Source organism: Nocardia sp. NPDC005998, assembly GCF_040614395.1.
GTDB lineage: Bacteria > Actinomycetota > Actinomycetes > Mycobacteriales > Mycobacteriaceae > Nocardia.
In genome coordinates, this window is record NZ_JBEXUI010000007.1 from 1 (window position 1) to 111,727 (window position 111,727).

The window sequence follows — 111,727 nt, forward strand, 5'->3', positions numbered from 1 at the left end:
GGATGTGGTCATCGATTCTGATGCGGTCAATGGTGAGCCGCGAGAGTTGTTCGGCACAGGTGTGTCCGACCCGCGCGGGGCTTCGGGTCATTGCAGCGGGGGCAGCCAGGAGACCGCGTTGTGAGCAAAGCTCTGCTTGACCGGCACCATATCGGCGTGATCGTCCAACGCCATTATCGTGACCCCGACCAGGCCGGCCTCGTCGCCTTTGGACGCCATGGTCGATCCGCAGGCAGGGCAGAACCCGCGGCAGATCTGCGGGAACGTCTCGAACCAAGTCGGCTCCCCTCCTGGACCGGTCCACTCGAATCCTTCTTCAGGGAAAGACACCCATGACATCACCGGCGCACCTGAAAGCCGCTGGCAATGCTCACACGAGCACAAATGCGGGAAATCGGGGTCACCGGTCGCGGAAAACCGGATATTGCCGCAGAGACAGCCGCCGTTCACATCGCTCCTTGTTGTTAGGCACCATGCGTCGTTCATCCGAGGCCCACACGTGTTCTGTCCACGGCGTCGAGGCTCGGCGCCGAAAGCCCTTCGCCGTCAACGGCACCGAGCAGGCACCGCCACCCTGTCATACGGTCGACGGCGAGTCGGCTTGCATGGTGCAGAGAAGCTGGAGTATCTGCAACGCTTCGATGGCGCGGCATGGACTCAGCGGTGGGCGGCGGCTGGATGCCGGACGACGCGGCTGAGCGGCTGGAACCGAACTCAGCAATTTTGGAGAAGTGGTCGCGCCTCGTGCGTCGATAGCGTCGGAGTCCTTCGGCACTACGCCAACTTCACTATCGAAAGGAAACCCTGTGCAGATCGCCATCGTGTCGGTCCCTGTCCGCGACCAGAGCAAGGCGAAAGCCTTCTACGTCGACAAGCTCGGCTTCACCGTGGTGTCGGACGACCCCATGGGGCCGGACTCCCGATGGGTCATGCTCGCCCCGCCCGGTGGCGGTGCGACGATCACCCTGGTCACCTGGTTCCCGACTATGCCGCCCGGTTCCGTGAAAGGGCTCGTCTATACCGTTGCCGATCTCGACCGGATCCGTAAGGAACTGGTCGAGAAAGGCGTCGCTGTCGGTGAGGTCGAGGACACGCCTTGGGGCGTGCGGCTGGCCCAACTCGACGATGTCGACGGTAACGGCATCGTTCTGCAGGATGGTACCCCCGAATCGGCATGACGCCCGCCCGTCACGGCGCAGACAGTCTCGTCGCTGCGGCTCGAACTGCGAGCGAACGAAGCATGCTGAGCGACCAGGTAACTCGCTCTCGTGGAAACAAACTCATGTCAGAGGGCATCTGAGAACTCAGGTGTGCTGATCGGTGGTCCGGGCGAGTCGTGTCACTGCGGATGGCGGTGGACGACTCGGATCAATCATGGCAGTTGCGGCCAAGCCGGAAAGGTTCGGCATGTCATCGACTATCGAGACACCCTCGGGTGCGCGGCTCCCGCCCGACCATTCACCGCAGTGCACCATAACATCGCCGTGCGGCCAACCGAGCCTGGCTACGTAGACACCGTCTCAAATCAACGATCCGGGTCATGGCGGACCAGACCGACAACCGAAAGGTGAAAGGGGCGCGCGAGACCTACCCAAGTGATTCAGATCGTTGATGTTCACGGACATACAATGTCGAGCGAGGGCCCACTGATCAGCTGGCGCGTAGTTCCCTAACGACGGCGATGACTTCGTCGAGTAAGTGGATAGGACAACCCCAATAGTCATAAATGCCACCACGTGCGCGGTTACTCCCGCAGATGACGAATACTCCGGTCCCTAGTCTCACCTTTAGTTGGCTGGCCAGCCAACCGACGAAGCCGCTGTTGTCGAGTTCGGCAGGGAAGTGAAAGGAGAAAACTCCGAAATGTTCGACGTGTTCATGTGCTTGCGTGAGTGGGACCAGACGGCTCCAGCTCTGGTCGTCTCGGACCACGGCCAGTGTGTCGCTGGTGAGCACAGGTGGCTGGTCGGTGGGGGACTCTTCGAAGCACCACACGCCCTCGTGCACAAGAATGTCGGCTCGGGCGATCACACGGCTGAGACGTTCTTCGGTCTGTTCTGGCGTTTCCGCACTGATGCTTACCATTGGTGATATCTCCTCTGCGGTCTGCGCTGGGCATAAGGCCTGATCGCCGTATTGTCGGGTGCAGCAGCACAACCCGGCGTAGCCGTCCTCCTGGCAACACTGTTGCTTGATCGTTGATTTCTCGTAGTGCGCCGCCGATGACTGTGGTCTGTCAGCTGTCTGTCGCTGAGTTTGCCGATGTTGGAGCCGTCGGCTGTGCCGATGACGCTGAAATGATGATGGCTCCGCTCGGTGATGTCGCTACGATTTCTGTCAACCTTCTCGGTGCGCAATAGGTGCGGGCAGCGCGGCGCCACGCAACCAAATGGAAGTTAGCCGTCGGGAACCCACCCCGGCAAGCCGAAACGAACAAGACGCATGATTTGAGGAACGCCACTCATCGACCTGCCGCACCGCCAGCGGGCTGGTCGTTGGAACGCCACCGTTCGGATCGATTCCGCGGCCGGGCAGTACACTAATTCCGTCACGGCGTGCGTAGGAGACGCAGAGCAGTTTGACGCAGAGCCGGTGTGAGGCTCGTCAGGCCCGACACGCCACCGGTAGTGATGATGTGCCGGATGCACGACTCGTTGATACCGGCCAACAGGGCGATCATCGCCGTGTCGTCGATCGCCGCGATTGGCATTCCACGCTCGCGGGCGACGTCGAAGATTTGCCGGAACATCACCGCGTAAGCGTCGAACGCTGCCACCCGCCGCTGCCGAATCGCGGGAGAGGCACCCAGATTGTGGATCAGCAGTAACTCGGTCAGTTCCGACGCCTGCTCGAGCAGCAACAGATAGCGGCCCAGCAGGCCGCTCAACAACTGGTCCAGGTCATCGATCTGGTTCGGGTCGACCGACGCGGTGAGGCTGCCGATGACGACCGAGACACTGTCGAACGCTGCCAGGAAGCAATCCTCCAGCCCGCCGGGGAAGATCTCGTAGAAGGACTTCTTCGAGACGTTCACCTCTTGGCACACTTTGTTCACGGAGGTGCCCGCGTACCCCTCACGGGAAACGACACACGCGATACCCGCGATCAGACGCCACCTCTGATGATCCTGCACTTCCTCGGTTGTGAGGCCGGCAGGCCCGTGTGGCAGGCGTATCTGGGCAAGGGGAACGCCCTGTCGCAGGTACGTGATCAACTGCGCGATGCGGTCGGCGGGGTTTGCGGGGGTTGCCATCAACGCCTTGCCAGCCTCCTTCGATAGTCCTACTATGCCAGACATAAACCACTCCGTTTAGGACTTTCTCGGTCCGAGATCACAGTAGATGGGGACACCCCAATGGACCTTCTGCAATCCGCCGTCGACGGCGTGAGGATCGCCTACACCCGCAAGGGCAGCGGCCCGCCCGTGGTCCTGCTGCACAACGCGGGGGCGACTCATCGCATCTGGCTCGCGCAGATAGAGGCGCTCGCCGCCGCCGGGTACACGGTCTACGCGCTGGACCTGCCCGGCTACGGCGAATCCGAAAAGCCGCACGGCATCGAGCACTACACGCTGGCCCGCTATACCCGCACGGTGCACGCGTTCCTGAAACACCACCAACTGTCCGAGCCCGCGCTGGTCGGCAACTGCCTGGGCGCGGCCGTGGCGCTGAGCCTGGCGCGGGTAACTGCCGTCGCCGCGGTAGTCGCGATCAACCCATTGACCAGGCTCACCGCGCGAGATGGCACGTACGGGCCGCTGGCGCGGGTGATCGGTGCGACTCCGGCGCGTGTGCTGGACACCGCCAGCCGGTGGCACACGCCGGGCTGGCTGCCGCACGCGATAGCCCGCTCTGCGTGGTTCGGCGACAACACCGCCGCACGTACTCCACGCTCGACCGATTCCGTCGCCGCCTTCCCGGCCTGGGCATTGACCGGAATGGTGCACGATCTACCGAATTTCGCCGCATTGGAAACCTGGCAGCCCACCCCGGGGCTGCGGCCACCGCTGTGCACGATCTGGGGCAGTCGCAACCGGGTGCTGTCAGCGACTACAGGGGGGCGGCTGACAGCTGCCTGGCAACCCGAACGTGAGGAGCGCCTGCCCGATTGCGGGCACGTGCCGATGCTCGAACAGCCCGACCAGGTCTCCGCGATCCTGGTGGAGTTCCTCCACGAGCACTTCCCGACCGTCGTGCCGCAGGGGCAGCGATGAGCGCCAAGAGCGCCGTGACCGCGGCGCTGGTGACCCTGGCCTGCACCGCACTGGTCGCGGGCGGCGCACGAGCCGACAACGGCTCGCCCGGCGACTTCTACACCCCGCCCGCCAACATCGCAGCCGATCCCGGAACCATCCTCCGCACAGAGGATTTCGTCCCCGCCGTGGATCCGCTCGGCCTCGCCGCAGCGGCGACGGCCCGGCGGCTGATGTACGTCTCCCGCGACGACACCGACCGCCCGACGGCGGTGACCGGCGCCGTGTACGTTCCGCGCACACCGTGGCCAGGCCCAGGCCCCCGCCCGCTGGTCAGCCTCGCGGCCGCAGCGCACGGCATCGGCCCGCAGTGTGTGCAGTCGATGGCCTTCGACCACCCGATCGCCGTGTCCCTGACCCCCTCGCCGGATGTGTCGGTCGGATTCGAGGTCGAGTCCACAAAGATGCTGCTGGACAAGGGATATGCGGTCGCGGTCACCGACTATCAGCGCGCCGGAGGGGTGCAGGCCTACCTGGACCGGGTAGCCGGCGGCCGCGCGGTCCTCGACATCGCCCGGGCGGTGCAACGCATTCCCGGCATCGAGGTCGGGCCGATCGCTGTGTGGGGCTACAGCCAAGGCGGCGGGGCCTCCGCGGCCGCGGCCGAGATCCAGCCGACCTACGCGCCGGAACTGCCGCTGCGCGCCGCCTACGCCGGTGCCGCCGCCGCCAACCCGCTCGTGTTCCTGCGCCGCGACGGGGCAAGTGCCGGGTTCGCGGCCTGGGCGGCAGCTGCGGCATCGGCATTGGATCCGCAGGTGCGCCAGGCCATCGACGATGTGGTCAATCCCGAAGGCGCAGCTGTGATCCGGCAGGTCGGAGTCGAGTGCTTCGGCGGCTTGGTGGCCGCGCGCGAGTCGCACAATCTGACCAAGTCCGGTCGCCCGCTGCTGGACGAGATGGTCGCGAATCCGGTCATTAAGGCATGGCTCGATCGCCAGCAGCTCGGCACCGTCGCGCCCCAGGTGCCGATAGAAGTCCACGGCGGTCGCAACGACGATGCGGTGCCTTACCAGACTATGGTCGGGCTCGCCGAGCAGTGGAGGGCGCTGGGCGCCGACGTCACCATGCTGACCGACGATGCGCCACCGATACTGCCGGGCACCGCGGTCAATCACTCTCTGACGCATCTGACCGACTTCCGGCCGCTGCAGTGGCTGGCTACCCAGCTTGGGCGGTGACTGTGACCAGGGATCCGGCCCCGATGAGCAAGCAAATCCAGGCCCGCCCACGATCAATCCACCGCCAGACGGCGGCGGACCCGATTGGCAGGATCACGCGGTCCTGCAGCGTCGGCCGCCGCTCGAGCCTGGCGTGCGGACGAGAACCGCTTTGCAGCACCGGCCACCAACTCGAGCAACAGCCGATGGATTCGGTTGAGCGTTTCGGTGCGGGCCCGTCCGAGTTCGTTGCAGCGATCGACCAGCAGCCCCAGCGCGATCAGGACCGGAACGGTCTGCACACGGCGCAGACTCGGCGACCGCCGCGCGGCCGAGTGCGCATCGACCAGGTTGGTCTTGCGTTCGTTGCCGGTGGCCACGACCGGCACCTTCGTCAAGAGTTTCGCTGGGCAGGGCCTGACCCCGTATGCGATGGTCCGCTGGCACGCCGCGTGCCGTCCGGAGATTTCATCAACGGGCCGCTCTCGGGGTGCGGAGGCCGGTCGTGAGACCGCCGCGTCGTATCCTGCACCTACATATGGAGTCCGGCCCTCTGACGCTGGATTTTCAGGGCAACGGCGAGCAAATCGACCACATAGCCGCCGAATTGGCGGCCAATCCCGAGGTGACCGTCACCGTGGACGACAACCTCGACCCGACCTTCTCTTCCCTGCCGTGCTCCGAACTGTGGGACTGATCGCGCACCGAAGCCCGACAGACCCGCGGCAGCACCGATCGACGAAGTGCGTCGAAGTCAGATGAAAGCGCGGAGCCACATCATCGGTGGCTGCGTCCGCAGAGCCTTACCTCGACCACTGGTGACCGTCATCATTACGCGGAGCTTTGCTCAGGCGCCAGGTCATCGTGGATGCGCTCGACGTGACGCCGCGGGCGCAGCGGGGCGGTGGTCGTGATCCGCAGGGACACAGCACGACTCGTTTCAGCGGCAGGGCTCCTCGGAGGTTTCGACGCGTCTGCGGGATGCAATAACTGAGAGCGGTGGGCGACATAACCAATGACAACGTATGGCTGCGGTTGGTTGCCTCGACGTCGCGGGACGACCGGGCCCGACTTCCCTACCGTTCCTGTCGGCCGGGGTTCCACTCTCGACCTGGTCCGGCATGGATTCATACTGCTCACGGAACCGACCTCCCCGTCCTCCCGGCACACCGCCAGGAATGGCAGCACGTGTCGCGGGAATGACGGACATCGCTTCGCTTACAGCGAAATTGACCTCAATATTGGTTGATATTACCGGCTGTGTGGTCAGCACCGAAAACGAAGGAAATATGGATACTCGACCGAAGTTGAACGACCCGACCGCTGACGCGACTACACAGGCCGTGGCTGCCGGCCTCGCCGACGAATTGCAGAAGGCCCTCGAAACCACCGATGCCGACCGCTACGACAACTCGTTCGCCGCGGACGTGTTGTGGGGTACGCCCTTCGGCGCACTGGTTATCGGCCACAACCAGATCAATGCAATCCACCGCCGAATGATGCAACTGGAGAAGGCCGTCGCATCCGCATCCCGTTTCGAGGTCATCGTTGCGACCAGTCCCGCGCCGGGGGTGATCGTTACCCAGATCCGCAGACAGGCCCTCGATCCGGGCGCCTTTTCCGAGGTCGCACTGTATGTATTGGTTGAGCGCGATGGTAACTGGTGGCTGTCCGCAGCGCAGAACACCCCGATCGACGAATCTAAATCGTTCCTGACACGTATGAACCTGGACGCTGCTTCCTGACCCGAAGTCTTGGGTGATGCCGGCACCCTGGCGGAGGGCGTCGAAGACCAGTGTGTGACCACCAATGATCTGGACGCCCTCATGATCGCACTATAGGTGAAGATCGACGACGGGCTGACCGGCTCCGGTGGACAGGCAGGCCGCTGGTGCTGACCGATTCGGGACTGGTGTGCCTGGCGGTGGCCCAGTCCATGCTCGGGTTCACCTAACGCACTGCCTGCGATACGCGCGCAAGCACCGGGCCGGATCAAATGTGGCGGTCTCGTCCGGTCTCGAGTCGATCGCGAATCGCGCGGGATGTGACCGAATGGCAGTCTCTGTTCATGGGGAAATCAACACTGCTCGCATCCCGTACATCGGAATTCGGTGTCGTGATAGCGCTGATCGCCGGAACTCGCTGGGTGACTCCGACCGTTGCCGCGCATTTCGAATTTCCTTCCCGGCCTGTGACGTGCAAACGAAAATTGTTGTAGCGGAGTCGCTTTCTGCCAATATCCTCCCAGAGTTGGGAGCCTTTCCTCGTTGACGAGCGGTACCGGAATATTCGACACTCGAATTGCTTCAGCAGCGCTGAAGTCTTGTCGGCCGACATGGTACTTCTGACCGAATCGAGGAACAACGCTATGACGACGACCACCTCGCCAATGGCGGCACAAATCGAAACTCCTCCTGCGGAATTCGATCCCACCCACCTCAAGGAGAACCTGCGCTGGGGACACCTGTTTTGGCCGGGTTCAACGCCTCTGACCGAAGAGCAGATCGACGACCGGGTCGACCGGTATCAGAAGTCGTTGCAGCGATACCGCGCGAGCGGAATGCGTGGCAACTACCTCCCCGATGATCTCGAAGTCGACTCGGCCTGGCACGCACACCAATGCGACCCGGTCGGATACGCAGAGTTCTGCACCCGCTATTTCGGCGGTATCCTCGCGCACACGGTGACGCTGTGCGTTGCAGTGATACCGCGCGAGCGGAATGCGTGACAACTACCTCCCCGATGATCTCGAAGTCGACTCGGCCTGGCACGCACACCAATGCGACCCGGTCGGATACGCAGAGTTCTGCACCCGCTATTTCGGCGGCATCCTCGCGCACACGGCGACGCTGTGCGTGTGCAAGCTGGTCGAAGACCAGCCGTATATGCCGGATCCGGTGACAGTCGACACAAGGAAGAGGCCCTGATGGAGACACTGTTGGACCTGATCGCCGTAATGTTCTCCCCGGCACAGCACAGTGTCCCCGCCCAGCCGGTGGTGTGCCCCCACGGCTGATCGGAGCCTGGGCAGTCCAGCCGGGTGCTCCCGGCTGGACTGCGTCTGTCATCGCGAGCGCCGCAGGTCGGTGTAGAGGATCCCTGCGGACCAGATGTACCTTGCGCCACCCCACCGCGCGGCCGAGGCCACATCGGGAAAGAACCCCCGGCCGTTGAGATTGGCGCTCGTATTGCACAGTACCGGGATGCCGCTGACCTCGTTGTATGCTCGCAGGATTTGCGCGGTGGCGCTACCGGACGACTCATCGATCGTCTGTAGCCGCGCTGTCCCGTCCACGTGCAGGATTGCCGGGATACGATGAGTCCATTCACGACGAGTGCGGTGTTCGAACAGCATGTACGGATCCCGGCCGCCCGGTTCGAACACCTCCGCCGCCCGCTCGGTCAGGCACACGGGCGCTACCGGGCGATAGGTTGCACGGTTCTTCGCGGCATTGAGCCGATTCTTGATTTCTGGATCGGTTGCGGGCGCCAGAATACTGCGATTACCGAGCGCACGCGGTCCGATCTCGGCGCGCCCCGACAGCACTACCACGGGCTCGCCCTCGCTGTGCAGAAGTTGCGCCACTTCCCGCTCGTCGCAGGGTTGTCCTGACCAATTGTCCGGCAGATCGCCGATGCGAACCGTGGGCCCGGAGTACACGTCCCACAGCAGCTCCGGACTGCTCCCGGAGCGGAACATCTCACAGCACGCGGTGCCGATAGCCGCGCCGGAGTCGTTGGGAAACGGCGGAATCCAGATTTCGTCGACGATACCGCGCGAACGAAGCAGCGAGTTCCATTTGATGTTCAGCGCGCACCCACCGGTTATCACCAGGTTGGCCGGCAGTGTGGGCTCCTGGCGCACCAACGAGGTGATCGCCTGCGCCAGCCGCTCACCCAGATAGGCCTGAAAAGTTGCGATCAGGTCAGCGTCGGTCAGTCCGGGAAACAGCGTCTCCCGATTCGCCACCGACTTCGCCCCGAGCAGGCGAGCTGCGTCCTGCGATTGGGTCGGTAGCTCCGCAAGAAAGTCGTCGAACACGCCGAAGGCGGACTCCTGTACCGTACCCAGCCCGGCATAGGCCATGGCCTTGCCAGGGACGGCGAGATGCCGGCGCAAGATCTGATCCTCTTGTAACCGTGCGGAATGCGGAACGAATGGCCCGAAGTGGGAACTGAAATAGGTGAAACTGTTGCCCACGATCGGAAGCACGGTCGCCACCGCGCGCACTGTGCGGGCCGCGGGGGCGACATGGTAGAGCCGTGCCACGGTTCCGCCGTCCCAAACCAAGACCAGTGCGTCCTCGTTGCGGGCCGCGAACGGACTGGAGCAGTAACCGCCCATAATGTGGTGGGCGACGTGATGGTAGCTGACGTATCCAACGGACGCCGAGCCGAAATCATGACCGCGGAAACTGAAGCGGGCCAGAGGATCGGTCGTACCGGGCCGATCCTGATACGGCGCGACCTCGAGGGCGACAGGCAGTCCGCGATGTAATGTCGAAATGGTCGATGGTCGGATTGAATCTGTGTCCGGTACAGCGTTATTCGCGAACCATCCATCAACGACGAACTGGTCGATGGCCGCGGGGTCGAGTCCCTGCGATCGCAGTATCTCGGCGACCCGATCGAGATCACCCAGCGTGCTATAGCGAATTCCGTTGTCTAGTTTCTCGATCTCTATGCTGAACAGCAGTCTGTTGCCATCGACGACCGCGACCCCACCGTCGTGCGACACCTTGATTCCACAAATCATCATGCCGGGCAAGCATACTGGCGAAAACAGACCTATCCGTGCTGAGAAGAGGCTGCGTTAATAACGGCGCGAAAAACAATGAATATGCAGGCAACCTCTATCTCAGGCGCTCTGGTCACGGCCGCCTCGCCAGAGCTGTGACCCGGTAATTCGTTGAAATTCCGCCGTTACTACCGCAACTCCGGCTGCGCGGGGGCTCTGCCTCGCCCGATCCCGCCCAGAAGGTGGTGATCGACCTGGCCGTCTATGCGGCTACCCCCGCTCCGCTTTCTGTTGCACCACAACATCAGTCAAGCAACGAACACGAGTGAGGAACCGATATCTTGAACAAATCCGCCCCGCAGATGAGCAAGGCTCGCCACTATCAATTGCTGCGCGCTCACCTGTCCTACCTCAAACTCGGCGACGCCGCCGAAGCCCTTCCACACATCCTCGACGCCGCCAGAGCCGAAAACCTGTCCGTGACAGCCGCGCTGAAACGCCTACTCGAAATCGAGGTCAACGCCACCGAGGCCCGCCATCGGGCTCCTGAGGTTGACTCGCTATCCGGAGAGCGGATTATCTGGTTCCGGATGGAACCCGCTGATGGCCGGCACGGAGGTCGCCTGAAACCTGCCTATCCAACAAAATTTGACAATGCCGCCCGACGGATGCCGAACCTCGGCGAGGCGAAGCAACCCAACAAAGGACCCCGCACTGCATCACCCAAGGATGCTGCGGCCCACGACTTCACCGGAGCGGAGCCAACCAACCGAGCCACGAAATGCCCAGGCACAGGCCCTTGCAGTGCTAGCCGATCGAGAACGTTGCGCCGGGAGCGGCATAGTCGACGGGCCCGCTGAACCGGGCCGCGGCACGTGCTACCGCCTGCTGAGGTGTGAGGAACCGGCCGATGTGCGTGACGATCAACCGGTTCGCCCGGGCGGCGGCGGCCGTGTCGCCGGCGTCCTCGGGCGTATGGTGTACCCGCTCGTCCTCGATGGGGGCCTGTGCGTTCTCGGCCTCACACAACAGCACATCGCACCCTTCAGCCAGTTCGGTCAGGCTCGTACACGGCGCGGTATCTCCGGAATACACCAGCGATCTCCCAGCCGCATCGATGCGCGCGGCGAAGGCTGGCACGCCGTGCGCTACTGCTCGGCTGGTGAGCCGGAGCGGGCCGATACTTGCCCGATGCCCGTCGTGCAACTCGGTCACGTCGAACGCGGATTCGACCGGACTGCGAGCCGACGTGTTGGTGAGGAAGCCGGCCAGCCGGTCGGCGATTCCCTCCGGGCCGTAGAGCGGAATCGGTGCTGTCAGCCGGATGTCTGCATAGAGGGCGCCGTAGTACGCGGTGAGCAAATCTGCGCAGTGATCGGCGTGCAGGTGTGAGATCCAGATCGCATCGAGTTCGTCCAACTGCACGTGGCGCTGGAGCGGGCCGAGCGTCCCGCTCCCTGCATCCACCCAGATACGAGTGGCACCGTGCGACACCAGATAGCCAGAGCAGGGGTTATCCACACTCGGGTACGGCGTCGCGCACCCAAGCACCGTGAGGCGAAAAAGCTCGTCGTTCATCCCTGGATCCTAGAAACCCACGATCCACAAGTCTTGTCAATTTCTCCAGGTCGACAGCGGTGATGCCGAATGAAGGACACTCGTATCGGCACAACCGGCATCCAGCAGATCAGCTGCGTGTGCCAAGCGCACGAGGGGTTGGAAGCCACTGGCGAGCACGCCGAGCCGCATCGGCTGTTGGACGCGGACGGAGTCGTGGTCGAGCCGGTGGTCGTGTTTCTGCGCGAGTTGCTCGCGGCGGGGCGGTCAGCGGCGACGCTGCGCTCATACGGCATGGACTTATTGCGGTGGTGGCGGTTCTTGCACGCGGTGGAGGTCGGCTGGGGCCGCGCGACCCGAACCGAGGCCCGCGATTTCAGTTACTGGATCCAGCTGACGGCGAAACAGCGGCGCGGGGTCGATCGTTCCAGCAGTTCTGGCTGGGTGAATGGTGTTGCGGGAGCACCGAATCCGATCACCGGAAAGCCCGCACTGGTGGACGGGTATGCACCGGCGACGGTGGCGCACTCGGAGACGGTGCTGCGGGGCTTCTACGATTTTCATCGGGATGCGGGCACCGGGCCGATCCTGAATCCGTTCCCGCTCGATCCGTCCCGGCGTTACCGGCGTGCGCACGCGCACCACAATCCGATGGATGGGTGGGCGCGCGAACGGGTAGGCCGTTACCGGCCGAAGGTTCCGCATCGGATTCCCCGCGCGATTCCCGATCACCGGTTCAACGAGCTGTTCGCGGCGTTGGGGTCGAATCGGGACCGGGCGCTGGTGGCGTTCTGGATCTCGACCGGGGTGCGGGCGTCGGAGCTGCTGGGGGTTCGGCACTGCGACATCGACCCGCACCAGCAACTGATCACGGTGGTGCGCAAGGGAACTCGTGCCACGCAGCAGGTTCCGGCGTCGGCGGATGCGTTCGTCTGGTTGCGGTTATATCAGGAGGAACTACACGGCCAGATCCCCCGGGGTCGCACGCAGCGGGTGTGGTGGACGCTGCGGCGACCACGCAGGCCGTTGAATTACCATGCAGCGCACCGGATATTCGAGCGGGCCAATGCTGTTCTCGGAGCGGATTGGACATTGCACGACCTGCGCCACAGCGCGGCCCGCCAGAATGGCCCAGGATCCGCAGCTGACGCTCAGCGACGTGCAGTTGGTCATGGGACACGCGCATCTGTCCACCACCGAGATCTACCTGACACCGAACAGGGACGAGGTGATCGCCGGAGTTCTAGCCCATCATGCCCGCACTGCCGATCGGCGCGACGAGCCGCCACCGCCGGCACCGGGCTACGACCCGGAGGCGTTGAGCGTGTTGTTCGGGAGGGTCCTGTGACCTCCAGTGTCAAGCACAGCACCCGCAAGCCATTGGCCGCGGTCACCTCGGTCGCCGCTGAGCAGCGGCTGCGAAATGGCCAGTTGCGCAACGAATTCCCGCCGGGGCCCACCGAAGCATGGTGGCCGCACACCGCGGCGACGGCCGAGCAGATCCAGCAGCGGTTGACCTCTGGGGCATTCGTTGCCGCCGCCGGCTGCTAGCTCCCCGATTGTCAGGTTCGGCAGCAGCCGCACACGAGCGATCCAACCGGCGGGCAGCCGCGCCGCGCGGAAGCGCTTCCCGTACGGCACAGATGCGCGAGCAGGTCATCCGATGGACCTCCGGCCGTCGGACCCGTGTAGATCGGCACGTCTATCGGGGGCAGATCGTCACGGTCAGAGCATGCTGCTGCCAAGGGACAGAACACTGCTTCCGGCGCTGAGGATCAGCGACAAAATCGATTGAAAATTCATTGCGGACTCTCTTTCTCCTGGCCGCCGCCAGGCCTTACATGGACCGGTTTGCGAGGTTTCGAGCGTGCGCCACCTCCGTTTGCAGACCGTTCGGCCGCAGTGTATGCCCTCCCCCTGATTTGGGCGCCGCGTTGCACTGCCCACGTCTGGCAACAGCGGCCACCGAGCAATCCGGTCAGCGTGTCCCGCGCGGGACCGGTGAACCTCCGAGAAACGAACTCACTTGCCGAACGCCGGGATCCCAATGCATGCGGGCAATCCCAGCGCTGCGGAAAACCTGCCACCGGTAGGCGTCGGCAACAACTTGTGAACCCCTAGCGTCGCAACATTTTTCGCATCTGACCCGTAGGCGCGGTACTTACGTTTGGTGTACGGCTCGATACCGGTGAGATGGTCGACGTAGGTGTTCAACCAGTCGGTCACCGTCGCTGGCGCCGCGGCGCTGCCGCGCTGAAAGTCCAGCAAAGCCATCGCATCCGCGACACCGAAATGGTCGACCAGCTGCGCCCACCTGATCGCAGTCTCCAACATCGGAAACGATTTCGAGCTCTGCACCACACGGGGTCCCGGTAGTAATCGCCGAAAAAACAATCGGCGACGGCCAGCGAGGGCGGCGACCGGTTCCGCGCGGTGCCGGGATTCATCTGGCGCGGCATCTGCGCCTGTACCTGCTCGATGAGTTTGCTCGCGAATTTCGACACCATTGCCAGGGTTGCGATGGCAGGATGAGTGGTGCTCCACCGCATGAGGTCGTCCGGTCTTCAGCGGATGGCGCCCGCTCTGGCTGCCGAAACAGACCCTAGCGAACGGGGTGTCATGGCTGAGGAAGTGCGCGCGGAGATAGTGTCCACTGTGCAAGCGGTCAAGGTGGCCGTCGGCGACCAGGTGCATGCCGACCAGAGACTGGTTCTCCTCGACTCAATGATGATGGAGATCCCAGTGACCGCCCCGATCGACGGCGAAGTCACCTCGATCGTGGTCCCCGGTCAGGTCCTACAGTATGGCGATCTGATCGCCGTTGTCTCCTAGCTATTTCTTCACCTCGGCCGGGTGGTTAGGTCAAAGGCGTAACCCTTTCAACATCGTCGAGCAGCCGCGAAAGCTGTTCTCCGCGACGCAGAAAGCAGGGTCCACATGATCGACTATCGGGTTCACTTGGCCGCCCTAGATGCCTTTCGCGAACAGTTGGCGCTCACCAACTTCAACGAACCCGTCTTGGCGGCGGCACGCGATGCGCAAGTGGCAGATGCAGACCAGCAACCGGGCGCCGTCGCGCTCGGCGCAATGATCGACCACGTGATCTGGCACGCATCCTCCGACGGATACGAACTTGATCTACTGCGCCGTGCCGCTGACCTGTGGAAACAAGGTCTTGCCGTCTACGAGACCCTCGGTGAGTTCCGGTTGCGGCTGGAAACCGCACTCAGCGATCCACACAATGCAAACGCCGTGGCGGGGCTCAACACAGCCACCGCGCAGATACAGCCTTTGACCCAACAAGTGCTCACCCAGATCGACGACATCCAGGTCCTTCGTCAGGACATCGCGACGATGAAGCACTTGCCGCCACATCCACGCCAGGAAGACCGCACACTGACCAACTGGCGGTGGGGCGACCTGTTCTTGGCCCGACGCACAGAAGCCTTCGCCCGGGAGATCCGAAACATCGCCAATGATCAACAAACGAGCGCATTCGCGCTCGGCGTGCTCTCCAGCTACGGCGCCAACGCAGCTGGCTCGGCATATCTCACTCAGGTTGTCGGCGGCCCACGCCGAGCACATCCGTACCGAGATCGCCTAGCCCGCAACACGATAGGCAGCTGGGCTGCGCAGAACGATCCATCGGTTCCCTCGCTCAACTCCGTGGCGCAAACTCTTCACGAGGCGTTTCCCACTGGCCTGCCGGCATCCATGGTGGGCCTTATCGAAAACGTGGCGTCGAACGTTTTCCGCGACGCGGACCTACCAGCGTTTCCCGATCTACAACTCGGTTACGAGCGCCTGCAGACACACCTGAAACTCCTTGACTCCTTCCGCATCCCCCAACCCCCAGCCGTGCCTCGCGAACCATTCCAAACCCTGTTGTTCGGGGATCTGGGCAACCCCTATCAACCGTCGATACCTGAGGACACCGGACTAGTCGAAGCAGGCCAACCACCAGGAGCCGGAAAAAGTCCTGCTGGCGGCGGGGGAATCATGCCGCAAAACATCGGCACCGACGACGGCCCAGACCACTCTGAGCCGCCCGCCTCCACCGAAGTCAAATGTGGTCCCTTCTGGGAATCAATCGGCTGGGCCTTCCTCTTCCTCCTCGGCGGATGGATGGCGTGCGTGATCCGTTGGAAAGACCACGACCGATGCCAACTGTGGGACGACATCACCCAGAACTGGGAAGCTGCCTTCCCCGGCGGCGTAAATGCTGCTGTGGAAATCAGCGCAGGCGACCCGCAGGCTCTCACTTCCGACAACATCGACGCGATCTCACAAAGCGACCAAATCGCCCAACTCATCGGGGATCTGCACAATTTGCAATGCCTGACGTGGGAAGGGTTGCAGAAGGCATACGAGTTCCTCGCCGTCTTCGGACTCGTCTACCCCGACCAGTTGCTTGACCGGTGGCGCTACCGCCAATACGTGGCCATTCCCAGTGTCGAGCCCGGCGACTGGCCGAAGCTGCCGGAAACCGGCCCCCGCTGGGACGAGTACCCGAACACCAACGTTGAACTGGCCGCCTCGTTCTCGGTGCGCTACACACCCGGCGACACACCAGCCGCGGTCCTTGCCCGCGTACCGGCTGTCGGCACCACCTCTGCGGCCGACCTCAGCCTGCAGACGTGGACCCAGATGGCACTCGGTGAACAGGACTCAACGAACCTCGACTTGGACGCCGACCGCGCGTGGCTCCATGCCTGTTGGCAGCCAAGGGGCTCCATCACCGACCAACCCATAAATGTCGGCGTCCTTAGCTACGACGAAATCTGAAGGGTAAGGGTCAAATCCAATGCCACCCAACGACGAAAGACCATTCGATTCGCGCCCCCACTTCGTCATCCCATATTGGAACTCCACGGACCTGACAAAACCGGGCGACGATGGCGATGTCAGACCTGTACCCGCCAACAAGGCGGTGTGGTACCTCTGCGAAAGCATCCACGCATCGCCCTATCAACCCGGCCAGCAACTCGACGTCACGGTCGACATCGCCAACTACGGCGGTGCCAACACACCATCGATCGCCCAGGTAACCGTGTGGTGGTCGGACCCTACGGCGGGATTCGTCGTCGGACCGGACAACCTCATCGGTTACCGCACCGTAGATGTGCCCCCACGCGGTGGACGTAACACCACGCTCGTCATGAGCAAAGTGATCCCACCGTCGGCACCGAACCACATCTGTCTGCTCGCCCGTGTGTCCCACCAGTACGACCGCGCCGGAGTGGTCGTCGACCCAGTCAATGACCGGCATTGGGCCCAGCGCAATCTCGTCGCGGCGGCCGCCCAGCCCGGAGTTCCGGTAGTGCTTCCATTCCTTGTCGGGAACCCCTTTCAGGAAACCACTGAGTTCCTGGTTCTCGCCAAGCAAGTCAGGGAAGCGCATTTCGAGGCTCTAGCCAACGCTGTCGGCGGCCAACCCATTTTCGCGGAAGCGCAGCTGACAGTGTCGGACCGTGAGGACGGGCGCGGCGAGGACCGGCTTCGCCTCACCTTGGAGCCTGGGGAACAACGGCGCCTCTATGTGAGCATCGGGCTGGCCAACCGGATCGATAGGGGGCAGTTCGCCCCCTTCGAAGTGAGTCAGCAACGAGAAGGCGACGAAACACCGGCAGGAGGTCTCGGCTTCATAATCAACGGCTGACGCATTCCCAATCCCGTCCCCCGGCGTCACCGGATCGAGTGCCGAAGCTGAAGCCCTACCCTGCGGAAACTCGGGCTACGGCGGCTTCTGGGCTTACCTTGGCTGAACCCCTGGCGGAGGTCAGGCGAGTCGGACATCCGCGGTGGCGAGGCCGAAAACCTTGCGGCCCGGCACCAACCTCGCTCGCCACGGCACACCGATCATCGTTCCGGGCCAATCCTTGGACCATCCTCTCGACGACATCACCGCCGCCGTCCACAAGCACCGGCCCGCTGCGCAGCGGTCATGACCGCATTTGCCATGCGCTCCGGAAGACACGAGTTGGCTATCCAGGGATCCGTTTACCGCGCGGGATGCACTGCATGGTGATGCCCCTGGGCCGATTGCCCGAGACGTCACGAAAACCGTTGCGGCCGTTACTACCTCTTGCCCGAACTGCCAGGCTCGGCCGCGGTTGACCGCACCCGGCTGGCGCACCCGATACAGCCAGCCAGCGTTATCCGGGGTCCTCGAGCGATTCGCCCGGGTAGAGCATGTCTCTCGGAAACATCGCACCGCCTGATTCGGCGGAGCCGAGCCCCGCTATCGCTTCCCCGAGCATGCGCACGAAGCTCGACTCCGACCCCTCGCGGTCCTGGCGACAGACCGAGAACCGACCAGACGGTATCGAACGACCTCGCGATTTACCACGGATGGGAAGTGCCGCGCTGGCATGTTCGGCGCGCCCCGCCGAACCGGCGACGCGCCCCCAAATGCGCGCGACGGCCAGTCGCTCAGTGGAATGAAAAACCGTTTGGATTCCGTCGCAGGAGTGACGCAGACTCAACCCATCCCAAAATTATCCCAAACCTTCGCGTGGTTACATGCGATTCCCCGTACGCAAACAGCCAGCGCCTACACGGATCACAAACGCACCCACTCGACCCCAGAATTCACGCCCCCACACCAATATCCGAGCGCTACAAGCACATTGACCGGAACTCTCGATCAGAAGGTTAGGGGTTCGAATCCCTTCGGGCGCACAGAAATCGGCCCCTGAACTGCGTAAACAGTTTGGGGGTCGATTGGCATTCAGGGGTAATTGCACCGAATCCGGTACCTGCCCATACAAACGATCCGTTACTTTCCCTCGGCGTATCGGTCGAGGGTGTTCCGAACATCCGGTCCTTGGGTCTGCCGCTGAAGGTAGTGCTGCTCGGTGGTCGAGAGCTTCGCGTGCGACAGCTGGGCCTGAGCGTGAGCCGGACCGAGGTCGTCTCGGACCACCGTCGCCACGGTCCGTCGGAAGCTGTACGGCATCACCCATCGCAGCTCTCAGGCAGAGCCGACCGCAGTGACCGACGCAGGTTCGCCAGGCTCATCCATCCGCCGTCACGATTGGCGAACACTGGACCGTTCGCATCGGTGGCGTTGCCGAACAACGTGGTCAATGCTTCCACCGCCAACTTCGGAAGAACGACCGTATGCGCTGGAGCGCCACCCTTGCGTTCATCCTGACGATGCACGCCCTTCCCGGCGACCGTGATCCAACGCCGTGCCATCCGCGGTCATTGTCGGTGGATCAGCGAGCAAATCGACATCGGACCAGCGCAGGTTGCAGGGCCGCAGACTTCGACGATCGCAGAGCAGCGGAATTGCTGAACGGAATCCGCGGTGACGGAGACGTGGTTGAGAGTCCCTGCCTCCTCATGGCCCAATTGTCTGACCTAACTCGGACGAGTCAAGGGAAAGAGCGCCCTTGACGCGCCCTCCCTCCGCTCAGGGATGGCCAGTATGTGGCTGGTCCGACGGATCACCCACCTGGGGCGCGGGGGACGGCGGCAGGAAAGTCGCGGCGGCGAAGCCACCAGTTTTGGTGGCGTACCTTCCCGGGTCTGTCCGCAATGTCTGCGACACCGATAGCGTCTCCTGGCGACGGCTCCCCTCACCGCTCGAAAGGAAACATAGATGCGTAACCACGTTCGTGCCGGAGTGCTTGCCGGAACAATCCTGCTGGCGCCTTTGGCCGCAGTCGTGCCGGCTTCGGCCATCCCGCTGCAGCCCGCCGAACCCGTTGTCGAACAGTCGGATCCGGTCGCCAGCCCTGGCTGTCCCGGCGGCGCCCCGCACTGGGGCTGCCTGCTGGGATCGCTGTCGGCCAGCGGCTCCGGCCGCTAGAGACTCCGCCACGTCGCCCCAATTCACCACAAGTGGCAGCTGAACGGCCGTGGTCCGCGTGAGCTTTCTGTGCGAAAACGGCGGACAGACCACGCCATCGGCCGTTTCGGGTGCGCAGTGAGTACGCAACGGGCCTTGGAGCCATCTCGCAGCTGTTGGGATGCGGCCTCCAACCCCTTCTTGCACTTCACCGTCGTACCGACTGTTTGCGGAATGTTTCGGCGTCACCCACGCGAAGCCCCGCGCCTTACGGAGTTGACCACTGAGCTTTTGTGGACTGACGATCCCACCGGTACGGGTGGTCAAGAGGCGGCAGCCCTTCAGGCCAACCCGCCCTTTGATCTTCATGAGCCCACTCCGCACACGACCGAGCAGCAGGGCAGGCACACGACGAACCTCACGCCTAGAGATTCACATCGCGGCTTGGGTTCCCGCCTTCTCGTGGCCCCATGATCCGACTTCGGTCCGGGTGAGTAAAGGGCGCTTCGCGGCGCTCAAATCGCATCCAGTGGCGAGGATTTCGGGAAGGTCACGGGCAGAGACACCAAGGCTCGATGGAAGGGCCCGGGCCGCCAGGTCAATCGGTCGGTGGGCACAGCCAAATGGATATCGGGCAGGGCGTCCAGAAGCTGGTCTATGGCATCCTGAGCGACCAGATAGGCGACGTCGCGGGCAGGGCACGCATGCGGTCCCGCACCCCACGCCAGGTGCGAGCGGTTGTCCGTGTACACGCCGATATTCACCCCGGGATCGTTGTTGCAGCCCGTCATACTGATGATGATCGGCTGATGAGCAGGCAACCAGACATCGTCGATAAGAGTCGGCTGCCGCGGGTAGCTGGGGCAGTGGTTGGCGAATGGTGGGTCGGTGAACAACACTTCATCGAGAGCATCGCGGGTTTGCAGGCTACCGCCGAGGACGCCGCCGGCGAATCGGTCGTCGGTGAGGATCAGCCGGAGGGTGTTGATGATCAGGTTGAGTGTCGGTTCGATGCCGCCGCCGTAGAGGTTGGCCAGCTGGTGGACCATCTCCATGTCGTCGAGCTCGGCCGGGTGGTTCAGCAGCCGCGTGGTGGCGTCGTCGCCGGGGTGGGCGCGCTTGAGGGCAACCAGCTCCGACAGCGCCTCGGTGAACATCTGGATTCCCTGCTGCGCTTCGATGCCCTCGAAGATCGCCGCCATGGCGGCTGTGACGCGCTGCCCGATCTGCGCCGAGCAGCCCAGTATGTTGTTGACCACGGCGAAGGTGAGCGGGAACGCGTACTGGCTGATCAGATCCGCCGAACCGGCTTCGCAGAACGTGTTGATCAGCGACACCGCGATCCGCGCCACGGTGGTGCGCATGGCGTAGAGGTCGACGCCCGCGAGGGCAGCGGTGTTCGCCTGACGGAACCGGGTATGTTCGGCTCCGGCGCTGTGCACCGCGGTCGGCCGGTATTGAAGGATCGGTAGTACCGGGCAGTCGTGGGGGATGTCCTTTTCCCAGATGCGTGGGTCGGCCGGGAACCGGTCAGGATCGTTGAGGATCCGCAGCGCCTGGTAGTAGCCGATCACCAGCGTCGCGGGAACCCCCGGAGCGAGTTCCACCGGCACGAGCGAACCGTAGCGGTCGCGCATGTCGCGATAGACGCGGTGCGGATCGGAGGAGAACTCCGGGGAGTACAGCGGGAAGCGGGGCCCGTCGGTGTCGCCGGGCGAGGCAGATGCCACAGGCGGGGTCTCTGGCTGGTCGGGGGACAGCGTTGTGCTCAAATGCGTGGCTCCAGACGATGACGAAACAAGCACTCGACAAGCGTGATCAGCGACAACACATAGGTGCGCCGCTCGCCCGGCATCGAGCGCGGTGGTCGTCAGGGACAGTACACCGACGTGGTTTTCGCGCGAGCCGAGACGAGCACAGGGCGAGCTGCAAGACGGATCAGCTGTTCGGAGGCAGCGGATAGGCAGCAGACCGCACGAAAACTCCTGGGACAGAACGCACTTGGGAACTGTTCGCAGACCGGCTCACGGGCACAGCACCGTGCCTAACCCTTTTCCGCCCGTGTGCCATCCTTCTTCTCCGCGCAGCACTGGCACTGCTCGGCGACCCTGCTCAACCATAATGTGGTTGGCCTGCAACGACTCGAGCTTGTGCTTGCTCGAGCCTGCAATGCCGCGTATCGCGGGTTCCTTCGGTCGGCAATTGAGTAATCGTGGTAGCCACGCGCAGTCCGTCACGCAAACAGGTATCGGGCTTCAAGGGACGCTTGACGTTTCGGCTTCACCGGAAGCTCGACCTCGGACCTGGACAGATTGGTGGTTGTCGGCTCTGTGGCGGGCGACGTCGCCGAGCCCTGATTGCGGGGATCGGCGGGCGATACACTCTCGGCGTGCCGTTGATCGAGGTGACCTATGCACCGCGTGTCCCCGAGACGATTCTTCGGGAACTCGCGCAACGACTTCCGCATCTGGTGTCGGTCGCGGTCGAATGCCCGGAGGAACCATACGACTCGAATCTGCGGCCGGGAGATGTCGAGATTCGATTCCGGGAGTTGGGTCCGTTCGATCGCAGTGGGCTGGATGTGGTGATCGAGGTGCGGTCGAAGTGGTTCGCCAGCCGGGCCGACAATAGGCAGGAGCGGGTCGAGCGGCTGCATGCAGATATCGAGCAGGCGACTGGACTGGACGATTTCGGGGTCTACTTGTCGCTGCCGGTCGCCGCGTGGGAGCAGAGCTAGCCAGACCGCCCGGCAGGTCGGGCTCGACTGGGACCCGAACAGGTTCTGTTGGCCAGGTCGGCGTAGCCGATCGCGCTGACGGTCCGGTCGACCTCGATGGCTCCGGTCGCGAGCTGGGTGGATTGTTCGTGGTCGAGGATGCGGGCCTGCTCAGAAGTTTAGGGGTTCGAATCCCTTCGGGCGCACTTTCTATCAGCATGAATGCTGGAAATCATTGGGACGGAATTCGATCCGATGACACGGAAGCAACACGCTTTCGTGAACAATGCCATTGCTTCTGGGCCGACCTTCCCGCCGTGCGTTCGGATTCCGAACGCGGCTGTCTCCGCGGCCTGGGCAACCACCAACTCGACAAATGGCCCATAGGGCTGAGGATGTATTAACGCACTGTGCCACAACGAAATACGCCAGCGACGATGCCGCGTCGGCCGGACCGTGACCAATTACAATTCTCCTATCCCTTACCCGGCGGTATACGGGATTCGAGATACACATTCGTCACATCTTGTCGTTCAAGTTCACCAAGAGCTATAATAGCATTTGTGGATATATTAGGAAATGAAAGGAAAGAGAGTCATGACGAAGATTTCAGAAAAAGTACAAGAACTTAAAGACCACGCACAGCACGCAGAACAGGAGATAGTGGCGGCCCAGAAAGAAACTGGGAAGAAAATGGATGCCGCTATAAATTCCGCCAAAGCGCACGCAAAAGTCAGGCAGGATAATTTCAAGGCGGATGTCGCAGCACGGAAGGCTGCCGCGGCTTCCGACTGGGGCACACTCCAGGCAGAGCACAACAAGCGGATCGAGAAGATCAAGAACACTATTGCGACCAAGAAAGACATTCACGACCGGAAGGTCGCAAGTCGCCGAGCCGACGACGCAGAGGGCTATGCCTCGGCTTCGATCGACTATGCCTTGATGGCAATTGACGACGCCGAGATCGCCACCCTGGAAGCCATTGACGCTCGGGCTTATGCAGAATCGTTGAGCTAGTTCCGCTGAAATCGACTGACAGGCAAGGCCATATCTCAATCGACCCGCAACACACTTACAACACGGGCAAGATCTCGAAGTCGCACCACCGGTGAATTGACTGGTGCTGGGCCGGGATATGCCCCACAAGCTGGAGAGCGCGCGGTCGACGGCGACCACGCCGCCTCATGTGTCAGTACCCCGACGGCGTCCGTGTACTGGCCAGCCCGGTCGCGGATCTGAGCGACGACCGCATCATCGACCAGACCTCCATCCAGGTATGCGACGAGTAATCGACGAAAACCGTTGCGGAGACGGAGGGATTTGAACCCCCGGTCGCTCTCGCGACGCTCGCTTTCAAGGCGAGTGCATTCGGCCGCTCTGCCACGTCTCCAGGCCAACGAGAGTACCCGGCGGGCCGGGGCGCTCGTCGAGGGGTGGTGTGCCGGGTCAGTCGGCGCCGGTGCCGATCTCGTGATCTACCCGCGTGAAGACCTCGCCCACCACCTCGAGCTGCTGGGAATCGAGCAGGTCGATGAAGTTGCGGCGGACGGCCTCGACGTGGCCGGGGGCGGCGGCCTCCAGGCGGCGCATGCCCTCGTCGGTGAGTTCGGCGATTACGCCGCGGCCGTCCTCGAGGCAGGTATTGCGTCGGACCATCCGCTGCGACTCCAGGCGGCGGATCTGGTGGGTGAGCCGACTGCGCGAGGAAAGCACGCCGTCGGCCAGTTCGCTCATCCGCAGTGAACGGTCAGGGGCCTCGGACAACAGGACGAGGATCCGGTACTCGGCGAGGGTGAGATCGGAATCGCGTTGCAGCTGGCGGTTGAGCGCCGTTGCCAAGCGCTGGTTGCCATCCATATACGCCCGCCAGGCACGTTGCTGCGATGTTGAGAGCCATCGCGGCTCAACGGGCGCGATGCTGGTCGTTTCGGGTTGCACGATACCTATTCTAAGCCCGCCTGAACTGGGAAAACGGATCGCCGAATCACTTGGACATGTGATCAAACCAACTCGGTGAGCTGGCCCCGCCTCTGGTCGCATTCGCCATGCGGCGGGGTGCGAACACTGCGCGGCGAGCGACTCAGCGCATTGTCACGATCAGTGCGCGATCGAGTTCGGCCAGGCTCGCCATACTTCCGCCCGGCGGCCGCGTTTGCCGGGGTTCGGGTGCGGGCGGGCGATGGCCGAGGCAGGATGGGGCGGTGCGCGCTATCAAGCTGAACGGGTTCGGCGGACCCGAGGTGATGGAGTGGGGCGAGGCGGCCGATCCGGTGCCGGGGCACGGCGAGGTGCTGATCGAGGTTGCCGCCGCGGGGGTCAATCGCGCGGATCTGTTGCAGCGGCAGGGGTTCTATCCGCCACCACCCGGGGCCAGCGAGGTCATGGGGTTGGAGTGCTCGGGCGTCATTGCCGAGGTCGGTGACGGGGTGCGGGAGTGGCAGGTCGGTGACCGGGTGTGCGCGCTGCTGCCCGGCGGCGGATATGCGGAAAAGGTCGTGGTCGCCGCAACCCAGGTGCTCGCGGTGCCCGATGGGCTCGATCTCGCCGCCGCGGCGGCGCTGCCCGAGGCGGCCGCGACGGTCTGGTCGAATCTCGCGATGACCGCCGGACTGCAGGCCGGACAGCTGGTGTTGATCCACGGCGGCGGCAGCGGCATCGGTACCCACGCCATTCAGGTCGCGGTGAGCCAGGGCGCACGCGTCGCGGTGACCGCGGGCTCGACCGAGAAACTGAAGCAGTGCCGCGAATTGGGCGCGCGCGTGCTGATCAATTACCGCGAGGACGATTTCGTGGCCGCGATCCGCGCCGAGGAGTCCGGCGCCGGCGGTCCGGGCGCGGATATCATTCTCGACATCATGGGCGCTGCCTATCTCGCACGCAATGTCGAGGCGCTGGCCCAGCACGGCCACCTGGTGGTGATCGGTATGCAGGGCGGGGTCGCTGCCGAGCTGAATCTCGGTGCGCTGCTGGGCAAATGGGGCACGATTCACGCCAATAACGTCCGCAACCGACCCATCACCGGCGCCAATAGCAAGGCCACCATCATCGCCGAACTGAACCGCCACGTCTGGCCACTGATCGCCGACGGCACGATAGTTCCGGTCGTGCACGCCGAACTGCCGATCACCGAGGCCGCCGAGGCCCACCGCCTGCTCGACTCCGCCGAAACCTTCGGCAAGGTGGTCCTGAACGTCAGGGACGTCTAGTCACTCCAGCGCGGCGAGGGCGCGACCCAGTTGGTCGATTTCGAATTTTGTTGTGTACGGGGCCAAACCGACGGTTACCGCACCGCCTTCGTCATTGACGCCAAGGGCGTCGAGCAGGCGACTGCCGCCGTGCACACCGCTGAGGGTGCCGATGCGGGCGTCGGCGAGTTTGGCGGCGACCTTCTCGGCCTGCATGCCCGCCATGGTGAAGCTGACGGTCGGGATGCGGGTGGAGGCACGGCCGATCACGGTCAGGTTGGCGATCTTGTCGAGCACATTCATCAGGTGCTCGAAGAGTTGATCGTGGTAGTCCTGCAGCGAGGTGATGGAGACCTCCAGCCGCTCGCGGCGCGAGCCCCTGGCCCGTTCGTCGAGGCCAGCGAGGAAATCAATGGAGGTGGTCAGCCCGGCGAGCAGTGCGTACTGATGGCCGCCGACCTCGAGGCGCTCGGCACCCTTGGCGTAGGGGTTCAATGACATCGACGGAATCCGGTCCAGAAAGGCCGGATCGCGGAAGACCAGCGCGCCGATCTGCGGACCACCCCACGCGGGCGCGCTCAGCGCGACCACATCGGCATTGAGTTCGTCGATATCAATAAGGGCATAGGGCGCGGCACCGAAGCAGTCGGCCACGAGCAGCCCACCCACCTCGTGCACCCGATCCGCCGCGACGCGCACCGCGGGCGCGGAACCGACGATCGGCGATGCCGCGGTCAGCGCGACCAGCCGGGCGGTCGGGCCGATCAGTTCCTCGAACTGCCACGACGGCATCTCACAGGTCTCGATCTCCACCTCGGCCCAGCGCACATGGGCGCCGTAGCGATTCGCGATCCGCAACCACGGCGCGACATTGGCCTCATCGTCCAATCGCGACAGCACGATCCCGGTGCCGAGGCCGAGGCGCGAACTCAGCGACTCCGCCAACCAGGCCAGCAGCACCGCGCGGTCCGGCCCGAGCACGACGCCCGCTGGATCACCGCCGACCAGATCCGCGACGGCCTCGCGGGCCGCCTCCAGAATCGCGGCACTGCGCACGGCGGCACCGTTGCGACCGATATGAGAAAACGAGGAGGTCCGGAAACCTGTTGATACGGCACGAGATACCGAATCCGGGACCAGCATTCCGCCCTGCGGGTCGAGATGGATCCACCCGTCGCCCAGGGACGGAATCAGGCCCCGCACCCTTGCGACGTCGTAAGTCATGTTGGCCACTCTAAGGGGCGCGGGCGAGCCTGGGTAACCGCGTTCCCCCTCACCGGCGGGCGGGGGTGCAGTGAACTGGGACTCAGCATGGCAACCGACTTTCAGCAAATCCGAACCACACGACCCGAACAGAATAGACGTCGCCTCCCGGCCGCGGCACCGACCCGGTGACCTGATCGAAGACGACCGACTTAGCGCGTTCGCGGCGGACGCGACATGATGGGGACCATGACGCAATCGGACGGAGCACCGGAATCCATTGTCGTGATCGGGCCCGACGGCAGGCCGCTGGCCATCCCGGCGGAGTCCGGCACCGACACGCCCTTCACCGCGCAGGTCGTGACCAACGGCGACGAGAAATCCGGCAATTCGGACGATAAGGAAGACGCCGAGGAATCGCTGGCCGATATGGTCGAGCAGCCCGCGAAGGTCATGCGCATCGGCACCATGATCAAGCAGCTGCTGGAAGAAGTGCGCGCGGCTCCGCTGGACGACGCCAGCCGGACCCGCTTGCGCGAGATCCACAAATCCTCGGTGCGCGAACTCGAACAGGGTCTCGCCCCGGAATTGCGCGAAGAGCTCGAGCGGCTCACGCTGCCGTTCACCGATGACGCCATCCCCTCCGATGCCGAACTGCGCATTGCCCAGGCCCAGCTCGTGGGCTGGTTGGAGGGCCTGTTCCACGGCATTCAGACGGCGCTGTTCGCGCAGCAGATGGCGGCGCGGGCGCAGTTGGAGCAGATGCGTCAGGGTGCGCTGCCGCCCGGCATCCACGCGACCGACCCGCGCGGGAACCCGGCCACCGGCGGGTCCGGACAATATCTCTGAGCCGCGCCGCGCCCGGCCAGTGTGTGCCAGCCGGATCGGTTGGAATTTACGAGGGTAGTGTCGAGCACCGTGCCGTCCGCTGCCGCTCGCCCCGACTCGGTTACCGATGTGAATACGGCGCGTCCCGAAGACAGCCCGGATCGTCCTGAAGAGAGTTCAGTGCGTTCAGATACCAGCCAAGCACGTTCCGACGAGAGTCCCGAAACCGTGCGACCTGACGAGAACACCGCAGCCGCGGATGAGAACCCGGTCGATCAGCCGACCGAACAAGCCGAGGACGCACAGTCCGCGGCGATCGAAACACCGATCGTCTCGGACTCGCAGACCTTCGGGCGCGCGTTCAATGACTTCCGCGGCGGCTTCGCCCAACGCGAGCTCTGGCTGTCGCTGGGCTGGCAGGACATCAAACAGCGCTACCGCCGGTCGGTGCTCGGTCCGTTCTGGATCACCATCGCGACCGGTGTGCAGGCCGCCGCGATCGGCATTCTGTACGCGGCGCTGCTCGATCAGTCGATCAAGGACTATCTGCCGTATGTGGCCATCGGCATCATCGTCTGGAATGTGATCCAGGCCAGCATTCTCGAGGGCTCGGAGGTGTTCATCGCCAATGAGGGGCTGATCAAACAGCTGCCCTCGGCGCTGAGCGTGCACGTCTATCGCCTGGTCTGGCGGCAGCTGCTGTTCTTCGCGCACAACATGCTGATCTATCTGGTGGTGCTGGTCGCCTTCGGGGTTTGGGAAAAGCTGCACTGGACCGCGATTTTCGCCATTCCCGCGCTGGGGCTGGTGTTCCTGAACTCGATGTGGGTCTCGATCGTGTTCGGCATCTTCAGCACCCGCTACCGCGATATCGCGCCGATCCTCGGCAGCCTCACACTGATGCTTTTCGTGCTGACTCCGGTCATGTGGAATACGAAAAGTCTGCAGTCGCAGGGCGGTCAGGTGAGCGAGCGCGCCAAGTTGGCCGAAATCGTGCCGACCTTCCACTATCTGGAGATCGTCCGCGCGCCGTTGCTCGGTGACGATCAGCATCTGTATCACTGGGTGATCGTCGGCGCCATCACCGTGGTCGGCTGGATCGTGGCGATCTTCGCCATGAAGCAGTACCGTTCGCGCGTGCCGTACTGGGTATAGGAGATCGGGCCCGATGACCGACCATGTGAGTATCGAAACCCGCCAGGCGTGGGTCGAATTCCCGATCTTCGACGCCAAATCGCGGTCACTGAAGAAGGCGTTTCTCGGCAAGGCGGGCGGTGCGATCGGCCGCAATCAGTCCGATGTCGTGGTGGTGGAAGCGCTGCGCGACATCACGCTTTCGCTGAAAGAGGGTGACCGGGTCGGCCTGGTCGGCCACAACGGCGCGGGCAAATCGACACTGCTGCGGCTGCTCTCGGGAATCTACGAACCCTCGCGCGGCAGCGCGCGCATCCGCGGCCGGGTGGCACCGGTCTTCGACCTCGGCGTCGGCATGGATCCGGAGATCTCCGGCTTCGAGAACATCATCATCCGCGGGCTTTTCCTCGGGCAGACGCGCAAGCAGATGATGGCGAAGATCGATGAGATCGCCGATTTCACCGAACTCGGCGAATATCTGTCCATGCCGCTGCGCACCTATTCCACGGGTATGCGGGTGCGGCTCGCAATGGGCGTGGTGACCTCGATCGATCCGGAGATCCTGCTGCTCGACGAGGGTATCGGCGCGGTGGACGCCGAATTCATGAAGAAGGCGCGGCTCCGGTTGCAATCACTGGTGGCCCGCTCGGGCATCCTGGTGTTCGCCAGCCATTCCAACGAATTTCTCGCCCAGCTCTGTGACACCGCCATGTGGGTCGACCACGGGCAGATCCGCCTGCGCGGCGGTATCGAAGAAGTGGTGCGTGCCTACGAGGGCCCCGAGGCGGGGAATCATGTCGCCACCGTGCTGCGGGAAATGGAAGCGGAACGGACAATGGGGACCGAGCGAGAATTGGAGCGGAATCAGGCATGAGCGGTCAGGGCCCGAAGGAGGTAGCCTGCGTAACCACGCAGGGCCCCCCGATCATGCCAAATAGGCACAGCATGAGTGAGCCGACCGAGCAGAACGCCTCGATCGACGCGGGGCGCGAGGCCCCGATCGACTCCGTGCCAGCAGACTCCGACGCACCGACCCCGGCCGCCCCGGCGAACGACCCCGCGCCACACGACCCCGCGTCGCACAACGCAGCGCCGCAGCCCGCAGACGATGCGGCAGCGCAAACCACGAACGCCACGGAGCCTCGATCCGCGGACGACCGGGCCCGGCCGATCCCGGACGACCTGGCCGACGACTCCGACGACCCGTCACCAGCACAGATCGAAGCCGCCCGCACCCCCGCCAGCACCGGCCCCGATGCCAAGATCGTCGCCGTCGTCGTCACCCACAAACGCGTTGAACTGCTCGCCGAATCCCTGAAAGTCCTTGCCTCCCAGAGCCGCCCGGTGGACCACCTGATCGTGGTCGATAACGGCAACGAGCCCGAGGTCGCGGATCTGGTCGCCCAGCAGCCGCTGGAATGCACCTACCTCGGCTCGGCCCATAATCTCGGCGGCGCTGGCGGTTTCGCGCTCGGCATGCTGCACGCGCTGACCCTCGGGGCGGACTGGGTGTGGCTGGCCGATGACGACGGCCGCCCCGACGGTTCGGAAGTCCTTGCCACCCTGCTCGATTGCGCGCAGCGGTACGGCCTGGTCGAGGTATCGCCGGTGGTCTGCGATATCGACGAACCCGATCGCCTCGCCTTCCCGCTGCGCCGCGGTGTGGTCTGGCGGCGGCTACGTTCCGAACTGGGCGACGAGGATTTCCTGCCCGGCATCGCCTCGCTCTTCAACGGCGCGCTGATCTCGGCCAAGGCGGTCGATCTGATCGGCGTCCCCGATCTGCGGCTGTTCGTGCGCGGCGATGAGGTCGAGGTGCACCGCAGGCTGGTCCGCTCCGGCCTGCCCTTCGGCACCTGCCTGCAGACGGCCTACCTGCATCCCAATGGCGCTGCCGAATTCAAGCCGATCCTCGGTGGCCGCATGCACACGCAATATCCGGACGACCCGGTCAAGCGCTACTTCACCTACCGCAACCGCGGCTACCTGATGTCCCAGCCCGGCATGCGCAAACTGCTTCCCCAGGAATGGATCCGCTTCTCCTGGTTCTTCCTGGTCACCCGCCGCGATCCGGCCGGTCTGCGCGAATGGTTCCACCTGCGCAGCCTGGGCCGCAACGAGCAGTTCGGCAAGCCCGATCCAGATGCGAAGACCCCCGGCGAAAAATAGGTTGCGCGGGTTTTCCGCGCTGTGCCAAAGTGGGCGAACAACGTCGAGAGATGAGTGAGGAGGTGGAAATCGTGACACGCAACGTTGAGTTTGTCGTGCCCGGGTCAGCTGTGCAAACGCACACTGCCGCACGGACTTCCACCTCAGATACCTCTCGCTGAGTCCGGTTCGGGCTCGGCGCCCGACGAAGGATTCCTTCCACCATGGTCGACCACGACCTTCTCGTCCCTTACGGCTGGACCGAAGCCGTTGCCAACGAATATGCCGCGCTCATCGCAGACGGGTGTGTACCGGCCCGGGTGATCCGGATGGATCGCAGCGAATGCGATGTCGCGACGCCGACCGGATCCGTGCGTGCCCGTTGCCCGCGGTTGAATACGCCTGATTCCGAGATCAGCGGATTATGCACCGGTGATTGGGTGAGCATCGATGCCGAACTGAATGTGCGACAACTGCTTCCGCGCCGGGGCGCGATCATGCGCTCAGCCACGGACCGCCGCGCACAGGGCCAGGTGCTCGCCGCGAATGTCGATACCGTGCTGATCTGCAGTGCGGCCGATGGCGATATCGATCTCGGCCGGATCGAGCGGATGCTCGCACTGGCCTGGGAGAGTAACGCACAACCGGTCGTGGTGCTCACCAAAGCGGATGCGGCGCTGGATATTCCGCTCGATGAGGTGCAGGCCGTCGCACCCGGTGCGGTCGCGCTCGCGGTCAGCGCGGACAGCGGATACGGACTGGATGTGCTCACCGCGATGCTCGACGGCACCGTCGCGTTGATCGGTCCGTCCGGCGTCGGGAAATCGACGCTCGCCAATGCCCTGCTCGGCCAGGAAGTCTTCGCCACCGGTGCCGTTCGCGCGGCGGATAGGAAGGGCAGGCATACCACCGTGCATCGGGAGCTGCGGCCGCTGCCCGGCGGCGGCACCCTGATCGATACGCCCGGACTGCGCGGCATCGGAATCTGGGATGCGGCCGAAGGCATCGAGAAGACCTTCAGCGATATCGAATCCCTCGCGGCGCAATGCCGATTCGACGACTGCGCGCACAACGGCGAACCCGGCTGCGCGGTACAGCAGGCCATCGACAACGGCGCACTCACCCAGCGGCGCTTCGACAGCTACCGCAAGCTCGAACGGGAAAACGCCTGGAACGCAGCGCGATCGGATAAGCGGCTGGCGGCCGAACGCGCGAAGGTGTGGCGCGGTATCCACAAGCAGCAGCGGCAGTTCTACCAGGAGCGCGGCTCGCGACGCTGATTCGACCGGATACCCGGCGGGGAGCGACAGGCCGGGCAGCCGGCCGGCGCGCCCCGACGGGCCCAGCGAACCCCACAGCAACACGGTAGGGTCGGCACGCACAATCGCTAAACGGGAGGGTTCCGATGAGTTACCCCGGCGGGTATCCGCCTCAGGGCCAGCCCGGGCAATGGCCCGGACAGCCCGCGTATGGTCAGCCTGCGCCACAGGGCGCGCCGAATCCCTACGGTGCGCCACCGCAGTATGCGCCGCCCGCGGGGCAGCCACCGGTCAGCCAACCGCATATTCCGCAGCCGCCCTATGGCAGCCAGCCGCACATTCCGCAACCGCAGTACGGCAGCCAGCCGCACCTCGCACAGCCGCAACCGTACGGTCAGCCCGCTCCGCCCTACGGCCAGCAACCGTACGGCCAGCCACCCGCGCCCTATGGGCAACCGGCCCCGCAACAGGCGGGCTACGGCGCACCTCCGGCCCCACCCGGAATCACCGTCGAGGCCTCCTATGAATGGTTCTCCTTCCTGCTGGCGATAACCAAGCCGAAGATTCTGGTGAACGGTCAGCGGGTGCCGAATACGCGGTGGGGGCAGAACCACATACCGGTCGGTCCCGGTCAGTACCACGTGCGGGTGACCACGCCCTGGCTGTTCGATATGGGCCCGGCGAATGCGACGGCGGTGGTTCAGGAAGGTCAGGGCGCGCGGTTCTACTACAAGCCGCCCGCGATCATCTTCCTCAATGGCGCGATCGGCCCGGTTCCGCAGAAGGCGCCCGGCGTCGTCTTCATCTACATCACCTGGGCCTTCGCGGCACTGATCATCCTGCTGAACATCCTGTTGATCGCCGGAGCCTCCAGCATCTAACAGGTGGGACGGAAAGGCGTCGGATTTCCGGCGCCTTTTTTCGAGTACCCTATGCAACTGGTTGCATAAGGATCTGGGTTACGCTTAACCTGCACAACACCCGCTGGCGACTGCTCGCAGGTCGCCCACCGGGTCAGCACGGCCGCGGGCGCACCCACCCGCGGCATCGACGACAGGAGCAGGTCATGACGGAACCGGGATCCAAGCCGCTGGCGGGCAGGACGATGATCATGTCCGGCGGCAGCCGCGGCATCGGTCTGGAGATCGCCAGGCGGGCCGCGGCCGACGGCGCGAATATCACCCTGATCGCCAAGACCGACCAGCCCCATCCCAAGCTCCCCGGCACCATCCATACCGCGGCGGCGGAACTCGAGGCGGCGGGCGGCACGGTACTGCCCTTCGTCGGCGATGTGCGCATCGATGAGTCGGTCGCCGAGGCCGTGCGGCAGACCGTCGAGCGCTTCGGCGGCATCGATATCGTGGTCAATAACGCGTCGGCGATCGACCTCTCGCCCACCGACGCCATCTCCATGAAGAAGTACGACCTCATGCAGGACATCAACTGCCGCGGCAGCTTCCTGCTCGCCAAGCTCAGCATTCCCGCGCTGCGCGAATCGGCCGCGGCGGGCCGCAATCCGCACATCCTGACCCTGTCCCCGCCGCTCAACCTGGACCCGAAGTGGGCGGGCATGGCACTGGGCTACACCATCGCCAAGTACGGAATGTCGCTCACCACACTGGGTTTGGCCGAGGAACTCAAGGGCGACGGCATCGCCGTCAACTCGCTGTGGCCGCGCACCACCATCGCCACCGCCGCGGTCAGGAATTTGCTCGGCGGCGAGGAGATGGTCGCCACCTCCCGTACCCCCGATATCTACGCCGATGCCGCCTACCTGGTGCTGACCTCACCGTCGAAGGAGACCAGCGGCAACTTCTTCCTCGATGACGAGGTCCTGGCCGCTCACGGCATCACCGACCTCGACAAGTACCGGGTGGTCCCCGGCGATACCGAACTGACCACCGACCTGTTCCTCTGACCGACGGCGGCCACCCTCGGCACGCCACACGGGCCGAGGGTGGCCTTTCGGCAATGGCCCTACTTGCCGCTACCGTCGATACCGTGGTCACCATCACCTTGGTCCGTGGCGATATCACGAAACAGTCGGTGGACGCGATCGTCAACGCGGCCAATTCATCGCTGCTCGGCGGTGGCGGGGTCGACGGCGCGATCCATCGCGCGGGTGGTCCCGAAATTCTGGACGCCTGCCGTGATCTGCGGGCATCGCACTACGGCAGGGGGCTACCGACCGGTCAGGCCGTCGCCACCACCGCGGGGCGGCTGTCGGCCCAGTGGGTCATCCACACCGTCGGCCCGGTCTGGTCCGCAACCGAGGACCGCAGCCCCCTGCTCGCCTCCTGCTACGGCGAATCACTGCGGGTAGCAGACGAATTGGGCGCCCACACCATCGCCTTCCCGGCCATCTCCACCGGCATCTACCGCTGGCCGATCGACGACGGCGCACGCATCGCCATCGAAACCGTCCGCAGCACAACGACAAACCTCACCGAAGTTCGCTTCGTCCTGTTCGACGAGCGCGCATACACCGCATTCGAAACCGTGCTGCACTGAACAGCCGCGCCCGAAGACCGGTCACGTTCCGCGAACCGCGCGCAAATTATCGGCAGATCAACGATCATCACGCATAACCAGTGACGGTCGCGCAGACCTCACACCCTGTGCGCGCTAGTCACTGGTTGTGCGACAGCAGTTCTAGTCCGCTAGGCCGGGATGTAGCGCGCAACGGGTGCGTGGCGAATGTTCGGGGCTAGTCCGGCTTGATGCCGTACAGGCGCTCCCAGTTCTCGCGGCTGGTCAGTTCGGGGACGGCGGCGCGGTACTGCCGCGTCAGGGTGGGCAGGTCGCGGCGCAGGCGGCGCAGGACGCGGATGGTGCGGATCAGCAGGGCGCGGGCGCGGGCCTTGTCGCGCTGGCGGATTCGGACGCCGGACTGTGAGGCATCGGTGACCACGACATGATCGAAGAGCGCGACGTGCCACCAGTGCGCGTCCTCGCGGGTGACGCCGATCAGGCCGCGCTGGGTGCGGCCGGTCCACTGGGCGATGGCCCGCTTGATCAGGACCGCGGTCACCCGGCTCGGTTCGCCACCGGCGCGGCGCATTTGGATATCGGCCGAGCGGACCGGCGGGGTCGCGGCCGGATGTTTGATCGTCTCCGGGTAGTCCGCGCGGCCGGTGCGGGCAGCGGCCAGGGCCGCGATACCGCCGTCGCGCAGGATCTTCGGGCCCTGGAGGAAATCCTCGATGCCCTGCAGCGTGGTGTGCACCAGGCCGTACTGCATGGCGACCAGGTGTTCGGCCAGACTGCGGAACAGCTGGCGGGTAATGGCCTTGCCATCGAGATCAGCGTGCAGCGAACCGACGATGAGCGAATTGCGCGTGCTGAAGTAGCGCGCCCAGTCGTCGTAGTCCTTCCAGTAGAAGTCGGCATGCCACACCGCGGCATTGGGCAGCGTGACCGTGACGAATCCGTGCTCGCGGGCCCGGATGCCGTATTCGACATCGTCCCACTGGAAGAAGATCGGCACCGGCAGCCCGATCTTGGCGACCACCTCGGCCGGGATCAGACAGGTCCACCAGGCGTTGTACCCGGCGTCGACGCGGCGCTCCTGGTTCTTCTTGAGCATGCTGGTGTTGCGCAGCGCCTTCGACACCTTCTGGCCGTGCTTGAGTTCGTGCAGATGCACTTCCTCGGCGCCGACATTGAGGTAGTCGGGGTTGAGCAGGAACAGCATCTGCGCGCCGACCAGGGTCGGTTCCGCGGTCAGATTGGCGAAGGCATTGAGCCGCAATACCGTTTCCGGCTCGCAGAGGATGTCGTCGTCCATCAGGATGACGTCGGCGTGCTCGTTGACCGCGGACACCTCGTAGAGGCCACGGGTGAACCCGCCCGCCCCGCCGAGATTCGGCTGGCGGATGTATCGCAGCTTGTCACCGAAGACCGGCAGGGTCTCTTGGAAGCGCGGCTGGTTCTCGACCAGATCGGTGCCCTGATCGACCACGTACACCGCGTCGATGGCCGCGAGTATCGGCGCGTCGGAGGCCAGTGCGGCCACCGTCTCGGCGCAGTCCGCGGCCCGGTTGAAGGTGCAGATCGCGATGGCGACGGGGCGCACGTGATCGGGCGCGGTCGCTGTCCAGGTCTGCGCGGAGATGCCGAGTTCGCCGCCGATGGCATCGAATTCGAGCCACAGCGCGCCGCCGTCGACGTACTGGTCCAGCGGTGCGGTCAAGGTCAAGGGGCCACTCGCGGTGACCTCGGCGGTGTCGATGATCCGGCGGTGCCCGGCGATATCGGAGGCGACGAGCCGAATCCTGGCCCGCTTGGTCACATCCAGCACCATGGTCGCCCACACCTCGGTGACCGTGGTCCAGCGCTGCCAGTAGCTGGCCGCGAACCGCCCGAAATAGGTGTTGGTGTGCGCGGAGGCGCCCTTGTCCAGTCGCAGCTCCAGCCGTTCCCGATGCGCTCTGCCCTTGACGACGGCGTACAGCTCATCGCTCACCTTCGCCGACGGCCCGGTGAAGATGCCGCGCTGCAGCACCAACCGATCCGGCGCCTGATGATCGGCGCGCAGCGAGGCGGGCGCGGTCGAAGGGCGGTCATTCGTCTCGGTAACGGCTTTGGTAGCCGACTGATCCATGAAGGTCCTCGAAATCGTTTTGGTGCCGACGGGACAGACATGCCCCAGGATGGCCGTTCGCGGCGGGGCCGAGGATATCAACCGGACTCGGCAACCGCCTGTCCAGCAACCCGGCCACCGCCATCATCTATGTTGCTCGCTATTAGCTGATGCGTTCGCCGAACCGACGAATACGAATTTGTCATAGGCCCAATAGCGAAATACCACCGCGACGATCTGGCCGATGAGCGTGCCGGAGATGTTGTCCGAGAGCGGTGACGACAGGTCGAGAACATAGCGGGAGAATCCGAGGCAACCCAGTTGCAGACCGATAGCGACCACGTTGAACACGGCATACAACAAATATTCGCGACCGGGATTGTCGGATTTCTTGTGCCCGAAGGTCCACCACTTGTTACCGAAGTAGGTCACCACGGTCGCCACGGCGATCGCAATGATCTTGGCGGGCAGCGGCGCGTGGTACAGCACACCCTCGCCGCCCCAGAAAACCAGCAGGTTATAGGTGCCCGCGTCGACGACGAAGCCGATCGCGCCGACCACCAGGAACGCACCACCGCGCCGCAGCGCGGCGATCACCTTCGCGGTCAGCGAGTCGTCCACCGGCGGCTCCGCAGCGTCGACCGGCGTCGATTGCGGGGAGCCGGACCGCTCGGAGAATGACACGGGCTGCTCGGGGTAAGGCACTCGGCGACGGTACCCCAGTAGGCTCGGAACCGAGTGAGCACCAAGCGGTGCAGCCCTGTACCCTCCCGGTGTTCCCCATTCACCGCCGACATCGAGGATTGACCGGGTGGACTCCACCGAGCTCCGAATTGCCGCAGTGGTGCCGTGCCACAACGAGGAGGCTTCGGTCGCCAAGGTCGTCGCCGACCTGCAGGCCGCCGTGCCGGGAATCGTCGTCTACGTCTACGACAACCTCAGCACCGACGCGACCGCCGAACGGGCCCGCGCGGCCGGGGCGATCGTGCGCCATGAACACACCAAGGGCAAGGGCAATGTGGTGCGCCGCGCCTTCGCCGATATCGAGGCCGATATCTATCTGATGATCGACGGCGACGACACCTATGAGGCGTCGGCCGCACCGCTGATGATCAAGACACTGCTCGACGGCCCCTATGACCATGTGCTCGGTGTGCGTAAACAGGACGCGGGCGCATCGGCCTACCGCTCCGGCCACGAGACCGGAAACAAGGTGCTCAACGGCGTCGTCGGCAAGGTGTTCGGCGAGAACGTCGAGGATATGCTCAGCGGCTTCCGGGTGTTCTCACGCCGGTTCGTCAAGAGCTTCCCGGCCGTCTCGCGCGAATTCGAGATCGAAACCGAACTGACCGTGCACTCCCTGCATCTGCGGGTGCCGCAGACCGCGGTGCCGGTCGGCTTCCGTGATCGGCCCGCGGGCAGTGAGAGCAAGCTGCGCACCTACCACGACGGGTTCAAGATCCTGGCGCTGATCATCGGATTGGCCAGACATGAGCGGCCGGTCGCGTTCTACGGACTGTTCGGCACGCTGAGCTGGCTGGTCTCGATCATCCTGACCATCCCGATCGTGGTCGAGTTCTACAACACCCATGAGGTGCCGCGCTTCCCGACGCTGTTCCTCGGCTTCACCCTGCTGCTGCTCGGCAGCCTGGCCTGGACCGCCGGCCTGATCCTGGATGGCATCCGGCGCTCCCGGCACGAGGCCGCGCGACTTGTCTACCTGCGGTATTCGGCGGTCGGCGCGGATGACACCGGTGGAGCCGAGCGTTGACCACCTCGGCGGATCGGACCGCAACCGCCGCAACCGAATCGAACCCGGAACCGGCGCTGAGCGCGGATAGCGATACCGCCGTTGGGGATTCGACGGCACTGCCCGCGTCCGCCTCCGAATCCGGTGCCACCGAGCGGGATTCGAGCAGCACGGACAGCGACGCTCCGGCCACGAACCCGAACCGCGATTTCGGACGTCGGATCGTGGCCCGCTTCGGCGCCGCCACGATCGCCTTCACCATCATCGTCACGGTCTTCGGTGCGCTGTTCGCGTGGATCACCCCGCCGTTCTGGGGCCACGACGAGATCACCCAGTTCGGTCGCGCCTATCAGGTCGCGCACGGCGGGTTCCGACCCGAGCGGATCCCCGACAATCGCGGCATCTCCTACGGCGGCGATGTGCCATCGAGCATCACCGCGCTGATGGGCTACGCGCTGCACGATTACACGACCAATCCGGATGAGCCGGATCCGATGGTCGCCGATCCCGGCGCCTATGCCCGATTCGAGGGCGCCGCGGTGTCGAAGACCGAGGAAGCGGTCTGGTTCACCAATACCGCCGCCTACTCGCCGGTGCCGTATATCCCGGCCGCCATCGGCATTCGGCTCGCCGAACTGTTCGGGCTCAATGTCGGCGCCATGATGCTGCTGACCCGCCTGGCGGGCCTGGCCGTCTATCTCGCCCTCGTCGGATTCGGCCTCTACGCCCTGCGCGCGCATCGGGTGCAGTGGCTGGCGTTCACCGTCGCCGTACTGCCGATCGCGGTCTTCCAGGCGGGCACCGTCACCGCCGATACCCTGACCAACGCACTGGCCATTCTGGTCTCCGCGCTGCTGGTCAAGGCACTGTTCCTCGGCAACGGCCTCGGTCGCGTCGAAACCGCGGCGCTGCTGGCCGCGACCATCGCGCTGCCGGTCAGCAAGCCGACCTATGTACTACTGGCCATGCTCGTGGTGCTGGTGCCGACGGACCGGTTCGCCTTCGGCGGCAATTCCGGCTGGAAGCGTCTGCTCCCATGGGGTTTCGCGGCATTGGGCGCGGCGGCCTTCGCGGTCTGGATGAAGATCGCGGCACCGACCACCGACGGTATGGGCCTGATGCGCCCACCGCACCAGTGGAATTCGGTGCGGCCCAGCGATCAGCTGCACGGCATCCTCAGCGACCCGTTGGATTTCGTGAACGTCTTCGGCGAGAGCATCGCACTGCGCGACCAGCGGTGGTTCACTCAGTTCTTCGGTGAACTCGGCTTCGCCTACATCGACGTCCCCGCCCTGACGGTGCTGGCCTGCCTGCTCGCATTCGCGGTGAGCGTCGGTATCGCGGATCGGATGAACACCGCGACCGCCACCTTCCGGCGCACGCTGATCGTGGCGCTGACCGTGCTCGCGAGCGTCGCGATGATCTATGTGACGCTGTACATGTCGTTCACCCCGGTCGGCTACTACATCATCGACGGCGTACAGGGCCGGTACTTCGTACCGCTGGCGATCCTGGCGCTGGTGGTGCTGCTGCGCTGGATGCCATTGCGGCTCACCGATGTCCGCGGTCGGACCCCGGCCAAGGGTCCGGCGATCACGATTATCGCGGCCGCGCTGGTGGCCCTGATCGCCGCGCTCTGGAAGTACTACTCGATCGTCTGGGGCTGACAGACCCCCGCGCTCTCGGTTCGTGCCGAGCGACAACTGATTTCGGAAGGACATGGGTACCTCACCGGGTACACCCAGAACCCGAGCACACACCGACCGTCGGCCCGGGAGCTGAACCTCGGCGCTCCCAACATCCGGCCAGAGGCTCGCGGAGGCGGGAAGAGTTCAGGCGTTGACGGTCCGCTCGCCCGCATCGGCGTACGCGCGTTCGGTGCTGGCCTTGGCCGGACGCCACCAGCTCTCGTTATCGCGGTACCACTGGATGGTGGCGGCCAGCCCGGCACGGAAATCCGAATACCTCGGCGTCCAACCGAGTTCGGTGCGCAGCAGCGACGCATCGATCGCATAGCGCTGGTCGTGGCCGGCGCGGTCGGTGACATGGTCGAAGTCGTCCGGATCGCGGTCGAAGGCCTCGAGGATCATCCGCACCACCGACTTGTTGTCGAGTTCGCCGTCGGCACCGATCAGATAGGTCCGGCCGGTCCGCCCGCGCTCCAGGATGTCCCATACCGCGCGGTTGTGGTCATCGACGTGGATCCAGTCGCGCACCTGGTGTCCGGCACCGTAGAGCCGCGGCCGAACCCCATCGATGAGATTGGTGATCTGGCGCGGGATGAACTTCTCCACATGCTGATACGGCCCGTAGTTGTTGCTGCAGTTGGAGATCGTCGCGCGGACGCCGAACGAGCGGGTCCAGGCGCGCACCAGCAGATCGCTCGATGCCTTGGTGGCCGAGTAGGGGCTGGACGGGTTGTAGGGGGTGTTCTCGTCGAATGCGGGCCCGTCCGGGGTGAGATCGCCGTAGACCTCATCGGTGGAGACATGGTGGTAGCGCACCTCGTGGCGGCGCACCGCTTGCAGCAGCGAGTAGGTGCCGACGATATTGGTCTGCACGAACGGCCACGGTTCGGCGAGGGAGTTGTCGTTATGCGATTCGGCGGCGAAGTGCACCACGGCGTCGACACCGCTGACGAGTTCGTCCACCAGATCCAGATCGGCGATATCACCGTGTACGAAATCGATGCGGTCGGCCACCGAATCGAGCGAGGCCCGATTTCCCGCGTAGGTCAGGGCGTCAAGGACGGTTACAGTGGCGTCGGGCCGCTCGGCCACCGTCTGTTGGACGAAATTCGCACCGATGAACCCGGCCCCGCCGGTTACGAGCAGTCGCACCCCATGACCTTACGTCGCCGCGGCCGTGTGCCGACGCCGGAGCCGCTTCCCTGCGACCACCTGCGCAGCGAGAGTTTCTAATCTGTGAGCTTCATCACGCTAAGCGATTGTAAAGAAAGGCGATTAGTTCGGATTCCCGCAAAAAACCATGGTCAACGTAGTGATTTCAAAGAACCCACCAAGCTTCGGGTCGTGATGGTGAACAAAATTTGAATAAACGGTCACAAACGGTTCACCGCTCGTTAGCTGGTCTAGATTTCGATCGTCTAGTCCCCTCCGAACGCTTCACATCGAGGTCCAGAACAAATGCTGATGAGGAAATTCGCCGCGACGTCGGCACTGCTGATCGCCGCCATGGGCATCACTGCAGGTACCGTGAACGCGGCTCCGGCGGAGTCCGCCGACGCCCCGATCAACTTCACCGCCCACGCGACCGACACCCAGTCGATCATCTCGATCGACGCCGGCTCGCTGGTCGTCGAGGACAACGCCCTCAAGATCAAGGCCGCCAACGGCACCACCGTCGCGGGCACCCCGCTCACGGCTCGCATCGATGATTTCGAATTCCCGGTCGCGGCGGAGATCTCCGACCGCACCGCCACCCTGACCCCCCAGATCGACATGGCGCACGCCACCTACAAGCCGGTCGCGCTGCCCTTCGAGGACCAGGCCCCGTTCAAGACCCCGTACGACCGTGAGGTGGCCGCCTTCAACCGCATGAAGGACACCGTCGCCATGGGCGCCACCATCGGCACCCTGGTCGGTGGCCTCGGCGGCGGCGCCATCGGCTGCGTCCTCGGCGGTATCGCCGGTGCGACCGTTGCCTCGGCCGCCATCGTCGGTCTGTTCGGTGCGTTCATCCCGGCCGCCGCCATCGGCTGCCTCGGCGGCATCATCGCCGTCGGTGCGCTGGGCACCCTGGCCGGTCAGATCCTGATCACGGCTCCGGTTGCGATCGGTGCGGCGATCCAGTACTTCGCCACCACCTCCGCGCCGTTCAACGCGCCGAAGTAAGTCGAGCGACGGCTCTACACAACTGAAACGAGCCAGAAACCCCGCCCGGTCCGATCGGGCGGGGTTTCTGCTGTTTCGGTCGAATTACGGAACAGTGATTGCACGGTTCGACACGGCAGAGTCAGAAAAACTCGACCTGTCCAATAAATGAACAAAAGGTGAATGCAGTCGAACTAAATGGCGGCCGGAATTCGGCGCGCAGGGAATTCTTTGGACGACCACGGAAATTCCACAGCCGCGGCGCAAGCAAAGAACCCCGCCTCCCGACTGCCCGAAGGCACAGTCGGGAGGCGGGGTCGACTCGTCCGGCCGATCCAGGTCAAGCCGTCCGAGCCCGCTGCGGCTGCTCGAGTCGAGCGCGGACGAACCGGGATACCCGGGCCAGCGCCATCCTGCTCTCGGGCAGATTGGGGGCAATGGCCATGAAGGCGTGCACCTGACCGCGCCAGATCTCCAGCGCGTTCGGTACACCGGCCGCGGTCAGCCTGCGGGCCATCAGCTCGCAGTCATGGCGCAGCACCTCGTCCTCGGCGGCGATCAGCAGCACCGGCGGCAGAGTCGCCAAGGCGCCGTTGACCGGCGACATCATCGGATCCAGCTTGCCGTCCAACTCCGCACCGATCCGCACGACCGCCTCCAGCGCGGACAGCGGAAGATAGGGATCGCGCTCGACATTCACGTAGTCCCGCTTGGCCGCGTAGTCCAGATCGAGGAGCGGGCTCAGCCCCACCAGCCCACCCGGGGACGGCAGACCGGCCTCGATGGCGCGCAGTGCGGTGCTGAAGGCCAGGAACCCGCCCGCCGAATCGCCTGCCAAGACGATCCGGGACGGGTCCGCGCCGTGCCGCAGCAGCCAGCGGTAGGCGCTCAGACAATCCTCGATCGCCTCGGCGATACTGCGTCCCGGCAGTTGCCGGTAGTCGACATTGACCACGGGCAGTCCGGTGCGCCGGGCCAGGCTGGCCGCGATGGGACGATGGGTGCCCAGTCCGCAGATGGCGAAGCCGCCACCGTGCATGTACAGCACCGCGCCGTGCCGCAGGGCACGCGAACCACCCGACGGGCGCAGGATCTCCATTCGAAACCCGTTCAGCGCCACCTGTTCCCGATCGACGCCGCGCGGCTGCGGCCGTAACCGGGCCAGGGTGTCGATCGCGACGGCGCCGACCGGAATGGTCGCCCGGCTGACCGGAAACAGGCGCAATACCGGGCGCACCGCGCCGAGGCAGGTCGCCAGGAGCATTCGCGCCGGCGCGCTCGGGCCGTCCGGGTTCATCAGCAAACCCGGCTCACGCGGGTCGAATTCACTCACGCTGGTCGCCGACATCGCGCACCTACCTCACACTGGCGCGCCGAGCCCGACCGAACGGTTACCCAGGCAAGAGTCGACGCTGACATCTCACACGTACCCAGTGTGCGTCACTTCCCAGCAGGGGTGACACACTGATGTTTCAGAACATCACGGATGCGTGACCTACGCAACACTTATCGCCCGCCGCGCCCGGTTACCAAACGTTTGTGATCAATTTGTAGGCGAGTCGGAACCTCGCCGAAGCCGAGCCCGATGCGCCTGGCAGACTCGGGGACCATGCGCGGAATCATCTTGGCCGGTGGCACCGGTTCCCGGTTGCATCCGATCACGCGCGGGGTGAGCAAGCAGCTGGTCCCGGTCTACGACAAACCGATGGTCTACTACCCGCTGTCCACCCTGATGCTGGCGGGCATCCAGGACATCCTGGTCATCACCACCCCGGAGGATGCGGAGGCGTTTGCCCGCCTACTCGGCGACGGCTCGCAATTCGGCATCGCGATCAGCTATGTGGTGCAGCCGGAACCGGACGGACTCGCCAAGGCCTTCGTGCTCGGCGCCGACCACATCGGCGGCGACAGCGCGGCACTGGTGCTCGGCGACAATATCTTCCACGGCCCCGGTCTCGGCACCAGCCTCGAGCGCTTCACCGAAATCGACGGCGGCGCGGTCTTCGCATACTGGGTATCGGATCCGACCGCCTACGGCGTCGTCGAATTCACCGACGGCCGAGCGGTTTCGATCGAGGAGAAGCCCAAGGTGCCCCGATCCAATTACGCCATCCCCGGGCTGTACTTCTATGACAACGATGTCGTGGAGATCGCCCGCGGGCTGCGGCCGTCGGCGCGCGGCGAATACGAGATCACCGATATCAATCGCGCCTATCTGGAACAGGATCGGCTGCGCGTCGATGTGCTCGCCCGCGGTACCGCGTGGTTGGACACCGGCACCTTCGATTCGCTGCTGGACGCCGCCAACTATGTGCGCACCATCGAACAGCGGCAGGGCCTGAAGATCGGTGTGCCGGAAGAGGTCGCGTGGCGGCAGGGCTTCATCGACGATGAGCGGCTGTGCGCGCTGGCCGAACCGCTGGTGCGCTCCGGATACGGAAGCTACCTGCTCGATCTGCTCGAGCGCGGACGGGATTGGTGAGCGATGGAGTTCCATGAACTCGCCGTGCCGGGCGCATGGCTGATCACACCGCGCCAATTCGGCGATGACCGTGGCATGTTCTGCGAATCGTTCAAGACCTCGGAGTTCGAGAAGGTGACCGGTCGGCCGTTCGATCTGCGCCAGGTCAACTGCTCGGTCTCGGCGGCCGGGGTGCTGCGCGGCATCCACTACACCGAGGATCCGCCGGGGCAGGCGAAGTACGTGACCTGTGTGCGGGGTGCGTTTCTCGATGTGGTCGTCGACGTGCGGCCGGGTTCGCCGACCTACGGTCGCTGGGACAGCGTGGTACTCGACGATGTGGACCGGCGCTCGATGTTCCTATCCGAGGGGCTCGGCCATGCGATCCTCTCGCTGGCCGACAACTCGACCGTCACCTATCTGTGTTCGCTCGAGTACACACCCGAATTCGACCGGGATATCGATGCTTTCGATCCGCGGCTCGGCATCGAATGGCCCAAGACCGGTCTCGACGGTCAACCGCTGACCTATATCCGGTCTCCCAAGGACGCCGCCGCACCGCCCTTCTCGTAAACGCCGAACGCCACCGCCCCCGATGAGGGAGGGAAGCGGTGGCATTCGACTTACTGTCGGCCGGAAGGGGATTCAGCCGACGAGTTCCAACTCCGGCTCCTGCGCCCGCGCCTTGGCACGCTTGGGCAGGTAGGCCGTCATGGCGATGAGCGCACCGACGATGGCGACACCGGCGGCGAACTGCAGGCCTGGCCGGAAGTTGTCGAGCACCGCGGCCGGGGTGCTCGCCCCGTGGCTGCCCGAGGAGATGATCGCGGTGTTCACCGCGAGCACGATGGCCGCACCGACCTGCATGGAGGTCTGCAGCACACCGGCCGCCAGACCCTGCTCATCGTCATCGATGCCATTGGTCGCCTGAATGTTGATGGCGGGGAAGCCGACCCAGCCGATGCCGATCAGCAGCACCGCGGGCAGGATCATCGTCAGATACGACGGCGTGGTGTCCAGCCGCAGGAACAGCAGGTAGCCGATGGCCATCACGACCATGGTGACGGCGATGATCGGTCCGGTGCCGAACCGGTCGACGAGCTTATCGGAGAAGAACGCCGACGCGACCACCAGCAGACCCACCGGCAGCAGTGCCATGGCCAGCTTCAGCGGCGACCAGCCGAGCGAATCCTGCAGGTACAGGGTCACGATGAACTGCCAGCTGAAGTACGAACCCGCGACCGCGATGATCGCGAGGCTGGCCCGGACCAGCGTCACCTTGCGCAGGATGCCCAGGCGCACCAGCGGGTACTTCACCTTCTTCTCCACCGCGATGAATCCGGCGAAAAGCACGGCGGCGGCGATGAACGAAATGATGGTGCGCGGCGAGCCCCAGCCCGCCTCGGGTGCGGAGACCACGGTGTAGACCAGCAGCAGCATGCCCGCCGTGGACAGCAGCGCACCGAGAATGTCGTGCCCGCCCTCCTCGGCGGCCTCGTCCTTGGGCACCAGCACCCAGGCCGCACCCAGCGCGGCGAGCGCGATCGGAACCGGAAGCAGGAAGGTCCAGCGCCAGCCGATGCCGGTCATCAGACCGCCGAACAGCAGGCCCATGGAGTAACCGCCCGCACCGAACACGGTGTAGATGGACAGCGCCTTATTGCGGGCCGGGCCCTCGGCGAAGTTGGTGGTGATGATGGACAGACCGGTCGGGGCGGTGAACGCCGCGGCCAGGCCCTTGATGAAGCGGGTCAGGATGAGCAGCGGGCCGGAGGTGACCAGACCGCCGGCCAGCGAGGCAATTGCGAACACGGCGAGCGCGATCAGGAAGACCTTGCGTCGCCCGAGCAGATCGGCGGTGCGCCCGCCGAGCAGCAGCAGGCCGCCGTAACCGAGCACATAGCCGCTGACCAGCCACTGCAGGGTGGAGGTTGAGAGATCGAGTTCGGCGCCGATGGACGGCAGCGCGACACCGATCATCGAGACGTCGAGACCATCGAGGAACAACACAATGCAGAGCGTGATCAGCATGCCCCAGAGACGGGTGGACCATCTGATCGGATCGGTCGCCGTGGCGTCCGAAAGGGTTGCTGCAGAAGTCATGGGCGGAACATTACATGCGACAACATTAAATGCCAACACATTTAATGCGGTTGCATGGTTTGCTCCATAGCACTAAGATAGGGCCATGTCGAAGCCGTCGACAACAGAATTAGTAGGGCGCGATGTGGCGCCCGCCGGTTTGGTCGCCGAGTGGCGCGAGCTGCTCGACCGGCACGCCGCCGTGAGCTGTGCGCTCGAGAAGGAGCTGCAGGGCAAGCACGACATCGGACTCAGCGAATTCGAGACGCTGGACCGGCTGATCGACGCCGACTGCGGCAACTACCGGATGAGCGATCTCGCCAGCGACATCTATCTGAGCCAGAGTGCGCTCTCGCGCGCGGTGGCGCGCCTGGAGCGCGACGGACTGGTCTCGCGCAGCATGTGCACCGAGGACCGGCGGGCGATCTTCGTCTGTCTCACCGAAAAGGGCCGCGAGGTCTACGAATCGGCGCTGCCGACCCATCGCGAGGTGCTCGGGCGCACCTGGGGCGACCGCCCGAAGTGCTGAGCGGGCCAGCTACCCGGGCAGCTGCTAGATACTCTCGCGTGCCTCGTCGATGACGCGGCGCGCGTCAACCGCTGCCGATTTGATGTTCGCGAATGCCTTTCGGTACCGCTCGATTTCGGGTTCCTTGTCCAGGTACACCGGACCGGTGAACGCCTCGACATAGACCACCGGCGGCTCATGCAGTTCGCCCTGCGCCTCGGCGAATTCCAAGAGCACGAACCGGCCGGAATCCATGCCGTCGTGATAGCCGGAATCCGAGGGCACCAATTGAATTCGCACATTCGGCAGATCACACATGCGCCGCAGGTGGCTCAGCTGCTCGGCGGTCACCGCGTCACCACCGATGCGCCGCCACAGCAGCGCCTCGCTGATCACCACATCCAATTGCAGCGGCGCATCCTTGCGCGTGACCAGCGCCTGCCTGGCCATGCGCAACTGCACCCGGCGATCGATATCGGTCTCCGATGCCTCCGGCCGCGCGGACCGCAGCAGTGCGCGGGAATAGGCCTCGGTCTGCAGCAGTCCGGGGACCAGCTCGCTCTCATAGGTGGATAGCGCGCGAGCGGCCTCCTCCAGCCCGATGTACACCTCGAAGCCCTCGGCGATCACATCGCTGTAGCCGGTCCACCAGCCCCTGGCCTTGGTCTCCCTGGCCAGCGCGGTCAGTGGTTCGACGAGATCGGTTGGCGCACCGTAGATCTTGCACATGGCCTCGACGTCCAGGCTGCGCAGCGAGGTCTGACCGGTTTCGATGCGCCAGATCTTGGCCTCGGACCACTCGAGCTGCTGGGCCGCCATCCTGGTGGTCATCCTGGCCCGATTGCGCAGATCACGCAGATGTCGTCCGAGCTGCCTGCGCGGCATGGTCGAACCGGTCGTGCCCTGCGGTAAAGCCATGCTTCCCCCTCGCGCCATGCGCCGAATCACCCGGATGTCCTCCCGAGTCTGCCGGTCCGGCGCGTCTCCAACCGGTATCCGCAACAGATATCCGGATATCCGAACAGCATTGTTTCACAGTAAAACTGACACAGGTCACGATGGGCGTCCCAGATACGCCGGTGGCGCACGAGCGCCGAAGAGGTTCCCGCTCGGGATGATCCGGCAATTCAGCCTGGTTCTACTTCCGCGCGTCGCGCTTGCGGAAGCGCCAGAACTGCACGGCACGAACGTCTTCGGAGAGCTGGTTGACCGGCTCGGCGACATCGGAGAGCGCCTGGAACAGATCGTCGGCGAGATCGGCGATGTGTTCGACCCTGGACGCCAACTTGGCGGCGTTCTCGAGGAATTCGAGCAGTAGGCGCACCACGGCCGCGACGGTCAGGCCGAGCGGTACCGCGAGCAAACCGGTCAGCACCCCGAGAACCGCCGAGACCTGCCACATCAGGACCGTCAGCGCGATCGGGATACCGATCGCGAAGGCCAGGCCGAGCATGTAGGCGAGGGGCAGCAGGGTCCGGGTCGCGGGACGGTGGAACTGCACGTCGAGCAGGCCGCGGGCGGCCTCGGCGCTCCAGGCGCGCGGACTTTCGAAGGGTTCGGCGGGTTCCGGCTCGTCCGTACCGCGCGCGAATCGCCTCGACGCATTCTCTTTCCAAGCGATCCAGCGTGATTCGGTTTCGAGTTCGGCCGAATCCGGCGCCTCGACCGCGGCGGGCTCATCGAGCCCATTCGTCGCCCGGCCCCCCGTCGAATCGCTTCGCGATGCACGCCCACCCGTCACTGGACCGCCGCCCCCCATCGAATCGCTTCGCGATGCTCACTCATATGGCGATCCTTCCCCCATTTCCACGGCCCGCCAATAGATGCCCGGGTGATAGCTATTGCGCACCGGGTGAGACGAATCCGACAGTCAACAAGATCTTTTGTACAACCCGTAACGCTCTGCCCACCCCGTCCCGATACCCACCACGTATGCAGGACCCAGGTCTATCGGGGAATGGAGAAAAACAGTGCGCACCACGTTTCCGACTTCCGCTTCGGCGGCAGATATGACTGCCGCGGCGCAGGACTACATCCAGCGCGGGTGGACGATCGCTGAAACGGCCAACGGGATCTGCCTGATCACCGACGAGGACGTATCGGGCATCGAGATCAGCGGTGAGCTGGCCGGCGAGGTTCGCCGGTACCTGCGCGCTAACGACCTTGCCGGCCCGGTGATCGAGATCCCCGGTGCCGAGCGTCGCGAGATCCACTTGGTCACCGGCCTGCGCAAGGCCGCGATGGCGCTGGAGGCACTGCGCGAGGCGGGCGCCACCGTCTACACCGACGGCGACGGCATCCCGCTGCCCCCCACCCAGCTCACCACCGGCGAGGCATGCTGGGGCGTCGCCCCGGGCGAGGCCCGCTGGATCCCGCCGGTCGTCGCGCTCGGCGCGGCCGTTCGCTCGGCGCTCACCCGGCGCGGCGCATCCGCCGTGGCCAGCGTCGCCTGCTGAGCTCACGCATCCGTCGGGCGGGGTCCGCACTGCCCTGACCGACCGTGACCGGTATCCGTTCATTCGCGGATACCGGTCATTCTTGTTTCCGCATGCGCAGACATCCATCGCGCGCGATGATGTGGATATGGCCCAGATCACTGATGACACCCGGACGCTGTTGCGGACCTGCCCGCTATGCGAGGCGGTCTGCGGACTCGAGCTCACCCTCGACGCGCAGGACCGGGTGACCTCGGTTCGCGGTGATCGGGACGATCCGTTCAGCAGGGGGTTCATCTGCCCCAAGGGGGCCAGCTTCGGACATCTGGATCAGGATCCGGATCGGCTGACCGCCCCGATGATTCGGGATCGGGCCACCGATACCTGGCGCACCGCCTCCTGGGACGAGGCATTCGATCTGATCGCCGAGCGGTTCCCGGCGATCGTGGCCGAGCACGGAAATCAATCGGCAGCACTGTATCTCGGCAATCCGAACGCGCATACGGTCGCGGGGGCGCTGTATGTACCCGTGCTGATCCGGGCGCTCGGCACCAAGAATCTGTACTCGGCGAGCACCGCCGACCAAATGCCCAAGCAGGTGGCGAGCGGATTGATGTTCGGGGATCCACTGACCGTGCCGGTACCGGATCTGGATCGCACCGACTATCTGCTCATGCTCGGCGCGAATCCGCTGGAGTCGAACGGATCACTGTGTACCGCACCGGACTTCCCGGGCAGGCTGAAGGCGCTGCGCAAGCGTGGCGGCAAGTTCGTCGTGGTCGATCCCCGGGTGACCAGGACCGCGAAGCTCGCCGACGAGCACCTGTTCATCCGGCCCGGTAGCGATGCCTATCTGTTGTTCGGGATCGTGCATACGCTGTTCGCGGAAAACCTGACCGATATCGGGGTCGAGGTGGCGGGACTGGACGAGGTACGCAACGCCGCCGCGGAATTCACTCCCGAGGTGGTCGCTCAGCGAACCGGCGTACCCGCCGAAACGGTACTGCGGCTCGCCCGTGAGCTGTCGGCCGCGCCGACCGCGGCGGTCTACGCGCGCATCGGCACCTGCACAGCCGAATTCGGTACGGTCACGCAGTGGCTGGTCGAGGTGATCAATGTGCTCACCGGCAATTTGGACAGACCCGGCGGCGCCATGTTCGCGAATGCCGCGGCCGGTGGCATCAATCGCACCAAGCCGTTCCGCACCGGGCGCTGGGCCAGCCGGGTGCGCGAGCTGCCCGAGGCGATGGGCGAACTTCCGGTGGCGACGTTGGCCGATGAGATCATCACGCCAGGGGCCGGACAGGTGCGCGCGCTCGTCACCGTCGCCGGGAATCCGGTGCTGTCCGCGCCGAGCGGGCCGCGGCTGGATGCGGCGTTCGCGGAGCTGGAATTCATGGTGAGCGTGGACCGGTACCTGAACGAGACCACCCGCCACGCCGATGTGATCCTGCCACCGCCGCGGCCGGTGCAATCGCCACACTACGATTTCGCGCTGCTGCAGTTCGCGGTCCGCAATTACGCGCGGTACTCACCGCCCTTGGTGCCACTGGGTGAGCAGCCCTCGGAGGCCGCGGTGCTGGCACGCCTCGGGGCAGCGCTGACCGGCCAGCCGCATTCGGGCGCCGACGGACCGGATCCGTTGACCGCCGTGGACGAGTTGGTCATCGCGGGCACACTGCACAAGGCGGGTATGGCGGAGCGGCGGCCCGAACTCATCGGGGCGAACAGCACCGAACAGCGCATCGATATGCTGCTGCGGCTCGGGCCGTATGGCGAATGGAATGCCGACGCGAGCGACGGGCCCGAAGGCGGTAGCTCGCGTAACCACGAAGGGCCCCCGGAGCGCCGTGATCAATACAGCACGCTGAATCTGCGGGTGCTGCTGGACAATCCGCACGGCGTCGATCTCGGTCCGCTGCAACCGCGACTGCCGGGAGTGCTGCGTACGGCATCCAAGAAGGTGGAGTTGGCGCCGCAGCCATTGCTGGACGATGTCGCGCGGATGCGCTCCCGGCTCGCCGACGCCGCGCCGGACGTGGTGTTGATCGGACGGCGGCAACTGCGATCCAACAATAGCTGGATGCACAATATCCCCACGCTGGTCAGCGGATCGAATACCTGCACGCTGCATATCAATCCGGCGGATGTGGCGCGGTTGGGGCTCGGCACTACCGCCGTGGTTAAGTCCGCCGCCGGGACGCTGACCGTGCCGCTGGAGCCGACCGAGGCCATCATGCCGGGGGTGGTGAGCCTGCCGCACGGTTGGGGTCATACCGATAGTGCGCAGCCGGTGGCCAGGGCGCACGCCGGGGTGAATGCCAATGTGCTGACCGATGATTCGGTCGTTGACGTGCCGTCCGGGAATGCGGTCTTCAATGGCGTTCCGGTGACCTTGACACCCGCCTGAATTCATCCCGAATCCGACCGGCCGCGCATAAGATCCCGGCCGGTCGGATTGTGGCTAACTCACGGAAACCCTTGCGCTGACCAAACATTCAGTGCATTCTCAACGTGGATTTCGCTGCTTTGCCGGACTAAAATGGACGAAATTTCGGTTTAGTCGCGGGTTCAGCGCGGAACCTACTGAGTCGTGCCGGATTCCAGCTACCAGAGGGGGCGCAGATGCCCGGTACAAGTTGCGGCAGTGACGGCGAGCACGAACTACAGGACAGGTACGGCACGCAGGACCGGGCCGAACGCTTCTACCAGGACCAAGTGCTCGATCGGCTGAATCCGACAATGATCGAATTCATCGCCAGGATGGATATGGCCTTCATCGCCACCGCGGATGAACACGGCGAATGCGATGCCAGTTTCCGCGCCGGTCTGCCCGGTTTCCTGCACGTGATCGACGACCGCACGATTGCCTACCCCGAATACCGGGGCAACGGCGTCATGGCCAGCCTCGGCAACATCCTGGAGAACCCGCACGTAGGCATTCTGCTGATCGATTTCGTCCAGGACCTGATCGGACTGCACATCAACGGCTCGGCCCGGATCGTCGACGATCCCGCACTGCGCCACACCGTGCCCGAACTCCCGAAGAGCGTCAAAGGACGTGCCGCCGAGCGCTGGGTGGTGGTCGATGTCGAGGAGGCGTACATCCACTGCCGTAAGCACATCCCGCATCTGGTACCCGCGGCACGGGAGCAGCGGGATTGGGGTACCGACAATGTGCGCGCGAAGGGCGGGGACTACTTCGGCGCGAAGGCGCAGGTCAACGGCGAGGTCCTGGTTCCGCGCTGATCCGGCGGGTTCCCTCAGCGGAGCTTGAAGATGACCACGCGCTGGACGATGAAGTTGATGACCGTGGCGGTGCCCTGAGCGATCACGAAGGCCAGCGGCTGGCGCCACCAATCGCCGGGGAGGGTGGCGTAGAGCACCTGGTTGATGCCGACCTGGACGGCGAAGGTGACGGCGTAGAGGATCACCACCGCGACGAACCGGGCGCGACTCGGCGGGGCCTGGAAGGTCCAGCGGCGATTGATCAGGTAGGCGGTGGTGGTGCCCGCAATGAAACTGATCGACTTGGCGACGCTGACCGGCAGGCCGATCAGATTCAGCAGGAAGCTGTAGATCCCGTAGTCGACGATGGCCGACAGGCCGCCGGTGAGGGTGAAGCGGACGATCTGCGTCTTCAGGTCGACTTCGGTGCTGTTTTCGATTCGGCGCTCCCGAGGCCCTACCTGCTTATGCAGGCCGCCTCCTTCGGGCGCGTCGCTCGCGCCGGCAGACTCGTCGACCGGCGGCAGTTCGGCCGGGAGCGGCAGGTGGGGTTCGGCTTGCACGCCGACGAGCGTAACGGCGTGACGAGGAACACGCGGACCGAGCACCGCTTGGGCATTTGTCCGGCGCGATGGAACCCATGTCGGACCTCACATACTGGGGAGTACGGCGACGCCGACCGGATCTCGGCTCATGCATGTAGCCTCTATGCCGATGTCCACGAAAGCTCCGACCGCCACCACAACCGGTAACACCGGCAATGTCACCGACGGCACCTTCACGCTGCCGACGCGGACCAAGGCATTGACCGGGTGGGGTCGCACCGCACCAACATCTTCCGAAGTGCTCTCGACCAGCGATCCCGAACTGATCGCCAAGGCCGTCGCCATGGTCGCCGAGGACAACGACTCCAAGCCGGCCCATCTGCGCCGCGGCATCATCGCGCGCGGGTTGGGACGCTCCTATGGCGATCACGCGCAGAACGCGGGCGGCCTGGTCGTCGATATGACGGCGCTGAACAATATCCACCGGATCGACCGGGACACCCGGATCGTCGACGTGGACGGCGGCGTCAGCCTGGACCAGCTCATGAAGGCGGCCCTGCCGTTCGGGCTATGGGTTCCGGTGCTGCCCGGCACCCGCCAGGTGACGATCGGCGGCGCCATCGCCTCCGATATCCACGGCAAGAACCATCACAGCGAGGGCAGCTTCGGCAACCACGTGCGCTCGATCGATCTGCTCACCGCCGACGGGCAGGTGCAGCACATCACGCCCAAGCGCAATGCCAAGCTGTTCTGGGCGACCGTCGGCGGCAACGGGCTCACCGGCATCATCCTGCGCGCCACCATCGAGATGGCGCCCACCGAGACGGCATACTTCCTCAACGACGGCGTGAAGACCACGACGCTCGATGAGACCATCGCCGCGCACAGCGATGGCAGTGAGGCGAACTACACCTACTCGAGCGCGTGGTTCGACGTGATCAGTCCGCTGCCGAAGCTCGGCCGGGCCACCATCACCCGAGGTCGCCTCGCCAAGGTCGACGAACTGCCCAAGCGATTGCAGCGCAAGCCGCTGAAATTCGATGCGCCCCAACTCATGACGGTTCCGGATATCTTCCCGAACTGGACCATGAACAAGCTGACGCTGATGTCCATCGGCGAGGCGTACTACCGCATGGGCGGCAACTACACCGGCAAGGTGCAGAATCTGACGCAGTTCTACCACCCGCTCGACATGATCGCGGAGTGGAACCGCGGCTATGGTTCGAATGGCTTCCTGCAGTACCAGTTCGTGGTACCGACCGAGGCGGTCGAGGAATTCAAGCGGATCATCATCGATATCCAGGCCTCCGGGCACTACTCGGCGCTCAACGTTTTCAAGCTGTTCGGTCCGGGTAATCCGGCACCGCTGAGCTTCCCGATGCCGGGCTGGAACATCTGCGTCGACTTCCCGATCAAGCCGGGGCTGAACGAGCTGGTGAGCGAGTTGGACCGCCGCGTCATGGAGTTCGGCGGGCGGCTGTACACCGCGAAGGATTCCCGCACCACCGCGGAGACCTTCCACCAGATGTACCCCCGGATCGACGAGTGGATCAAGATCCGCCGAAGCGTCGATCCCACAGGCGTATTCATGTCCGATATGGCGAGAAGGCTGGAGCTCCAGTGATTAATGCCGTAGGCAACCCGCAGACCATTCTGCTGCTTGGCGGAACCTCGGAGATCGGCTTGGCGATCTGCGCCGAGTACCTGCGCAAGAGTCCGGCGCGCATCATTCTGGCCGCACTGCCGGGCGATCCGCTGCGCGAGGATGCCGTCGCCCAGATGAAGGCGGCGGGCGCGACCGAAGTCGATGTCATCGACTTCGATGCGCTCGATACCGACAGCCACCCGAAGGTGATCGACGCGGCCTGGGACGGCGGCGATGTGGATGTCGCCATTGTCGCCTTCGCGCTGGACGGCGATCCGGAAGAGCTGTGGCAGAACCAGCGCAAGGCCGTGCAGGTCGCCGGGGTCAACTACACCGCGGCGGTTTCGGTCGGCGTGCTGGTCGGCGAGAAGATGAAGAAGCAGGGCTTCGGGCGGATCATCGCCATGTCCTCGGTCGCGGGTGAGCGGGTACGTCGCTCGAACTTCGTCTACGGCTCGACCAAGGCCGGACTGGACGGGTTCTACCTCGGCCTCGGCGAGGCACTGCGCCCACACGGCCCGCGGGTGCTGGTGATCCGGCCGGGCATGGTGCGGACCAGGTTCTCCGCGCACGTCAAAGAGGCTCCGCTCACGGTCAACAAGGAAGACATCGCGGCGCTGGCGGTTTCGGCGTCGCAGCGGGGCAAGGAATTGGTCTGGGCACCGGGCACCTTCCGCCTGGTGATGATGATCCTGCGCCATATCCCGCGCCCGATCTTCCGCAAGCTGCCCATCTGATCTCCCCGAGCCGCACCTCGTCCACCGCGCACGCCTTGCGCGGGACGGGTGCGGCTCGTCTGTATCCGCAACACGCGGTTCCGTGGCAGCCCAGAGCCGACGCCGTTATAAAGTCCGGCATCAGCGCACGCCGCGGCGGCGTCGCGGTTCGCCGGGACCGGTCGATGCGGGATTCGGCACCCTGCCCGTGCGAGCGGCCGGGCGGCGTGGCAAGTTCGGAGCCGACCTCGAGCCGTCGCATTGTCGAAGGAGCACTCCGTTGAGCACAGTCACGGCAGAACGCGCCGAGCACTCCGCACCGGAGCGTGGCCGTGGGGCGCTGCTGGTCCGGCATATCGGCTCCGGGGTGGGTGAAGCGGTGCTGGCCGCGGTGGTCGCGACGGTGGTGGCCGCCATTGGGCTGGCGGCGTTTTCGATGGTGCAGTGGCCAGCGTTCAATTCGTCCAATGTGACCCGTGCGCTGACCACCGTCGGGCAGGTCGGGGCCGCGGTGCTGCTGGGGGTGGCGATCTGGCTGGTGCGGGCGGGGCGGTGGCCCTGGGCGGCGAAAGCGCTTTCGTGGGCGGGGATTTCGACGTTCGTCACGGTAACGCTCGGAATGCCGCTGGCGGCGACGAAGCTGTATCTGTTCGGCGTCTCGGTGGATCAGGAATTCCGCACCGAATATCTGACGCGGCTGACCGATAGCGCGGCGCTGCACGATATGACCTACGCCGACCTGCCCCCGTTCTATCCCGCCGGGTGGTTCTGGATCGGCGGTCGGGTGGCGAATGTGCTCGGGATGGATGGCTGGGAGGCGTTCAAGCCGTATGCGATCGGGTCGCTCGCGGTCGTCGCGGTAATCGCATACGTCTTGTGGTCCAAGCTGATTCGCGCCGACTGGGCGATCGGGGTCACCGCGGCGACGACCGCGGTGACGGTGGCCTACGCGTCGCCGGAGGCCTACAGCGCGGTCATCGTGCTGCTGCTGCCACCCGCGCTGGTACTCGCGTGGGGTGCGCTGTACCGCCCGCTCGCGGTGTCGAGCGCGGTTGCGGGCACGGCATCGGATGTCGAAGCGGCGACCGGTGGCGCTGTCACGTCAGGTCACGCTGCGGCACCGAGTACCGATGGCATCGCGAGCAGCGCCGCAGCATGGGATGGCGCAGCCGCGTCGGTCGACAGCGCGGATGACGGTGGTGCGGATCGCGCCACGGCCGGGGGCTGGGGTGCGGTGCTCGGCGCCGGTCTGTTCCTCGGGATGGCGGCCTCGTTCTACACGCTGTACTTCGCGGTGGCGGCCTTCGCGGTCGGACTGATGGGTCTGGTCTCGGCGGGGCTCGCGGTGAACCGGTCTCGGCGCGGGGCCGGATCGGGTGTGGTGTGGCGGGCGGCGGTGCCGCCGCTGGTCCGGTTGCTGGCGATCGGCGCGATCGCGGGTGTGGTCGCGCTGGTCGTGTGGCTGCCCTTCGTACTGAAGATGCTCAGCGGGACAATGCCGAGTTCGGGGACGGCGTTCCATTATCTGCCGGAAGGCGGGGCGGAGTTGCCATTGCCGATGGCGGAGTTCTCGCTGCCCGGCGCTTTCTTCCTGCTCGGGACCGCTTGGCTGGTGCTGCGGGCCGGATCGTCACGGCGGGCGCAGGCGCTCGGCATCGGTGTGGTGGCGATCTACCTGTGGTGCCTGCTGTCGATGACGGCGACCGCGGCGGGCACGACATTGCTCTCGTTCCGGCTGACGCCGGTGCTCGAGGTGCTGCTCGCGGCGGCCGGTGCCTTCGGTTTCGTCGAGGGCGCACGGGAGGCCTACCGGGCCTTGAACGAGCCGGGGCGGTTCAAGATCGCGGTGGTCGTGGTCGCCGTCGTCGGCGCGCTCGCGTTCACCCAGGACATCCCGCGGGTGCTGAAGCCAGAGATCACCACCGCCTACACCGATACCGACGGCCATGGCGAGCGCGCCGATAAGCGGGCTCCCGGCGCGGCGGCGCACTACCGCGATATCGATGCGGCACTGCTCGCACAGACCGGCCGACCACGCTCGGATTCGGTCGTACTCACCGCCGATACGAGCTTCCTTTCCTTCTACCCGTACTACGGTTTCCAGGCACTCACCTCGCACTACGCGAACCCGCTCGCCGATTTCGCCGGCCGCGCCGCGACCATCGAGGCCTGGAGCAAGCTGGAATCCCCCACCGCGCTGGTCGACGCGCTGAACAAGAGCCCATGGCGCGCGCCGGACGCGTTCCTCTTCCGCAGCAGCGGTGACGACTACACCCTGCGCCTGGCCAAGGACGTCTACCCCAACGACCCCAATGTGAAGCGCTACACGGTGAGCTTCCCCAAGAAACTCTTCGCTGACCCGCACTTCACCACCACCGTTATCGGCCCGTTCACCCTGGTCGTGGTCAATCGCTGACCCGCTCGATTCATCAGTGCTACCGCTGTGAACGGTCTCGTCGTCGACGCATGATTGCGCGAGGACATGGGTAACTTGCCGGGGACCGACCAACCGAACCCGCATTGACCGACGGCAGCCTCGCGGCACTCGAGCCGCAGCTGTTGCCGGGCGGGACACAGGGTAGTTGGGTACGGTGAACGGCTGATTCAACCGATAACGGGAGAAGTTTGTTTTGCGGATCGAGGCACCACCGGCAATAGGCGTCGTCACCAGGGGATCGACACCGGCTGGCGGGCCTGGACCTGATCGGCGAACGGCCGAGCCGACACGGCGACGGATCCGGGTCGGCCGGAGTGATCTGGTCGTCTCGGTGGGCTATCTGGCGCTGGCCGTCACGGTGCTCTCGGGGCAGTGGCGCAATACCCACAGCGGGTATCTGATCAAGAGTGGTCAGGACCAGACCATGTGGGAGTGGTTCTTCGCGGTCACCGCCCATTCGGTGGCGCATCTGGAGAATCCGCTCGGCACGAATCTGCAGAACTTCCCGGCCGGGGTGAACATGATGGCCAATACCGCCATGTTCGGGGTCGGGGTGCCGTTGACGCCGGTCACGCTGCTGTTCGGGCCGACGGTCACCTTCGTACTCGTTCTCACGCTCGGGCTCGCCAGCACCGCCATCGCCTGGTACTGGCTGTTCTCGCGGGAGTTGGTGCGGTCCCGGCTCGCCGCCGCGATCGGCGGATTGTTCTGCGGATTCGCGCCCGCGATGATCTCGCACGCCAATGCGCACCCGAACTTCGTAATGCTGGTGCTCCTGCCGGTCATCGCCCTGCTGCTGATCCGGATCGCACGCCGAGCGACGGCGGACCCGACCGACGACTCCGGCGCGAGCATCGCAAAGACCAGGCCGCGCAGGCGAGTTCGCGATGCGGTCGCGCTCGGTCTGCTGGTCGCGACGCAGATCGCACTCGGCGAGGAACCGCTGCTGATCTTCGCGCTCGCCTTCGGGCTGTTCGCCGTCGTGTACTACCTGCACACACCGCGCACCGGCTGGCGGGTACTGCGCGCGGTCGCGCCGACCGTCGCATTGGCGGCGGTGATCACCCTGATGCTCACCGAGATTCCACTGTGGTGGCAGTTCTTCGGACCGCAGAGTTATCGCTCGATCGATCACGGGCCGATGGGCAACGATCTGAAGGCGATCGTGCAGTTCCCCTCCGAATCGCTGGGTGGGCTGTTCGCGCCGGGGCAGTACGTGGCCATCAACGACACCGAGCAGAACGCCTACTTCGGCTGGCCGCTACTGCTATTGCTGGTCGTGACGGTCGCACTGTTCTGGCGCGACCGGGTGGTCCGGGCCGCGGCCGCGGTGATCGTGGCCTTCGGTGTGCTGTCAGTGGGTGCGGTTGCCATGTTGGGCAAGCAATCGACCGGAATCGAATTGCCATGGCAGTGGGCCGAAAAGGTCCCGCTGCTCAATACCGTGCTGGAGACCCGGCTCACCATGGCGGCAATTCCGGCCATCGCGGCGGTGCTGGCGCTGGCGACGCAGCGGGCGGTCACCTGGTGGCGGCGGTCACCGGTCGATTGGCGGCCACTGGCCTGGTTCCCGGCGCTGGCCCTGGCGTTGGTTCCGCTCGCCCCGACGATCCTTCCGGTGATCGAGCGCGCGCCCACGCCGGAGTTCTTCGCCGACGGGACCGTGCGGCAGTACGTGAGCGGCGGTTCGGTCGTGCTGGTGCCGCCACCGCGCCCCGCCGGGGCGCAGGCGCTGCGCTGGCAGGCCGACGCGAATTTCGACTTCCCACTCGCCGGCGGCTATTTCGTCGGCCCGACCGGCGCGAATAAGAAGGGCATCTACGGACCGGACTTCCGCCCGACCACCGCCCTACTGGTCCGCGCCCAGGACACCGGCGACGTCCCGCCCATCGACGCCGAGACCCGGGCGCAGGCATTGGACGATCTGCACTTCTGGGAGGCCGATGTGGTCGTACTGCCCGCGACCAAGAATTCCGAGGTGCTGCGCACCACCATGACCCAACTGCTCGACCTCGCGCCGCGACAGGTCGATGACGTGTGGCTCTGGGACGTCCGGCCGCTGCGCTAGCCGGGGTGCGGAGCATGGATCATCTCGGTGGCGGGGGTCACCAGCGGGGGTGGTTAGCATGGTCCCTCGTGCGACCGGACCGAACTTCTGCGGCGTTCACCCGCAACCGCTTGATCGCCCTCGTCTCCGGACTTCTCGGATTCGTGCTGGCGCTGCTGACACCGTTGCTGCCGGTGAAACAGGACCAGGCCGCGCTCGACTGGCCGCAGGCGGGCAGCACCAGCGTCGAGGCCGCACTGGTGTCGTATGTGCCGCTGCGGCTGCATGCGACGCTGCCGTGTTCGGTGGTCACCGCCGGGCCGGGCACGGTTGTGTCGACCATTCCGGTCGCGTCGGGTCAGGCGAGCGCCAAGGGGCTGGTCGTCTCGATCGCCGATGGCACGCTCTCGGTGCTGCAGCGCGATATTCCGCTGCTGTCGGCGCCCGTCGCGGAGATCGCCGGGTGCGAGTCCGTCACCATCGACTCGACGGCGGCGGCGACCACGGTGGAATTCGTCGGTGTGAAACGCCAGGACGGTACGCCGTTCCGCAATGCCGTCACCCGTGATATCCGCCCGCAGGTGGTCGGCGTCTTCACCGATCTGGACGCCGGGAAGCTCGATGGCGCGAAACTGCACGCCGATATCGACGCGCGCTTCTCCTCGACACCGTCGGCACTCAAACTCGGTGCCATGATCGCCGCGGCGATCTGCACCATCATCGCGCTGATCGCACTGCATCTGCTCGACAATGCCGATGGACGGCGGGCCCGCCGCTTCCTGCCCGCGCACTGGTGGCGGTTCACCCTGGCCGATGCCGCGGTGCTCGGCATCCTGGTGCTGTGGCATTTCATCGGCGCCAACACCTCCGACGACGGCTACATCTTGAATATGGCCCGGGTCTCCGAACATTCCGGGTACATGGCCAATTACTACCGGTGGTTCGCGGTGCCCGAGGCTCCGTTCGGCTGGTCCTACGAGGTACTGGCCTGGATGACCAGGATCTCCGATGCCAGCCCGTGGATGCGGCTGCCGACGCTGGCCGCCGGAATCGTGTGCTGGATGGTGATCAGCCGAGAGGTGCTGCCGCGCTTGGGCGCCCGGGTGCGCAGGAATAAGGTCGCGCTGTGGACGGCCGGGCTGGTCTTCCTCGCCTTCTGGCTGCCCTATGACAACGGACTGCGCCCCGAACCGCTGATCGCCGCGGGCGCGCTGCTGACCTGGTGCTCGATCGAGCGGGCCATTGCCACCGGGCGGCTGCTGCCCGCCGCGGTTGGTGTGCTGATCGCGGCATTCTCGTTGGCGGCCGGTCCGACCGGGCTGATCTGTGTCGCGGCGCTGATCGCGGGGTCGCGGCCGATGCTGCAGATCATTATCCGGCGGGCCCGCGATGCCGCGGGAACCCTGGCCGATACCGAACCTCGGACTGCTACCGCTCCGGCCGATCACAGCACCTCGCGCCTGGCCTCCGTTTTCCGCTACGCGGCGCTGCTCGCGCCGGGACTCGCGGCCGGAACTCTCGTGCTGGTTGTGGTTTTCGCCGATCAGACGCTGGCGACGGTCATGGAAGCGACCCGGGTGCGCACCCTGGTCGGGCCGAATGTGGCCTGGTTCGACGAACGGACCCGCTGGGATTCGCTATTGATGCTCTCGCCGGACGGATCGCTGGCCCGGCGCTTCGGTGTGCTGATCATGCTGCTGTGCCTGCTGGTCTGTGTACTGCAGGTGCTGCGGAAGGGGCGGATTCCCGGCACGTCGCGTGGGCCGTCGGTGCGGATTCTCGGCATTGTCTTCGCCTCGCTGCTGCTGATGATGTTCACCCCGACCAAGTGGACCCACCACTTCGGCGTATACGCCGGGCTGGCCGGGTCACTGGCCGCGCTCGCGGCGGTCGCGGTCGGCACCAATGGGATTCGGTCACCGCGTAACCGCGCACTGTTCGCGGCGGCGGTGCTGTTCCTGCTGGCGATCACCTTCACCGGCTCCAATGGCTGGTGGTACGTCTCCAGTTACGGCGTGCCGTGGTGGGATAAGGCGCCGCTGATCGCGGGTAAGGGCCTTTCCACGCTGTTCCTCGGGCTCAGCGCGGTTGCGCTGGTGGCCGCGGTGTGGCTGCACTATCGCGCGCCCTACCGCGAGAAGTCCGATGCGCCGGGCCGTTTCGAGCGTTATGCCTCAGCGCCGTTGACCATCGCGGCTGCGCTGCTCGTACTGTTCGAGGTCGCCTCGCTGGCCAAGGCGGCGGTCACGCAGTACCCGGCGTACTCGATCGCGAAGTCGAATCTCCAATCGCTGAACGGAAATACCTGCGCGCTCGCCAATGAGGTGCTGGTGGAGACCGATACCGCCGACTCACTGCTGCTCCCCTACACCGGCTCCCCCGCCGATGGACTGTCGACGGAATCAAAGGGATTCACCCCGAGCGGCGTGGCCGCCGACCTCACCGCCGATGCCGAGGAGACGGTGACCGGCGGTGCGAATTCGGTCAATAAGGATTCGAAGAACAAGACCACCAACACCACCGGCGCCGGTACCGGCGGCGGCACCAGTCAGCAGGCCGGAATCAACGGCAGCACCGTGGCCTTGCCCTTCGGACTGGATCCGACGCGGACTCCGATCATGGGTAGCTACCAGGAGAACGAGCAGCAGCAGGCCAAGCTGACCTCACAGTGGTACCGGCTCGATCTGACCGACAGCATGCGCAACGATCCGGCCTACCGAGTGCTCGCCATTACCGCGGCGGGCCGCATCCGCTCGGTCGACGCCGACGGCGTTGTCACCTACGGACAGGAACTGCACCTGGAGTACGGCGTGCGCGGAACCGACGGTGCGGTGCAGACGCTCGGTTCGGTCGATCCGCTCGATATCGGGCCCGCCCCGTCCTGGCGCAATCTCCGTGTGCCACTGGACAAGTTGCCGACCGAGGTCGATGCGGTGCGGCTGGTCGCGGTCGACAACGACATCACCAAGAAGCAGTGGCTGGCCGTCACCCCGCCCCGGCTGCCCAAGCTGGCCACCCTGAATTCCGTTGTCGGCCGGACCGATCCGGTTCTGCTCGACTGGCATGTCGGCCTCGCCTTCCCCTGCCAGCGCCCGTTCGACCACCACGACGGCGTCGCCGAGGTCCCGAACTGGCGCATCCTGCCCGACCGCGTCGGCTCCGACGCCGCCAATGCCTGGCAGGACGATATCGGCGGCGGACCGCTCGGCTGGACCGGACTGCTGCTGAAGTCCCAGACCATCCCCACCTACCTCGACCACGACTGGAAGCGCGACTGGGGCTCCCTGGAAAAGTTCACCCCCTACGCCCCCACCGCCCCGCCCGCGACCATTACGACAACCGTCGCAACGGTCAACGGCTGGCAGAAATCGGACCCGATCCGAGCCCGATAGCCCACTGCGCGGTGGGCATTCCAGCTCCGTGTCGCCGAAACACCGAGGCGGGCGCTCGGACCGCGGGCCGGCGCCCGCGACGGATGCTCAGTCGACCAGGTCGCTGGGATCGGTATTGGCTCCACACAGCACGACACCGATTCGTTCACCGTCGCGTGGCTGGTATGCCCGGGTAGCCAGCGCCGCCAAGCCGGTCGCCGAGCCGTGTTCGACGACGAGTCGATGCCGGTCCCACAGCTGCCGACGTGCCCGTACGATCGCTTCGTCGTCGACGACTACCGAGCGCACGTCTGTGGCCTTGGCCCAGGCCAGTGCGGCAGCGGAAACCCTTGGCGCGCCGAGAGAATCGGCCGCGATGGAATTCACGTCCACGTCGAGCACCGTGCCGGCAGCCAATGCGGCATTGAGCGCCCGGCTGCCATCGGGTTCCGTGCCGACCACTCGAATGCCGAAATGGTCGGCGACCGCGGCGATTCCGGAGAACATGCCGCCCGCGCCGACTGCGAGGACGATTGTGTCCAACCCGGCTACCGCGTCAACGAATTCGAGCATGATGGTGCCCGCGCCGGCCGAGGTCAGGTTGTCGTCGTAGGTGTAGGCGTCGATCGCACCGGTGCTCGCCATGAACTCATGGGCGGATTCCCGTGCGTGGTCCTGCGTTTCGCCTGCCAATCGAACCTCAGCGCCCAACCCACGCAGCCGCGCTACCTTGGCCCGAGGCGTCGAACCGGCCAGAAACACCGTCGCCCGCACGTCGAACGCCCTTGCCGCCCACGCGAATCCGATATCGGCATTGGCGCCGGTAGCGGACACGATACCGGCATCCGGCATGGCCTCGGTTTCGATCAGTCCCGCCATCAGGTTGGCCGCGCCGCGAGCCTTGAAAGATCCAGTGTGCTGCAGGAATTCGAGTCCCAGGAAAATTTCGGCGCCGCCCGTCTCGGTCGACGGCCGGGGGGAGCCGGCCACCTGCTCGTCATCCGATTGCCTGCCCATCGGCGCGATGGTCAAGGGCCGGACTACCCCGGCAATACGTGCGGCGGCCGCCTCGACCTCGCCATAGGTAGGAGTGCGCATCCGACGGTTCTCCTCATCGATCTCAGGTTTCCGTCGACGCCGCCAGGTCCGGCAAGACCCGGCGTGATCGCACTTGCCCTCATCTCAATACCGTCCGGTACTTTAATCGCAGCTCGGCGAGTCGGCACTGCGAGCCTCGAACCGCCGACGCACCGCCCTCGGCCTGAATACCCGGGTCCGAGGGCGGCTTGCGGCCTTCACGGAGTCGCCGTGCCCGCACTCCACCGATCGAGCGCGGCATACGCGGGCTGCCACTGATCGCGATACGCGGCACGCACCGGCTCCGGCAGCGGGGCGAGCAGCACTTGGACCGTCTGCTCGTCGGCACCGTCCAGCAGCCACGGAATCAGTTGCGGAGCAGCGGGACCGATGCGACTGCCGTGCAACTGACCGAACGCCTGCCACTGCTCCGGTGTCACGACCGCCTGAATCAGCGGCAATGCCTCGCCCTCCTCGTGCTTCAGGTGCCCGGTCAACCCGGTCGCCAAGGCATCGAGCAGACCGGCGAGGCGTTCCGGGCCACCGTCGGGATCGGCGAAGGTCGCGTCGATCTGCTCGAGCAGCGGATCGATGACGCCGTGCTCGGCCTCCATGGCGTCCAGCAGTGCTAACTCGTCGGGTCGCTCGGCGAGCGTCTGCCGCATCACCGGCCACAGCGCGTCATCCTCGGCGGTGTGGTGCACCAGAAGGGATTTGGTGAACATTTGCCAACCGGCGGCGGTGGCGAGGATCTTGCGCGGATCGTCGTCGATCCGATCGGCGATTTTGGCGATGTATTCGAGTTCGCGCCGCAGCGCATGGTGCATGGCGTACATCGTCGTCATGTCGAGGGTCACGGGTTTCTCCTGATGGAACGGTATGGATCGGTTGCGGCACCAAGGCCGACGCTCACGGACGCGCCGCTTCCGGCGGCGGTGCGGAGACCAGGGCGTGCAAAATGCCCCGCCCGATCCGCAAGGTCGCCCCGATCGGGTTGGGGCTCGGATCGCGGCGCGCCGTCGGCCGCAGCGCCCATGAAGCGGCCGCGAGTCCGGCGAGAACCGTTGCGGGCATGGCGAATTTGCGTGGATTGCCGTTCGCCAGATGCGAGGCCGCGCCGCCGAGATAGACAGCGAGGGAACCGGCGTAGGCCCACTCCTTGAGCCGCGGCATTCCCGGGGCCAGCAGCACTGCGGCCATGGGCAGTTTGCAGACGCCTTGAATCGTCAAGAAATACCTGGGGTAGCCCAACTGATCGAAGGTTTCGACCGCGAACGGCTCCCGGGTCAGGTCCCACATGCCGCCTTTGAACATCTCGGCAGCGACCGGCAGGGTCGTCACCCAGTACGCGGCGGTCCGGATCCGAGAAAGTGCGTCTGATCGCGAGTTCTGTGAAGTCATCGTCATACTCCGTTCAGGCCCAGCTGGCGCCCGCGGGCTCCTTGATGGTGGTGTTGAGGCGGTTGAACAAGTTGGTCAGCGCAATCATGAGAATGACCGCGGAGAGCTGGTTTTCGTCGTAGTGATCGGCGATCTCGTCCCATACGGCGTCCGGCACGGCATCCTCGGACTTGTCGGCGATCCGGGTGGCGACCTCTGCCAGCAGCAGCGCCGCCCGCTCGGCCGCACTGAACTCGCCGGATTCTCGCCACGCGGCGACGGCGAACAGCTTCTCGTCGCCGACCCCCGCCTTACGACCGCCCGCCAGGTGTGCGTGCACACAGGCGCTGCACCCGTTGATCTGGCTGACCCGCAGTGCAACCAATTCCAGCAGTTCGGCGGAAACTCCGCCCTGATAAGTGGCCTTGTAGAGGGTGTTGATTCCCTTCATCGCGTCAGGCAGAACCATGGCGGGGTTCTTCATGCGAGCGTTCATGTCAGGTGTTCCTCTCGGGGGAGTTGATAATTCGAAATCAGTGGTGGACGCGGGCCTGCTGGTCGAGCCAGTCGGCGAAGTCCGGACCGGACAGGACGGCATCCGGCCCGGGGAGCAGGGCGCCGCTCTCGTACAGGTCGCGGTCGGGGTTGGCCGGATCGCTGACCTCCTCGATCGGCCTGTCGTCCCCGCGTCGCGCGTTCACCAGCCGGGCCATCTCGGCCAGGTATTCGGCGCGCGGTCCGGCAATCTCCGGGAACGAGCCTGCTTGGTGCGCCGTCCACGCACCGGTCGCGAATTCGGCCAGCTGTTCGGCGACCGCGCGTGCAGAGACCAGTTGGGTACGCATCTTCGGGATGTAGATCGCCGAACCTTGTGCGCCCCACTGCATCATCTGTTCGACGAGCTCGTGGAACTGCGCGGCCCGCAGAATTCGGGTCGGCACCGGGCCCGCCAGCAGTGCCTGCTCGTGCACCAGCTTCGCGGCGTTGTATCCAGCGGTGGAGCCGTCGATGCCGATGATGGACACGGCCACGATCCGCTGCACCCCGGCCGCCTGCGCGGCCGCGTGCAGGTTGCGGGCCGAAGCGGTGAAGAAGTCGGTGGCTGCCTGCTGTTCGAAGGACGGCGTGCTCGACGCGTCGATCACTGCGGTCACGCCGTGCAACGCTTCGGCGAGTCCGGCACCGGTGACCACATCCACTCCGGTCGACCGCGACATCGCCACGACCTTGTGCCCTGCCTCGGTGAGCACGTCGACGATGTGGCGGCCGAGCCGTCCGGTGGCGCCCGCTACCGCGATCGTGCTGTCTGGCATAGTCATTCCGCTTCCTTTTTGTCGTGGGCGTGGTCCGTATGCCGGACCAAGGGCCAGTCGATGTCCACTCGTCCGGCCAGGACGAGGTAGTTGTCGAAGATCGCCAGCGCCACGTGAGCGATGACGTCGACGAGTTCGGTAGGCAGCAGTTCCGCCTGGGCTGTGGCGAGTTCGTCGTCGGTGATTGCGCCGCGGCGGCGGATCAGTGCCGCCGCAAAGGCAAGAATCGCCGCGTATTTCGGATCGTCGGCCGCGCCGAATCGGGCGTCGCTGAGCTCGTCCTCGGTCATCCCCGCGAGGCGGCTGCCGAGGAAGCTGTGCGCCGAAAGGCAGTAATCACAACCGTGCTCCTGGGCGACCAGCAGCCCGACGGCCGAACGTGCGAACGCCGGCATCTCGCTGCCGCCCAGCGCTTCGGTAAGGGCGACATACCCCCGCAGGGCGGCCGGGCTTTGCGCCATCACCTTGACGTTGTTCGGTGTGACGCCGAACAGCTGCTGGCTGACAGTGAAGAGGTGTCCGGCAGCGTCACCCGCGTTCTCCGGGTCTATAGGGGGCATTTGCGGCATGGGAACAGCGTGTTGCGGCCTGTTGATACTTTTGCGATGCCTTCACGATGGGTGTTGTATGGAGCCGAGATGGGTGTGCGTTTTACGGTCCTCGGACCAATGAAAATCGTGGTCGACGGCCGCGAATCGGCCGCGGCGCCGAGACATCGGGCAGTGTTCGCCTATCTCCTGGTCAATGTCGGAAGAGTGTGCAGCGCAGACCGGATCATCGAGGCCATGTGGGGCACGGATCCCCCGGACACGGCGCGCTCGCAGATCCACGCCGCGGTGACGGCGATCCGCAAGGTGTTGCGCGAAGCGGATGCGGCGCAGGTACTGCAGACCAGATCTGCCGGATACGTTGTGCTGCCGGAGCCGGGGCAGTTCGATCTCGAGGAATTCACCAACCGCGTCGGTGCCGGCCGATCGCTGGCCGCTTCCGACCCCGCGGCCGCGGTGGCGGAACTGCGTGCGGCGTTGGCGCTGTGGCACGGCGAGGCGCTCGCCGATCTGAACGCCGACTACGTCACGCCCGCGCGGCGCCGCCTGCAGGAGAAGCAGTTGGCGGCGTTCGAGCAGTTGACCGCGGTGGAACTCGGGCTGGGCAGGCACGAGGCGGTACTCGACGAGTTGGCAGCGATGGTGACCGCAAACCCGCTGCGGGAGAAGCTGGCCGGTCAACTGATACTCGCACTGCATCGAGCGGGCCGACAGGTCGATGCGCTCGCCGCCGCACGATCGTTCCGGACGGCACTCGCGCAGGCACAGGGTCTGGATCCGGGACGCGCATTCGTCGCGCTGGAGCAGGCAGTATTGCGTGACGACGGCGAACCGGCCACCCGCGTAACGGCACCGGCCGCACGCACCGAACCCGTGCCACGTTGTGCAAACTTCTTGCCCTACGACATACCGGATTTCGCGGGTCGAAACGCCGAACTCGAACATCTCCTCGCACCACTCACCGGCACCGCGTCGACCGTCTCCACGATCGACGGCATGGCGGGCATCGGCAAGACCGCGCTTGCCGTACACACCGCGCACCGAGTAGCCGACCGATTCCCCGACGGTCAGCTGTTCATCGACCTCCAAGCGCACACGATCGACCGGCAACCGGTCGCGACGGATGCGGCGCTGGAAATCCTGTTGCGCCAGATCGGAATTCCCGCCGAACGCATTCCGCAGACCACCGCCGATCGCGGCGCGCTGTGGCGGTCGGAACTGGCCGGACGGCGAGTGGTCGCGGTGCTGGACAACGCTGTGGATGCCGATCAAGTCCGGCCGCTGCTGCCCGGCGGGACGGACAGTCTCATCCTGATAACCAGCAGGCGGCGGCTGGTCAACCTGGATGGTGCTCGGGCATTGTCGGTCGATCCACTGCCCGCACGCGATGCTGTCGACCTCTTCGACCGGATCGTCGGCGAACGTGCCACCGCCGAACCGCTCGCGGTGCTGGACGTGCTGCACCTGTGCGGGTTCCTGCCATTGGCGGTGCGGATCGCCGCCGCTCGACTACTGCACCGCCCGCAGTGGACCGTCGGCTATCTGGCGGGACGGCTGCGTGGGGAGCGGCGCAGACTGGCCGAATTGTCCACGGCCGAACGGGGTGTCGTTGCCGCGTTCAACCTCTCCTATCGCCAGCTTCGCGCGGACGGGCAGCGGATGTTCCGGCTGCTCGGCCTGCACCCCGGGCGGGACATCGATCCCGGCGCCGCGGCCGCGCTGGCCGATATCTCGGTGGACGACGCCGAAATGCTGTTGGAAGACCTCCTCGACGTTCATGTGATAGCTCAATACGAGCCCGGCCGCTATACCTTTCACGACCTGCTGCGCCAGCATGCCCGCGCCATGGTGTCGGTAGACGAATCCGACGATGCCCGAACCACCGCGCTGTCACGACTTTTCGACCACTATGTGCACACCGCGCGGGCAGCGGTGGATCTGCTGTTCCCCTACAGCGCCGATCACCGCCAACCGCTGCCGCCCTCCGCGGCCCGGGTAACGACGCTGGACGACGCCGAGGACGCGGCCGAGTGGCTCGATGCCGAACGCGAAAACCTCATCACCACTGCGGCCTACGCGTCCGACCACGGTACGCCCGCGCACGCCAGAGACACGGCTGAAACCCTACGTCCCTATCTCGACGGCAACTCCCGCCACTCCGACGCCGCGCGCTTGCACCAGGTGGCACTGCTGGCGAGCAGACAGCTGGCCGACTCGATCGGCGAGGCCAGAGCGTTGACCGACCTGGGCTGGGCCTGCTGGCGACAAGGCGATTACGACTGGGCGACCGCGCATTCGCAAGCGGCACTGCGGATTGCCCGCGCGTCCGGGGATCGTTATCAAGAGGCCAGAGCGCTGAACACGCTCGGCAATGTAGCGTGGCGTAAACGGGACTACGACGAGGCCAGGCGATACCTGCGCGAGGCGCTCGAGCTCGCCAACCGTCTGGGCAACAAAGTCGGCGAGGCGCATGTGCTCGGCAACCTCGGCATGCTGCTCGGCGCCGATAACAACCAGTACCGCGACGCCCGTGAACATCTCGACCGCGCACTGGCACTGCACCGCGAGGTGGGCAATCAGCGCGGCGAGGCGTTGGTGCTGAACTATCTGGGATCGCTGTGCCGCCGCAACGACCTGCTGGACGAGGCCAGAGACAACCACTCCCGGGCCCGCGATCTGTATCGGATGCTGGGCAGTCGTGGCGATGAAGCGTCCGCGCTCAACGGCCTCGGCGAGACAGCCTGCACCGCAGGCGATCCTGGCGCAGCCGCCGAAAAGCACAGCACCGCACTGGCGTTGGCCGACGAGGCATTGAACCTACCCGAGCGAGCGCGCGCCAACGACGGGCTGGCTCGCGCGTACCGAGATCTCGGCGACGTCGGTCGAGCGCGCGAATACGCCGGTATCGCGATGCGCCTGTACGCGGATCTCGGCGTCCCGGAGGCCGACGATATGCGCGCTTTCCTGGATATGCTCGCAGACTCCGATTAGCCCCGGCGGTCAGCGTCGGCAGGGTGCCAGCCTGATATTCGATGTCCCTCGCGGACGGTCCGGCTGCGCTACGCCGAGATCAACCGCATCATCTCCGGCGTCAGCCCCAAAATGCGCACCCTGGAGCGCGACGGCCTACTCGAACGCCGGATCACCGCAGAGGTTCCGGTCCGCGTCGACTACGAACTCACACCGCTGGGTCACAGCCTGCGGCCTGTGATGCGCGCCATAAAGGAGTGGGCCGAGGAGCGCATGGACGAAGTTTTCATGGCACGAGCACGTTACGACGGTGAACCAGCGTGACCATGTCGTAAATGTTGGTTGCGAATGCCTTCCCACCAGTGAACCTGGCCGTAACCTTTATTCATGACCGCGGCCTTCGATGATATGGATCTGCGCGACCTCGTCGGACTGCTCACCGATGATGAACAACGGGAGCTACGACCGGCGGTGCTGCGCGTGTTATCCCGCCAAACCCCGCAAGAGCTACTCCGTCGTGAACTCGGCCTGCGCATGGCAAAGGTCTGAGCCTGCCGTTCAACAACCAACCGACCACCTGGCCGTCGCAATGGCGCGAATCGCCTGTGCGGCGGCCTTTTGCTGTCAAGAGCACGTAAACGCAGGCCAGACGCGTGTTCGGCACCACACCCGAGCAATAGCGTGAGTGCGCTCACGAATGGAGAGCGACGAGCAGTAACAAACATTCCGTGCGGTCGCATTTGGATATAGAACAGGCCCGTCGAATCGCAGTAGTGCCGATTCGACGGGCCTGTTCTGGCAGGAGTTAGAACACCCGCAGCTGTCCGGGCGACCAGAATCCGGAACGGTTGGCCTTGCCGGTATCCAACTTGGCCGGAACCGCATTCGGGTAGTACTGGTCGTACCGCTCCAGCGAACCCCAGTCCCGCGCCCAGTCGTTCTTCATATAGGTCGGAACGGTGCTCGACTTCGCCAGCATCTGGGAGAAGCCCAACAGCCCACCGAACTCCTCGGCCTGCCAGGTATTGGTCGAACTGATGGCGAGCGGCCGGTCCGGCAGGATCCGGTAGCCCGGCACCTCGGCCACCCCGTTCTTGTGGTCCAGCGGCCGCTGGCACGGGAACTGCAGTCCGACCGCCCAGTCCAGCAGCACCGGCTGTTCGGAGCCGATAAAGCTATTGAGCGAGGCCAACTTCGGCATCCGCGGCGGGGTGAACGCCAGCCACTGATCACCGATCAGAATCGGGTCGTTGGCGACGATGCGCACCGCATCGGCATCGGGCGCGATCTCATCGAGCGGGATGCGCAGATTGCGCCACGACGGGAATGGGCCGATATCGCGCGGCAGGTAGGTGCCCAGCATCTGCACGCTGCCGTCGGGCAGGTGCTTGCCGTAGTCGACGGTCAGCGACTGGCCGTATTTGGTGTCACCGGTGTCGTCGACGGACAGGATGCGGCCCGCGGCCGAAATGACCACCAGCGGACGATCATCCGAGCGCGGCGCCAGCTGGTACCAGCTCGACACCAGATGCGCGGGCTGCTGCACGCCCAGCTGGTAGCTGCCCATCACCGGCGTGGTGGCCGGATCGAGGCCGAAGGGCAGGGTGGCCCGGCTGCCATTGACACCGGTCGCGCCGTAGCCGCCGTCGGTGCCCGCGTTCTGTCCGTCCGCACCCACCGGACCCACCGACTGGGTGGAGGTATTGCCGGTACCCGGCTTCACCTCGATGGTGTCGGCGCTGAGCTTTTCCGGCACACCGTTCGGGTCGAAGCCGACCGGATCGGCCCCGGCCAGCGGATCACCGTTCCTCGGCGGATTCGCCGGATCGGTGATCGGGGTCAGCGTGCCATTGCCCTTGTCCACATCCGGTTCCACCAGGATGTCATTGGCCAGACCGCACGAATTCCCGCTCAGCGCATCGAAATTCGAGCGTGCCAGCGAATACGCCGGATACTGCGACACCGCGCCCTTCACCAGCGAGAACACCTCGAGCAGCACCATCAGCGCGGCGACCACGGTCAGCGGGATGGCGGCGAATTTGCGAATCCGCTTACCACGCACCGACTTCGCCGAGGGCTGCGGTTTGGTGTAGTCCTCGCGCAGCGCGGCCCAGGCGACCAGCGCCAGCGCCAGCCCGAACAGGATGAGCATCGCCGTATTCGACTGGTAGCCGTGCAGCGAGATTCGCTTGTCGAACCACGGCACGCCGAAGCTGGACACGTACCAGTAGCCATTGATGCCCGAGAACGCGATGGCCAGCACGAACAGCAATCCGGCGAGGAAGATCGCCCGATTCTTCCTGGCCCGCAACGCACTCGCGGAAACCGCAACCGCGGTGACCGCGGCCAGTGATCCGGCGATGCCCGCATAGGCGCCGAAGTGGTGGGTCCACTTGGTCGGGTTGAACATCATGAAGAAGATGGTGCCGAAGACCACACCCATCAGCCGCCAGCTCGGCCCGCTGGCGATACCGGGCACCTGCCTGCGCCGCAGCAGCACCAGCATGGTGGTGAACAGGCACAGCAGCATGATCAGGAAGGCGAACCGGCGCGAGAGCGAACCGTCGACGGTCTCCACGAACAGGTAGTAGTAGCGCAGGTAGTCCTCGTACCAGGCCAGGTTCGGCCCGGTCACCTGCCGCACCCGGTTGGCCTCCTGGATTCCGGCGAAGGTCTGGTCGGTGTAGACCACGATCAGCACCAGCAGACCCGCCGCCGCAATCGGTGCGAGCAGCGGCAGTGACGAACCCCACTTGCCGACACCCTGCGCGGCGAACTGCCGGTGCCGTCGCACCACGATCCGCACCAGCGGCCGAATACCGGCGAGGAGCGCCGCAACACACATCAGACCGGTCGGTGCCGCCGCCAAGGTGAATGCGGCGACCAGGATCGCGACCGCGGCGGGCAACAGCCGACCGGTCGCAATGGCCCGCTCGATCGAAACCCAGGTCAGCAGCGCGCCGAGCGCGACGATCGGCTCCGAGCGCAGGCCGTTGTCGAACGGCAGCCAGAACGCCAGGAAGACCAGTCCACCGGTCCACAGCGCCACCTTGCTGTGGCGCACCCCGCGCCCGAGCCGGGGCACCACCTCGCGGCTGATCACCAGCCAGCACAGGATCGCGCAGAACAGCGCGGGCAGCCGGACCCACGGGCTCGCGGTGGAGATCTCCGAGAAGGCCTGGATGACGTAGTAGTACCAGCCGAACGGCGCCTCAGGGACGCCGTACCAGCGGAAGTAGTTGGCCATATAGCCCGCGTGCGGCGCCACCCGGACCATGCTCAGGATGTAGCCGTCATCGGAGGTGTTGGCGCCGACGAAATGCCACACCAGCAGCGTGCCGATGATCGCGCCGTCGGCCCAGGTCGGCTTCAGCCAGTGGGCGGGCAGGAACCGGCGGTGCCCGCGCCCGTCACTGCCGTCCAGTTTGGCCAGCGCGCCGAGCGCGATCAGGGTGCACAGCACCGCCGCGATCATCGCGATCAACTTGACCGGGGTCGGGCTGGAGGAGAACCGGGTATCCACCGTCATGTGCATCGACAGCCCGGTGGACGCCGCGCCCTTCATATCGGTGAAGACGCCGACCACCTGTGGCCGCAGATCACCGTTCAGCTGCCCCGCTACCGGCACCGCGACCTTCTGCGTGGCCCCGGGCGCCGCACCCTCGACCGGCCGCTCGATCGTCGTGGTGAGGCCCTCGAACGACGCCTTGGTCCGATTGCTGTCGGAACTGATGGTGATCGAGCTGCACCCGCCCAACTGGGCGCGCTCGGCCGAGGCCACCACGGCATTGCGGTCGATCACATCCACAGATGTGTCGGAGACCCGCACGAACATCGCCTCGAGCGATGCCCGGTCGCCCTGTGGCGGCGCGGTGGCCAGCAGCATCCCGCCGTAGCTCGGCAGCTGATCGACCGCCGAGCACGGAATGCTGGCCTCGAGGTCGACCGGCACCTGCGACATCAGCGGCGCCTGCACGCTATTGATGGTGCCGCCCTGCGGCCAATTCAGCGTCGCGGTGGTCTGGCTGACCGGCAAGAACGGAGCTGCCAGCGCGAACAGCGCGCCGAGCACACCGGCGATCAGCGCGACCATACGCGCGGTGCGGAAGTCACTCGGTGCGACTTCCGGCGCGGCGGGCGGTTTTGTCAAGACAGCGGTAGCGGCGTCGGGCACGGTTGGCAATGGTATCCGCCCGCGTGTTGCAACGGGCGCTGGCTGCGCACAAGTTGCGTGCAGCTCCCAGCAACTTCTGAGACGACTCCCAGTCGCGCGGCCCGAATCCCCTGTAAAACGCGGGGAATCACGACTCGGAAACGGATTCGTCGGACGATGCGCGGCACGGCGTGGCTAATGGGACGGGACCGAAAAGGTGACCCGAAATGCTGACCGGTAACGGACACGATGGAAAGGTAGGGGGTATGACAAAGGCGAATCTCGAAACCAACTTCGGAACGATCGTGCTCGAGCTCGACGATGCGAAGGCACCTGGCACCGTCGCGAACTTCGTGGATTACGTGAAAGCGGGCCACTACAACGGCACCATCTTCCACCGCGTCATCCCCGGCTTCATGATCCAGGGCGGCGGCTTCACTCCCGATATGAAGCAGAAGGGCACCCAGGCACCGATTCAGAACGAGGCCAACAACGGCCTGAAGAACAACAGGTACACCGTCGCGATGGCCCGCACCAACGACCCACATTCGGCCACCGCGCAGTTCTTCATCAACGTCTCCGATAACGACTTCCTGAACCACTCCGCGCCGACCCCGCAGGGCTGGGGCTACACGGTCTTCGGCAAGGTCACCGACGGCTCCGAGGTGGTCGACAAGATCGCCGCGGTCGCCACCGGCTCGGCAGGCATGCACCAGGACGTGCCGCGCGACGCCGTCATCATCGAGTCGGCTGCCATCGCCTGACTTCCGCTGCCACGGACCGGAATCGGGCCCGCAACCCTCGAGGTTGCGGGCCCGATTCCGTAGTCGGAGTTGCGGCTGTGTCAGAGCGGGAGCAGGTGGTGCTTGCGCGGGTTGCGCGGGAGCTTCTTATCGCGCAGCAGGCGTAGCGCACGCCGCAGCTCGAGGCGGGTGGCCGAGGGTTCGATGACGGCGTCGATATAGCCGCGCTCGGCGGCAACCCAGGGGGTCGCCATGGTCGCGTTGTAGAAGTCGATCATCTGCTGGCGCACCGCGGCACGCTGGTCCTCCGGCGCCGCCTCGATCTGCCTGCGGCCGATCAGACTGACCGCGCTCTCCGCGCCCATGACCGCGATCCGCGCGGTCGGCCAGGCCAGATTCACATCCGCGCCGAGCTGTTTCGAGCCCATTACCGCGTACCCACCGCCGTAGGACTTGCGGATCACCACAGTCACCTTGGGCACGGTGGCCTCCACATAGGAGAACAGGAAGCGGCCGCCGCGCTTGATGACGCCGATCTTCTCCTGTTCTACGCCGGGTAGGAATCCCGGTGTGTCCACCACGAATACGAGCGGAATCTCGAACGCGTCGCACATCCGCACGAAGTGCGCCGCCTTATCGGAAGCCCTGGCGTCGAGCGCACCGGCGTACACCATCGGCTGATTCGCGACCACGCCGACGCTGCGCCCGTCGACCCGCGCGAATCCGGTGATGACATTGCGCCCCGCCGCGGCGCCGACCTCGTGGAAATCACCGTCGTCGAAGATGCGCAACAGGATCTCGTACATGTCGTAGGCGGAGTTATCCGAGTCCGGCACAATCGAATTCAGTTCCAGATCCGATTCGGTGAGCTCCGGCTCCAGACCGGGATTCACGACCGGGGGCCGCTCCTGGCAACTGGTCGGCAGGAAGCCCAGATAGCTGCGCACCCATTCGAATGCGGCCTTCTCATCCGGGGCCACGTGATGGATGTTGCCGTACTGCGCTTGGCTGTGCGCGCCGCCGAGTTCCTCGAGACTCACGTCCTCGCCGGTGACCTCACGGATCACGGCGGGCCCGGTGACGAACATGTACGCCTCTTCGGTCGCCACCACCACATCGGTATTGATGGGCGCGTAAACCGCACCGCCCGCGCACTTGCCGAGAATCAACGACACCTGCGGCACCATCCCCGACAGCGGCTCGGCGCGACTCCCGAGCTCGGCGTACCAGGCCAACGAGGTCACGGCCTCCTGCACGCGGGCACCGCCGGAATCGTTGATGCCCACCATAGGGCAGCCGACCTTCGCGGCGTACTCCATGATGTTGGCGACCTTGCGGCCGAACATCTCACCGACCGAACCGCCATAAACGGTCTGGTCGTGTGAGAACACCGCGACCGGACGCCCTTCGACCAGACCGTGCCCGGTGATCACGCCGTCGCCGTACAGCGCGGACGGATCACCCGACTTGCGCACCAGCGCACCGATTTCCACGAAGGTTCCCGGATCCAACAGCATGTTGATCCGGTCGCGGGCGCTGGGAATTCCCTTCTTCGCCCGCTTCGCCACCCCCGCTTCACCCGCCGGTTCCTGCGCTAATTCCAGTCTTTTGCGCAGGTCGGCGAGCTTTTCGGCAGTAGTGCTCACTTGGCCCCTCTCATCAGGCGCCCCTATGGGGCAATTACAGCAAGTTTCGCGGTGAGGTCGGCTCCGATCTTTCCGATCCGTGGCTCGTCAACGATCTGGAGGTGGTCACCCGGGATATGAATAACCTCTAGGTTCGGAATGTATTCATCCCAACCACCATTCGGTCGCCGGTCCGCGAAACGGGGCTCCAACTCGATCGCGCCATCGTGGTACCGATCGGCCAGATAGAGCACCACGTCGCCCTCATAGCGCGCGGGGCGCAGCTTCTGCAGCGCACGGTTCTCGATCCAGGAAGTGCGCTGGTGTTCGAGCACACCTCCGGGGATCTTGGCTCCGCTGATCTTGACCAGATCGCTGATCATCTTGAATTGATCCTCGTCGTCGGCCAACGCGAGCTCTTCCAACTGCTCCTGCGGGAGTTCGCCTTCGACACCGTAGGTCTTCTTCGCGAATGCCTGGTAGCGCTCGATGCGTCGGATCCGCTCCTCCGGACTGTTGTCCTCCGGCTCGGTCGGTATGGCCAAATCGATCAGGCCGACCATCCGCACATCCGCGCCCTCGGCGCGCAGAATATGCGCGACCGCCATCGCGAGCACCGCGCCGAGCGACCAGCCGTACAGCACGTAGGGGCCGTCACCCTGGATCTGACGCAGCTGCGGCACGTACTGCTTGGCGCGTTCCTCGATCGCACCGTCGGCCCGCTCGATGCCGTACATCGGAGTATCGGCAGGCAGACGCTTCAACAGCGGTTCGTACACCAGGGTGTTGCCACCGGCCGGGTGGAAGACGAAGACCGGCACCGCATTCGAGCCCTCGACGCGCGGCCGCAGCGGGCGAACGAACCCATCCACATCGGCGCCGCTGTCCTGCAACTGACGCACGATATCGGCGAGCTGCTCAATGGTCTCGCAGTCGAGCACATCATCGACGGTGACCTCGGCCTTGATCCGCTCGCTGAGTCGGATCGCCAACTTCTCGGCGACCTCCTCCTCCAGGATCGGCAGGGTATTGAAAATGCCGCCCGCCGACTTGCCGGTGACAATCGCCCAGGTGGCGAAGGTCAACCGCTCGGCGGCATCGCGCGGCGGCACATCGTCCTCGTCGGCACCGGCCGGCTGACCGAAGATCGAAGCGGCAGCCACGGCCTCGGCCCCGCCGACCGCAGTGGTGTCCTCGGTGTCCAGCGCGCGTTCGATCGCGGCTTCGTCGGCCTCGGCCGCGGCGGCCTGCTCGGGCGTCGCCGGGGCAGGCGCGGCGGTACCAGCGGCAGCACCGGTGATACCGGCAGCAGTCTCGGCTTCAGCGACTATCTGCTCGGCCTCCGCCGCCACCGTGGTGTTCTCGGCGCCCAGCGAAACCCCTTCGGCGGCAGCCGCATTCGCCACCACGGCCGCCGGATCCGCGCCAGCCGCGACAGCCGCGCGGGCCGCCGCAATGAATCCGCCGTCGACCGCGATCTCCTCGCCAGCGGCCTGCTTATCGGCCATCGCCTGCACCTCGTCGCGGTGCTCGATGGCGTAGTGCAGCACCTTGGCGACCTCGTTCAGGTTGGCATCGCGCACGGCCTGGATCTGCAGCTGCGGAATGTCGAATTCGTATTCGACCCGATTCTTGATGCGCATGGCCATCAGCGAATCGAGACCGAGTTCCATCAGCGGGATCTCCATCGGCAGATCCTCGACCGCATAGCCCATCGACTCGGCGACGATCAGCGCCAGCCGCTCCTCCAGGGTCTGGGTGCCCGCCGGATCCCAACGCTCACCGAAGGTCTCGACGATCTCCAGATCGGTGTCCGCGGTGGTCGCGACCTCGGCAGCGGAAACCGCCTCGGCGACAACGGGTTCGGGCAGCGGCGCACTCGATGCGACGACCGCCTCGAACAGCAGCTGGAAGTTCGCACCCGCACGGGCATGCACCTGCACCGATGCGCCACCCAGATGCGGCGTCAGCGTGGTGGTCAGCGTTCCGGCCGTCGGCAGCACCGCATGCGGGACCGACGCGCCGAGCGAGACATCGCTGAGCACCTGTGCCGCAGCGGATTTCACCAGCACCGCGAGATCGGTGACGGCCGAGGCCGGCACCTCCCACACATGCCGCCCGTCGGGCAGCGCGACATGTGCACCCGGCACCCGGGCGTTACCGCTGCCGCTGGCCATCTTCGCCTTCGGCCAGTACTGCTTGCGCAGGAATGCGGTACGCGGAATGTCGGCGTACTCGCCAGCGGGCAGCAGCGACGACAGGTCGACCCGATGCCCGTGCACATAGAGCTGGGCCAGTGCGGCGATTACGCCCGCCGATTCGTCTTCCTTGCGCTTGAGCGTCGGGATGAGCTGCGCATCGTGCACACCGGCCGCGAACGTCGTCCCCAGCACCTGCATCAGCGCAACGGAATTCGGCGCCAGCTCCACGAAGGTGGTGTGCCCGGTGTCCACCGCGAGCTTCACCGCATTGGTGAAGTACACCGCGTGGCGCATGTTCTTGACCCAGTAGTCCTCATCGTGCACCGGATCGCTGCCGGGACGGTAGAACTCCTCCTTGTTGACGGTCGAGTACAGACCCGTCTTCAGCTTGGTCGGCTCGATACCGGCCAGCTCGGCCGCCAACTCACCCAGCAGCGGATCCATCTGCGAGGTGTGCCCGGCACCGCGGGTCTGCAGCACGCGGGCGAATTTGCCCGCCTGCTCGACCTTCGCCACGATCGCCGCGACCTGATCCTGCGGTCCGCCGATCACCGTATTCGTCGGTGCCGCGTACACCGCGCACTCCACGTCCGGATAGTCGACCAGCATCGCCTCGATATCGGCGGCACTAAGCTCGACCAGCGCCATATTGCGCACATCGTCATCGCTGATCATCGCCTCGCCCTCGCCCATGAGGCGCGAGCGGGCGCAGATCACGCGCACCGCATCCTCGAGCACGAGTCCACCGGAGATATAGGCCCCGGCGACCTCACCCATCGAGTGACCGACCACCGCATCGGGTTGTGCGCCGTGCGCGCGCAACAGCGCGGCCAGACCGATCTGAATGGTGAAAATGCCGACCTGCGAGGTGCCGACGTTGTAATCCTGGGCGTCGTCCAGGATCATCTCGCGCACCGAATATCCGGCCTCGTCCTGCACCAGCTCATCGACCTCGTCGACGGCCTTGCGGAAGATCGAATTCTCCAGGTAGAGCTGCTTGCCCATCTTGCGGTGCTGGGCACCGAATCCGGAAAGCACCCAGATCGGGCCATTGGCGGCGGGGGCGTCCGCGGTGAACACACCGGGCGCCGGCTTACCCGCCGCGATGGCGCGCAGACCGGCGATGGCCTCCTCGTGGGTCTTGGCCAGCACGACACCGCGCGAACGCGCGTGACTGCGCTTGGCCGTCGACCGGGCCACATCCGCCAGCGGAACATCGCGACCGGCATCGGATTCCAGCCAGTCGGCCAGATCCGCGGCGGCGCGGCGACGCCGCGAAGGCAGGTAGGCGGATACCGCGATGATCACCGGCAGCGGCTCGGCCCGCTCGGTCGACCATTCGGGTTCGGCCGCAATGACTTCGGCGGCCTCGACAATCTCGGTGGCTTCCTCGATCACATCGGTCGACTCTTCGTCGACCTGTGCGGCCACCGGCTCCGAGGCGGCGACGGGCGCCGCGGCGACGGGCACATACTCCTGCAGCACCAGGTGCGCGTTGGTACCACCGAAACCGAAGCCGGAAACACCGACCGTCGCGGTGCCGCTGTAGCGGGGGAACTCCGTCGGTTCGGTTATGACCTTCAGATGCGCCTGGTCGAACGGGATATACGCATTCGGACCGACGTAGTTGATGCTCGGCGGCAGCACGTTGTGCTGGAAGGCCATGATCACCTTGGCCAGGCTGGCCGCACCCGCGCCGGACTCCAGGTGGCCGAAGTTGGACTTGGCCGAACCGAGTAGCGCGGGCCTATCGTCATCGCGACCGCGGCCGACTACCCGGCCGAGCGCATCGGCCTCGATCGGATCACCGATCGGGGTGCCGGTGCCATGCGCCTCGATGTAGTCGACCGTCGAGGGCGCGATGCCCGCGTCCCGGTAGGCCCGGCGCAGCACATCGGCCTGCGCATCCGGATTCGGCGCGAGCAGACCGTTGGACCGGCCGTCATTGTTGACCGCGGAACCCTTGATCACCGCGTAGATCTTGTCGCCGTCGCGCTCGGCGTCGGCGAGCCGCTTGAGCACGACCAGACCGCCGCCCTCGGAGCGGATCATGCCGTCGGCATCGGACGAGAATGCCTTGATCCGGCCGTTTTTCGCGACACCGCCATTGCGGTCGAAGCCGAGCGTCGCCATCGGGGAGAGCAGCATATTCACGCCACCGGCGAGGGCAAGATTCGAATCGCCGTCGCGCAGCGAGCGCACCGCCTGGTGCACCGCGACCATGGTGGACGAGCAAGCGGTATCGATCGCGACCGACGGACCGCGGAAGTCGAAGAAGTAGGACACCCGGTTGGGGATGATGCTGGAGACGCTGCCCATGATGGCGTACGCCTCGGCCGAGGCGGGCACATTCGGATCCGGGGTGCCGAGTCCGAGTGCGGCGATCAGCTGGAATTCATTGCTGGACGAGCCGATGAACACACCGACCGGCTCACCCTTGAGCTCACTCGCCGGAATCCTGGCGTGCTCCAACGCTTCCCAGGTCAACTCCATGGCCAGGCGCTGCTGCGGATCGACGCGCTCGACCTCGATCGGCGACATCGCGAAGAACTCCGCGTCGAAGCCCTTGAGGACCTCCTGGTCGAGGTAGCCGCCCAGGGTATTGCCCGCCGCAACCGCCTCGGCGACCGCGGGATCACTGGTGAACTCGTCCCAGCGCCCCTCGGGCCGCTCCCGGATCGCGTCACCGCGGTTGATCAGGAATTCCCAGGTCGACTCCGGGGTATCGCCCGCACCGGGCAGCCGCGTCGACAGGCCGACGATCGCGATATCGTGCGCCTCGCCCGGCTGGTATCCGGCGGTGTAGAACGAGTCGTCACTCGACTCCTCCGGCGCCTCCGGCTCACCATTGATGACGACCTCGGCAAGCGACGCGATGGTCGGATGCTGGTAGACGACCGTCGCCGTCAGCACCACACCGGTCAGCTCTTCGATATCACCGCCGAGGGCGATGGCATCGCGGGAGGCCAGCCCGAACTCCTCCATCGGCCGGTCCACCGTGATCTGCTCGATCGGTTGACCGGTCGCATCGGAGACCCAGCGCCGCAGCCACTCCCGCAGCTCCGGGACCGACATATCGGTCGTCGCGGCGCCGGGTTTCGCGGCGGACTGCGAAGCGTCAGCGGTATCGATCGCGTCCGCCGCGGCGGGCACGATTTCGGTCGTCTGGGTGGGCGTGCCCTCGTTGTCAGCCATCAATTCCTCAAGCTACCTGTCTGGGTACCGGGCGCGCCGTTGAATTGACGCCTGGCGGGGGAAAGGCCCGCCGCGCGTCCACGATCGGGCCGATCCTGGTGAATCGACCTGCGAGCAGCCGCTACGGCGCCACCCTCGGGCAATTACTCTTCCGGTGCATCGGGGAAGGCCTGCTGGGTGTAACCACCCCGCAGCGTTCCCTCCAGATAAGCAGTCTTGCAGGCGCGTCGCGCGATCTTGCCGCTGGAGGTCCGCGGAATCGACCCGGCGGGTACCAAGAGCACGTCGCGCACGGTCACACCGTGGCGCTGGGATACCGCGGCGCGGACCGCGTCCGCGATCGGCAGCGGATCGGCCTTACCGGCGCCCGGCCCGCGCTCGGCAACGATGACGAGCTGTTCGGAGGCGTCATCGGCGTCGAAGCTCAGGCCCGAATGGCTGCCCTGTTCGAACACCTCGACGGGCAGCTGGTTCGCGGGCACCGAGAACGCCGCGACGAAACCGGGCCGCAGCGCCTTCGAGGCCTCCTGCGCGGAGAACTCGAGATCCTGCGGGTAGTGGTTGCGGCCGTCGACGATCACGAGGTCCTTCACCCGCCCCGTGATGTACAGCTCGCCCTCGAAGTAGACGCCGTAGTCGCCGGTGCGCATCCAGTTCGCATCGGCCGCGGTGCCGTCGGTGTGGCTGCCCTCGATAAGACGATCCGTGACCTTGTTGTGGAAGGTCGCCGCGGTCTCGTCCGGGCGACCCCAGTAGCCGATGCCCATATTGTTGCCGTGCAGCCAGATCTCGCCGACCCGGCCGTCGGCCAGTTCGTGTCCGCCGCCGTCGGAGTCGACGGTTTCCGGATCGACAATGGCCGCCCACTGCGACAGCGCCACATAGCCGCAGGAGACCTGCGCGATGGAGTTCTCGGCGCCCTGCTCGACCCGGACCATCCGGCCCGCGTTGAGCTCGTTGCGGTCGACGTAGACGACCTTGGCCTCGTCCTCGGCCTTGGTCGCGGAGACGAACAGCGTCGCCTCGGCCATGCCGTAGCAGGGCTTGATCGCGGTCTTGGGCAGGCCGTACGGTGCGAACGCCTCGTTGAACTTCTTCATCGACGAGGTGGTGACCGGCTCGCTGCCGTTGATCAGACCGATGACATTCGACAGATCCAGCGACTCGCCGCTCTTCGGCAGACCACGCGCCGCGGCGTGCTCGAATGCGAAGTTCGGTGCGGCGGCGAAGGTTCCGGCACCGTCATTGTGTGCGGCCAGTTCCTTGATCCAGCGGTACGGGCGGCGCACGAACGCACTCGGCGACATGATGGTGATGTACTTGCCGCCGACCGCGGGCAGGATCACCGTCAGCAGGCCCATATCGTGGAACAGCGGCAGCCAGGTGACACCGCGCGAGTTCCAGTCCAGGTTGATCGCCTCGACCATCTGCAGCAGGTTGGTGCCGACCGCCCGGTGGGTGATCTCGACACCGGCCGGTACGCGGGTGGAGCCCGAGGTGTACTGCAGGTAGGCAATATCGTCGACGGCGACATCAGGGCGCACCCAGCTCTCGCCGACACTGTCCGGGATCGCGTCGACCGCGATGATGCGCGGACGCTGTGCGGCGGGCAGCGAGCGGAAGAACTGGCGCACACCGGCCGCGGAGGAGCTCGCGGTCAGAATGGCCGAGGGTTCGCAGTCGCCGAGCACCGCGTGCAGGCGGTCGGTGTGGCCCGGCTCGTCCGGGTCGAACAGCGGAACCGAGATGGTGCCCGCGTAGATCGCGGCGAAGAAGGAGATCACGTAATCCAGGCCCTGCGGGGCCAGGATCGCGACCCGGTCGCCCGGGTTGGTCACCTGCTGCAGTCGAGCGGCCACCGCGCGCAGCCGAACACCGAACTCACGCCACGTCAGCTCCTGCGCCTCACCGTCACGCTCACGCGAGTAATCGATGTAGCGGTACGCGAGCGTGTTCGCGTCGTTGCGGGTGTGCTTCTCGACGTGGTCTACCAGGGTGTGGTCATCGGGAATACGGATGTTCCCGGTCTCATCCAGGTAATCGTCGAAAGTCTCGTCCATTCCTTCATCTCCTCCGAGGCACACGCAGCAAGACGGCGATATCGCCGCTGTTACCTGTGAGGCCCCGACTCGCTATCGCAGCGGGTGCTCTACATGCGAGAGCCAGCCTGCAGATTTTATTGCGGTCTGCGCGGTAGACCGCTATCGGCTAGATGTTCTCAAACCAGAGTCATGTTACAGAGAAGACCGGGTCACTCTCCCCGCAGCAGCGGAATCACGGGCGCGAACGCGTCCATCTGGGTGGGGAACACACCGACATAGGACATCGATGTGAGTTGCCGCACCTGACGGATCTGTTCGGCGATCTCCTCGAATGTGCCGATCGCCACATACGGGGAGGCGAGAATGTCCTCGACCGACAGCTTGACGTCCACCTCGAGGTCGGGGTGCAGGCCGCGATCGATAGCGGACAGCGCCATCTCGGCGGTCTTCTCCCGATCGTCGGTAATGACGATCGCGGTGATGGCCCAGTTCAGTTCGATATCGGCGAACCGGTCACCCGCCGCCTCCTTGATCAGGTTCACCTTCTCGATGGTCTTCTCCAAGGTGATGCCGGAGAGCAGACCCTTGCCGTTCTTGGTGGTGACCGGAACGACCGAGATGATGTCGGCGTGCTTGGCGGCCAGGCGCAGCATCTTCGGTCCGCCGCCGCCGGAGCAGATCGGCGGGCGCGGACCCTGGCGCGGCCGTGGCGTGCCCTTGACGCCGTGCACCTGGTAGTACTTGCCCTCGAAGGTGCACTCCTGGCCACGCAGCAGCACATCGAGGATGCTCAGCGTCTCGTCCAGCTTCGCGAGCCGTACTCCCGGCGCCTCGTAGGGCAGACCGGCGGCCAGGAATTCGTCCTGCTTCCAGCCTGCGCCGATGCCGACCTCGAGGCGGCCCTTGGACAGCACATCGATGGTGGCCAGATCCTTGGCCAGTACCACGGGATGCCGGAAGCCATTGGCCAGCACCGAGGTTCCCAGCCGGATCCGCTCGGTGGCCTGGGTCAGCGCACCGAGCGCGGCGATCGGGCCGATCTGGTCACCCAGGTGATCCGGCACGACAAAGGTGTCGAAGCCGTACTCCTCGGCCTGCTGCGCCGTCTGGATGAACTTGCGGGCCCCGCCCTCTTGCTTATTTCCCTCACCCGCCGCCGCGAAGCGGAAGGATCGCAGAGGAGTGCCCAGTGCGGTCAACTCAGCATCCGCTTCACGGCTCGCCGTGGTGGCCGGTGCGGCGGCTTCTGTCATGAACTCATGCTCCTGGCTGTAAGGAAATGTGGGCGCGACGCGAGGCCACACGTGCCCACGCTTTTGGGGGCAGTTGCCTGCGTCGCGATCATCAGGCGCACTTTACAGCGTGCGACGGAACTCCAGTGCGGTTGTCGCAGCACCACGCGTGCGAACACCGGTCCGAGCGCGCGTTTGCTGTGCGATCTCACGAATGCGCCGGATGCGGCGCCCCCTCGATCAACCCATTGGCCCAGCTCACCGTCCACTGCGTCGCGGTGGTGCCATTACCGTCGACCACGTAGCCGTTGTACAGACTGTGCACCGGGTTGCCCACCGCGCGTACCAGGGTCAGCACACTGCCCACGATGTTCAGGGGGCTCAACGCGTCTCGGGGTGAATCGCAGATCAGATCGCCCGGGGCGCAGATGGTGTAGGTGCGGTCGGCGAGCGAACCGAACCCACCCGAGCGCGCACCGGTCATCGTGATGCCGGGAACCTTCAATCCATTGAGCGCGACTTCCGCGCCGACACCCGCTGGCGCCGTGCCGACCTGGATGGCCTGACCGGTTCCACCGTCACCGGTGCGGCGGCCGTCGGCGATCAGCGTCACGCCGAGCACCTTGTCCGCGGGTACCGGTCCATTGCCCGCACCGATCTGGTTGGCGATATCGCCCGCGATCACCGCGCCCTGGGAGAACCCGGCGATCACGTAAGTGGTCAGCGGACAGTCGCGATACCGACTCGCCATCATGTCGATCGTGCGCTGCCAACCCTCGGAGCGGCTGTTGTTGTACGACTGCTGGCCGTCCGGCGGGATCGCGATCGGATTGGAGAACTGCGCGACATACGGGGTGGTGTAGACGTCCACCCGCCCCTGCGGGAACTGCTGCGATAGCGGCCCCGAAACATTGAGCATCAGCGAGATCGGATTCGCCGTCGGATTGTGCGGATCGTCATTGCTGTTCGATTCCCAGGTCCCGGGCACCGAGATCATCTGCACATCGGGACACCAGGCCGGTTGCGAGGTCGGCGGTGCGGGCGGCGGCTTCGGACCCGGCTTGGGCGGGCGCAGTCGCCCGGCCAGTACGAACCACAGCACCACCGCGATGATGACGACGAGCACGACGAGCCCGATGAAGAGCAGGCGCCCCACCGGTTTCCCGGACCGGCGGGACGCCGAACCGCGCGCACTCACTGGCAGTACGTCGCCTTAGCCGTATCGATGTAGATCCTTCCGGCCTTCTCCACCGGCATCTTCGCCGGATCGAAGGACGGATCCGACCCGGCCATCGCGGAGACGAAGGTCATCAGATCCTGGTCGGAGGCATTCGCCGCGACGCCCTGGCAGACGTAGGCGCCGATGCTCAGCGCGATATCGGGCGACGCGGTGGTGACGCCAGCGGCCTTCAGCGCGTCCAGGAACTTCTTGTCCTTGTCGGTGAGCTTGGAGCTGTCCTCGGTCGGGACGACATTGGTCGGGACCGGCTGCGGGCGCTCCGGCGTCGCCGTATCGACGGTCGTCTGCGCGGGCTCGGAGGCCTGCGGCTGTCCGGTCGCACCGGCGCTGGTCGGGGCGGCGGTCGGCGACGCGGCCGTCGTGGTGTGGGACATCGTCGGCGTACTCGTCGCCGTCGAATCGTTATTGCCGCAGGCAGCGAGCAAGCCGGTAGCGGCGATCCCCACGACTACGCCGATAACCTTTCCACGGGTCCGATGCATGAATTCGTGTCCTCGATCTGTTCGCTAAGGGTTGGGTCGCCACCCAGGCTAGAGGAAAGCCAGCAATGGCGACTGCTCGCAGGTCACTGAAGGGGGTCTGCGGGTGCAATTGATCAGAAAACAGACTGACCGGAATTAGATGCCGTGAACTTCAGGTTTGCCATCGCGCACGGTGATGTAGCCGGTCTGGAAATTCTGCTGATAGCCGCCCGGAATGCCGAACTCGTCACTGGTCGGATAACCGAGCCTGCCGTTCTCATAGCCGAGCACCGACCACATATCCATGATCGGGCCCGAACGCACCGGCCACGCGCCCGAAAGCGGACTCCAGTAGATATTTCCGCCCTCGAACTTGCTGTAGCGGCCGAAGTCCTTCGAGGGGGTCTCCTCCGTGGCGGGGAAGCCGAGTTGGCTATTCTCATAACCCAATTCGGCGTACTTGCCCAGGATCATCCCCTGCACCCGGTGCGCACCGGTCCTGGCGCTGTAGAAGAACGGGCCGTTCTCGAAGGACTGGACCGCGCCGTCCTTGGCGGGGGTCTTGACCTCCGGCGCGGTGGGGTATCCGGCCGGGCCGGTCTCGAAGCCCTGCCTACCCCATTCATCGAGGATCGCGCCGCGCACCACCTGGGCGCCGGTCCGCGAGGTCCAGTAGAGCATTCCGTTCTGGAAGGTCTGCATGCGTCCGCGACCGTCGGGCAGCCCGCGCTCATCGCCGGTCGGCAGGCCGAGCGGACCGCCCGGCCCCAGCGCCGCCTGATAACCGCCGCCGATCATGCCCGCGACCGGATGCGCGCCCTCGGACGGCGAATAGAAGACCCGGCCACCCTTGAAGTCCTGTGCGGTACCGCCCGCCACCTGGTACTCCCTGGTGAGGCAGTCGCCGAGCCAGTCGCTGCCGCCCACCAGCGCGCCGATCGCACCGGCTGTCCGGCACGGCGGTTTATCCGGATCGACACCGAGCGCCGCGGCGGCCTGCGGCCAGGACTGACGCATTTCGAAATCCCAGTACGGCCACGAATGCGTGCCGGAGGGACGGTAGTTCACCTGGGCCGGGATGGATAGTTTGCCCAGTTTGGCCACGAAATTCTGCGAGGTCAGCCGGGACAGGATCTCCAACCCCATGCCCGCGTAATTGGTGCTGACCCCCGGAATGCCGCTGGCCTGGTCGAACGGACCGGTCGAGCCGCTGCCGCTGGAGATGTAGAGGCTGACGCCCTTGAGCTTGTCGGCCAGCGCGTAGGGGTCGTGCCCGTCCCATTCCGGTCCGCCCGGCGGACCCCACATGGCGGCCGAGTCGAATCCGCCCGCATCGCGCAGGGCGAACTGGATCGCCTGCGGCATGCCGAGCGTCGTCGTGGTCAGTACACCGGAGTAGGACCCCGCGTATTTGGCGAAGTTCGGATTGCGCCCGGCCAAGAACATGGCGGCCGTGCCGCCCATCGAAATGCCCTCGACGCCACGGATATCCGAGGTCCGCCACTGACTCTCGAGCAGCGGCGGAAGTTCCTTGGTCAGAAACGTCTCCCACTTGTAGTTGTGGCCGTTGTCGGGCTGTAGCCAGTCCGAGTAGAAGCTGGCCTGACCGCCGACCGGCAGCACCACCGTGACGTTCTTATCGGCGAAGAAGTCCACCGCACCCGCCTCATGGGTCCAGCCGCTCTCGTCATCGGTGGCACGCAGGCCATCGAGCATGAACAAGGCCGGGAACCTGGCATCGGGATGGGTATTCCAATCCCGCGCCAGCAATAGCTGCACCTGGACGGGCGTGACCATCGATGGCGAATTGACCCACAGCGCGACCCGCCGATCGGTGAGCCAGACCACCTTCTGCACCGTCGGGACCTCGACCGGAGCGACCGTGGGCTGCGCGTTTGCGGGTGCGATGATCGGGGAGGGACCTGAGGCGAGCGGAATCACCACGGCGGTGGCGAGCAGCGCGGCCCGGCGGGCCACACGTCCGTCACACCATCCGCGCCGCCCCCTGCTGCCGAATGCAACTCCTGCCACAAGAGCTTCCTACCCCCGCTACCTCGTGGTTCCTGGTAGGACACGCGGCAGCAGAGCGCACTGTCTGATTCAGCGATCCGAAAAACACAGCGGGGAGCCCCGAAAAGCGAACGGCGCCGTCTGCTTCCGAGTCGGAAGCGAACGGCGCCGTTCGGCGTTCTATCCCTGAATCACCAACCGCCGGTGGCGTCGAGGATGCCGTTGTGGGAGTTCCACAGCTCGGCCTCCCAGTACTTCCACGAGTGCGTACCCGCGGCCGGGAAGTCGAACTGCGCCGGGATGCCGAGCGAGGCCAGGCGGGCCTGGAACGCACGGGTGTTCACCAGCGAGAGCGCTTCCAGCGCCATACCGTTGGCGGTGTTGAAGTAGCCGACCGCCGAGTTCGGCCGGTCGTACTGACCCGGCAGACCGCTGGCCGCCGAGATGTACATCGGCAGACCCTTCAGCTGCGGGGCGAAGACGAACGGGTCCATCCGCAGCCACTGCGAGCTCCACGGCGCGGCCATCGAGTCGACGTTGAAGCGGCCCGCGTCCAGCATCGCGATGCGGATCGCCTCACGCATGCCCGGCGCGGAGATGTTCAGGTAGCCGGAGTAGGAGGCGGCGTACTTGAACTGGTCGCGGTGGTAGGCGGCCAGCGCCAGCGCGGCGGAGCCACCCATGGAGAGGCCGACAACCGCGTTGTTCGTGCGTGACACACCGTAGCCCTCGAGGAAGGCAGGGAGTTCCTTGGTCAGGAAGGTCTCCCACTTGTAGGTGGTCTTCTGGCCGTTGGTGTTGCTCGGCGCGTACCAGTCGGCGTAGAAGCTCGACTGACCGCCGACCGGCATGACCAGCGAGATGTTGTCGTTCTTGAACTGATCGAGGGCGTTGGTCTCGAACGACCAGGCATTGCGGTCGTCGCGAGCGCGTAGACCGTCGAGCAGGTAGAGCGCCGCGTTACCGCCGCGCGCCGCCCACTGCACCTGGACCTTGATCGGGCCCATCACCGACGGGACCATCAGGTCCTCGAAGCCGCCGGACGGCGCCCGCAAAGCGGGGCCGTGGACCGGTGCGGCCATGGCGACGGTCGGGCCCGTCACGCCCGCGGCGATCGGCAGCGCCAACGCAGCGGCACCGACACCCAGAATTCGACTACGCCAACCACGAGGGTTGCCTCGCCGTCCCGACTTGGTTCTCTTCGGCGCGGCCGCCCTGCCGAAACGCATGAATCCTGCTCTCTTTCTGCTGTTGTGGTGCCGCCCGTAGCCCACGAGGGGCCGGGCAGCACCCGTGCTGCCAACGAGACGCGCGTCACATGCCAACCGGTACCCGACATTTCCGGCACAAGAGACGGCGCTACAACGATCTGGTCACACTTGCGCTCGCTGGAGGTTATTCGACATGCGAAGTCTTAGCAAGACCGGGGTAATCGAGTAGCCGAATTCCGCACGTTCACAAGCTGTGATCGTGCGGTGACCTTAGCGCGTTCGCCCGGAGATGTCGTGCCGGAACGGGAATTTCGAACAAAGATTAGGGGCACTAGGGAGTCCGGAATCACTCACCCGAGGTTCCTGCTCAGATCCGGCAGCATCTCGAACACTTGATCGGCCCAGTGGTGCGCGCCGACCGCCGGCAATCGAAGACCGCGTTCGCGGGGGCGAGCGCGTCGGCCGGACCCGGAAGGCCCGGGTATCGGCCATTGCGATCGTCTCCAGCGCGATCGCTTCGCCGAGGTGGCAGACGTCGGTCGGCACATTGATCACATCACGCGAGCCGTTCTGGCCATTGGCCGAGGCGATCCACTGCCGAGTTCCGTTCACGCGCAGCAGGTCGGCGAACATGGACGGTCCATTGCGCGGCCAACACAGATCCCATTGTGAACCCTCCAGCGTCGAGCAGAACCAGCCGCAGACCCTCGCACTCACCGGGCGCGGAGATTATTCAGATAGCCCGAATGCAAACCGGCATAGCGGAATTGGTCCGGGTGATGCACACGCACCGGCATAACCACATTGATATTCCGCGATCACGAATGGCAGCGCCAACACTTGGGCCCCCGACCATCGAACGGTCGCAGCCACCCACTACCGCGACCGCTGGCAACTATCCCGCGCACTCCGCTGGATCGCATCAATTCGACCTTTGCCCGTGCGATCACCGTTGATCGCCACCACTGCGCATGCGGATCGACACTCGCACCGACGCCTACCATGAGCAGAACATCTCAGCGTTTACCGCTCGTACATAGGCATATTCGAATCACACCCGAGCGAAAGGCTGCGGCAATACCGGATCGTGATGGAGTCCAGAGAATTACCAGCGCGGACTCACACTACGGACCCGCACCGGGCATGCGCACCGAAACGGCTTCATCGACGACAACACAAGCAACAAGTAAGCAAATATGCTGGTCCGAACAAAAGAAACGGACCACCCGGTACTTCAGGCGGTCCGTTTCACGGTTGTGGCTAACCGATATTGGCCGAGAGGTCCGGGATCATGCGGTAGGCCTCGTCCTGCCAGTTGGTCCACGCGTGCAGACCGGCGGACGGGAACGAATACACCACGTTCTGCGCCCCCAATGTCATCATGCGGACCTGGAATGCCCTGGTATTCGCCAAGGCGAGCGCCTCGAGCGGCGCACCCCGGACGAGACGGTCGGTGGCCGCCAGGAACGGGATGGTCAGATCCTCGGACATCGGCAGCCCACTACCGGCGGCCACCCATACCCGGGTGCCGTTTGCGATCAGGCGCGGCGCGAAGACGAACGGATCCATCCGCAGCCACTGCGGACCCCACGGCGGCGCCATCGAATCCACGTTATAGCCGCCCGCGTCGATCATCGCCGCTCGAATCGCCTCCCGCATACCCGGCGCCGAAATATTGAGGTAGCCCGAGTACGAACCGGCGAAGCTGAACTGATCCGGGTGATAGGCCGCCAGCGTCAGCGCGGCACTGCCGCCCATCGACAGACCGAATACACCATTGCGATTCGGATTGAACCCCAAGCGATCTCGCAGCGCGAACCGCAGTTGCTGGGTCAGAAAGGTTTCCCAGTCGTAGCGGTAGCTCTTACCCGGCCCCGCCAAGAAGGCCTCCGTCGCACCGGATCCGGTAGACGAACCCGCCGACCCCGGCGAGATGCCGAAGAAGTTGCTCGGCGCGTTCCAGTCGGCGTAGAAGCTCGACATGCCACCCACCGGCAGGACCACATTGATATTCCAGCTCGCCAGGACCTCTGGGACGTTGGTCTCGATCTCCCAGCCATTGAGGCTTTCCGGCGCCCGCTGGCCGTCCAGCACGTAGACCACGCGGTTGGTATTGCCGTCCGCCGCGCGTAGCACCCGGGTCTTGATCGGGCCCATCACCGGCGAGTCGACCCAGAAGTCGAAGGCCGCCGGGTTGAAGCCCGCGGACGCGGTGGCGCCGCTGCCCGCAATGGCGATGCCGAGCGGTAAGAGCACGGCCGTCGCCACGCCGAGCACCCATTTCCTGGCCCAGGCACCACTGTTCGCCCGGGTCGAGGAACCGACGGAGCTTCCGGGCCAACGCTTCCAGCGCACACTTCGCATTCGACTCGACCTTTCGTCCGGACGGCCAGTCAGCAAACTATATGCAACTTCGACCGATCCCCTCATCGGACATACAGACGGATCATCCTTCGAAAAACAGACATTCCACCTGTATGCATGCTCTCTGTACATCAATCAAACGATGAACGCCTCTATGTTGCTGGAAAGTGATTCACCCCACAACTATCAACGAGGTCCCGCAGCCGATTCGTTGTCAAGCGGGGTTACGGACTGATACCAGCAAACAGAAAACCGCCCGGTGTGCGAACACACCGGGCGGTTTTCGAGAAGGTCGAGCTAGATCAACCGATGTTGGCGGAGAGATCCGGAATCATGCGGTAGACCTCGGACTCCCAGTTGCGCCAGTTGTGGATACCGACCGACGGGAAGCTGTAGCTGACGTTCTGAGCACCCAGCGTCGCCATCCGCACCTGGAAGGCCCGGGTGTTGACCAGTGCGAGCGCCTCGAGCGGCATGCCCTGGACCATGTCGAGCGGCGAGTTCACATCGCCGGGACCGGGCAGCGCGCTACCCGCGGCGACCCACAGCCTGGTGTTGTTCTGGATCAGTCGCGGCGCGAAGACGAACGGATCCATGCGCAGCCACTGCGGGCCCCACGGCGGCGCCATCGCGTCGATGTTGTAGCCGCCCGCGCTGATCATGGCGACGCGCAGCGCCTCGCGCATGCCCGGCGCAGAGATGTTCAGGTAGCCGGAATACGAACCGGCATAGACGAACTGATCCGGGTGGTAGGCCGACAGCGTGAGGGCGGCGCTACCGCCCATGGACAGGCCGAAGACACCGTTGCGGGTCGGACTGAAGCCGAGCCGGTCACGCAGCGCATTGCGCAGATCGCTGGTGAGGAAGGTCTCCCACTTGTAGGTGTTCGACTTGCCCAGCGTCTCGTTCCACCCCGAGGAGCCCGTCATCGCGGAACCCGAGGAGGAGCCGTTGGCCGAACCCGACGAACCGGTGCTCAGACCGAGGAAGTTACCGGGAGCGTTCCAGTCCGCGTAGAAGCTGGAGGGACCGCCGACGGGCATGACGACGTTGATATTCCACTTGGTGAGCTCACGGGCGACCTCGGTCTCGGCCTCCCAGCCGTTGAGGTCACCGCGGGCCCGCATGCCGTCCAGCGCGTACACCACGCGCCCGGTGTTGCCGTCCGCGGCGCGGAAGATCCGCGACTTAATGGGACCCATGCTGGAGTCCACCCAGAAGTCGAAGGCGTCCGGATTGAACGCCGCCGACGCGGAGCCCGCCGGACCTGCTACTGACACCCCGAGCGGCAGCAAGATAGCCAGCGACATCAGCACCGACCGCTTGAACCACGAACCGGCTCTACGGGTTTTCAGACGTCCATTCTGCGCGCTTCGCCCGATCACGCCTCGCATCTAGTTTCGGCCTTTCGTTATGCGGCCGTGTCTCGACCGCTTCTCTACGTTGACCGCTGGTGTTTGCCCACGTCGAAGGGGACGCCCTCCAGCGGGCGTACTCACGTACCCTATCGCTACATCGATGTGGTGGCGTTATCAAAAAGAGATAAAGCGATATGCGCCACGTTTATTGTCGCAGGTCATCGATACAACTGGGGCCCAGGGAGGTCCCTGAGCCCCGTGTGACTGGAGAGGTGAGCACCAGCCACTCGACAGCAGTTACTTCAGCGTTGCGGCTGCGGGAACGGGTCGACCAGTCCGCAGCGCTCGATCTCGTACTTCGGCACGCGATCGATACGGTACTTCGCGAACCGCAGCGAATTGCGCAAGTTGTGCTCGAATCGGCTCAGCGTCAGCGGATCTCGGGAGGAGATCATCAGCGCCACGGTATCCGGGCAGGTCATCGCGGTGCGGGCCTGGGTGACCCACTTTTCGTCCATGTACCAGGGCATCCACGGATGCCGATCGACCATGCCGGCATCCACCACGACCCAGTCCGGGTACAGGCTCTTGTCGTGCCCGATCCGGCCGTCGGTGAGCCGGTCGGTATGCGCGGCCAGCGGATAGGCCAGGCCCATCTGATCGATGACGCGCACGTCCAGCGGGACGTTCATGCTGGTCATACCGAGGTTCAGAAAGTAGACGGTATGTCCGGCGCCGCCGTCGGGAATCGGCTGCGGCGGGGGCGCGATGTACCAGAACATGAACGACGGCGAGTTCAGCAGCAGACCGCCATCGGGGGTTTCGGCAATGTTGTTCACCATGGCGCGGATGCGCGGGTAGTCCAGGTAATCCTCGGCCAGGATGGGGTGATCGTGGCCGGTATTGAGCACGTAGTAGACGCGCTCGTCGACGATGCCGGACGCGCTGATCTTGGTGCCGGTCTTGATGGCGGTGGTGTTGGCCGCGAACAGCGCCCAGCCCGCGGTGCCGAGCAGCGCGCACAGGATCACCGCAAAGGACCAATGTCCGGCCGTCGCCGCCCGCAGGCCGCCCTCGGGCACCCGCAGCGGCACCACGGCAACCGGCAGCAGCAGGCAGAACAGCTGCGGCAGCAGCATCCGGCCGTGCATGAAGTCGCCGCCGACGCGCAGGGCGTAGACGGTGAGCACGAATCCGCTGCCCAGCATGAGCGTGACGACCGCGCTCGGCGAGTGCAGCCATTCACGCACCCGGAGCACCGTCCAGCGGCGCTGCTCAGCCGATGCGGGTACGTCCGCGGTCTCGGTGCGGGCCGAACGAGCCGCGAGCACACCGATGAGCAGCAGCACGAGCAGCGGCAACCACAGGTAGTACGGACCGACCAGATCCCACAGGTATTTGAAGCCCTGCCCCCACTTGGCGCCGCCCGCGTCCTTGGCGACCGCGGTATTCGGATAGGGCAGGCCGTAGTAGCCCATCCGCCAGACCTGGTAGCCCATCGGCACCAGTCCGGCGGCGGCAACGATCAAGGCGCGCAAGAGGATCGGGCGCAGCCGGGACTCCGGCATCGGGGCCAGGAAGATCATCAGCAGCGCCAGCGCGCCGACCAGGGTCATCTCGGGCCGGATCAGCGGAGCGAGTCCGGCCAGGAACACCAGACCCAACAGCGCGGGCAGTTTCACCCGTTCGGTCTGGCTCCAGCGCATCAGCTGCCACCACAGCAGGCCGAGCCAGCAGATGACCAGACCGCTCTCCAGTCCAGAGGTGGCGTAGTCGCGGGCGGGGGGCACCGCGATGTAGACGAGCACGCCCGCTGGCAGCAGCAGCGCCGATCCCGCGGCGCGAGCGACGGGCCCGGAGGCGGTAGCGGAGCGTGACCACGCAGGGCCCCGGGAGGGCCGCAAATCAGACTCAGCGCCGCCCCACAGCCGCGCGGCGCCGAGCATGGCGAAGACGATCGCCAGCATCGAGACGGTCAGCGCGACGCCGAGCACGACGTACTCGAGCCGGGCCCTGGTGAGCCAGCTGAAGAACCACACCAGATAGGTCCATGCGGTACTGGTGTTGGTTTCGACGCGCTCGCCCGTATTGAAGACCGGCCCGTTGCCCGCCAACAGGTTTCGCACCGTGCGCAGCACGATGAGGCCGTCGTCGGCGATCCAGCGCCGCTGCCAGGCACCGACCGAGAAGAGCACGACGGTGAGCGCGATCCCACCGACGAAGGTGGCTCGGGATAGCCGCGCGGACCGCAAGCCGGAACGAGCCGACCTCTCGGTCGGCTCCTCCGTTGCTTGTGCTGTTCGCTCCACTCCCTCTACCAACAGTTCGTCAGGTGAGATAGACAGCGACACCTACCGCTCCGATCCAGGCGATTGCGAGGAACTGGAGGATGCGATCCCCCAGTGCGATCTCTTCGGGTTCACCGGCCTCGCCGCCATCGACGTCGACCGCGTAACGCAGGATTGCGATGGTAAACGGAATCATCGAAATCGCGAACCAATTGGTGTGCTTCAGATTGTCCTGCTGGAACGCCCACAGGCCGTAGAACACCACCACCGCGGTCGCGGCGAGGGTCCAGATGAAGCGCAGATAGGTCGGCGTGTAGTACTCGAGCGACTTGCGGATCTTGGCGCCGGTGCTCAGCGCGATCTGCAGTTCCGCATAGCGCTTGCCCGCGGCCATGAACAGCGAGCCGAACGCCATGATCAGCAGGAACCATTGCGACAGGTCGATATTCGCGGCCGCGCCACCGGCGACGGCGCGCAGCAGGAAGCCCGAGGACACGATGCAGATGTCCAGCACCGCCTGGTGCTTGAGGCCGATGCAGTAGGCCAGCTGGATACCGATGTAGACGGTCATCACCACGGCCAGGTGCCACGACGCGAGGAACGATCCCGCGATCGATCCGACCAGCAGCACCACCGACAGCAGATAGGCCAGATTCACCGGGACGACGCCCGCGGCGATGGGGCGGAACCGCTTGGTTGGATGCGCCCGGTCGGCCTCCACGTCGAGCGCGTCGTTGACCAGATAGATGCCCGAGGCCGCCATGCAGAAGACCACGAATGCGAGGCCGACGTGCGCGAGCACGGCCAAGTCGGTTGCGGTATCGGGACCTGCCGCCAGCGGTGCGGCCAGTACCAGTACGTTCTTGACCCACTGGCGCGGCCGGACCGCCTTGAACAGCCCACCCGCCAGCGTCTTGGGTGGGCCCTTGACGACTGCTTCGGCTAGGTCGGTGCTGGTCGGCTCTTCACTCATGTCAACCAAGGTCTCTTCTTGTGCGGTCACTATCGAGTCTCTTTTCGGCGGCAAGCACAACAGCGGCGGACGCGGCGCCGAGTGCGGAACCGGCGAGCACGTCGGAGGGATAGTGCACCCCGAGCACAACCCGGGAGAGCAACATCGGTGGGACGAGCACCGCAGGCAAGGGTAGCCCGGTCAATCTTCCGAGCAACACCGCCGCCGCCGTGGTGGAGGTGGCGTGCGAGGACGGGAAGCTCAGCTTGCTCGGCGTCGAGACGTTGACCTGCACCGATGGATCGTTCGGGCGGGGCCGCCGGACAATGCGCTTGATCACGATGGATGCGGCGTGCGCGCCGACCGCGCCGACCGCAACCCCGGCCCACTGCCGCCGCCGCGGCTTGTCGACCAGCCAGCCCGCCGCGGCGATGCCGACCCAGCCGAGCGCATGTTCACCGAAGTGCGACATGCCGCGGGCGGCCTTGACCACCTCGGGCCGACCGCCGATGGCGGCCTGGACCGCATTGATGATCTTGACCTCGGGTGGCTGTCCCGATGGGACCGCGGACACCGGACCGCCGTGGCCGTTCGCACTCGGCGCGGGCACCGCGGTGTTGTCGTCCGCGGCCGGGGCTTCCAAACTCACTGCTGCTCATCTCTCGTGTCGATACCGAAGACGTTCTCCCAGGCCGCCGTGCTGGTCAGCGTCGGGTGGGCGGCGCGATAGCGCTGCTGCATCTCCGGGAAGCGGGCGGCCAGCTCCTTGCGCAGCCGCATGGCCTCCTTGAACAGCCCGAGCGCCTGGCGCGGATCGCGCTTGCGGTAGACCACGCCGCGACCATCCGCGGTGGTGACGGTGACGCCGTCGACCTGCGAGAGCAGGAACCAGCGGGCGTCCAGCGTCGGCACATTCAGCTGCGGGCGCTCATGGTGTTCGGCATGCGCCGGACGGAAGTTGTGCACAACGCCCTTGGCCAGACGGACCACCTTGGCGATCGGATTCGCCGGTTCACCGACCGCACCGACGCCGATATGGCTGGCCAGCGGCAGTTCGGTGGAGGACGGCAGGATGACCGCGTCCGGGTACTGCTTGCGCATTTCGTGTACCGCGCCGAGCGCGCTCGGCAGCAGTTGGAACAGGCGCTCCGGGCCGGCGAGGAAGTCCTTGATCGCCAGATTCTGAATGGCGACCGTCGAGTACTCCAGGCAGAGCAGGTGTTTCAGCGTCGCCTTGACCGTGTTGACGACCATGCCGCGCCCATTGCCCGGCATATGCAGGGATGCGACAACGAGCCGGTTGCGCAGGTGGAAGTACGCCTGCCAGTCGATCGCGTCGTCCTTATCGCTCCACGCCATATGCCAGACCGCGGCGCCGGGCAGGGTGACGGTCGAATAGCCGTGATCGCGTGCGCGCAAACCGTATTCGACATCGTCCCACTTCAGGAACAGCGGCAGCGGCTGACCGATCTCCTCGGCGACCTGACGCGGGATCACACAGGTCCACCAGCCGTTGAAGTCGACGTCGATGCGCCGGTGCAGCAGCTTGGAATTGTCGCGGTCCTTGAGCGGATGCTTGGAGAAGTCGTGGTCGTATTCGACGTTCGGCGCGGAGGTCCACATGAAGATGCCGCGATCCACGACCTCACCCATGCTGTGCAGGTGTGAACGCTCCTGCAGATTGAGCATCTGACCACCGACCAGCATGGGCGATTCGGCGAAGCGAGCGAAGGCCAGTGCGCGCAGGATCGAATCGGGTTCGATCTCGATATCGTCGTCCATGTAGACGATGTACTCGGCGTCGGTGGTCTTCAGCGCCTCGTACATGACCCGGCTGTAACCACCCGAGCCGCCGAGGTTGGGCTGGTTGCGGATGGCGAGCCGATCGCCGAGCACCGCGGCGGCCTCGGTGAAGCCGGGTTCGTCGACCACCTTGCGGTTGCCCTGATCGGCGACGATGACCGCGGCGATCTTCTCCAGCACCAGCGGATCCGAACCGAGCGCGGCCAGGGTCTTCACCAGATCGGTCGGCCGGTTGAAGGTCGGCATGCCGACCGCGATGGTGCCCGCACCGGGCGCCTCGACCGGTGCGTACCAGCCGCCCGACAGCAGGGTGACCGCGGTATCGGTGGTGATGTCGAACCAGATCCAGCCGCCGTCTTCGAACGGGCCGAGGTCGGTCTCGAATTCCACGTGCACCGATTCGGCACCCGGCGCGACCGCGAACTCCTTGCCCTGCACGTGGATTCGCGAACCGTCGGCCTTGGACCGGTAGACGTCGACGCGGCCGTGTCCGGCCAACTCGAGCCGCAGCACCACCGAGGACAGGATGCTCCAGCGCCGCCAGTAACTCGCTGGCAACGCGTTGAAGTAGGTGCAGAACGACACCTCCGACTCCGCGCCGATGGACAGCGAGGTGCGGGTGGTGGCGTGCGCGCGCCGGGCGTTGGTCGGCGACTCTTCGAGGTAAAGGGTGCGCACGTCCAGCGGTTCACCCGGCCGAGGCAGGATGATGCGCTGCAGCAGCGACTTCGCGCGAGTTTCGGTGGTCATGTCTTCCAAAATCGATTGGGAGGTCATTCGTTGCTTTCATCCGAAAGAGGCTCGCCCGACTCCAGGTGCGGCCGCAGGACATTGTCGAACATGCTCAGCGCGCTGCCGATTGCCATATGCATATCCAGGTACTGGTAGGTGCCGAGACGACCACCGAAAAGTACCTTCGCCGTTGCAGTTTCCTGCTTGGCCAGGCTGCGGTAGGCCTGCAGCTTCGCGCGGTCCTCCGGCGTGTTGATCGGGTAGTACGGCTCGTCACCGGTCTGCGCGAAGCGCGAGTATTCGCGCATGATGACGGTCTTGTCGTTCGGGTAGCTATCGCGCTCCGGGTGGAAGTGCCGCGGTTCGATAATGCGGGTGTAGGGCACGTCCGAGTCGTTGTAGTTCATCACCGAGGTGCCCTGGTAGTCACCGGTATCGAGCACCTCGGTCTCGAAATCGATGGTGCGCCAGCCGAGTTCGCCCTCGCTGTAGTCGAAATAGCGGTCCACCGGGCCGGTGTAGACGACCGGCGCGTCCGGGTTCTCGGCGCGGATCTGCTCGCGCACATCGAACCAGTCGGTGTTCAACCGGACCTCGATCAGCTCCGAGACGGCCATATTCTCCAGCCACTTCGTGTAGCCCTCTTTGGGCAGACCCTCATAGGTGTCGTTGAAGTAGCGGTTGTCGAAGGTGTAGCGCACCGGCAGGCGGGTGATATTGCCCGCGGGCAGTTCCTTCGGATCGGTCTGCCACTGCTTGGCGGTGTAATCGCGGACGAACGCCTCGTACAGCGGGCGGCCGATCAGCGAGATCGCCTTCTCCTCGAGGTTCTGCGCGTCCTTGGTCTCGACCTCCGAGGCCTGTTCGGCGATCAGCTTGCGCGCCTCGTCCGGGGTGAAGTAGCGGCCGAAGAACTGGGAGATCAAACCGAGGCCCATCGGGAACTGGTAGGCCTGTCCCTTGTGCATCGCGAAGACCCGGTGCTGGTAGCCGGTGAATTCGGTGAACTGGGTCACGTAATCCCACACCCGCTTGTTCGAGGTGTGGAACAGGTGCGCCCCGTACTTGTGCACCTCGATCCCGGTTTGCGGCTCCGGCTCCGAATAGGCGTTGCCGCCGAGGTGGTAGCGACGATCGATTACCAACACCCGTTTGCCGAGCAGATTGGCGGCGCGCTCGGCGACGGTCAGCCCGAAGAATCCGGAGCCGACAACGATCAGATCGAACTGTGAGGCGGAGTTTGCGGAGTTACCCGGGGACGATGCGACGGTCACGGGAGCCCAGCGTATCGGAAGTCCGCGCGAGGTCCGGGTGGAGTCGCGAGGTAGGCCGAAGTGGAACGGATGCCATCCAGATTTCTCCAGAAGTTTGCCGAAATGGCTACGTGACGGCAATCGATCGGCTATTACATATCCACGCGAACTGATCGGACGTCCAGTACGCGTGCCTCGCGTTGGTTCGTCGACTGCACCAACGACCGACCGACCCGGAAGACCTGATGATGCGCAACACTCTTACCCGATTCCTGAGCGCTGCCTCGCGCACGGGCGCGGCACCGTTCATATGCCTGCTCACACTGTTCGCCCTGTTCGGTGGCGCGATAGTCGTCCCGGCTCCCGCACAGGCGGCCGAATTCGATTCCCTGGCGACGACGGCGGTCGATGATGCGGGTGCGGTATGCGTCACCGGCGCGCCGACCTTCGACGACATCGTCACCGCCGCCGCGACCGCGCTGCGCACTACGGTTCCGGCCGCGCAGATCACCGCCTTCGACCGTCAGGTCGCCGATTTCCGTAACACCATCGCCGCGGTGCGGGTGCACCGGGACGGACTGCCGGTCGCGCCGTCGACGGTGAACGAGCGCACCGAATTCCTGGACGATCCGATCGTCACCTACCTGGTCAACGGCCTGGACGCGGTCCGGACCGGACGGCTGGACACCACCATGTCGGTATCGCGGCTGACGGTCAATGACGTCATCGAGGTCTTCATCCTCGCGACCCGGATCGTGAAGATTCCGGCGCAGTTCGCGGCCAGTCTGGTGCCCACCGTCGGGTTCTTCCTCAAGCCGATCGTCGGTGCGGTGTTCAGCGGTGTGAAATCGCTGGCGCGCACGGTGCAGGACTTCCTGGCCGCCAACTGCGCCGCGCCGAACGCGTATCCGAAGCTGGTGCTCGACGAATCCCTCTACACCGAGCACGTCGAATTGCCGACGCCGCTGGTCGATCTCGCCAACACGCTGGTGCGGGCGAACGGAACATGTACGCCCGTGGCCGAATTGACCACGCGGACGCTGGTCGAACGCACCAGGGCCTTCCTCGAACAGGCGGATCTGCCGCTGGATCGGGCCGGATTGAATGCGGGAACCGAATCGCTGCAGGGTTTTTTGCGCGATAACCGGGTCGCCAAGCTGGCGCTGATGCGCCGCACCGAGGAATTGGGCCCACTCGTCGACGCACTCGACTACGGTCCGGTGACCTTCCTGACCAACCTCGGCTTCGATCTGTACGAGGGCAAGGCGCTCGACACCGTCGCGCTGGCGGATATGAAGGTGGAGAACGCCTTCGACCTGGCCACCCTGACCTTGGATGTGACCAGCCTGCTGCTCACGGTCGCCAATCTGGCGGCCGGATGGACCGGCGTCAGCGACACCATCCTTACCCCGCTATCGATGGCGCAGACCCTGGCATTCGCGCCGACCACATACGGCGCACCGATTCTGAAGGGTGTCCTGCAGTCGATGTGCGCGGTATAGCGCCGCAGGTGAGCAGCCCGATTCCCGCGGATGCGCGCGGGCTCGGTCGAGCCCGTTGATACAGCTTGTCTCGGTGTCGACCCGGCCGTCGTATCGCAACGCGATGCGACGGCCGGGTTGGATCCGATCGAAACTCATTCGGGGAAGCCGATATCCGATTCGACGGTGTCGCGGGCGGTGTACATGCGCCAATAGTGGTCGCCCAGTTCGTCATTGCTCATGCGGACGATCTCCAAACCCGCCGGGATGGCTTCGGGGTGCTCGTCGATGATGCGCTCGGCCTTGCTGTTGCCGATCAGGACGCCGATATTGAGCAGGCCCACATAGACGCCGGTGCCCTGGAGTTCGATGGCGAGTTGACGGACGTAGTTGCGTTGCGCGCCGAGGGCGACACCGACGTTGGAAAGGAACGGGAGCGGGTTCCTATCGGAGACTCCGGAGGAGAACAGCAGCGCCCCTTCGCCGCGCTCGAGCATTGCGGGGGCAACGGCACGGGTCATCCAGATCGGTGAGTACACCTTCACCTCCAGCGGGACCCGGAGGTTGTCGGCATCGACGTCCAGAGTCGATGGGACGCGGTCGCCGATATCCATGGCGGCGCCGTGCATGGCGACATCGATTGGGCCGAACTTGTTCGTAATATCGTCGACCGCACTGCGCAGCTGCTTCTCGTCGGTGAGATCCGCGGGGAAGGCGGCGGCCTCGATGCCCTCAGCGGTCAAATCCTCGACGTGCTGGTGCGCCTTATCCGGGTTCCGGCCGATGACCGCCACGCGGAACCCTGCCCGACCGAACCGCCGCCCGGTCCCCATGCCGAGCCCGGGCCCGAATCCGAATATCGCGATCGTCTTGGTCATACTTCCTCACTAAGTTGAGCAGTAGTTCAAGTTAGCTTCGACGGTACCATTAAGTTGAACCTATGCTCAAGATAAATCCGTCCGCGGATTTGTAGGATCGGCGAATGCCCGTGGACAAGCCGTTACGCAGCGATGCCCAACGCAACCGGGACGCGCTCGTATCCGCCGCCCGCGCGGTCTTCGAGGAACGCGGCCTAGACGCGCCGCTCAAGGAAATCGCCGCCCGCGCCGGGGTCGCCATCGGCACCCTCTACAACCGCTTCCCGACCCGCGACGATCTCATCGCCGCCGCCGTCGAGGACCGCATCGAATCCGGCGCCCGCATCGCCCAGGAAGCGCTCGAAATCCAAGACCCCTGGGACTCCTTCGTCTACCTGGTCGAAAAGGTCTGCGAAATCCAGGCCGCCGACCGCCTGCTCAGCGACCTCGCCCTACGCGGCGCCCCGAGCCCCGCCATTGCCCGCGCCCAGGAATTCGGCCACGGCCTGATGCGCCGAATCGTCACCCGCGCACAAGAATCCGGCGCGCTGCGCCCCGACTGGGTCCTGGAGGACATCGCCTTCATCACCTGGTCGCACACCCGCATCATCGAAGCCACCGCCAAGATCGCCCCCGAAGCCTGGCGCCGCCACCTGGCATTACTCCTCGATGGCCTCCGCGCCACCGCCGCCCACCCTCTCCCAGTGCCACCCATCACCGAAGACCAACTGCTGCAAGCGCTTCGGGGCTAGCCGACAGCCGCGCCCGGCCCACAAGCAGTTGCAGTCACGTCACATTGGTTCCGGCACGCCGCGCGGGCACTGACCGATTGGGAGGTACTGGAAACCACCACCGATCCGATGGCAGTGATCTCGGCTCCGAAGCGACTGAAGGTGTAGGAGCGCGGCGGTATCGCCCGCCGCCAGCCGGTGCCTCGCCATCAGTTGCGCCGGTATACGGCGTGCAGTCTTCGATACGGCGCGCAACTGGCTTCAGAGCGACTGGACTGTCCGCCGTAGCGAGGCTAGGACGACAGGTGGAGGTCACTGATACGGATAGGGCGGCTGACCAACAGGAGGCTGCTGCGGGTACTGCCCGGGCTGAAAGCCTGGCTGCTGATAGGGATCCGGTACCTGGCCATATGCCTGCCCAAAGGGCGCAGGTTGCGCATAAGGCGCGGCCGTTGGCACGGGCTGACCATACGGCGCCGCATACGGTTGGACCGGCTGGCCGTAGGGGTGGTGCATGCGGGCTGCGGCGATCCAGCGGCCGGTGGAACCGACGGAAGCGCAGATGAGGATGGTCAGCGGGATGACGCCCACGATGACAGTGATGGGATTGCCGGTGACAAGGCCCAAGGCGGAGACGATCAGGCTGAGCGAGGACATGATGATCAGGATTACCCGGCCCGCCGTTCTCCGGCGGAACAGAAGCATCGCACCGAGCAGCCAGAGAAATGCGATGAGTCCCCCGACTGCGATCAGGGCGTAGACGGAGCCGGGCACTTCCGATGGCGGCGCACCGTAGCGGCGATTGTCCGATTTGTTGCTCTCATTGATAGCGACGAACAATCCGAAGATCACACCGATGAGGCCGAGTAGGCCGACGATCACCGCCAAGACCGCGGCGGTGAGCGCGGTACCACCACTCGCCCGCTGCTGATAGCCGTATGTGGGTTGCGAATAGCCATAACCCGGTTGGCCGTATGGGTAACCCATCGAGATCTCCCTCCCACTTCGATCGCGAAACTCTACCGCGCCATGGCGGTTTCGCTCGATGCGAGCGCGATCAGTAGGTCAGGGCAGGGTGGGGCGGACGGGTGGGGCGGGCGGCGGTCCAGCGGGCGGCGTACCCGTTGGCGGCCAGCAGGAGAACGAGGAGTGGTAGGGCGAGGTCTATCGCGCTGCGGAGCAGGTTTTCCTGGATCAGGGCGCTCGTCTGGCCGACGAGGCCGAACAGCGGTGACACCCAGGCATGATGGTCGGCGGTGGACCACCAGAAGATACCGAGGCCGAATTCGTGGTTGGTGAGCGAAAAGGCCAGTCCGACAATGCCGATGGCGATCGAGACGCCCGACGCGAGGATCAGCGTGTATCGACCGGTCTCGTCCTGACGCCAGAGCTGGACGCCGCCGAAGATCAGGGCAAAGGCCATGAGCGCCGCGCCGAGTGTGGTGAAGATGACGAGGGAATTGTCGAAGCGGCTGCGATTGCCGATGAAGTCGGTCAGCAGCGCCGCACCACCGATCAGATCGGTCAGTCCGCCGAGCACCGCCAGCACCGCGGCGGTCTGCGCGACCGCACCACTCGGGGCCCGATCCTCACTCTTGTACAGCATCGCCGACGCTCCTCCCCGCTCATTGCGGACCACCCGATCCTACGGCCGCCGGGCTCGGCTCAGTAGCGTCGCAATCCAGCGGCCGGTCGACGGCACGACGGCGGCCGCGAGCGGCGCCACCACCGGTTCGGCTACCGGTCGAAACATCGCCGGTGCGCCCACTCGGCCTGTGCCCGGCCGCATGAAACCGAATCGCCATGGCAGATATCGCAAAGCGGGGCGCCCGCACGCAATATGCGGACGCCCCACTACTCGATCCCCCAGTAGCACGGGAGCTTTCGGACTACCGAAGGTTGGCCTCGGCGTACGCCTTCATCGCGTCGCGCACGAATTCGGCTGTCCCTTCACCGTGTACGTCGTAGTTCGCCGCGAATCGCGGGTCGGCGACGTACATTTCGCCGAGTCCGGTGAAGTGCTCGAAGGACGGGCGGCTTTGGGAACCGCCGCCCACCCATTCGTAGTGCCGCGCGACAATGGCCTGAACCTCGTCGCTATCGGGGGCGAGACCGGCCGCGTGCGCCCGGCCGTAGTCGGCGGCAATATCCAGGTGGGCCTGGAAGTGCAGGTTCTTGTCCGCCTCGCTGAGCGAACGCCACCAGCGGTCGCTGCGCTCATAGGCGTCCTTGCCCCAGCGTTCGATCACCTCATCCTTGTACCGAGTGTGGTCGAAACCGTCGAAAACCTCTGCTGCCATGAGTTGTTCACCTCGTTCCGTCTTGTGCAGCGTGTTGGTTACCGAGTCGATCTGGCGCCGGATCCGATCCTGTTCGTGCCGAAGCAGTTCCAGGTGCGTGCGCAGCGCGGCGGCGGTGTCCTGTTCGCCCGCGAGAACTTCGGCGATGACCGGAAGGCCGAGGCCGAGTTCGCGCAGTAGCAGGATGCGTTGCAGCCGAACCAGGGAGTCCTGGTCGTAGAAGCGGTAGCCGTTGGCGCCGATCCGGCTCGGCGGCAGCAGCCCGAGCTGCCCGTAGTGGCGCAGTGTGCGGCTGGTGGTACCGGCCGCCTTGGCCAGATCCTGGATGGACCATTCGGTGTCCGAGTTCATGACCTGTTCTCCCTTCTTTCTCGTCGGTACAACCAGCTTGCAAGTTGACGTTACGTCAAGGTCAACCCATTTCGACCTGGACTTTCTAACGGACTCCCACCGGCACGCGACGCTCGGTCACCGCGGGCGCGACCCGCGGCTTGGCGACCACCTGTCCGAGCAGAGTGCCGCCGAGGGCGATGGCGAGTCCGAGCACCTGCAGCGGGCTCAGCGCCTGACCCAGTGCGATCCAGCCGATCAGCGCCGCCGAGACCGGGCTGAGCAGTCCGAGGAACGCGACCGAGGTGGCGGGCACCCGGGAGATGCCGCGGAACCAGAGGAAGTACGCCAGCGCCGTGCCGATCACGCCGAGGTACAGGTAGCCGCCGATGGCCGAAGCATCGAGCGCGGGCGGTGCACCCTCGATCAGGAAGGCGAGCGGCGCAATGAACAGGCCGCCCGCAGTGAGCTGCCATCCGGTGATCGCGAGCGGTCCGACGCCTTCGGGCCGCCCCCAGCGCTGGGTGAGCACGGTGCCCATCGCCATGGACGCCGCGCCCGCGAGTCCGGCAATGACGCCGACGGTGTCGAGTTGGGCATTGGCCCGCAGCACGACGAGCGCGACACCGAAGACACCGATCAGACCCGCGATCACCTTGCGCCCATTGGGCTTTTCGGCGAGTACGACGGTCGCGAAGGCCAGCGCGAACATCGGGGCGACCGCGCCGAGCACTCCGGCCACACCGCCGGGCAGCCGGTACGCGGCCAAGAACAGCAGCGGGAAGAACGCACCGATATTGAGGACGCCGAGTGCGGCGGCGCGCCCGAGCCAGATGCCGCGCGGCAGGACTCGGGTGATGGCGAGCAGCGCGAGCCCGGCGGGCAGGGCGCGCATCAGCGCGGTGAAGAGCGGACGGTCCGGTGGCAGGAATTCGGTGGTGACCGCGTAGGTGGAGCCCCAGGTGATCGGGGCCAGTGCGGCGAGCGCCAGGGTGCCCGCGTACGAGCTACGCGCGGCGGTGGTTGTTGTCATGTCGGTCGCTCCTCATTGATAATCTCAACGTTGAAATATCTACCCGCTGTCATATCTCGCCGTCAAGTAGATGAATGTTGAGATAATCACTATCGAGAGGAACGCCCATGGCCGATGCGATCGATCTGTTCACCGCACACTGGAACCGGGAACGGCCGGACGTCGACGTATCACCGATGGCGGTGATCGGGCGCATCCAGCGGCTGTCCCGACTGCTGGAACAGGAGCTGAAGAAGTTCTTCGCCGGACACGGACTCGAGTTCTGGGAGTTCGACATGCTCGCGACGCTGCGGCGCTCCGGCGGCACGAAGGGACTCACCGCGGGCGCGCTGAACCAGGTCGCCATGCTCACCTCGGGCGCCATCACCAACCGCATAGACCGACTGGCCGCCAAGGGCCTGGTCGAGCGCGTCCCGTGCGCAGAGGACCGCCGAGCCATCCTCGTCCAGCTCACCCCGACCGGCCGCACCCTGATCGACGAACTGCTGCCCCTGCACATGGCAAACGAACAGCGCCTACTCGCCGTCCTGGATCAACAAAACCGAGATCAGCTGGCAGACCAACTCCGCACCCTGGCCGAATCACTCGGCGATACCCCCGCATCCTGACCCAGTACCTACCCGAACCAGGGCCTACCCCGCGTCCTCCTGCCACAGTTCTTCGCTCGTCGGCCCACCGGAGACAGCCGGTGGACGTGGCGGGGTCGGGGTCGACGCGGTCCTCGGTGCGACGGTACCTCCGGGCGCAACCGTGGAATTCGGCACAGCGTTACTGCCCGGCGCTACGAAACCTCCTGGCGCTGTGGCACTCTCGGGTCCACGTCCGGGCAGCACCGCCCCGGGCGAAACACTGCCGCCCGGCGGCACCACACCACGCGGCCCGAGCACACCTGCGGGCACCGAACTTTCGGAACCGAGGGTGGCTCCGGGCAACGCCCCATCCTGCGGTCCGAGCACACCGCCCAACAATGCCCCCTCAGGCGAAACACTGCCGCCGGGCGGCACCACACCACGCGGCCCGAGCACACCTGCGGGCACTGAACTTTCGGGACCGAGGATGGCTCCAGGCAACGCCCCATCCTGCGACGCAGTGCCGCCAGGAAGCACTGCGGTCCCGGGTGAACCGTTGGCGTTCGGTCGCACTGCACTTCCCCGCGGCACCGTGCCCGCGGGCGGCACCGTGCTGCCCGGCTTACCCTCCTGGGTTGTGGTCCCGTGTGGATCCGGCACCAGTTGCATGAGGGTTGTGAAGTCGACGACCCGGGCGCCGAGCGTGGGGGTTGCGATGATGACGCCGTTGGTGAAAAGGCGGTAGGTGCCAGCGTTTTCGGAGAGGGCCATCTCGGGGCCGAGGGGTTGGCCCAGCGCGCTGTTCGCGCCGCCGATCCGGCGGTATTCGGCCTCGATCGGCGATTCGACTGTGAGGGTCTGCTTGCGGGGGTCGACGGGCGGTGCGGCCGCGCCGACCACCGGGGTGCCGAGTTCGGCCGGTGTGGGGCCGACATCGAAGGCATAGATATCGGCGGGTTCCCCGCCGTCGGGGGCGGCGGAGTACTCCGCACGCAGAATTCGACCGTCCCGCAGCAGTACCGTTCCCGCGGTCGCCGCGATGGCCCGGGTCGCGCGCGGATCCTCCTTGGCGGTGCCCGGATAGACCTGGCAGTCGGTGGTGTCGCAGGTCTGCGCATAGGGGTAGCGGTGTTCGGCGAGTGCATACGAGCGCGCCGCGATCGCCTGTGCGCGAAGGGCTTCCGTCGCACCTTTATCGGCCCAATTGGCCTGCACCTCGGCCGGGACGACGCCGATCAGATAGTCCTCGACATCGACGCGATTCACCGTGCGCGCCTCGCCGTTCTCCATCGCAACGCCGAGCGAGCCGCGATAGGCCGAACCGCCGCACAGGGTCAGATGTTCGGCCGCGGGACGGTTGGGCCGGGGATTGACCGGATAGATCCACGGGTCGGTGACCGTCTTTTGCCACAGCACCTCGCCGTCACAGCCCATCGTGACGACCACATGCGCACCGCCATTGGGTAGCGCGGTGAGGTGGGCGACCTGACCGGGTGCGAGCAATTGGCCAGCGACCCGCAACCCGGCGTCGGCGTAGGCGTCCAGTGTGGAGTCGTCCTGTTCCACTAGTCGCACCCCGACGGTGGTTGCTGAGATCTTGCCCAGGGTCGCGCCCGGGTAGTAGTGATCGAGGATGCGCTCGGCGGCCCAGCCCTCCTGTGCGCTGTCGAATGCGCCGACCTGACTCATCCCGCGCCCGTGCCCCGGTCCGGCGAGCGCCCGATACGGCGCGTCGGTCGGCCAGACCCAGCACGCGATCACGGTTCCGGCCAACATGGCGGCGCCACCCGTGACCAGCACCGGACGGATGGATATCGGGGTTCGCGATATCCGCCTACGGCCAATTCGCCTACCCGCCGCTGTCGTTTTCATCCGCATTTTTCCGCTCCCCCGCGGTAGCCCATTTCGCTGCTGTTCGCGTCGCATCCGTTCACTCCCACGGTTTTTCGGGACCTGATCGGTTCGATACCGCTCGGCATGTCGTGCCATCCGGGCGCAATCCAAGAGCTACATTCGAGCAATCACATGATCCTCAACCAAAGGTTTAGATTTGTGACAGTTGTGAACTAGTGTGGTCGTTGGTGCATCAGGAAGCAACCCTGACATTCGTGCAGATGATCGCTCGGTTCGACCTGAATGGAGACGCTCGTGCCGTACCGCAAACCGAAACGTTCCTACGTGCTCCCGGTTGTCACCACTGTTGCGGTAGCGGCCCCGCTCGCGACTTTCACGCTGAGCGATTCGACCGATTACCGTTCGACCACCGGTAGCGAGCTCGCCGCAATACCCGCACAGATGGCCGAGGTGGTCCTCACCACGGTGCCCGACATCACCCTTCCGCTCCGCGAACTCACCGGGCTCGACCTGCCGGATCTACATCTTTCGGATCTACGCATGCTGCCGCTTCCGGATTCCGTTCCGATTCCGCAGGGGCTACCGCTGCCGCCCGGCATGGAGCTACCCAAGGAAATTCCGATCCCCAAGCTGAATCTCGGACAGGGCGCCCCGGGCCAGTCAGTACCGGGCCAATTCCTCCCAGGCCAGCCAGCTCCCGGCCGATCCCTCCCGGGCCAGTCAGTACCGGGCCAATTCCTCCCAGGCCAATCGGCTCCCGGCCGATCCCTCCCGGGCCAGTCAGTACCGGGCCAATTCCTCCCAGG

89 protein-coding genes, 1 tRNA gene and 3 pseudogenes are annotated in these 111,727 nt (G+C 65.4%); 45 read left to right on the plus strand and 48 right to left on the minus strand.

The genetic code is table 11. The features are described from left to right. Positions 1-87 precede the first annotated feature (87 nt). A complete protein-coding gene (locus ABZ293_RS12680) occupies positions 88-450 on the minus strand; it encodes a GFA family protein (protein ID WP_355180031.1) in 363 nt (120 codons plus the stop codon). A gap of 356 nt (positions 451-806) precedes the next feature. Here ABZ293_RS12680 and ABZ293_RS12685 point away from each other — a divergent pair, with 356 nt between their 5' ends. Next, entirely contained in the window at positions 807-1,178 is a 372-nt protein-coding gene (locus ABZ293_RS12685) for a glyoxalase superfamily protein (protein ID WP_355180033.1), read from the plus strand. A 472-nt stretch (positions 1,179-1,650) separates the two neighbouring features. On the opposite strand, the gene ABZ293_RS12690 is transcribed toward ABZ293_RS12685, so the two are convergent. Together ABZ293_RS12690 and ABZ293_RS12695 are read right to left on the minus strand one after the other, a co-directional pair. Beyond that, entirely contained in the window at positions 1,651-2,085 is a 435-nt protein-coding gene (locus ABZ293_RS12690; RefSeq protein ID WP_355180035.1) for a DUF6196 family protein, read from the minus strand. Positions 2,086-2,548: 463 nt separating this feature from the next. Further along, entirely contained in the window at positions 2,549-3,298 is a 750-nt protein-coding gene (locus tag ABZ293_RS12695) for a TetR/AcrR family transcriptional regulator (RefSeq protein WP_355180037.1), read from the minus strand. A gap of 57 nt (positions 3,299-3,355) precedes the next feature. Here ABZ293_RS12695 and ABZ293_RS12700 point away from each other — a divergent pair, with 57 nt between their 5' ends. Continuing rightward, positions 3,356-4,213, plus strand: a complete 858-nt coding sequence (locus tag ABZ293_RS12700) for an alpha/beta hydrolase (protein ID WP_355180039.1) — start codon at positions 3,356-3,358, stop codon at positions 4,211-4,213. Beyond that, positions 4,210-5,433 carry a lipase family protein gene (locus tag ABZ293_RS12705; protein ID WP_355180041.1) on the plus strand — a complete coding sequence of 408 codons (1,224 nt, stop codon included), beginning with the start codon at positions 4,210-4,212 and terminating at the stop codon, positions 5,431-5,433. Before ABZ293_RS12700 ends, ABZ293_RS12705 begins: the two co-directional genes overlap by 4 nt. Positions 5,434-5,486: 53 nt before the next feature. Here ABZ293_RS12705 and ABZ293_RS12710 read toward each other — a convergent pair whose 3' ends face one another. Next, on the minus strand, positions 5,487-5,792 hold the full coding sequence (locus tag ABZ293_RS12710; protein ID WP_355180043.1) for a hypothetical protein: 306 nt from the start codon (positions 5,790-5,792) through the stop codon (positions 5,487-5,489). 158 nt (positions 5,793-5,950) lie between these two features. On the opposite strand from ABZ293_RS12710, the gene ABZ293_RS12715 reads away from it, so the two are divergent. From ABZ293_RS12715 to ABZ293_RS12725, 3 genes are all read left to right on the plus strand, one after another. Further along, positions 5,951-6,109, plus strand: a complete 159-nt coding sequence (locus tag ABZ293_RS12715) for a hypothetical protein (RefSeq protein WP_355180045.1) — start codon at positions 5,951-5,953, stop codon at positions 6,107-6,109. Between the two features lie 481 nt (positions 6,110-6,590). Beyond that, entirely contained in the window at positions 6,591-7,157 is a 567-nt protein-coding gene (locus tag ABZ293_RS12720) for a DUF4440 domain-containing protein (protein ID WP_355180047.1), read from the plus strand. 578 nt (positions 7,158-7,735) lie between these two features. After that, positions 7,736-8,140, plus strand: coding sequence for a hypothetical protein (locus ABZ293_RS12725; protein ID WP_355180049.1), 405 nt, complete (start codon positions 7,736-7,738; stop codon positions 8,138-8,140). A gap of 336 nt (positions 8,141-8,476) precedes the next feature. Here the strand turns inward: ABZ293_RS12725 and ABZ293_RS12730 are convergent, their stop codons facing one another. Continuing rightward, a complete protein-coding gene (locus ABZ293_RS12730) occupies positions 8,477-10,171 on the minus strand; it encodes a carbamoyltransferase N-terminal domain-containing protein (protein WP_355180050.1) in 1,695 nt (564 codons plus the stop codon). Positions 10,172-10,512: 341 nt separating this feature from the next. Between ABZ293_RS12730 and ABZ293_RS12735 the strand changes: the two are divergent. After that, positions 10,513-10,686: pseudogene (locus tag ABZ293_RS12735) on the plus strand (AAA family ATPase); the annotation flags it as partial. Between the two features lie 271 nt (positions 10,687-10,957). Here ABZ293_RS12735 and ABZ293_RS12740 read toward each other — a convergent pair. Then, positions 10,958-11,728 carry an MBL fold metallo-hydrolase gene (locus ABZ293_RS12740; protein ID WP_355180052.1) on the minus strand — a complete coding sequence of 257 codons (771 nt, stop codon included), beginning with the start codon at positions 11,726-11,728 and terminating at the stop codon, positions 10,958-10,960. A 69-nt stretch (positions 11,729-11,797) separates the two neighbouring features. On the opposite strand from ABZ293_RS12740, the gene ABZ293_RS12745 reads away from it, so the two are divergent. Continuing rightward, a complete protein-coding gene (locus ABZ293_RS12745; RefSeq protein ID WP_355180054.1) occupies positions 11,798-13,258 on the plus strand; it encodes a tyrosine-type recombinase/integrase in 1,461 nt (486 codons plus the stop codon). A gap of 471 nt (positions 13,259-13,729) precedes the next feature. On the opposite strand, the gene ABZ293_RS12750 is transcribed toward ABZ293_RS12745, so the two are convergent. Continuing rightward, on the minus strand, positions 13,730-14,068 hold the full coding sequence (locus tag ABZ293_RS12750) for a hypothetical protein (protein WP_355180056.1): 339 nt from the start codon (positions 14,066-14,068) through the stop codon (positions 13,730-13,732). A 258-nt stretch (positions 14,069-14,326) separates the two neighbouring features. Between ABZ293_RS12750 and ABZ293_RS12755 the strand changes: the two genes are divergently transcribed. The 3 genes from ABZ293_RS12755 to ABZ293_RS12765 all read left to right on the plus strand — a co-directional run bounded on the left by ABZ293_RS12755 (position 14,327) and on the right by ABZ293_RS12765 (position 17,366). Further along, positions 14,327-14,539, plus strand: a complete 213-nt coding sequence (locus ABZ293_RS12755) for a biotin/lipoyl-binding carrier protein (protein WP_355180058.1) — start codon at positions 14,327-14,329, stop codon at positions 14,537-14,539. Between the two features lie 105 nt (positions 14,540-14,644). Next, positions 14,645-16,492, plus strand: coding sequence for a hypothetical protein (locus ABZ293_RS12760; RefSeq protein WP_355180060.1), 1,848 nt, complete (start codon positions 14,645-14,647; stop codon positions 16,490-16,492). Between the two features lie 19 nt (positions 16,493-16,511). Further along, entirely contained in the window at positions 16,512-17,366 is an 855-nt protein-coding gene (locus ABZ293_RS12765) for a hypothetical protein (protein ID WP_355180062.1), read from the plus strand. 1,119 nt (positions 17,367-18,485) lie between these two features. Here ABZ293_RS12765 and ABZ293_RS12770 read toward each other — a convergent pair. Beyond that, positions 18,486-18,956 (minus strand): annotated as a pseudogene (locus ABZ293_RS12770) (site-specific integrase); the annotation flags it as partial. Between the two features lie 357 nt (positions 18,957-19,313). Here ABZ293_RS12770 and ABZ293_RS12775 point away from each other — a divergent pair. Further along, complete coding sequence (locus ABZ293_RS12775) at positions 19,314-19,523, plus strand: hypothetical protein (protein ID WP_355180064.1); 210 nt, start codon at positions 19,314-19,316, stop codon at positions 19,521-19,523. 494 nt (positions 19,524-20,017) lie between these two features. Here the strand turns inward: ABZ293_RS12775 and ABZ293_RS12780 are convergent, their stop codons facing one another. Beyond that, on the minus strand, positions 20,018-21,232 hold the full coding sequence (locus ABZ293_RS12780; protein WP_355180066.1) for a cytochrome P450: 1,215 nt from the start codon (positions 21,230-21,232) through the stop codon (positions 20,018-20,020). 659 nt (positions 21,233-21,891) lie between these two features. Between ABZ293_RS12780 and ABZ293_RS12785 the strand changes: the two genes are divergently transcribed. Together ABZ293_RS12785 and ABZ293_RS12790 are read left to right on the plus strand one after the other, a co-directional pair. After that, positions 21,892-22,239, plus strand: coding sequence for a hypothetical protein (locus ABZ293_RS12785; protein WP_355180068.1), 348 nt, complete (start codon positions 21,892-21,894; stop codon positions 22,237-22,239). 576 nt (positions 22,240-22,815) lie between these two features. Continuing rightward, on the plus strand, positions 22,816-23,235 hold the full coding sequence (locus ABZ293_RS12790; protein WP_355180070.1) for a hypothetical protein: 420 nt from the start codon (positions 22,816-22,818) through the stop codon (positions 23,233-23,235). 288 nt (positions 23,236-23,523) lie between these two features. Here the strand turns inward: ABZ293_RS12790 and ABZ293_RS12795 are convergent. Both ABZ293_RS12795 and ABZ293_RS12800 read right to left on the minus strand, forming a co-directional pair. Further along, positions 23,524-23,608: transfer RNA gene (locus tag ABZ293_RS12795), tRNA-Ser, on the minus strand. Between the two features lie 56 nt (positions 23,609-23,664). Continuing rightward, positions 23,665-24,075: a MarR family transcriptional regulator gene (locus ABZ293_RS12800; RefSeq protein WP_355180359.1), complete on the minus strand. Its 411-nt coding sequence runs from the start codon at positions 24,073-24,075 to the stop codon at positions 23,665-23,667. Positions 24,076-24,419: 344 nt separating this feature from the next. On the opposite strand from ABZ293_RS12800, the gene ABZ293_RS12805 reads away from it, so the two are divergent. Continuing rightward, complete coding sequence (locus ABZ293_RS12805; RefSeq protein WP_355180072.1) at positions 24,420-25,424, plus strand: NAD(P)H-quinone oxidoreductase; 1,005 nt, start codon at positions 24,420-24,422, stop codon at positions 25,422-25,424. Here the strand turns inward: ABZ293_RS12805 and ABZ293_RS12810 are convergent, their stop codons facing one another. Beyond that, the gene (locus ABZ293_RS12810; protein WP_355180074.1) at positions 25,425-26,627 is read right to left on the minus strand and encodes a cysteine desulfurase-like protein; all 1,203 of its coding nucleotides are present in this window, start codon (positions 26,625-26,627) and stop codon (positions 25,425-25,427) included. Positions 26,628-26,855: 228 nt separating this feature from the next. Here ABZ293_RS12810 and ABZ293_RS12815 point away from each other — a divergent pair, with 228 nt between their 5' ends. From ABZ293_RS12815 to ABZ293_RS12850, 8 genes are all read left to right on the plus strand, one after another. Next, positions 26,856-27,455 (plus strand): bacterial proteasome activator family protein, encoded by a 600-nt coding sequence (locus ABZ293_RS12815; protein ID WP_355180076.1) that lies wholly within the window; start codon positions 26,856-26,858, stop codon positions 27,453-27,455. Positions 27,456-27,761: 306 nt separating this feature from the next. Continuing rightward, on the plus strand, positions 27,762-28,589 hold the full coding sequence (locus tag ABZ293_RS12820) for an ABC transporter permease (RefSeq protein WP_354959682.1): 828 nt from the start codon (positions 27,762-27,764) through the stop codon (positions 28,587-28,589). Positions 28,590-28,602: 13 nt separating this feature from the next. Continuing rightward, the gene (locus ABZ293_RS12825; protein ID WP_354959662.1) at positions 28,603-29,442 is read left to right on the plus strand and encodes an ABC transporter ATP-binding protein; all 840 of its coding nucleotides are present in this window, start codon (positions 28,603-28,605) and stop codon (positions 29,440-29,442) included. 344 nt (positions 29,443-29,786) lie between these two features. Continuing rightward, the gene (locus tag ABZ293_RS12830) at positions 29,787-30,737 is read left to right on the plus strand and encodes a glycosyltransferase family 2 protein (RefSeq protein WP_354959683.1); all 951 of its coding nucleotides are present in this window, start codon (positions 29,787-29,789) and stop codon (positions 30,735-30,737) included. A 203-nt stretch (positions 30,738-30,940) separates the two neighbouring features. Continuing rightward, positions 30,941-31,996: a ribosome small subunit-dependent GTPase A gene (rsgA, locus tag ABZ293_RS12835; protein WP_355180078.1), complete on the plus strand. Its 1,056-nt coding sequence runs from the start codon at positions 30,941-30,943 to the stop codon at positions 31,994-31,996. A 125-nt stretch (positions 31,997-32,121) separates the two neighbouring features. Beyond that, the gene (locus ABZ293_RS12840; RefSeq protein ID WP_355180080.1) at positions 32,122-32,856 is read left to right on the plus strand and encodes a hypothetical protein; all 735 of its coding nucleotides are present in this window, start codon (positions 32,122-32,124) and stop codon (positions 32,854-32,856) included. 185 nt (positions 32,857-33,041) lie between these two features. Beyond that, positions 33,042-33,893, plus strand: coding sequence for an NAD(P)-dependent oxidoreductase (locus ABZ293_RS12845; RefSeq protein ID WP_355180082.1), 852 nt, complete (start codon positions 33,042-33,044; stop codon positions 33,891-33,893). Between the two features lie 83 nt (positions 33,894-33,976). Further along, on the plus strand, positions 33,977-34,486 hold the full coding sequence (locus ABZ293_RS12850; RefSeq protein ID WP_355180361.1) for an O-acetyl-ADP-ribose deacetylase: 510 nt from the start codon (positions 33,977-33,979) through the stop codon (positions 34,484-34,486). A gap of 196 nt (positions 34,487-34,682) precedes the next feature. Here the strand turns inward: ABZ293_RS12850 and ABZ293_RS12855 are convergent, their stop codons facing one another. Next, entirely contained in the window at positions 34,683-36,578 is a 1,896-nt protein-coding gene (locus ABZ293_RS12855; protein ID WP_355180084.1) for a glycosyltransferase, read from the minus strand. A 123-nt stretch (positions 36,579-36,701) separates the two neighbouring features. Continuing rightward, positions 36,702-37,262 carry a GtrA family protein gene (locus ABZ293_RS12860; protein WP_355180086.1) on the minus strand — a complete coding sequence of 187 codons (561 nt, stop codon included), beginning with the start codon at positions 37,260-37,262 and terminating at the stop codon, positions 36,702-36,704. 106 nt (positions 37,263-37,368) lie between these two features. Between ABZ293_RS12860 and ABZ293_RS12865 the strand changes: the two genes are divergently transcribed. Both ABZ293_RS12865 and ABZ293_RS12870 read left to right on the plus strand, forming a co-directional pair. Then, entirely contained in the window at positions 37,369-38,328 is a 960-nt protein-coding gene (locus tag ABZ293_RS12865; protein ID WP_355180088.1) for a glycosyltransferase, read from the plus strand. Then, positions 38,325-39,974: a DUF2142 domain-containing protein gene (locus ABZ293_RS12870; RefSeq protein ID WP_355180090.1), complete on the plus strand. Its 1,650-nt coding sequence runs from the start codon at positions 38,325-38,327 to the stop codon at positions 39,972-39,974. The genes ABZ293_RS12865 and ABZ293_RS12870 overlap by 4 nt, the downstream gene beginning before the upstream one ends. A 165-nt stretch (positions 39,975-40,139) precedes the next feature. Here ABZ293_RS12870 and rfbB read toward each other — a convergent pair whose 3' ends face one another. Beyond that, positions 40,140-41,147: a dTDP-glucose 4,6-dehydratase gene (gene rfbB / locus ABZ293_RS12875; protein WP_355180092.1), complete on the minus strand. Its 1,008-nt coding sequence runs from the start codon at positions 41,145-41,147 to the stop codon at positions 40,140-40,142. Positions 41,148-41,453: 306 nt separating this feature from the next. On the opposite strand from rfbB, the gene ABZ293_RS12880 reads away from it, so the two are divergent. Next, positions 41,454-42,161 (plus strand): hypothetical protein, encoded by a 708-nt coding sequence (locus ABZ293_RS12880; RefSeq protein ID WP_355180094.1) that lies wholly within the window; start codon positions 41,454-41,456, stop codon positions 42,159-42,161. Positions 42,162-42,480: 319 nt separating this feature from the next. Here ABZ293_RS12880 and ABZ293_RS12885 read toward each other — a convergent pair whose 3' ends face one another. Then, positions 42,481-43,488: an alpha/beta hydrolase gene (locus tag ABZ293_RS12885; protein WP_355180096.1), complete on the minus strand. Its 1,008-nt coding sequence runs from the start codon at positions 43,486-43,488 to the stop codon at positions 42,481-42,483. Positions 43,489-43,749: 261 nt separating this feature from the next. Between ABZ293_RS12885 and rfbA the strand changes: the two genes are divergently transcribed. Both rfbA and rfbC read left to right on the plus strand, forming a co-directional pair. Next, positions 43,750-44,622, plus strand: a complete 873-nt coding sequence (gene rfbA, locus ABZ293_RS12890; protein ID WP_355180098.1) for a glucose-1-phosphate thymidylyltransferase RfbA — start codon at positions 43,750-43,752, stop codon at positions 44,620-44,622. A 3-nt stretch (positions 44,623-44,625) separates the two neighbouring features. Next, a complete protein-coding gene (gene rfbC, locus ABZ293_RS12895; protein WP_355180100.1) occupies positions 44,626-45,174 on the plus strand; it encodes a dTDP-4-dehydrorhamnose 3,5-epimerase in 549 nt (182 codons plus the stop codon). A gap of 72 nt (positions 45,175-45,246) precedes the next feature. On the opposite strand, the gene ABZ293_RS12900 is transcribed toward rfbC, so the two are convergent. Beyond that, the gene (locus ABZ293_RS12900) at positions 45,247-46,704 is read right to left on the minus strand and encodes an MFS transporter (protein ID WP_355180102.1); all 1,458 of its coding nucleotides are present in this window, start codon (positions 46,702-46,704) and stop codon (positions 45,247-45,249) included. An 85-nt stretch (positions 46,705-46,789) separates the two neighbouring features. Between ABZ293_RS12900 and ABZ293_RS12905 the strand changes: the two genes are divergently transcribed. Next, entirely contained in the window at positions 46,790-47,212 is a 423-nt protein-coding gene (locus ABZ293_RS12905) for a MarR family transcriptional regulator (protein WP_355180104.1), read from the plus strand. 24 nt (positions 47,213-47,236) lie between these two features. Here ABZ293_RS12905 and ABZ293_RS12910 read toward each other — a convergent pair whose 3' ends face one another. Together ABZ293_RS12910 and ABZ293_RS12915 are read right to left on the minus strand one after the other, a co-directional pair. Then, entirely contained in the window at positions 47,237-48,109 is an 873-nt protein-coding gene (locus tag ABZ293_RS12910) for a helix-turn-helix transcriptional regulator (protein WP_355180106.1), read from the minus strand. A 220-nt stretch (positions 48,110-48,329) separates the two neighbouring features. After that, on the minus strand, positions 48,330-48,932 hold the full coding sequence (locus tag ABZ293_RS12915; RefSeq protein WP_355180108.1) for a DUF4282 domain-containing protein: 603 nt from the start codon (positions 48,930-48,932) through the stop codon (positions 48,330-48,332). Positions 48,933-49,161: 229 nt separating this feature from the next. Between ABZ293_RS12915 and ABZ293_RS12920 the strand changes: the two genes are divergently transcribed. From ABZ293_RS12920 to ABZ293_RS12930, 3 genes are all read left to right on the plus strand, one after another. Further along, positions 49,162-49,647, plus strand: coding sequence for a hypothetical protein (locus tag ABZ293_RS12920; protein ID WP_354959680.1), 486 nt, complete (start codon positions 49,162-49,164; stop codon positions 49,645-49,647). 127 nt (positions 49,648-49,774) lie between these two features. After that, on the plus strand, positions 49,775-52,036 hold the full coding sequence (locus ABZ293_RS12925) for a molybdopterin-dependent oxidoreductase (protein WP_355180110.1): 2,262 nt from the start codon (positions 49,775-49,777) through the stop codon (positions 52,034-52,036). A 215-nt stretch (positions 52,037-52,251) separates the two neighbouring features. Further along, complete coding sequence (locus tag ABZ293_RS12930) at positions 52,252-52,875, plus strand: pyridoxamine 5'-phosphate oxidase family protein (RefSeq protein WP_355180112.1); 624 nt, start codon at positions 52,252-52,254, stop codon at positions 52,873-52,875. Positions 52,876-52,889: 14 nt separating this feature from the next. Here the strand turns inward: ABZ293_RS12930 and ABZ293_RS12935 are convergent, their stop codons facing one another. Continuing rightward, positions 52,890-53,327, minus strand: a complete 438-nt coding sequence (locus ABZ293_RS12935) for a GtrA family protein (RefSeq protein WP_355180363.1) — start codon at positions 53,325-53,327, stop codon at positions 52,890-52,892. 235 nt (positions 53,328-53,562) lie between these two features. Between ABZ293_RS12935 and ABZ293_RS12940 the strand changes: the two genes are divergently transcribed. The 5 genes from ABZ293_RS12940 (at position 53,563) to ABZ293_RS12960 (ending at position 63,636) form a co-directional block, all read left to right on the plus strand. After that, the gene (locus tag ABZ293_RS12940) at positions 53,563-55,023 is read left to right on the plus strand and encodes an FAD-binding oxidoreductase (protein WP_355180364.1); all 1,461 of its coding nucleotides are present in this window, start codon (positions 53,563-53,565) and stop codon (positions 55,021-55,023) included. After that, on the plus strand, positions 55,020-55,781 hold the full coding sequence (locus tag ABZ293_RS12945) for a decaprenylphospho-beta-D-erythro-pentofuranosid-2-ulose 2-reductase (RefSeq protein ID WP_355180114.1): 762 nt from the start codon (positions 55,020-55,022) through the stop codon (positions 55,779-55,781). Before ABZ293_RS12940 ends, ABZ293_RS12945 begins: the two co-directional genes overlap by 4 nt. A 322-nt stretch (positions 55,782-56,103) precedes the next feature. After that, the gene (locus tag ABZ293_RS12950; protein ID WP_355180366.1) at positions 56,104-58,176 is read left to right on the plus strand and encodes a galactan 5-O-arabinofuranosyltransferase; all 2,073 of its coding nucleotides are present in this window, start codon (positions 56,104-56,106) and stop codon (positions 58,174-58,176) included. A 352-nt stretch (positions 58,177-58,528) separates the two neighbouring features. Further along, entirely contained in the window at positions 58,529-60,265 is a 1,737-nt protein-coding gene (locus ABZ293_RS12955; protein WP_355180116.1) for a glycosyl transferase, read from the plus strand. A gap of 68 nt (positions 60,266-60,333) precedes the next feature. Further along, entirely contained in the window at positions 60,334-63,636 is a 3,303-nt protein-coding gene (locus ABZ293_RS12960; RefSeq protein ID WP_355180118.1) for an arabinosyltransferase domain-containing protein, read from the plus strand. A gap of 87 nt (positions 63,637-63,723) precedes the next feature. On the opposite strand, the gene ABZ293_RS12965 is transcribed toward ABZ293_RS12960, so the two are convergent. From ABZ293_RS12965 to ABZ293_RS12990, 6 genes are all read right to left on the minus strand, one after another. Continuing rightward, positions 63,724-64,713, minus strand: coding sequence for a pyridoxal-phosphate dependent enzyme (locus ABZ293_RS12965; RefSeq protein ID WP_355180120.1), 990 nt, complete (start codon positions 64,711-64,713; stop codon positions 63,724-63,726). Between the two features lie 197 nt (positions 64,714-64,910). Beyond that, a complete protein-coding gene (locus ABZ293_RS12970; protein WP_355180122.1) occupies positions 64,911-65,549 on the minus strand; it encodes a hemerythrin domain-containing protein in 639 nt (212 codons plus the stop codon). 52 nt (positions 65,550-65,601) lie between these two features. Next, the gene (locus ABZ293_RS12975) at positions 65,602-66,093 is read right to left on the minus strand and encodes a DoxX family protein (protein WP_355180124.1); all 492 of its coding nucleotides are present in this window, start codon (positions 66,091-66,093) and stop codon (positions 65,602-65,604) included. Between the two features lie 13 nt (positions 66,094-66,106). Continuing rightward, on the minus strand, positions 66,107-66,568 hold the full coding sequence (locus ABZ293_RS12980; protein WP_355180126.1) for a carboxymuconolactone decarboxylase family protein: 462 nt from the start codon (positions 66,566-66,568) through the stop codon (positions 66,107-66,109). Between the two features lie 37 nt (positions 66,569-66,605). Beyond that, positions 66,606-67,391, minus strand: coding sequence for an NAD(P)H-binding protein (locus ABZ293_RS12985; protein WP_355180128.1), 786 nt, complete (start codon positions 67,389-67,391; stop codon positions 66,606-66,608). After that, the gene (locus tag ABZ293_RS12990) at positions 67,388-67,945 is read right to left on the minus strand and encodes a carboxymuconolactone decarboxylase family protein (protein WP_355180130.1); all 558 of its coding nucleotides are present in this window, start codon (positions 67,943-67,945) and stop codon (positions 67,388-67,390) included. Before ABZ293_RS12990 ends, ABZ293_RS12985 begins: the two co-directional genes overlap by 4 nt. Positions 67,946-68,023: 78 nt before the next feature. On the opposite strand from ABZ293_RS12990, the gene ABZ293_RS12995 reads away from it, so the two are divergent. The 3 genes from ABZ293_RS12995 (at position 68,024) to ABZ293_RS13005 (ending at position 71,452) form a co-directional block, all read left to right on the plus strand. After that, on the plus strand, positions 68,024-70,924 hold the full coding sequence (locus ABZ293_RS12995) for a BTAD domain-containing putative transcriptional regulator (protein WP_355180132.1): 2,901 nt from the start codon (positions 68,024-68,026) through the stop codon (positions 70,922-70,924). Between the two features lie 63 nt (positions 70,925-70,987). Next, the gene (locus ABZ293_RS13000; RefSeq protein WP_355180368.1) at positions 70,988-71,227 is read left to right on the plus strand and encodes a helix-turn-helix domain-containing protein; all 240 of its coding nucleotides are present in this window, start codon (positions 70,988-70,990) and stop codon (positions 71,225-71,227) included. Positions 71,228-71,290: 63 nt separating this feature from the next. Next, positions 71,291-71,452 carry a hypothetical protein gene (locus ABZ293_RS13005; RefSeq protein WP_354960027.1) on the plus strand — a complete coding sequence of 54 codons (162 nt, stop codon included), beginning with the start codon at positions 71,291-71,293 and terminating at the stop codon, positions 71,450-71,452. 256 nt (positions 71,453-71,708) lie between these two features. On the opposite strand, the gene ABZ293_RS13010 is transcribed toward ABZ293_RS13005, so the two are convergent. Further along, the gene (locus ABZ293_RS13010) at positions 71,709-74,996 is read right to left on the minus strand and encodes an arabinosyltransferase domain-containing protein (RefSeq protein ID WP_355180370.1); all 3,288 of its coding nucleotides are present in this window, start codon (positions 74,994-74,996) and stop codon (positions 71,709-71,711) included. 326 nt (positions 74,997-75,322) lie between these two features. Here ABZ293_RS13010 and ABZ293_RS13015 point away from each other — a divergent pair, with 326 nt between their 5' ends. Continuing rightward, the gene (locus ABZ293_RS13015) at positions 75,323-75,820 is read left to right on the plus strand and encodes a peptidylprolyl isomerase (RefSeq protein ID WP_355180134.1); all 498 of its coding nucleotides are present in this window, start codon (positions 75,323-75,325) and stop codon (positions 75,818-75,820) included. 80 nt (positions 75,821-75,900) lie between these two features. Here ABZ293_RS13015 and ABZ293_RS13020 read toward each other — a convergent pair whose 3' ends face one another. From ABZ293_RS13020 to glf, 15 genes are all read right to left on the minus strand, one after another. Beyond that, positions 75,901-77,445 (minus strand): acyl-CoA carboxylase subunit beta, encoded by a 1,545-nt coding sequence (locus tag ABZ293_RS13020; RefSeq protein WP_355180136.1) that lies wholly within the window; start codon positions 77,443-77,445, stop codon positions 75,901-75,903. Positions 77,446-77,468: 23 nt separating this feature from the next. Further along, complete coding sequence (gene pks13, locus ABZ293_RS13025) at positions 77,469-82,820, minus strand: polyketide synthase Pks13 (RefSeq protein ID WP_355180138.1); 5,352 nt, start codon at positions 82,818-82,820, stop codon at positions 77,469-77,471. A gap of 143 nt (positions 82,821-82,963) precedes the next feature. Continuing rightward, a complete protein-coding gene (gene fadD32 / locus ABZ293_RS13030) occupies positions 82,964-84,880 on the minus strand; it encodes a long-chain-fatty-acid--AMP ligase FadD32 (protein WP_355180140.1) in 1,917 nt (638 codons plus the stop codon). A gap of 191 nt (positions 84,881-85,071) precedes the next feature. Continuing rightward, entirely contained in the window at positions 85,072-86,115 is a 1,044-nt protein-coding gene (locus tag ABZ293_RS13035; protein ID WP_355180142.1) for an LLM class F420-dependent oxidoreductase, read from the minus strand. 187 nt (positions 86,116-86,302) lie between these two features. Then, positions 86,303-87,250, minus strand: coding sequence for a cutinase family protein (locus tag ABZ293_RS13040; RefSeq protein WP_355180144.1), 948 nt, complete (start codon positions 87,248-87,250; stop codon positions 86,303-86,305). A 38-nt stretch (positions 87,251-87,288) separates the two neighbouring features. Next, positions 87,289-87,816 carry a DUF732 domain-containing protein gene (locus ABZ293_RS13045; RefSeq protein WP_355180145.1) on the minus strand — a complete coding sequence of 176 codons (528 nt, stop codon included), beginning with the start codon at positions 87,814-87,816 and terminating at the stop codon, positions 87,289-87,291. Positions 87,817-87,951: 135 nt separating this feature from the next. Continuing rightward, the gene (locus tag ABZ293_RS13050; RefSeq protein ID WP_355180147.1) at positions 87,952-89,826 is read right to left on the minus strand and encodes an alpha/beta hydrolase-fold protein; all 1,875 of its coding nucleotides are present in this window, start codon (positions 89,824-89,826) and stop codon (positions 87,952-87,954) included. Between the two features lie 170 nt (positions 89,827-89,996). Beyond that, positions 89,997-91,034 (minus strand): alpha/beta hydrolase family protein, encoded by a 1,038-nt coding sequence (locus tag ABZ293_RS13055; RefSeq protein ID WP_355180149.1) that lies wholly within the window; start codon positions 91,032-91,034, stop codon positions 89,997-89,999. A gap of 1,242 nt (positions 91,035-92,276) precedes the next feature. Then, positions 92,277-93,380, minus strand: a complete 1,104-nt coding sequence (locus ABZ293_RS13060; protein WP_355180151.1) for an alpha/beta hydrolase family protein — start codon at positions 93,378-93,380, stop codon at positions 92,277-92,279. Positions 93,381-93,682: 302 nt separating this feature from the next. Then, the gene (locus ABZ293_RS13065; RefSeq protein WP_355180153.1) at positions 93,683-94,690 is read right to left on the minus strand and encodes an alpha/beta hydrolase family protein; all 1,008 of its coding nucleotides are present in this window, start codon (positions 94,688-94,690) and stop codon (positions 93,683-93,685) included. Between the two features lie 350 nt (positions 94,691-95,040). Beyond that, on the minus strand, positions 95,041-96,990 hold the full coding sequence (zomB, locus tag ABZ293_RS13070; RefSeq protein WP_355180155.1) for a flagellar motor control protein ZomB: 1,950 nt from the start codon (positions 96,988-96,990) through the stop codon (positions 95,041-95,043). A gap of 76 nt (positions 96,991-97,066) precedes the next feature. Beyond that, positions 97,067-97,999 (minus strand): decaprenyl-phosphate phosphoribosyltransferase, encoded by a 933-nt coding sequence (locus ABZ293_RS13075; RefSeq protein WP_355180157.1) that lies wholly within the window; start codon positions 97,997-97,999, stop codon positions 97,067-97,069. A 1-nt stretch (position 98,000) separates the two neighbouring features. Further along, positions 98,001-98,552 carry a phosphatase PAP2 family protein gene (locus ABZ293_RS13080; protein WP_354959984.1) on the minus strand — a complete coding sequence of 184 codons (552 nt, stop codon included), beginning with the start codon at positions 98,550-98,552 and terminating at the stop codon, positions 98,001-98,003. Between the two features lie 71 nt (positions 98,553-98,623). Continuing rightward, a complete protein-coding gene (locus tag ABZ293_RS13085) occupies positions 98,624-100,558 on the minus strand; it encodes a glycosyltransferase (RefSeq protein ID WP_355180159.1) in 1,935 nt (644 codons plus the stop codon). Beyond that, a complete protein-coding gene (gene glf / locus ABZ293_RS13090; RefSeq protein WP_354959981.1) occupies positions 100,555-101,787 on the minus strand; it encodes a UDP-galactopyranose mutase in 1,233 nt (410 codons plus the stop codon). The genes ABZ293_RS13085 and glf overlap by 4 nt, the downstream gene beginning before the upstream one ends. Positions 101,788-102,011: 224 nt before the next feature. Between glf and ABZ293_RS13095 the strand changes: the two genes are divergently transcribed. Beyond that, a complete protein-coding gene (locus ABZ293_RS13095; protein WP_355180161.1) occupies positions 102,012-103,268 on the plus strand; it encodes a hypothetical protein in 1,257 nt (418 codons plus the stop codon). 134 nt (positions 103,269-103,402) lie between these two features. Here the strand turns inward: ABZ293_RS13095 and ABZ293_RS13100 are convergent, their stop codons facing one another. Continuing rightward, positions 103,403-104,125, minus strand: coding sequence for an SDR family oxidoreductase (locus tag ABZ293_RS13100; protein ID WP_355180163.1), 723 nt, complete (start codon positions 104,123-104,125; stop codon positions 103,403-103,405). A gap of 104 nt (positions 104,126-104,229) precedes the next feature. Between ABZ293_RS13100 and ABZ293_RS13105 the strand changes: the two genes are divergently transcribed. Continuing rightward, on the plus strand, positions 104,230-104,856 hold the full coding sequence (locus tag ABZ293_RS13105) for a helix-turn-helix domain-containing protein (protein ID WP_355180165.1): 627 nt from the start codon (positions 104,230-104,232) through the stop codon (positions 104,854-104,856). Between the two features lie 291 nt (positions 104,857-105,147). Here the strand turns inward: ABZ293_RS13105 and ABZ293_RS13110 are convergent, their stop codons facing one another. The 4 genes from ABZ293_RS13110 to ABZ293_RS13125 all read right to left on the minus strand — a co-directional run bounded on the left by ABZ293_RS13110 (position 105,148) and on the right by ABZ293_RS13125 (position 108,498). Then, on the minus strand, positions 105,148-105,822 hold the full coding sequence (locus tag ABZ293_RS13110; protein WP_355180167.1) for a hypothetical protein: 675 nt from the start codon (positions 105,820-105,822) through the stop codon (positions 105,148-105,150). 70 nt (positions 105,823-105,892) lie between these two features. Next, complete coding sequence (locus ABZ293_RS13115) at positions 105,893-106,441, minus strand: hypothetical protein (protein ID WP_355180169.1); 549 nt, start codon at positions 106,439-106,441, stop codon at positions 105,893-105,895. A 283-nt stretch (positions 106,442-106,724) separates the two neighbouring features. Beyond that, positions 106,725-107,486, minus strand: a complete 762-nt coding sequence (locus ABZ293_RS13120) for a MerR family transcriptional regulator (protein ID WP_355180171.1) — start codon at positions 107,484-107,486, stop codon at positions 106,725-106,727. Positions 107,487-107,571: 85 nt separating this feature from the next. Further along, on the minus strand, positions 107,572-108,498 hold the full coding sequence (locus tag ABZ293_RS13125; RefSeq protein ID WP_355180173.1) for an EamA family transporter: 927 nt from the start codon (positions 108,496-108,498) through the stop codon (positions 107,572-107,574). A 107-nt stretch (positions 108,499-108,605) separates the two neighbouring features. On the opposite strand from ABZ293_RS13125, the gene ABZ293_RS13130 reads away from it, so the two are divergent. Then, positions 108,606-109,106: a MarR family transcriptional regulator gene (locus tag ABZ293_RS13130; RefSeq protein ID WP_355180175.1), complete on the plus strand. Its 501-nt coding sequence runs from the start codon at positions 108,606-108,608 to the stop codon at positions 109,104-109,106. Between the two features lie 24 nt (positions 109,107-109,130). On the opposite strand, the gene ABZ293_RS13135 is transcribed toward ABZ293_RS13130, so the two are convergent. Further along, positions 109,131-110,867: a SpoIID/LytB domain-containing protein gene (locus tag ABZ293_RS13135; protein WP_355180177.1), complete on the minus strand. Its 1,737-nt coding sequence runs from the start codon at positions 110,865-110,867 to the stop codon at positions 109,131-109,133. A 348-nt stretch (positions 110,868-111,215) separates the two neighbouring features. On the opposite strand from ABZ293_RS13135, the pseudogene ABZ293_RS13140 reads away from it, so the two are divergent. After that, positions 111,216-111,727: pseudogene (locus tag ABZ293_RS13140) on the plus strand (hypothetical protein); the annotation flags it as partial.

What these genes read in the sequence shown, in the direction of transcription:
- ABZ293_RS12720 (WP_355180047.1), top strand. Translation starts at nt 6,591, where the DNA reads ATGGCAGCACGTGTCGCGGGAATGACGGACATCGCTTCGCTTACAGCG.
- ABZ293_RS12845 (WP_355180082.1), top strand. Translation starts at nt 33,042, where the DNA reads ATGACGGAACCGGGATCCAAGCCGCTGGCGGGCAGGACGATGATCATG.
- ABZ293_RS12930 (WP_355180112.1), top strand. Translation starts at nt 52,252, where the DNA reads ATGCCCGGTACAAGTTGCGGCAGTGACGGCGAGCACGAACTACAGGAC.
- ABZ293_RS13060 (WP_355180151.1), bottom strand. Translation starts at nt 93,380, where the DNA reads ATGCGAAGTGTGCGCTGGAAGCGTTGGCCCGGAAGCTCCGTCGGTTCC.
- ABZ293_RS13065 (WP_355180153.1), bottom strand. Translation starts at nt 94,690, where the DNA reads ATGTCGCTGGCTATCTTGCTGCCGCTCGGGGTGTCAGTAGCAGGTCCG.
- ABZ293_RS12775 (WP_355180064.1), top strand. Translation starts at nt 19,314, where the DNA reads ATGCGTAACCACGTTCGTGCCGGAGTGCTTGCCGGAACAATCCTGCTG.
- pks13 (WP_355180138.1), bottom strand. Translation starts at nt 82,820, where the DNA reads ATGGCTGACAACGAGGGCACGCCCACCCAGACGACCGAAATCGTGCCC.
- ABZ293_RS12980 (WP_355180126.1), bottom strand. Translation starts at nt 66,568, where the DNA reads ATGAACGCTCGCATGAAGAACCCCGCCATGGTTCTGCCTGACGCGATG.
- ABZ293_RS12760 (WP_355180060.1), top strand. Translation starts at nt 14,645, where the DNA reads ATGATCGACTATCGGGTTCACTTGGCCGCCCTAGATGCCTTTCGCGAA.
- ABZ293_RS13120 (WP_355180171.1), bottom strand. Translation starts at nt 107,486, where the DNA reads ATGAACTCGGACACCGAATGGTCCATCCAGGATCTGGCCAAGGCGGCC.
- ABZ293_RS12740 (WP_355180052.1), bottom strand. Translation starts at nt 11,728, where the DNA reads ATGAACGACGAGCTTTTTCGCCTCACGGTGCTTGGGTGCGCGACGCCG.
- ABZ293_RS12790 (WP_355180070.1), top strand. Translation starts at nt 22,816, where the DNA reads ATGACGAAGATTTCAGAAAAAGTACAAGAACTTAAAGACCACGCACAG.
- ABZ293_RS12995 (WP_355180132.1), top strand. Translation starts at nt 68,024, where the DNA reads ATGGGTGTGCGTTTTACGGTCCTCGGACCAATGAAAATCGTGGTCGAC.
- ABZ293_RS13085 (WP_355180159.1), bottom strand. Translation starts at nt 100,558, where the DNA reads ATGACCTCCCAATCGATTTTGGAAGACATGACCACCGAAACTCGCGCG.
- ABZ293_RS12940 (WP_355180364.1), top strand. Translation starts at nt 53,563, where the DNA reads ATGCCGATGTCCACGAAAGCTCCGACCGCCACCACAACCGGTAACACC.
- ABZ293_RS12925 (WP_355180110.1), top strand. Translation starts at nt 49,775, where the DNA reads ATGGCCCAGATCACTGATGACACCCGGACGCTGTTGCGGACCTGCCCG.
- ABZ293_RS12700 (WP_355180039.1), top strand. Translation starts at nt 3,356, where the DNA reads ATGGACCTTCTGCAATCCGCCGTCGACGGCGTGAGGATCGCCTACACC.
- ABZ293_RS12755 (WP_355180058.1), top strand. Translation starts at nt 14,327, where the DNA reads ATGGCTGAGGAAGTGCGCGCGGAGATAGTGTCCACTGTGCAAGCGGTC.
- rfbA (WP_355180098.1), top strand. Translation starts at nt 43,750, where the DNA reads ATGCGCGGAATCATCTTGGCCGGTGGCACCGGTTCCCGGTTGCATCCG.
- ABZ293_RS12815 (WP_355180076.1), top strand. Translation starts at nt 26,856, where the DNA reads ATGACGCAATCGGACGGAGCACCGGAATCCATTGTCGTGATCGGGCCC.
- rfbC (WP_355180100.1), top strand. Translation starts at nt 44,626, where the DNA reads ATGGAGTTCCATGAACTCGCCGTGCCGGGCGCATGGCTGATCACACCG.
- fadD32 (WP_355180140.1), bottom strand. Translation starts at nt 84,880, where the DNA reads ATGGACGAGACTTTCGACGATTACCTGGATGAGACCGGGAACATCCGT.
- ABZ293_RS13105 (WP_355180165.1), top strand. Translation starts at nt 104,230, where the DNA reads ATGCCCGTGGACAAGCCGTTACGCAGCGATGCCCAACGCAACCGGGAC.
- ABZ293_RS13130 (WP_355180175.1), top strand. Translation starts at nt 108,606, where the DNA reads ATGGCCGATGCGATCGATCTGTTCACCGCACACTGGAACCGGGAACGG.
- ABZ293_RS12855 (WP_355180084.1), bottom strand. Translation starts at nt 36,578, where the DNA reads ATGGATCAGTCGGCTACCAAAGCCGTTACCGAGACGAATGACCGCCCT.
- ABZ293_RS12900 (WP_355180102.1), bottom strand. Translation starts at nt 46,704, where the DNA reads ATGACTTCTGCAGCAACCCTTTCGGACGCCACGGCGACCGATCCGATC.
- ABZ293_RS13055 (WP_355180149.1), bottom strand. Translation starts at nt 91,034, where the DNA reads ATGCGTTTCGGCAGGGCGGCCGCGCCGAAGAGAACCAAGTCGGGACGG.
- ABZ293_RS12690 (WP_355180035.1), bottom strand. Translation starts at nt 2,085, where the DNA reads ATGGTAAGCATCAGTGCGGAAACGCCAGAACAGACCGAAGAACGTCTC.
- ABZ293_RS12990 (WP_355180130.1), bottom strand. Translation starts at nt 67,945, where the DNA reads ATGCCCCCTATAGACCCGGAGAACGCGGGTGACGCTGCCGGACACCTC.
- ABZ293_RS12825 (WP_354959662.1), top strand. Translation starts at nt 28,603, where the DNA reads ATGACCGACCATGTGAGTATCGAAACCCGCCAGGCGTGGGTCGAATTC.
- ABZ293_RS12905 (WP_355180104.1), top strand. Translation starts at nt 46,790, where the DNA reads ATGTCGAAGCCGTCGACAACAGAATTAGTAGGGCGCGATGTGGCGCCC.
- ABZ293_RS13075 (WP_355180157.1), bottom strand. Translation starts at nt 97,999, where the DNA reads ATGAGTGAAGAGCCGACCAGCACCGACCTAGCCGAAGCAGTCGTCAAG.
- ABZ293_RS13110 (WP_355180167.1), bottom strand. Translation starts at nt 105,822, where the DNA reads ATGGGTTACCCATACGGCCAACCGGGTTATGGCTATTCGCAACCCACA.
- ABZ293_RS13005 (WP_354960027.1), top strand. Translation starts at nt 71,291, where the DNA reads ATGACCGCGGCCTTCGATGATATGGATCTGCGCGACCTCGTCGGACTG.
- ABZ293_RS12965 (WP_355180120.1), bottom strand. Translation starts at nt 64,713, where the DNA reads ATGCGCACTCCTACCTATGGCGAGGTCGAGGCGGCCGCCGCACGTATT.
- ABZ293_RS13035 (WP_355180142.1), bottom strand. Translation starts at nt 86,115, where the DNA reads ATGACAGAAGCCGCCGCACCGGCCACCACGGCGAGCCGTGAAGCGGAT.
- ABZ293_RS13115 (WP_355180169.1), bottom strand. Translation starts at nt 106,441, where the DNA reads ATGCTGTACAAGAGTGAGGATCGGGCCCCGAGTGGTGCGGTCGCGCAG.
- ABZ293_RS12800 (WP_355180359.1), bottom strand. Translation starts at nt 24,075, where the DNA reads ATGGATGGCAACCAGCGCTTGGCAACGGCGCTCAACCGCCAGCTGCAA.
- ABZ293_RS13125 (WP_355180173.1), bottom strand. Translation starts at nt 108,498, where the DNA reads ATGACAACAACCACCGCCGCGCGTAGCTCGTACGCGGGCACCCTGGCG.
- ABZ293_RS12985 (WP_355180128.1), bottom strand. Translation starts at nt 67,391, where the DNA reads ATGACTATGCCAGACAGCACGATCGCGGTAGCGGGCGCCACCGGACGG.
- ABZ293_RS12745 (WP_355180054.1), top strand. Translation starts at nt 11,798, where the DNA reads ATGAAGGACACTCGTATCGGCACAACCGGCATCCAGCAGATCAGCTGC.
- ABZ293_RS12975 (WP_355180124.1), bottom strand. Translation starts at nt 66,093, where the DNA reads ATGACTTCACAGAACTCGCGATCAGACGCACTTTCTCGGATCCGGACC.
- ABZ293_RS12705 (WP_355180041.1), top strand. Translation starts at nt 4,210, where the DNA reads ATGAGCGCCAAGAGCGCCGTGACCGCGGCGCTGGTGACCCTGGCCTGC.
- ABZ293_RS12730 (WP_355180050.1), bottom strand. Translation starts at nt 10,171, where the DNA reads ATGATGATTTGTGGAATCAAGGTGTCGCACGACGGTGGGGTCGCGGTC.
- ABZ293_RS13015 (WP_355180134.1), top strand. Translation starts at nt 75,323, where the DNA reads ATGACAAAGGCGAATCTCGAAACCAACTTCGGAACGATCGTGCTCGAG.
- ABZ293_RS13100 (WP_355180163.1), bottom strand. Translation starts at nt 104,125, where the DNA reads ATGACCAAGACGATCGCGATATTCGGATTCGGGCCCGGGCTCGGCATG.
- ABZ293_RS12810 (WP_355180074.1), bottom strand. Translation starts at nt 26,627, where the DNA reads ATGACTTACGACGTCGCAAGGGTGCGGGGCCTGATTCCGTCCCTGGGC.
- ABZ293_RS13095 (WP_355180161.1), top strand. Translation starts at nt 102,012, where the DNA reads ATGATGCGCAACACTCTTACCCGATTCCTGAGCGCTGCCTCGCGCACG.
- ABZ293_RS13045 (WP_355180145.1), bottom strand. Translation starts at nt 87,816, where the DNA reads ATGCATCGGACCCGTGGAAAGGTTATCGGCGTAGTCGTGGGGATCGCC.
- ABZ293_RS12880 (WP_355180094.1), top strand. Translation starts at nt 41,454, where the DNA reads ATGCTGATGAGGAAATTCGCCGCGACGTCGGCACTGCTGATCGCCGCC.
- rsgA (WP_355180078.1), top strand. Translation starts at nt 30,941, where the DNA reads ATGGTCGACCACGACCTTCTCGTCCCTTACGGCTGGACCGAAGCCGTT.
- ABZ293_RS12840 (WP_355180080.1), top strand. Translation starts at nt 32,122, where the DNA reads ATGAGTTACCCCGGCGGGTATCCGCCTCAGGGCCAGCCCGGGCAATGG.
- ABZ293_RS12885 (WP_355180096.1), bottom strand. Translation starts at nt 43,488, where the DNA reads ATGTCGGCGACCAGCGTGAGTGAATTCGACCCGCGTGAGCCGGGTTTG.
- ABZ293_RS12695 (WP_355180037.1), bottom strand. Translation starts at nt 3,298, where the DNA reads ATGTCTGGCATAGTAGGACTATCGAAGGAGGCTGGCAAGGCGTTGATG.
- ABZ293_RS12765 (WP_355180062.1), top strand. Translation starts at nt 16,512, where the DNA reads ATGCCACCCAACGACGAAAGACCATTCGATTCGCGCCCCCACTTCGTC.
- ABZ293_RS12910 (WP_355180106.1), bottom strand. Translation starts at nt 48,109, where the DNA reads ATGGCTTTACCGCAGGGCACGACCGGTTCGACCATGCCGCGCAGGCAG.
- ABZ293_RS13010 (WP_355180370.1), bottom strand. Translation starts at nt 74,996, where the DNA reads ATGGTCGCGCTGATCGCCGGTGTGCTCGGCGCGCTGTTCGCGCTGGCA.
- ABZ293_RS12715 (WP_355180045.1), top strand. Translation starts at nt 5,951, where the DNA reads ATGGAGTCCGGCCCTCTGACGCTGGATTTTCAGGGCAACGGCGAGCAA.